The following is a 115,343-nucleotide window of genomic DNA, read 5'->3' as shown; positions in this document are numbered from 1 at the left end:
TGCAGTCGCTGCAGTCCGGCGTCAGCAACGCGAGCCGCATCATGTCGGACACCGACTCCTCGATCGCCAGCGGGTTCCGCTCGCTCGCCTGATCGACACGCCGACGGGGACTCCGCGGTCATCCCGCGGGGTTCCCGTTGTCGTCTCTGCTCATCGGGGAGCATCCGTCGACGGCATTCCGACAGGCCGACGTCAACGGGCCCGCGTGACGGGTGGGTGCGATAGCGTCGGAATCCGACGGTCGTCGGGGCACCCGTGTCTCGAGGACTCAGCGCCCGACGAGGAGGTAGCAGTGGCATCTGCGAACGCCGCCGGAGAGCCCCGGGAGTCCTTCACCCGGAATTCCGGCTTCATCTTCGCCGCAATCGGATCGGCGGTGGGGCTCGGCAACATCTGGCGGTTCCCCGGCGTGGCCTACGAGAGTGGTGGTGGGGCATTCCTCATCCCGTATCTGGTCGCCCTACTCACCGCGGGCATCCCGGTGCTGTTCCTCGACTACGCAGTAGGTCATCGTTTCCGCGGCACCGCGCCGTTGTCCTTTCGGCGGATCAAGAAGCCGGCCGAGGTCCTCGGTTGGTTCCAGACCGGCCTGCTGTTCGTCATCGGTGTCTATTACGCGGCGGTCATCGCGTGGGCCCTGAGCTACTTCTTCTTCTCGTTCGATCAGAGCTGGGGCGACGATCCCGCGGCCTTCTTCACCGGCGAGTACCTGAAGGTCGGCGACCCCGGGGTCTCCACGACCATCGTCGGCGGCGTCGCGTTACCGCTGATCGTCGTGTGGCTGGCCGTGCTCGCCGTGCTGATGCTGGGCGTCGCGAACGGCATCGAGAAGGTCAACGTCGTCTTCATCCCGCTGCTCTTCGTCGGCTTCGCGGGGCTGGTGATCCGCGCTCTCACGCTGCCCGGTGCCGTCGACGGCCTCAATGCCCTGTTCACCCCGCAGTGGGCGGCGTTGAAGGACCTCGACGTGTGGATCGCGGCGTACAGCCAGATCTTCTTCTCGCTGTCGATTGCCTTCGGGATCATGATCGCCTACGCGTCGTTCCAGCGGCGTAAGGCGAACATGACCAGCTCCGGTCTCGTGGTCGCATTCGCGAACTCCTCGTTCGAGATCCTCGCCGGCATCGGCGTCTTCTCCGCGCTCGGCTTCCTCGCCTACCAGCAGCAGGTCGCCGTGTCCGACCTCGAGGGTCTCACCGGACCGATCCTGTCCTTCGTGACGTTCCCGGCGGTCATCTCGGAGATGCCCGGCGCCGCGTTCTTCGGTGCGCTGTTCTTCGGCTCGCTGGTCATCGCCGGGTTCACGTCGTTGATCTCGTTGATGATCGGCGTGTCGAGTGCGCTGCAAGAGAAGTGGGGCCTGTCCCGGACCAAGGCCGCGGTCGGCGTGTCCGTGGTGTGCGGTCTCATCTCGGTCGGGTTGTTCTCGACCACTTCGGGCCTCATCGCCCTCGACACCGTCGACATGTTCGCCAACAACGTCGGCGTGGTCTCCTCGGCGATCCTGATGACGATCATCCTGATCTGGGTGCTGCGACGCGGCGACATGCTGCGCCACCACCTGAATGCGGTGTCGACGTTCAAGGTCGGCAAGATCTGGCTCGGGCTGGTCGGTGTGGTCGCGCCGATCTTCCTGACGATCATGCTCGTCCAGAAGGTCTGGTCGGTGATCGACGAAGGGTACGAGGGGTATCCCACCTGGTACATCAGCGTCTTCGGGTGGGGCACCATCGCCTTGATCGTCATCGCTGCCGTCGCCCTGACCCTGCCGTCGTGGAAGGGCCGCGACGAACCCGATTTCCTGCCGTGGCCACCACTGCCGGACGGTGTCCGCGGCGCCGCCCCCAATCCCACCGAGGAGGCCCTCCGATGAGTGGTGTCGCCATCGTCATGCTCCTCGTCTCCATCGGGATCGTGTGGGGAGGGCTGGTCGCGAGCATCATCTTCCTGAACCGTCGCTCCGAGGTGGATCTGTTCGAGGATCCCGACCTCGTGCGCGACGACGAGGAACGCGCAGCGCAGCCGCACCCGTTCCGCGACACCTGAACCGCAACGGCTGAGCTCAGTCGGGCCTGGTGGTCCCACCTGCGCTCGGCGTACGATCAGCCTCCGGTCAACTGGCCTGGATGAGCTGCGATGCGCGTCACCTTCGGTCCTAGGAGGCACGATGAGTAACCCGTTCAAGCGCATCAAGTCGGTCGAGCAGTCGATCACCGACACCGACGAACCGGATACCAAACTCCGCCGAGACCTCACGGCGTGGGATCTCACCGTGTTCGGCGTCGCGGTCGTGGTCGGTGCCGGCATCTTCACCCTCACCGCCCGGACCGCGGGCAATCTCGCCGGGCCGTCGGTGTCGTTGGCCTTCGTGCTGGCCGCGATCGCCTGCGCGCTGGCCGCGCTCTGCTACGCCGAGTTCGCCTCGACCGTGCCCGTCGCCGGCAGTGCGTACACCTTCTCGTTCGCCACCTTCGGCGAGTTCGTCGCATGGGTGATCGGGTGGGACCTGATCCTCGAGTTCGCCCTGGCCGCGTCCGTGGTCGCGAAGGGCTGGTCGCTCTACCTGGGCAACATCCTCGGCTCCGCGGCATCGGTACAGATCACCGACTCGATCAGCTTCGACTGGGGCGCGGTGCTGCTGATCGCCGTGCTGACGGTGTTGCTGGCTCTCGGTACCAAACTGTCGTCGCGGGTGTCACTCGTCATCACCACCATCAAGGTCTTCGTCGTCCTGCTGGTCATCGTGGTCGGCGCGTTCTACATCAAGATGAAGAACTACGACCCCTACGTGCCGCCCGCCGCGCCGCCCGCCGAGGGCGACACCGGCCTCCACCAGACGCTCTTCTCGGCGATCACCGGTGCCGAGGGCAGCACCTTCGGCTGGTACGGCCTGCTGGCGGCGGCATCGCTGGTCTTCTTCGCCTTCATCGGTTTCGACGTCGTGGCCACGACCGCCGAGGAGACGAAGAACCCGCAGAAGGCGATGCCGCGCGGCATCCTGGGATCTCTGGCCATCGTGACGGTCCTCTACGTCGCGGTCAGTCTGGTCGTGTCCGGGATGGTGCCCTACCCGGAACTGGCCGACCAGACCGATCCGGTGACCGGAGAGGTGACCGGGTCGACCCTCACCACGGCATTCGAGGCGAACGGTGTCACCTGGGCGGGCTGGGTCATCGACCTCGGCGCGCTCGCCGGCCTGACCACGGTCGTGATGGTGCTGCTGCTCGGTCAGACCCGCGTGGGATTCGCGATGGCGCGCGACGGACTGTTGCCCCGATCGCTGGCGCACACCGGCAGGCGCGGTACACCGGTGCGCTTCACCGTCGTCGTCGGCATCGTCTCGGGTGTGCTGGCGGCGTTCTTCCCCATGGGAACCCTCGAGGAGATGGTCAACATCGGCACCCTCTTCGCGTTCGTACTGGTGAGCATCGGGGTGCTCGTCCTCCGCCGGACCCGGCCCGATCTCGAACGCGGCTTCCGGGCGCCCTTCGTTCCGCTCATCCCGATCCTCGCCATCCTCGCCTGCCTGTGGTTGATGCTGAACCTGTCCGTGGAGACATGGATCCGGTTCGTGGTGTGGATGGTGGTCGGCGTCGTCGTGTACTTCTCGTACGGATACCGCCATTCGGTCTTCGCCCGGCGCGAGCGAGGTGAGCAGATCGGAACCCCGGGCGTAGCAGCCGGAGAACCCGGGCCCGACACCTGACAATGGGCTCGGCGGGCGTGGTCGGATAGCCTGGATCGAACGCATATCGCGCTGCAGACACGCGGCGTCCGACGCGAACGACAAGGGGATCAGATGACGACTGCTCAGGACGAGCTGAAGGCCGACAGCCGCAACGGGATCGACTACAAGGTGGCCGATCTGTCCCTGGCGGACTTCGGCCGCAAGGAGATCGAGCTCGCCGAGCACGAGATGCCCGGATTGATGGAACTGCGTCGTGAGAACGCAGACGTCCTGCCGCTCAAGGGTGCTCGAATCTCCGGATCGCTGCACATGACCGTTCAGACCGCTGTGCTGATCGAGACGCTTGTTGCGCTCGGCGCCGAGGTCCGCTGGGCGTCGTGCAACATCTTCTCGACCCAGGATCACGCGGCTGCGGCCGTCGTCGTGGGTCCCCACGGCACCCCGGACGAGCCCAAGGGTGTCCCGGTGTTCGCCTGGAAGGGCGAGACGCTCGAGGAGTACTGGTGGGCAGCCGAGCAGATGCTGACCTGGCCCGAGGCGGACAAGCCGGCCAACATGATCCTCGACGACGGTGGTGACGCCACCATGCTGGTGTTGCGCGGTGCCGAGTTCGAGAAGGCCGGTGTCGTGCCGCCCGCCGAGGATGATCACCCGGCCGAGTACAAGGTCTTCCTCGAACTGCTGCGCAAGCGTTTCGAGACCGACAAGAACAAGTGGACCACCATCTCCGAGTCGGTCCAGGGCGTGACCGAGGAGACCACCACCGGCGTACTGCGGCTCTACCAGTTCGCCGCCGCCGGCGAACTGACGTTCCCCGCGATCAACGTCAACGACTCGGTCACCAAGTCCAAGTTCGACAACAAGTACGGCACCCGCCATTCGCTGATCGACGGCATCAACCGCGGTACCGATGTCCTCATCGGCGGCAAGAAGGTGCTGATCTGTGGTTACGGCGACGTGGGCAAGGGTTGCGCGGAGTCGCTGGCCGGGCAGGGCGCCCGTGTCCAGGTCACCGAGATCGACCCGATCAACGCGCTGCAGGCCCTGATGGACGGCTACGACGTGGTCACCGTCGAGGACGCGATCGGTGACGCCGACATCGTGATCACCTCCACCGGCAACCTGGGCATCATCACCATCGACCACATGCGTCAGATGAAGCACCAGGCGATCCTGGGCAACATCGGTCACTTCGACAACGAGATCGACATGGCCGGCCTCGAGCGTTCGGGCGCCAAGCGCATCAACGTCAAGCCGCAGGTCGACCAGTGGATCTTCGACAGCGGCAAGTCGATCATCGTGCTGAGCGAGGGGCGTCTGCTCAACCTCGGCAACGCGACGGGCCACCCGTCGTTCGTGATGAGCAACAGCTTCTCCAACCAGGTCATCGCGCAGATCGAGCTGTGGACCAAGAACGACGAGTACGACAACGAGGTCTACCGTCTGCCCAAGCATCTCGACGAGAAGGTTGCGCGCATTCACGTGGAGGCGCTCGGCGGCAAGCTGACGAAGCTCACCAAGGAGCAGGCCGAGTACATCGGCGTCGACGTCGAGGGTCCGTACAAGCCGGAGCACTACCGCTACTGATCGGACCTGCGTCGCAAACCCACCACTGATGGAGAAATCCACCACCCGATCGGGTGGTGGAAATCTCCAAAAGTGGTGGGTTTGCGGCTTTTTCGCTGTTCAGGCACCGATGTCGGGTTCGGCGTCGGGGCAGTAGATCCACGAACCGCGTTCCTTCAGGAACCGCTCCTTGGACTTCTCGGATTCGGTGCGCTGGTTGCCCTTCTCGAGGTGGGACACGACCTCGGACTGTGCGACGTCGCCGTCGAACACGGTCCCGAGGAAGCCGTCGACCACGATGTTGCCGTCGTCGTCGGGCGGCGGGCCGGTGATCCGGTCGCGCGATTGCGTGCAGACCGCGGCCTTCATGCGCACGACGTCACGCGCGTTGCGAGCCGACACGTAGTTCTGGAGGGCCGCCCGGATCTGGGAAAGCGCTGCGTGGTCTGCGGATTCGGATTCCGATTCGTCCGCGGTGCTCGCGGAACCATCCGGCGAACTGTTCGACGAGGTGCTCGAACCCGTTGCCACGGTGGACTCGTCTGGTCCGGACGACGTCACCATGAGGGTGACCACGAGGGCGACGAGGGCCACCACCGCGACGCCGCCGGTGATCCAGGCGACGATCACGCCGGCGTTGCGCCGGGGTGGCGGGGGACCATAGGGGCCGCCCGGAGGGCCTCCGTGACCGCCGCGCTGAGCGTATGGCCCGGGACCGTAGGCGCCGTAGGGAGGCGGGGGGCCGTATGGTCCGTAGGGTGGTCGCGGCTGTGGCGCGGGGGGTGTCTGCCCGGGCGGGAACTGTCCTGGACGGGGTCCGCCGGGCTGCCGCCCGCCGGGGCCCGGCCACTGGGGGCCTTGTCCGGGCCGACCGGGTCCGAACGGTGGCGGCGCACCGCCGGGTGGTGGCGGCTGATAGGTCATGCGACCCTCTCCCCAGTCATTGATTCAGGCTATCGAAGTGCCGTGGTGGCGGCAGAGCCCCGTCATCGCCGGTGGCGTTCGTCCGAATGACACCTGTTTCGGGTGTTGCGCGCGCCTTGGGTCAGGGAATCAGGAGATCGGCCAGCGCGGCGATGTCCTGCCCGTCATACCGGTACCACGGGGATGTCCAGTTGTCCTCGGCGAGCCGGCGGTACACCGCGTCGACGCGGCGCTGCAGGTCGCTGTCGCGTTCGTAGGCGTCGCGTACCCGGCTCGCATCGCCGGCGGCCCGGGTCCGGGCGCGCTGCATCGCCACCTCGGCGGGCACCCCCAGCAACACGTGTCGATCGGGTACGGGCATCCCGAACCGGCCGTATTCGAGGTCGGCGACCCATCGCACGACCTCTCCGTCGACGTCCTGTTCCAGGCGTCCGGCGTTGTAGGCCGCGTTCGACGCGACGTAACGGTCGAGGATGACGATGTCGTTGGCCGCGGTGGCCGCTGCGATGTCTTCCGCGGCATCGGCCCGGTCGAGGGCGAAGAGCAGGGCCATGGCGTACACGCTGTCCCGCAGGTCGCCGTGCGAACCGTGCAGCGCCTCGGACGCGATGTCGGCGGTCGCGGATTTCCCGTAGCGCGGGAAGGTGAACGTCGCGATCCGCAGACCCGACGCCGTCCAGCGCTCGACCAGACCGGTGACCAACGTGTTCTTACCGGCGCCGTCGAGCCCCTCCACCGCAATCAACTGACCCACGCGGAGGAGTGTATGTGGTGGGACGAATCGAGCCAGTACGTCCGGTACGGCGCGTCATTCACCACGCTTTCATCACGATGGTGTCACCATTGAACACATGAAGCCTCGCATCCTCGTCGTCGACGACGACGCCGCTCTCGCCGAGATGCTGACGATCGTGTTGCGCGGCGAGGGTTTCGAACCCTTCGTGGTCGGTGACGGGACGCAGGCACTCACCGCGGTGCGGGAGATCCGTCCCGACCTCGTGCTCCTCGACCTCATGCTCCCGGGCATGAACGGCATCGACGTGTGTCGCGTGCTGCGTGCCGACTCCGGTGTCCCGATCGTCATGCTGACCGCGAAGTCCGACACCGTCGACGTCGTGCTGGGTCTCGAGTCCGGTGCCGACGACTACATGGTCAAGCCGTTCAAGCCGAAGGAACTCGTCGCCCGTGTGCGCGCACGCCTGCGCCGGACGGACGAGGAGCCGGCCGAACTGCTCTCGATCGGTCCGGTGGAGATCGACGTCCCTGCGCACAAGGTGACCCGCGACGGCGTGCCGATCTCGCTCACCCCGCTCGAGTTCGATCTACTGGTCGCGCTCGCGCGAAAGCCGCGTCAGGTCTTCACCCGCGACGTCCTCCTCGAACAGGTGTGGGGCTACCGTCACCCGGCGGACACTAGACTCGTCAACGTGCATGTTCAGCGTCTGCGTGCGAAGGTCGAAACCGACCCGGAGAACCCCGAGGTCGTGCTGACTGTGAGGGGGGTCGGCTACAAGGCCGGCCCGCCGTGATCGGTCGTTCCCGACGACGGGTCAACAGCACCTTCGGACGCTTCACCCGCGCTGCCGGCGCTGTCGGACGTGCCTTCGGGCACATCTGGCGGCGCTCGCTGCAGCTGCGGGTCGTGGCGTCGACGCTGTCGCTGTCGGTCGTCGTGCTGCTCATCCTGGGTTTCGTGCTGGTCTCCCAGATCACCGACCGACTCCTCGACGTGAAGCTGGCGGCGGCGACCGAGGAGATCGACCGCGCCCGCATCTCGGTGGAACGCGACCTGTCCAGCGGCGCCGGCAACATGTCGGTGCAGAACCGGCTGCAGCAGACGCGGTCGCTGCTGACCGATCGTGATGCCGACACCGGACAGGCCTCTGGAACCGTCGGCGCATTCGACACCGTCCTGCTCGTCCCCGGATCGTCCGGGGGCAGTGCGTCCAGCGGCGTCGGCCCGACCGCCGAGGTGCCGTCGAACCTCCGGGACATGGTTCGGGGCGGCCAGGTGGCCTATCAGTACACCCAGGTACCCAACGGTTCCGGCGGGCACGCGCCGGCGCTGATCGTGGGCACGCCGACCAACGCGTCGGTTCCCGGTCTCGAGCTGTATCTGGTCTTCCCCCTGACCGCGGAGCAGAACACCGTCGACCTCGTCCGCGGCACCCTGCTGACCGGCAGCATCGTGCTGCTCGGGTTGCTCGCGGCCATCGCCTGGCTCGTCTCGCGGCAGGTCGTCATCCCGGTTCGGTCGGCGTCCCGGATCGCGGTCCGCTTCGCCGACGGCCGCCTCAAGGAACGCATGCCCGTGCGCGGTGAGGACGACATGGCCCGGCTCGCGATGTCGTTCAACGACATGGCGGAGAGCCTGTCCAAGCAGATCACCCATCTCGAGGAGTTCGGCGGGCTGCAGCGTCAGTTCACCTCCGACGTCAGTCACGAACTGCGGACGCCGCTGACCACGGTCCGCATGGCCTCGGACGTGCTCTACGAGGGCCGCGATGAACTCGACCCCGTCCGGAAACGTTCGGTCGAGTTGCTGGACAAGGAGCTCGACCGCTTCGAGACGCTGCTCAACGAATTGCTGGAGATCTCCCGCCACGACGCCGGTATGGCCGAGCTGGCGGCCGAGCGGATGGACATGGCCATCCCGATCGACGGAGCTCTCGCCACGGTGCGGCATCTCGCCGAGGAGACCGGGACCGAACTCGTCCTCGATCTGCCCGCAGAACCGGTGCTCGCCGAGATCGATCCGCGCCGCGTCGAACGTATTCTGCGGAACCTGCTGGCCAACGCGATCGACCACGGTGAACGGAAGCCGGTGACGCTCACGATGCGGTCCGATGGCGACGCGGTCGCCATCACGGTCCGCGACCAGGGCATCGGGCTTCGGCCGGGGGAGGAGAAGCTGGTGTTCAACCGGTTCTGGCGCTCGGATCCGTCGCGGTTCCGCCGCTCGGGCGGCACCGGTCTCGGACTGGCCATCAGCATCGAGGACGCCCGTCTTCACCAGGGCCGGCTCGAGGCATGGGGCGAACCCGGCAAGGGTGCGTGCTTCCGATTGACCCTGCCTCTGGTGCGCGGCCACAAGGTGCTCGGCTCGCCGTTGCCGCTGAAATCCGTCGGCTCGGCTCCCCGGACCGCCGCCAAGACGAGTAGCCGTACACCAGGCGTGGAGGCTGGTATCGAATGAGCGTCGCAGGTCGTCCGGAACACCCGCGTCGGAGTGTCCTGGGGTTCGTGATCGCCGTCGCGATGGCCACCGTCGCGATGGTGGTGGTGTCGGCGTGCGGGTCGATCCCGAGTGACTCGTCTCCGCAGCCCATCAAGTCCTTCCAGCGCGAAGGCGCCACCAACGCGGCCCCGGTGCCGCAGTCCGACATGGACCCGGAGGCCCTCGTCCGCGCGTTTCTCAAGTCGACGGTCGACCCGGACTCCGGACACGACACCGCGCGCGCCTTCCTGACCCCGGTCGCCTCGCAGCAGTGGGACGACCGCGGGGACGCGCTGATCCTCGACGAGATCAGCATCTTCGTCGACCAGCGCAACGAGGACTCCGTCCGCATGCGGCTGACCGGCGACAACGTCGGCACCCTCAAATCGGACGGGCAGCTGCTGCCCGCCTCGGGCCGGGTCGAGACCAGCATCAGCCTGACCCGGCAGGGCGACCAGTGGCGGATCGACGGGCCCCTGCCGAACGGGACGATGATCGACCGCGACCAGTTCGACAACACCTACCGTCCGGTCTCGCTCTACTTCTCCGACCGCACCGGCCGGCGACTCGTCCCGGACCCGCGGTGGTTCTACGCCGGGCAGGCCACCGACCCGACCGTGCTGGTCAACCGGCTCATCAACGGTCCGGCGGCCGACCTGTCCGCCGCTGTCGACAGCGGATTCCCGAGCGGGGCGACGCTGCGCGGACCGGTGGTGGGACTGGCCGGCGGCGGGGTACGCGTCGACCTCAACGGCATCGGCAACGCGTCGAGCAGGGATCGCACGGTCCTGGCGGCCCAGATCGTCTGGACCCTCGACGGAGCCGACATCTCGGGGCCGTACGTGATCGACGCCGACGGTGCGCCACTGGTGGGCGAACGGGCCTCGGGGTGGCAGCCCGCGGACGTCCGGTCCTTCGATCCGAACGCGGTGCCGTCGACCGACGTCGGTCTGAACATCGTCACCGGCGGGGCGTTGCGCGCGGTGACCGACACCGGGACCGTGCCCGTGCGCGGACCGCTGGGGTCGTCACGCGATGTGCGGGCGGCGACGATCTCCGACAACGGCGCGCGGGTGGCCGCGGTCCGGACCGCGAGCGACCGCCGGCTCGAATGCGTGATCGGCGACTACGGCGGCGACGTCGGTCCGATCGTCAGCGGCGTGTCCATCACCCGGCCGTCCTTCGGGGCGGACGAGAACTCCGTGTGGGTGGTCGTGGACGGCAAGCCCGTCCAGTGGCAGCGTGACGACGACGGGACCCAGACCGTCCCGGTCGAGGCGTCGTCGATCCCGACCGTGGCGCGCGGGGCCATCACCGAGATGCAGGTCGCACCAGACGGCGTCCGTGCCGCACTCGTCGTCGGCGGGCAGATCGTGTTCGCGGTGCTGTCGACGAACGCCGACGGGCAGGTGTCGCTGACCAGTCCGCGCATCGCCGCCTACAACGTCGGCAATCGTGCGGTGTCCCTGGACTGGGCGTCGCCGACGACGCTGGTCATCGCGCGGGAGGCACCCGAGTCCCCGGTCGTGCAGCTGTCGATCAACGGCACCCCGGCGGTCGGCCTGCTCAGCGGCAACGTGTCGCCACCGGTGCGGGCCGTGGTGGCGAACTCGTCGACCATCTACGTCGGGGATCAGCGTGGCGTGCTCCGTCTCGGCAGCAACAACGGGCAGCCCGACCAGTACTGGACCGAGGTCGAGCCGGCCATGATCGCCGGCGCCATCCCGGTGCTGCCCTGATCCCTCCCTAGGCGGCGGCCAGCACCACGACCGCCGCGACCCCGACGCCGGCCGCACGCAGTACGCGCACCGACTCGGCCGCGGTGGCACCCGTGGTGATGACGTCGTCGATCAGTAGTGCCGCGGCACCGTGCGGTGGAGACGGACCGGCGCGCAGACGGACCGCGCCCGCGAGATTGCGGGCACGCGCCCGGGCGTCGAGTCCGGCGGAGTCGCGAGCGGTCGCCGACGTCACCAACAGCGGCGTCACGACGACCCGGGACCCCAGAAGAGGTGCGGCGTGTTCGGCGATCGCGGTCACCCGGTCGCCGCCGCGACGCCGGGCGCTCATCCGGCGGGTCGGTGCGGGGATCAATGTCAGGCGATCCGCGTCGGGCATCTCGCCCCAGCCGGCCAGGACCCGCACGGCGTGGGCGAGTGCGGCGCCCAGCGGTGGGATCAGATCACGTCGATCGTGTTCCTTGACCGCGATGATCCCCTGCCGGTGCGGACCCCGGTAGCGCCCGAGAGCCCACACCGGAACACCCGGCTCGATGCGCGGCCGGGCGGCGACGGGAACGTCGTGCCACGCCTTGTCGCAGCGTCGGCACCACGGCGTCCCCGGCCGCCCGCACCCGCCGCACACCACGGGAAGAACCAGATCTGCCGCCGCGGCCGGCACCTGTCGCCAGGTCATGTCCCGACCCTAGGTCCGGTCGTGCTCCGACCCGGTGGCGTCGCGCCGGCTGTGGACGGATCGGCCTGTTGGACGGCGTGGGCCGAGACCTTGGGATCACCGTGCCGGGGCCTTCGTACCCCACTTGTCCCGACTCCGCCGACGCGGCAGGCCAAAACGTGGCCGATACCCGAACTTGCGACTACGGTCGTGGGTACATCGGGTTGCCGGGAGGACAACAAGCTCCCCGCGCCGGTAACGACCGGTTTTCAGGAGGTGGTGCCCCTGCCGTTGAGTGTCAGCTGTCAGTTGGCATGGACTAATCCTCGACGTCGACCAAATCATCAGTGCGACAACAGATCACGATGTATCAGGCGCGCCGGGAACAATTCAGGAGGTAGTTGAATGTCCAACGTCATCCACCGCAGAGGCCAGCGCGAACCCAAACTCGCAGAGCAGAGGCCGACCGTGGAGGAGGGCCTCGAGCCCGACCACCAACCCGCCCAAACCGACTCCGACGACCAGGAGTTCGCGTTCGTCCGCCCACCGGGAACGGTGGAGTCCGACGAACCCGCCGAGCCCATCGCCAAGATCGTGTTCAGCGGCCGGAACGTCGAAATACCCGACCACTACCGCATCTACGTCGGCGACAAGCTCGCCCGCCTCGAGCGATTCGATCCGACGATCTTCCAATTCGACGTCGAGCTGTACCACGAACGCAACCGGAGACAGTCCAAGGCCTGTCAGCAGGTCGAGATCACCGCGAAGGGCAAGGGTCCGATCGTCCGTGCGCAGGCCTGCGGCGAGAACTTCTACGCCGCACTCGAGCGGTCCCTGGACAAGCTCGAATCCCGCCTGCGCCGAGTCAAGGACCGGCGCCGTGTGCACCACGGCAACCGCCGTCCGCTGTCGGTGGCCGAGGCCACCGAGATCGGGGCGCCGCCGTTGCGGGACAACCAATTGTCCGTGGACGGGCTCGTCGGTGAGCCCGGGAACGCCCCGGCCGGCGCCACGGCGTCCGATCATGACGACGTGGACGAGTACACGCCCGGTCAGATCGTCCGCGTGAAGGAACACACCGCGGTACCGATGACCGTCGACGACGCGCTCTACGAGATGGAGCTCGTCGGGCACGATTTCTTCCTGTTCCACGACAAGGAGACCGACAAGCCGTCGGTGGTGTACCGCAGGCATGCGTTCGACTACGGCCTCATCCGCCTGACCTGAACGCCGCTGAGCCGCCCTTCCGGTGAGCCGCCGACGAATCCGAAGGGATGAAGTCTTCGGCCAACGTGCCGGTCGATCAGGGTCTGCTCAGCTCACCTCGCTACCATGGGATCCGGTCTGTGCGTTCGCACGGGCCGGATTCCGTGTGTTTTCTACAGGTGAGGGACTCGATCCACGGTGCTGAACAAGCTGTTGCGTGTCGGCGAAGGCCGCATGGTCAAGCGACTCGACGCGATCGCGTCGCACGTCGAGGCGCTGTCCGACGAGTTCGAGGCGCTCTCCGACGCCGAACTGCGAGCCAAGACAGACGAGTTCAAGAAACGTATCGCCGATGGTGAAACGCTCGACGAACTGCTGCCCGAGGCCTTCGCGACGGCCCGCGAGGCGGCCTGGCGCGTACTCGACCAGAAGCACTTCCACGTGCAGATCATGGGCGGCGCGGCGCTGCACTACGGCAACATCGCCGAGATGAAGACGGGTGAGGGCAAGACCCTTACCTGTGTGCTCCCGGCATACCTCAACGCGCTCTCCGGTGAGGGCGTCCACGTCGTCACCGTCAACGACTACCTCGCCAAGCGCGACTCGGAGTGGATGGGACGCGTCCACCGCTTCCTCGGCCTCGAGACCGCGGTGATCCTCACCGGCATGTCCTCGGCCGCGCGCCGCGAGGCCTACGCCGCCGACATCACCTACGGCACCAACAACGAGTTCGGCTTCGACTACCTGCGCGACAACATGGCGCACTCGCTCGCCGACCTCGTCCAGCGCGGCCACGCCTACGCGATCGTCGACGAGGTCGACTCGATTCTCATCGACGAGGCCCGCACCCCGCTGATCATCTCGGGCCCCGCCGAGGGGTCGAGCAAGTGGTACACCGAGTTCGCGCGCATCGCGCCGCTGCTCGAGAAGGACGTCCACTACGAGGTCGACATCAAGAAGAAGACGATCGGCGTGCACGAGGCCGGCGTCGAGTTCGTCGAGGACCGTCTCGGCATCGACAACCTCTACGAGGCCGCCAACTCGCCCCTGGTCAGCTACCTGAACAACGCCATCAAGGTCAAGGAGCTGTTCCAGCGTGACAAGGACTACATCGTCCGCAACGGCGACGTCCTGATCGTCGACGAGTTCACCGGTCGTGTGCTCGACGGCCGCCGTTTCAACGAGGGTCTGCACCAGGCGATCGAGGCCAAGGAAGGAGTCGAGATCAAGGCCGAGAACCAGACCCTCGCCACGATCACCCTGCAGAACTACTTCCGCCTCTACGACAAGCTGTCGGGCATGACCGGCACCGCCGAGACCGAGGCCGCCGAGTTCGACCAGATCTACAAGCTCGGTGTGCTGCCGATCCCGACCAACCGGCCGATGGTCCGCAAGGACCAGGGCGACCTGATCTACAAGACCGAGGAGGCGAAGTTCGCCGCGGTCGTCGACGACATCGTCGAGCGCCACCAGATCGGCCAACCGGTGCTGATCGGTACCACCAGCGTCGAGCGCTCGGAGTACCTGTCCCGACAGCTGAAGAAGCGCGAGATCCCGCACAGCGTCCTGAACGCAAAGTTTCATGAGCAGGAAGCCCAGATCATCGCCGAGGCGGGTCGCCTCGGCGCGGTCACGGTGGCCACCAACATGGCCGGTCGCGGTACCGACGTGGTGCTCGGCGGCAACCCGGACATCATCGCCGACACCCGCCTGCGCAAGGCCGGACTCGACCCCGTGAACACCCCGGACGAGTACGAGGCCGCCTGGGACGAGGCCATCCAGGTCGCGCGCACCAAGGCCGCCGAGGAGGCCGAGGCCGTCCGCAAGGCCGGCGGCCTGTACGTGCTCGGCACCGAGCGGCACGAATCCCGCCGAATCGACAACCAGCTGCGCGGCCGTTCCGGTCGTCAGGGCGATCCGGGTGAGTCGCGGTTCTACCTGTCCGTCGCCGACGAACTGATGCGCCGCTTCAACGGCGGTGCGCTCGAGGCGATCATGAGCCGTCTGCCCGACGACGTGCCGATCGAGGCCAAGATGGTCACCAAGGCCATCCGCAGCGCTCAGACCCAGGTCGAGCAGCAGAACTTCGAGATGCGCAAGAACGTCCTCAAGTACGACGAGGTCATGAACGAGCAGCGCAAGATCATCTACGCCGAGCGTCGTCAGATCCTCGAGGGCGAGGATCACCACGAGCAGGTCAAGCAGATGATCGACGACGTGGTCAGCGCGTACGTCGAGGGTGCGACCGCCGAGGGTTACGCCGAGGACTGGGATCTCGACGAGCTGTGGACCGCACTGCGCACCCTGTACCCGATCGAACTCGACCCCAAGGGGGTCGTGGGCGAGACGGAATACGGTGAGCGCGACGACATCTCGGCCGAAGAGCTGCGCGAGACCCTCGTCGCCGACGCGAAGGCCGCCTACGACAAGCGCGAGAAGGCGATCGACGAGATCGCGGGTGAGGGCGCCATGCGCCAGCTCGAACGCAGCGTCCTGCTGAGCGTCCTCGATCGCAAGTGGCGCGACCACCTGTACGAGATGGACTACCTGCGCGAGGGTATCCACCTGCGTTCGATGGCGCAGCGCGATCCGGTGGTCGAGTACCAGCGCGAGGGTTTCGACATGTTCAACGGCATGCTCGAGGGCCTCAAGGAGGAAGCGCTCGGCATCCTGTTCAATGCTCAGGTCCAGACCGAGCAGCCGGCTCCGCAACCGCCGCTGCCCACCGCCGCCGATCTCCGTGCCGCGGTCGGTGCGGGTGCACCCGCACCCGCGCCGGCGGCTGACGCCGGTTCGCAGGTCCCCGCAGCCCTGCGTGGCTCCGGGGCCTCCAACGGCGAAGTGCCGATGACGTTCTCCGGCCCCGATGAGGGTGGCGGCACGGTCGTCCACTCCGAAGAGGAGGAACTGGCCGGTACCGCCGACTCGGCCAGTCGGCGTGAGCGACGCGCGGCCGCGCGGGCGAACACGAAGGGCAGCCGTCCGAAGCCGCCGAAGGCCAAGAAACAGCGTCGCTGAAAAAATTCGGGAGAAAGCGGAACCCGACAGGGAGTGGCTGCGTCCAATCCCCATGAAGACACTCACCTCCGCTCCTCCTGTCGGTACACGGACGCCGCGGGTCCGGGTACTGCCCGCCCCGACGTATGAGCCGGCCGGGCCCGGTGCGATGGGTGCCGGGGCGGTCGGTTCCGGGACGGTAAGCGCGGTGTTCCCTCGGCCGCGCCCCGGTGCGGGACCATCGCGCAAGACCCTGGCTGCCGCGGTGGAGGCCAGGCGATTCACGGTGGCCACGTCGCGACTCCTCTTCGAGGTCTTCGACCGTCGGAGGGGGATAGCTCATCTCGGTGACTCTGTGTCGCCGTCGATCGCCGATCAGGTGGCCGCGCTGGTTCGTCACGACGCCTTCCGGGTGGCCGAAACCACCGGTCCCCCCGGGGGGCCATCCGCTCGCGGTACGGTCCTCCAGCGTGTGCACGTCCAGCTGTGCGACACCAGTGCGGCCGAGGTGTTCGGCTCCTATCTCAGCGGTGGGCGCGTCCGGGCCTTTGCCGGGCGCGTGGAGCGCAAACCGTGCCGTGTGCGTGGGAGCGATCCACGCCCCGGCGGCGCCGGTGCGCGAACCGGTCTCGGTCGGGTCGAATACCGCTGGCAGCTCGTGGCGCTCGAGTTCTGTTGACCCCGTCGAGTCCGGCCCCGACGCAGCTGGACGGCTAGGATCGGCGGCGTGGTGAACCGTTTGTCGCCGCGCGACGCGATGTACTACTTCCTCGACGATTCCCGGTCGACGACGCATCTCGGGGCGTTGCTGGTCGTGGACCCCTGTGTCGGCGAGGGGAAGAAGTCCGGCGACCCGACGCCCGGGGAGAACGGGGCCCTGGCCGCGTCCCCTCGACCCGCGCTCGACTACCAGTCGCTGGTGTCGTTGGTCGAGAACCGGCTCCAGCTGGCGCCCCGGTATCGGCAGGTGGTCCGTGAGGTCACGCTCGGACTGGCCCGCCCGGTGTGGGTCGACGACCGGGATTTCGACATCAACTTCCATATCCGGCGCTCGGGGTTACCGCGGCCCGGTGGGCCCGCGGATCTCGCCGAGCTCATATCCCGGGTGATGTCCCGGCCGCTGGATCGCACCAGGCCGCTGTGGGAGATGTACCTGATCGAGGGCCTGGCCGATGGCCGGCTCGCGATCCTCACCAAGTCGCACCGGTGTCTGATCGATGGTCCGGACCACCCGGAGATCAGCGAGGTCATCTGCGACCCCACCGTCGAGCCGGAGGAGCTGCCCGAGGAGCTGTGGATGCCCGGCTCGCCGCCGGGGTCGGCGAACCTGGTCGTGGGTGCACTCGCAGAGGCGATGGCGCGTCCCGGCGACCTCGTCGAGACCGTGGTGCACGGCAACGGCCTGGTCTCCGAGGTGCGGTCGGTGGTCGGCCGGACCGTCCGCCGGGCCGGTGACGTCGTCGGCCAGCTCACCGACCACGCGCCGCGCAGCCCGCTCAACAACACGGGCACGACGACCCGCACGTTCACCACGGCGTCGGTCCCTCGCCGCGATTGCGCGAAGATCGCCGACCACCACAACTGCACCGTCAACGACGTGGAACTCGCCATCATCTCGGGTGTGGTGCGCCGGTGGATGCTGTCGGTCGATCCGGCGGCCGTGCCGGCCGACACCGTCCGCGTGGTGATCCCGCTGTCGCCGCGAGACCCCGGGGTGGAGGTCGAGGCGGAGGCGGAACCGGGCTGGATCAACGTCGGCAAACCGAGTTTCGTGACGGACCTGCCTGTCGGGGAGTCGAATCCGACGGTGCGTCTCGCCCAGGTCGCCGGCCTCGCCGAGCGCTATGCGCAGTCGTCGCGGCGGATGAGCACCGGGCCGAGCCCACTGTTCCCGGAGCTCGGCGTCGTGCCCTTCGCCGACTTCAGCTCGCGCGCGTTCCGGTCGCTCGACAGCCGCGGGTACAACGTCCCGGTGGCGATGAGCACCGCCCCGGTTGCCGACCGGTTCGTGCTCGGCGTGCCGGTCCGCGAGATCTTCTACATCCCGGTTCTCGTCTCGCAGAGGGCACTTGCGGTGAGCATCGTCGAATACGGCGACCGGTTGCAGTTCTCGTTCATGGCCGACCGCGGCGTCATCCCCGACCTGCCCGTGCTGGCGGACTACGTCACCGAGTCCTTCGAGGAGTTGCTGACCACCGACTGAGTCGGGGGCGCGGCTAAGGTGAGCGGGTACCGCAATCGGACCGCGTTGAGCGGTCGTCGTATGAGAGCGATGGTCGAATGAGGGTCTACCTGCCGGCGACGTTGGCAATGCTGATGCAGCTCAACTCCGAAGGCGAGTTCCGGCCGATCGGCGGCACCGGGTTCGCGTTGACCCCGGCATTGCGCGAGGCGTTCGTCTCGGGCGACGACGAGGAGCTCTCGGAGGTGGCGATGCGGGAGGCTGCCCGGGCGTCGCTGCGTCTTCTCGCCGGGGAGGCGCCGGAATCCGGCGACGCCGAGGCCGAGCGCGATCTCGCCGCGGACGAGGCGGTGACGAAGCCGGGCGTCACCCCGTCGCTGCCGCCGCGTCGCGTGGTCGTCGCCGCCGACGTCGAGGATGTGAAACTGCGTCCCGATCTCGACGATGCGGTGGTCAAGGTCGGCGGGACGATCCCGCTCTCGGCGGTCGCCTCGGTCCACGTCGACGTGAAGGAGGCGGAGGACAAGGTGCGTGCCGCGGTGGTCGTCATCGATGCCGCCGACATGGGTGACCTGGACGCCGAACTGGCTGTCGGCGACATCGAGGACTTCGACCTCGCCTGGTACGCCACCCAGGAGCTGCCGTTCCTGCTGGAACTGCTCTGAGACCGGTCGACTCCTCGATGGCGCTAACCTACGGTTGCGTAGGTTAGAGTGTCAGGCGCAGTGTTCGGAGACGTCGAAGGCGGTGTGTGAGTTGGGTCTGCTCGAGCGATTCGAAGAACCGGTGGTCGGGGTCGCGGCGCGTAGCCGCGGTGCGCAGTGGGTTCGTGCGGCGGTCACCCGCATCACGACGCCGTTGCTCCCCGACGACTACCTGCATCTCGCCAACCCGCTGTGGTCGGCCCGTGAGCTGCGGGGCAAGGTCATCTCGGTGAGGGGGGAGACCGAGGACACCGCAACGATCCGGATCCGTCCGGGCTGGGGGTTCTCGTTCGACTACGCGCCCGGCCAGTATGTCGGCATCGGTGTGCTCATGGACGGCCGTTGGACGTGGCGTTCGTACTCGCTCACCTCGACCCCTGATGCGTCGGCGAACGACAAGACCATCGCCATCACCGTGAAGGCGATGCCCGAGGGCTTCCTGTCGACCCACCTCGTGAACGGCCTGACGCCGGGCACCGTCGTGCGTCTTGCCGCACCGCGCGGCGAGTTCGTCCTGCCCGACCCGTTGCCCGCGAAGATCCTGTTCGCGACGGCCGGCAGCGGCCTCACGCCGATCATCTCGATGCTGCGGACCGTCCGGCAGCGCAAGCAGAGCACCGACATCCGCCTCATCCACTCGACGCCCACCGAGGCCGAGCTGCTCTTCGCCGACGAACTGCAGGCGATGGCGGCCTCCGGCCTCATCGACCTCCACGTCCAGTACACCCGCAGCGCGGGCAAGGTCACCCCGGAGGTGCTGCCGTCCCTGTGTGAGGACTGGCGCGAACGCCAGACCTGGGCCTGCGGACCGGCAGGATTCCTCGACGGCCTGCATCGTCTCTACTCCGATGACGACCTGACCGACCATCTCCACATCGAACGTTTCGCCCTCGAACGCGGTGTGGTCGGTGCACAGGGCGGCACGGTCACGTTCAAGCGGTCGGGCAAGACAGCCGAGGTCGACGGCGCGACCACCCTCCTCGAGGCCGGTGAGGCCGCGGGTGAGATCATGCCGTTCGGCTGCCGGATGGGGATCTGCCAAAGCTGTGTGGTGATGCTCGACAAGGGTTGCGTGCGCGATCTGCGCTCCGGTGTCGAGCACGTCGAGGGCGAACGCATCCAGACGTGCATCAGTGCGGCCGCGGGCGACTGCACGCTGGACGTCTGACCACCTTCTTCGCTCTTGACCCGGCGCCGCCCCGGGAACTGCCGGTACGCTCGAAAACGTGCTTGGTCACAGTGATGGATCCCGTCCTGTTCGGCGTCCGGTTCGGCGCGAGGGCTGACCGGTGAAAGCCGCGGTCCCGGTTCCCGAGAACGTCCCCGTCCTCACCGACGGCGGGGTGACGCTGCGGCCTCATGAGCCCCGAGATCTCGATCGCATGGTCGAGCTCGCGGCCGACCAGGCCATGATGCGGTGGACACCCATCCCGGCGCCCTACAGTCGCGCCGCCGCCGAGAGATTCGCCCTCGACTACGCACCCAGATCCTGGGCGGACGGCACCCGCATGCTGTGGGCCGTCGAGTTCGACGGCAGGTTCGTCGGCACCGTCGACCTCGCCGGGGAGGGCCCGCTCAGCAGGCTCAGTTACGACCTCCATCCCGACGCCCGCGGCTGGGGCGTGATGAAACGCGCCGTCCTGCTCGCGGTCGACTATGCCTTCACCGAGGCCGGCAAGGAGGTCGTCCGCTGGACGACGGTCGCCGGCAACATCGACGCGTTGCGCGTCGCGCACTCCTGCGGATTCCGGCTCGACGCCGCGGTCCCGGACGGGGTCGAGGTCCGCGGCCACATCCGTGACGCGTGGGTCGGCTCGCTGCGAGCAGACGACGCACGGGAGCCGCAGACCGAGTGGCGCACCGACGTCTTCGAGACCGAGCGGTTCCGCCTCCGGCCCCTCGCGGAGCACGACGACCCACGCATCCGCGAGACCCTCGACGACCCGACCTCCCGCAAGTACCTCTTCGCGCGGCCCGACCCGCTGGAGCTCGAACACGCGGCGGCCGAACGTCTGCGCAAGTGGTGGACCGCTGCGCAGGGCGTCACCTGCACATGGGCCGTCGCCGACCTCGAGACCGACGACTACCTGGGCGACATCACCCTCCTGCACATCGACGAGGTCACCGGCGCCGAGGCCGGCTTCTACACCCATCCCGAAGCGCGCGGGAAAGGCGTGCTGGCAGAAGCGTTTCCGGCGTCCGTGCGATATGCGTTCGAGAAGTTCGGTTTCCGGCGGCTGACGCTGTTCGCCGCCGACAGCAACGAGGGCAGCAAGAAGCTCGCCCGCGCAGCCGGTTTCCGCGAGGTCAGCAGGCAGAAGCTCGCCGCCCGCTCCGACGGTGTCTTCGAGGATCTCATCGGCTTCGAGCTGTTCATCGACGACTACCGTGAGGCCGCGGACAGCTGATCCCGCCGGTTTCCGCCGGTTGAGCCCACCCTGCCGGTCGAGCCCACCCTGCCGGTTGAGCCTGTCGACCCCCCGCGCAAAAAACCGTGCCGTCAGGGCGGCTCACCGCTGGACACACCCGCGCCCCGTAACCTACGCTTGCGTAAGTTACGGAAACGTAAGGGTCGGAAGATCCGGCGTGAGCCGGTCGGTGTAGAGGTCGTCGTCGACCCCCACCGAGACCCATCCCACCTGCGAAGGGACCACACGTATGGCGATCACGGACATCCCCGAATACGCACACCTGTCCGAGGCGGACGTCGAGGCACTCGGCGCCGAGCTCGATGCGATCCGCGCGGAGGTCGAGGCCAGCCGGGGTGAACGTGACGCCCGCTATCTCCGCAACACCATTCGCTTCCAGCGTGGCCTCGAGCTCGCCGGACGCGCACTGCTCTTCGGCTCCACCAAGAAGTCGCTCTGGTGGGCCGGCGCTGGTGCGCTCGGCGTGGCGAAGATCGTCGAGAACATGGAGCTCGGGCACAACGTGATGCACGGGCAGTGGGACTGGATGAACGATCCCGAGGTGCACAGCTCGACGTGGGAGTGGGACAACACCGACCCGTCGGCGCACTGGAAGCACACCCACAACTACATCCATCACAAGTACACGAACGTGCTGGGCATGGATGACGACGTGGGCTACGGCCTGCTGCGCGTCACCCGCGACCAGCGCTGGCGTCCGTTCAACTACGGCAACCTCGTCTACAACACGATCCTCGCGCTGGCGTTCCAGTACGGCGTCGCCGTGCAGCACCTCGAGCTGGGCAAGAAGCGACGGACGCCGGAGGAACGGGAACAGTACAAGCGCGACGTCGCCGACGTGCTGTCGAAGATCGGCAAGCAGGTCGCCAAGGACTACCTCGCCTACCCGGCGCTGGTCAGTGCGACCACCGGGCACAAGGTCGGCTACGTCAACGCCTACCGCAAGGCGGCCACCGCGACCGCGCTCGGCAACGTCATCCGCAACGTGTGGAGCAACGCCGTCATCTTCTGCGGGCACTTCCCCGACGGTGCGGAGAAGTTCACCAAGCAGGACATCGACAGCGAGTCCCAGGCCGAGTGGTACCTGCGCCAGATGCTGGGCAGCGCCAACTTCGACTCCGGTTTCGTTCTCGCGTTCATGAGCGGCAACTTGTCGTACCAAATCGAGCATCACATCTTCCCGGACCTGCCGAGCAACCGGTACGCCGAGATCGCGGTGAAGGTGCGCGCGCTGTGCGACAAGTACGACCTGCCCTACACCTCGGGTCCGTTCCCGGTGCAGTACGCCAAGACGTGGCGGACCATCGCCAAGCTGTCGCTGCCGGACAAGTACCTCAAGGCGACCGCCGACGACGCGCCGGAGACCGCGTCGGAGCGCCGCTTCAAGCAGGGGCTGCCCGAGGGTGCCCGGCTGCGGGCCACCATCGACGAGCAGACCGGTACCCGTCGCGGACTGCGCTCGGCCATCGCCGGGCTGCGTGAGCGTCGTCGCGCCGGTCGCGGACGTGCCGTGGTGACGCCGCTGCGTGCGACGCGTGACGACGAGGCCGCCGCCTGATCGGCGATGGCGGGTGGTCGGACCCCGCGCCGGGGCAGGGAATCGAAAAGGTCGGCATAATGGGGCTCAATGGCCATCACTGACATCAATGAGTACGCGCATCTGACCGACGCCGACGTGGAGGCGCTGGGTGCCGAACTCGACACCCTTCGCCGCGAGATCGAGGCGGATCGGGGGATGCGTGACGTCAAGTACCTGCGACGCACGATCCTGGCGCACCGCGCGCTCGAGGTGACCGGACGCGTCGCGCTGCTCGGCAGCCGCTCGCGGCCGCTCTGGCTGCTCGGTACCGGCGCGCTCGCTCTCTCGAAGATCATCGAGAACATGGAGCTCGGGCACAACGTGATGCACGGGCAGTGGGACTGGATGAACGACCCGGAGGTCCACTCGACCACCTGGGAATGGGACATGGTGTGCGCCTCGCCGCACTGGAAGCATTCCCACAACTACATCCATCACAAGTACACCAACGTTCTCGACATGGACCACGACGTCGGTTACAAGACGTTGCGCGTCACCCGGGACGATCCGTGGCAGCCCAAGCTGCTTCTGCAGCCGCTGACCAACGTCGTGCTCGCGGCGCTGTTCGAGTGGGGGATCGGTCTGCACGACCTGGATCTGAAGGACGTCATCTCGGGTGCCAAGCCCAAGGAGATCGCGAGACCGCAGCTCAAGTTGTTCGCCCGTAAGGTCGGCAAGCAGATCGTGAAGGATTACGTGTTGTTCCCGGCGTTGTCCGGTCCGAACTTCACACACACGCTGACGGCGAACCTCACCGCGAACCTGATCCGCAACCTGTGGGCCTATGTGGTGATCTTCTGTGGCCACTTCCCGGACGGGGCAGAGAAGTTCACTGCGGACATCCTCGAGAACGAGACACAGGGGCAGTGGTATCTGCGGCAGATGCTCGGGACGGCGAATTTCGACGCCGGGCCGGCGATGGCCTTCCTCAGCGGTAACCTCTGCTACCAGATCGAGCATCATCTCTATCCGGATCTGCCGAGCAACCGCTACGCCGAGATCGCCGTTCGGGTCCGAGCGCTGTGCGACAAGTACGACCTGCCCTACACCACGGGTCCGCTTGCGGTGCAGTACTTCCAGACGCTGCGCACGATCAACAAGCTGTCGCTGCCCGATCGGTTCCTCCGTGCGACCTCCGACGATGCGCCGGAGACGGCGTCGGAGAAGCGCTTTGCCGGGATGCCGCGGGCAACCGGCCTCAAGGCCGCGATTCGGGAGCTTCGGGCGCGGCGTCGTCGGCGCTGAGTCCGCCGCCGACCGCGACGAGTAGGTGTCGCACGGCCATCGCGCGACGGTAGGAGTGTCCACCGAGTCCGTCGAGTTTGCACTCCGGATCTGCCGGCGGGCCGAGATGTGTACAGCCCCTGGGGCATTCGGCGATGGCATCCTGGAGATCGTCGAAGGCGGCAACGATGTCGTCGGCTCCGACGTGGGCGAGTCCGAACGACCGGATTCCGGGGGTGTCGACGACCCAACCGCGCGGGACGCTGTCGCCGGGTAGCGGCAAGGCGACCGACTGGGTCGAGGTGTGCCGCCCCTTACCCACCCCGGACACCACGCCGGTTGCTCGATAGGCATCGGGCACAAGACGATTGACGAGCGTCGACTTGCCGACACCGGAGTGTCCGATGAACGCGGTGATACGGCCCTGCAGCGTCGCGAGGATCTCGTCGAGCGGATCGTCGCGCCCGGCCCGGATGACGGGAAGTTCGAGGTCGGCGAAGGCGGCGGTGAACTCGGTCGGGTCGGCGAGGTCGGATTTCGTCAGGCACAGGATGGGGGACAGGCCGCCGACGTAGGCCGCCGCCAGCGCGCGTTCGACGAATCCGGTACGGGGTGGCGGGTCGGCCATTGCGGTGACGATCAGCAACTGGTCGGCGTTGGCGACCACGATCCGTTCGTACGGGTCCGAGTCATCGGCGGTGCGGCGCAACACACTTCGACGCTCGGCGACACGCACGATCCGCGCCAGGGTGTCGGGCTTTCCGGAGAGATCACCGACCACCGACACGTCGTCACCGACGACGATGGGGGTCCGGCCCAGCTCTCGCGCGCGCATCGTCACGACGCGACGGTCAGGATCGCCGCCGAGGACGACACCCCAGCGGCCGCGATCGACTGACACGACCATGCCCTGCTCGGCGTCGTCGTGGGACGGGCGGGTCTTGGTGCGAGGACGGGTGCCCTTGCCGGGACGAACCCTCACATCGGATTCGTCGTAACTCGCCGCCCGGCGGCTCAATGGTGCCCGATCATCTGCTGCCACATACCGGGGAAGTCGGGCAGCGTCTTGCTCGTCGTCTCGATGTCGTCGACCACGACGCCGGGGGTCACGAGTCCGATGATGGCGCCGGCAGTGGCCATGCGGTGATCGGCGTAGGACTCCCAGGTCCCGCCGTGCAGGCTCGTCCCGGTGATCCGGAGACCGTCCTCGGTCTGGGCGCAGGTCCCTCCGAGCCGGGTGATCTCGGCGGTGAGGGCCGCCAGCCGGTCGGTCTCGTGACCGCGCAGGTGGGCGATACCGCTCAGCTCGGATTCGCCGTCGGCAAGAGCGCACAGGGCGGCGATGGTCGGCGTCAGCTCACCGATGTCGCGCAGGTCGAGGTTCACACCCTTCAGCACGGCGGGGCCGCGGACGGTCAGCGTGCCGTCGAGGTGCTCGACGGTGCATCCCATCGCGGCCAGGACGTCGGCGATGCGGGCGCCGGGCTGCGTGGTGACCGCCGGCCAGTACGGCACGCGGACCTCTCCGCCGGTCACCGCGGCGGCGGCCAGGAACGCGGCCGCATTCGACAGGTCGGGTTCGACGGTCCAGTCGACGGCCCGGATCGGACCGGGCGACACGCGCCAGACATCGGGTTCGGAGGTGTCGACCTCGACGCCGGCGGTCGCCAGCATCTCGACGGTCATGTCGATGTGCGGCGTCGACGGGACGGGCGGTCCGACGTGGCGGATGACCAGCCCTTCGTCAAACCGGGCCGCCGACAACAGCAGACCCGAGACGAACTGCGAAGACCCCGACGCGTCGATGGTGACCTCGCCACCGCGCACCCGCCCGGTGCCGTCGATGGTGAAGGGCAGGCGATCTCCCTCGATCGCCACCCCGAGCCCGCGTAGGGCGTCGAGGATCGTGGTCTGCGGCCGCACGCGGGCCTGCGGGTCGCCGTCGAAGCGCACCGGGCCGGCGGCCAGCGCGCCGAGCGGCGGCAGGAACCGCATCACCGTTCCGGCGAGACCGCAGTCGATGTCGGCGCCATGAAGCGGCCCGGGGGTCAGGGAGACGGTGGTCTCCGCAGCGGGGTCGATGCGCACCTGCACACCGAGTGCCTCCAGAGCGCCCAGCATGAGGTTGGTGTCGCGGCTGCGGAGGGTTCCGCGGACGGTCGACGGGCCGTCGGCGAGCGCGGCGAGGACCAGCGCGCGGTTGGTGATGGACTTGGAACCGGGCAGCTCGACGGTTGCGTTCAGGCCGCTCGCGCAGGTGGGCGCGTTCCAGGAACTCATGCGATCCAGTTTGTCATGCCCGGTCCTGCCGGTTTCATCACCGCCGACGCCCTCCGGCTAGCGGGTGTCCTTGCGCAGCGGGTGATCGTCGGGGATCTCCACGACGATGATCCGGCGTCCGTCGGGGTCGTCGGCATGCATCTCGATCAAGCCCCACGGTTCGGTGCGCGGCCCGCGTGTGACGCTCACCCCACGGTCGCGGAACTGCTTCTCGGTGGCCTCGGCGTCGCGCACCTGCAGCCAGAGCGCCGCGTTGCTCGACGGGTCCGGCGCGTCGGTCTTCATGTGCGAGGAGATCTCGATGAGCCCGTTACCGGCGAAGAACACGATGCCGCCGGGGTACTCGCGGTGAACCGGTAGGCCCAGCTGCTCACGGTAGAAGGCCTGCAGGCGTTCGGGGTCGGGCGAGAGCAGCAGCACCCGGCTGGACAAGACCTCCATCTATTGCCCCTCGGTGCTTCCGTCGGAGCCGCCCACCGCGTGGCCGCGGTTGTGGTCGGCGTGGCCGGCGGCCTCGTATGCCGCACGTTCACGGACCAGCCGGTCGGTCTCGCCGATCGGGGTCGAATCGCCGAAGGCGAAGGCCGACGCGTGCGGCCATTCGTGCGGCACGTCGGGGTCGACGATGCGGTCGTCGGGAGCCGATTCCTCGGGGTCGAGTCTGGAGGCCATGCGTACAACGATATGCCGATTCCGGCGAGGTCGGGGCGGTGTCCGGTCTCCGTCCCGGCGTGTCTCGGACGCGGCGCCCCGCATGCCCTCACCAGCGCCGGATCGTGCGCCGACCGCGACCGAACCGCAAGCTCGGGTTCGTAGCGTCAGAGGTGCCCGTCGATGTCGACCCGTAGGAGGAATCATGACCGGCACCGAACATCGCACCGAACACCGCGACTTCGCCGAACCCGACGAGGTCCGCACCTTCGGCCACGGCCGGATGAGCGTGCTCAACGTCGGGGATTCCGAGATCGGTCGACTGGAGTTGCAGCCCGGCTGGCGATGGTCGGTCGACGTCAAACCGGTCGCCGGCACCGAACTCTGCGAGGCCCCGCATTTCCAGTACCACGTGGCCGGAACGCTGCACATCGTGATGGCCGACGGCACCGAGTTCGATGCCGGGCCCGGACAGATCACGTCACTGCCGTCCGGCCACGACGCGTGGGTGGTCGGCGACGAGCCGGTGGTCACCGTCGACTTCTACGGGGCGAGCAACTATGCCAAGCCTCATTGACGGTCATGCCTGACGAGGTGTTCCACACTGCTGGTCTCCACGGAGCCTCGACGCGGTCTTCCATGTCCTGGCGGGTCCGGCCCTGGTGGGCGCGGTTCTGACGCTTCTGGTTCCCGACATCCGGGAACGTCGGCTCGCCGGGTCACGAACCGCGGCGTGACAACCCGCCGTCGGTGTTTGGCGCGAAGATGTATCGGTGACCGTTTCCAAGACTCGACGCAGCGCGGGGGTCCTGCTGTTCCGGCGCGCTGATTCGGGCGGCGTCGAACTCCTCCTCGCTCATCCCGGCGGCCCGATCTGGGCCCGCAAGCCCGACGAGGGGTCATGGTCGATTCCGAAGGGTCTGCTCGACGCCGACGAGTCGGAGTGGGATGCGGCGCGACGCGAGTACCTCGAGGAGATCGGCAGCCCGGTGCCCGACGGCCCGCACATCGACCTCGGCGAGGTGAAACTCAAGAGCGGGAAGACCGTGATCGGGTTCGCGGTCGAAGGCGATCTCGACGTGACGACCGTCGTCAGCAACGCCTTCGAGATGGCGTGGCCGCCGCGGTCGGGCCGCATGCAGTCGTTCCCGGAGATCGACCGCGCCGAGTGGTTCGACCCCGAGACCGCGAAGAGGAAGCTCAACCCCGCGCAGGCGGTGTTTGTCGACCGGTTGCTCGACGCCCTCCCGACCGGCGGCTGAGTAGCCGAAGTGCTTGCGAGTCGACCTTCCCGCGTGACTGATTCCTTCCCGCTCGCCGGCTGGCGCCCGCGGGAAGGAGACGATGCCGCGGGACGGAAACGATTGAGCGGGAACAGGTAGGCGGGGGTGGCCCCCGCCTCAGCCCTCCATCAGGTAGATCCGCGTCAGGTCCTTCCACAGCCGCAGGTGCGGATCGGTGGCGGGGTCGCGGCGATCGATCAGGTAGGTCGTCGCTGCACCGCGCATGCTCGTGAACAGGATCGGGTAGAGGTCGGCATACCGCGGCGACGACGTCAGGTCCGGTCCGAGGAAACCGGCGACCGCCTCGCGTACGGTCTTGCCGATCTCGCGTTCGGTCGGCAGCAGCGCGGTGCGCAGGTTCTCGTTGGTGCGGGCGGCGACCCACAGTTCCATCGATGCCACGAAGTACGGCTGATGGAACGTCGACCATCCGACGTCGGTGGCCAGCGAGATGCGGGCGATCGGGTCGTCGGGCCAATCCACGCGGCTGGGCAGCTCTTCGATTCGTGTCTTGGCCAGATGCCCGACCGCCGCCATCAGCAACGCATCACGCGACGGATAGTGGTGCAGCAGCCGCCCGCGGCTCACCCCGGCCTCATTCTGGATGGCGACGGTGCTGGCACCGGAGTAGCCGCGATCGACGAGCACGCGGATCGCCGCGTCGAGGATGCGGGTGCGTGTCACGCCGGATCGTTGCTGGACGGCGGGACGCGCGGCACCGGGGGAGGTGGTCACCTCCGGATCCTAGATCGACTGCTCACACGTCGAGGATGTGTGGGAGACCGGCTCGATAACGGTCACGGTCGATCTGCTTGAGAGGATCGAGCATCGGCAGCTCCCACAGCGGGAACAGCGTCGCGTCCTGCGCGGGACTGTCGGCCGCGGCGATGATCGCGTTGGTCACCCGCCGGCCGGATTCGTTGGCGCCCTCCATCGTGGCGAGGTCGATGTTGCTGCGGACGTGGTCGCCGCCGATGAACAGGTTCGGGATCTTCGTGTGGGCGTTCGGACGGTGCGCGTACGACCCGGCGGTGTTGACCATCAGTGGAGTCGCGTTGCCGATGGTCGGCGACCACGTGATCCCCGGATCCAGCGACCACGTCACGATGTCCGCGGAGCGCAGGATCTTCCGTCCGCCGGCGTTCATGGCCCGGCTCATCTGCGCCCACACCTCTCGGGCGATCTCCTGTTCGGTGCACTGCTTGGCAGGCTTGCCGTACAGGATCCCGGGCTTCTCCCACTCCGAGATGTCAATGGACAAGCAATCTTTCACACGACCGTCGCCGTACTTGCGGGAGAAGTCGACCTTCCACGGTGGTGCCTGGTACAGGCCGGTCAGCGCCCACGGGGTTCCAAGCGCCGCGATGTGGCCGGGCGGCAACTCCGACCGCCGGGACAGGAAGTATTGGATACCCACCATCCAGTCGTCCTGGAGTCGATGGATACCAGCGAGTGTCGGGTCGGCGGAGACCAACTGCGGTGACAGCAGCGACTTGAGCCGGTCGATCGGCATGGCCGCTACGTACCAGTCGGATTCGACGGTCGTGCCGGTGGTCAATCGGGCGCCGGTGATGCGGCCGCGGGCGACGTCCAGCTGCGCCAGGCCCGCCCCCATCACGAAGCGGACGCCTCGACTCCGCAGATGGGCGACCCACGGGTCGATCCACGCATGGTTGGTGGGCCGGTTGAGGATTCGGTCGACGTCGCCGATCACCAGACCGGACTGGTACTGGGGTATCAGGCCGCTGGCGGCGGTGGTCAGCGCCAGGCCGATCTGCCCGATGGTGCGCGCCGACGCAGAGTCGGGTTTCGCGGCCACCAGGGCACGGGTCAGGGCGCCCACGAGGTACCGCTGATAGGCTCGCGACTTGCCCTTCGCCTTCACGAACTGCATCCAGGACTGGTTCTCCCACTGTCCGATCCGACGCTCGGTGCAGCTCGTCGCGATCACCAGTTCACGTGAGACGAAGTAGGCGAGTTCGGTCAGCGGGACGTCGACGACGAACTTCAGCCCGGTCATCATCGCGTTGCGCAGGTTCTCCAGGGTGACGATCTCCGGCGCGTGGTCGACGAGACCCAGCAGCGATGCCGGTGCCGTCGTCGGGGCGTAACCGGATTCGTCGAAAGCGATGGTCGCCGATTCGACGCTGATCAGGTGTTGGTCGCGGACGTTGCTGCGGCCCACCGGGATTCGTTCCATCATCTCCGGCACGTGCTGATAGCAGCTGGGGAAGAAGCGGAAACCGTGCTCGCCGGGCAGGGCCAGACGACCTCCGCTCGCGGTGCCGGGTACATCGTGGCTGCGGGCCTTGCCGCCGAGGTATGCGGGTTCGTAGACGGTCACCGCGAAGCCGCGCTCGACGAGCTCGTGCGCCGCGGCGAGTCCGGACATCCCGCCGCCGAAGACGGCGACGTCGCGACCACGACCACGCCCGCTGCGCGGTACCGCTCCTGCCGACGGTACGTGGGCGTGGGGGAGTGCTGTTGCGGTACCGGCGAGGACGGCCGCGGCCGCCGATCCCCGCAGAACCGTGCGGCGGGAGAAGCCCTCTCGGGCTGCCCCGCCACCGGAAGTGCTCGCCGGGAATTGCTGGTCATCCGACATTGTCCGACCCTCCATCGACCCCAGAACAGTCAGTGCTGACTCATCTGGTTGTGATGTCTACCACAGGCCGCAACGGCGTCGGACGGATTTGGGAAAACGTCTCAGTCGATCGTCCCAGTTGCCTCCGCGGGCGCCGGATCAGGATCGGAGGAACGGCGCCACCCAGTCGGGTGTCACGTCGGCGGTGATCGCCGCGGCGGTCGCCTCGTCGACGTCGACGAGCGAATAGTGCTCGGAACCGGCGGCGGTCGCGAGGATCAGCGTGCAGACCCCGGTCCGGCGCTGGAAGACCGACGACCTGCTCGCCCAGCCGATGACCCCATCGCGGTCGACGACGATCCGCTGCCGGGCGACCGTCGGGGGTGCGATGACGACCGAACGGGTGGTGAGGCGGTGGCCGAGGTGTCGGGCCCGGACGACGGCGAGGCCGATCGAACCCGCGAGCGCAAGCACCCCCACCGCGATCCAGGGGACGGGGATCGCACCGGCGGCGACCGCGATCGAGATCCCGGCGAGGATCACCAGACCCGCGAGGAAGCCCCGGTTGAGGCGTCGGATGAAGGCGACGCGGCCGTGTCCGGTCAGCCCGGCGGTGAGTTCGGAGCGTTCGTGGGTGACCAGGTCGGCCACCCGCATCGCCTCGGAGATCGGTGCCGGCGGCAGCAGCAGCGGATGCTTGGTCGCCCCGGTCGCGATCGCCTGCAGACGAGCGCCCTTCAGTGGGCGCATCAGGATCGGCTCGGTCAGATGGCTACCCCGGATGCGCTTCTCGTCGAAGCTGATTGCGTTGGTGGTCAGCAGTCCGCGTTCGGTGCGCAGCGTGCCGTCGGGATGCCGGGTGAGCCGGAAGTCCCAGTAGCTCAGGACGTATCCGACCACCGACAGGACGGAGCCGACGAGGATCACCGCCACCACGGCCACGGCGATGACGAGTGCGAGCGGGATCGACCGCACGGTGTCCAAGGCGTCGCGCGCGAGTCCGACCCCCTCGTCGAACATGCCTGCGTCGTTGGCGATCTGGACGCCGATGCCGACGACCGCCGCGGCGATCGCGAGACCGCCCATCGAGAACGGGGAGTACCGCAGCCAGGCGTTCTGGAAGCTGGTCAGCACCTCGGGTGCCGCCGACGGTGTTTCCGGAGCGAGATGCTCATCCGATGCTGCTGCGGCAGAACGGGTACCCGCCGTCGGCATCAGGTCGTCGTGCAGGGCCCGTGCTTCGGGGAGGGTGACGGCGCGGAGTTTGACCTGCGACGCCTGTTCGTCGCCGCCGGTGCCGATGGTGACCTTCTGCAGGTTCAGCACGCGGTGGACGAGGGACGCGGTGAGGTCGACGCTGCGGATGCGGTCACGCCGGGCGGTGGCGACCTTCTTGGTGATCAGCCCGCTCCGGACCCGGACGTGTTCCGCGGTCACCTGATAGAAGGTGGTCAACCACGGCACCACCGTCACCAGCGGCACGAGCACGACGGTGGCGATCAGGGTCAACAGGGGCGCGCTTCGGCCGGCGAAGACAAGTGCGATGAGGACGGGGATCAGCGAGGGGAGTGATTCGACGACGGTCACCGCCATCATCCACGGAGACTGTCGATGCCACTCGTCCGGCGCATCGATGTGCAGACCCGACGCAGGGGTGGGCGGCGGCACGACGCCGGGCTGCGGCTCAGGTTGCGTCATCGGTGAACGCCTGGGTGCGAATGGTCAGGTCGGACGCGGTTGCGCGCGCCAGTTCGGCGTCGAGGCCCTCGATGTGGATCGTGCCCGCCGACGACGCCGTGGTCACCGTGAGCTTGCCCAGCTTCAGCAGCTGCTCGAGAGGTCCGGCCTCGGTGTCGACGACCTGGATGCGCGCGATCGGGATGATCACCCGGTGCCGGACGAACCAGCCCGACTGGGCGTACACCGCATCCTCGCTGACCTCCCAGCGGTGAAAACGGTACCGCCACAACGGGACCACGGTCGTGTAGAACACGGTCAGCAGGGCCAGGGCGATCGCGGCGAGCGTTGCACCCCACCGTGCGTCGGGGACGACGACCGCGACCACGATGGCCGCGATGGTGGCCGGCACACCCAGGATCAGCGGACCGACGCGCCACAGGGTCTTGGCACGCGGATCGACCTGGTTGACCGGCTCACGCAGGGTGGGATGCAGCGGATTGTCGGGAGCGGGTGCGGATTCCATTGCGACCAGTCTAGGGCCGCCCCGCCGCCGACCGCGGCAATCGCGTGCCGCTTCTAGGTGATCGTGACGCCACCGTCGACCGCGAGGGTCTGGCCGGTGACGTAGCCGGCGGCCGCCGACGACAGCCAGATCGCGGTGGCGGCGAGCTCTTCGCCGTGGCCGGTGCGGCCCAGGACGACCCGCGGCATCTGCGAGTCGAGGTAGCCGGGCTGGTAGGTGTCGGTCATCTCGCTCTCGAAGAAGCCGGGCGCGATGGCGTTGACCCGGATGCCCTTGCGGGCGCCCCACTGCTGGGCGAGGTCCCGGGTGAGGCCGATGACGCCGGCCTTGCTCGCGGCGTAGGCCGCCTGCGGCAACCCGGCGGTGGTGATGCCGAGGATCGACGAGATGTTGACGATCGCACTTCCCGGCTGCATCACCCGGCCGCACGACTGCGCCATCCAGTAGGAACCGTTGAGGTTGACGTCGATGACGTCCCGGAACTGCTCGGGGGTCTCACGGGTGGCGGGGTAGGCGGTGCCGGTCCCGGCGTTGTTGATGAGGACGTCGACCTTGCCGAAGGTCTCCATCGCCGCATCGACGACGCGCTGGCAATGCTCGGGGTCGGAGACGTCGGCGGGGACGACAAGAGCCTTGCGGCCCAGCGCTTCCACGGCGGCAGCGGTGTCGGCGAGCTTCTCCGCTCGACGCGCGGCGAGCACCACGTCGGCGCCGGCCTCGGCGAAGCCGCGGGCGAAGGAGACACCGAGTCCCGACGAAGCGCCGGTAACGATGACCACCTTGCCGGTGGTGTCGAACAGATCCATCACGGACATCGTTGTCTCCCTTGCGTGTTTCTCCGGTGACGCGGCGCAGAGGCGCCGCGCCGTGATCGGCGGGTGTGGTCAGAACCAGGACGGTTCGACGTCGAGGGTGGTGCGGTCGAGCGCGGTGAGGAGGTCGAGCTGCGGACCGGTCTTCGGTAGTTCATACCGGAAGAAGTACTGCGCTGCAGCGCGTTTGCCGTCATAGAAGTCGCCGGTCCGGCCGTCCGCGGCGAGGAGTTGTTCGAGCCACATCCAGGCGATGACGATGTGGCCGGTGGCCTCGAGGTAGAGCGTGGCGTTGGCGAGCGCGAGCTTCGGGTCGCCCGACGACCAGATGTGTGCGGTCACTTTGACGAGCCGGTCGACGATCGACTGCAGGGTCTCGGCGTATCCGGCGGCGGCCGGCACCTCGAGTGCACGTGCGACGGTCGCGCCGATGGTCTCGGCGAGCAGTGCCAGACCGGCACCGCCCTGCATGATCACCTTGCGGCCCAGCAGGTCTAGGCCGTGGATGCCATGTGCCCCTTCGTGGATGGGGTTGAGGCGGTTGTCGCGGTAGTACTGCTCGACGTCGAACTCACGGGTGTATCCGTACCCGCCGTGGACCTGGATCGCCAGGCTGTTGGCCTCCAGGCACCACTGCGACGGCCAGCTCTTGGCGATCGGGGTCAACACCTCGAGCAGCAGCTCGATGCGGGCGCGTTCCTCGGCGTCGGCGGTCGTCGCGGCCTGGTCGACGAGAACGCTGCAGTACAGCTCGAAGGCGAGCGCGCCCTCGACGTAGGACTTCTGGGCCAGCAGCATCCGCCGGACGTCGGCGTGCTCGATGATCGGCACCGGCTTCGAGGACGGATCCTTCTGGTCGACGGGGCGTCCCTGCGTGCGCACCTTCGCATACTCCAGCGACGCCTGGTACCCGGCGTAACCCAGTGCGGTGGCGAGGAATCCGACGCCGATGCGTGCCTCGTTCATCATGTGGAACATGTAGGAGAGGCCGCGGTGCTCCTCGCCGACCAGATATCCCACCGCGCCGGGGGTCGTGTCGGGGGAGAAGGTGCCGTCGCCGAAGTTGAGCAGCGTGTTGGTGGTCGCGCGGTTGCCCATCTTGTGGTTGAGGCCGACCAGGGCGACGTCGTTGCGGGTGCCGTCCGGCAGGAACTTCGGCACGATGAACAGCGAGATCCCCCTGACGCCGGGACCGCCACCGGGCGCTTTGGCCAGCACGAGATGCACGATGTTCTCGGTCAGTTCGTGGTCGCCGGCCGAGATCCACATCTTGGTCCCGGTGATCCGGTAGGTACCGTCGCCGGCCGGTTCGGCCTTGGTGGTGATGTCGGCCAGCGACGACCCGGCTTGCGGTTCGGACAGGCACATCGTCCCGGCGAAGCGGCCTTCGACGAGCGGGCGGACCCAGGTGTTGCGTTGTTCGGGGGTCGCGTACTCGGCCAGCAGGTTGGCGTTGCCGACCGTGAGGAAGTTGTAGGACGACATGGCCGCGTTCGCCGCCTGGAACCACACCGCGGACGCTTGCCGGATGACGGTCGGCAGCTGCATGCCGCCGAGTTCCTCGTCGAAGGAGGCGGCGATGAGGCCGGCCTTGCGGAACTCGGCGAGGCCCGACACCACCGCGTCGGGGAGGACGACCTTGCCGTCGTCGCCGATGTAGGGCTCGTTGGCGTCGCCGATCTTGTTGGCCGGGGCGAAGCATTTCATCGCGATGTCGGCGCTGAGCTCGAGGACGGCGTCGAAGGTGTCGCGCGAGTGCGCCGCGAAACGGTCTCGGGAGGTCAGGGCCTCGACGTCAAGCCATTCGTACAGCAGGAACTCGAGGTCCCGCCGGGACATGGGTGTGGCCATCGCACTTCCTCGTGATCGGACCGCCGTTGTGGTGCCGTTCAGGGGCACCCGTTCATCATGCATCTACCGATCGTCCGCTCGGTATCCGACCCTATTTGGAGGGGCCGCTTTTAACCATCGCTCGACGGTTGTTACGAGTATCACACCTTGTCACTTCTCCTTGTAAAGGTGTGTGGCCCGTGATGGACTACTGACGATTCACGATCGTGAATAACTTCGGTTATGGCGTGAAGATGCAGGTCACGGGGACGGTGCCATTCGGCGGGGGTGGCATCGTCCCGACCTGCCCGCCGCCGATCCCGACCGCCGATCCCCGGTGCCGGCGCCGACTACACGTCGATGCCGAACTCCTTGATCTTTCGATAGATCGTCGCCCGGGAGATGCCGAGTGCATGGGCCGCCGCGACCTTGTTCCGACCGTTCTCCTCCAGGCTCCGCACGATCGCATCCCGTTCGAGCGCCTCGATGCGGGTGAGGGTGTGCCGGCTCTGTGCGCGATAGGTCGGCGGCAGATGCTGCGCCGTGATCGTCCCCGACCGATGGTGGATGACCACGTCCCGTAGCGCCTGCCGGAGTTCTGCGACGTTGCCCGGCCAGGTGTACTTGCTCAGCTGCCGCATGGCGTCCGGCGCGACCTCGAGTTCCCGTCCGCGCGTGAGTTGCAGGAGGATGGCCGGCACCAGCACCTGAAGGTCCTCGATGCGATGGCGCAGTGGCGGTACCTCGATGGTGTGCGAGAAGAAGGGGAGCAGGGTGACGCCCAGGGTGGGTGTCGCGTCGCCGGCGCTGAGGGTCATCCCCAGCCAGCCCGCGTGCTCGCGTCCCTGCATCACCTCGGCGACGTCGAACAGCATGTCGTCGTCGAACTCGTCGGCATCGCGCAGGATGATCGCGAAGCCGTCCGTGTCGAGCTCCGCGGCGAAGCTGTCGAGGGTGTCGGTGTCCTGGAAGTCTGCGGCGGCGTACACGCGAATCGTCCCGTGCCGGCATTGTCCCGCCGCTGCGCGGAGAACCGCCGACCGCCCCGAACCCCGTTCGCCCGACACCGCGATCCAGTGGCCGGCACCCACGTGCTGGGCGATGCGGTCGCTCGCCTGCCGCCACGATGAGCTGCGGCCGACGATCCCGGGCAGCATTGAGGCCGTCGAGGGTCGGCGCTGGGGTGAGGTGGCGGTGGCCGAATCCATCAGGTGCACATGGAAAACCGCGATGCCGGCCGCTGCGTCAGAGAACTCGACGACCGGCGCGAGTCGTACCGAGCGGCCGCTGGGCAGCGTGTTCACCCGCCGCCCCGCGGCGACATCAAGGGTCTGGTCGACGGCGTGCTCGAGCATCGACACCTGATCCTGCGGGTCGATGCTCTGCCGAAGACGTCGGTTCATCAGCACGACGTCGGCGGCGATGGCGAGGACCATCATCTGGGGTGCGCGCCGACAGGTCGCGAGATAGGCCGAGAGGAGCCGGGATTCGCTTTCGCTGGCGTTCGCGAGCATCTGCTGTTCGATCTGCACGGTCGCCGACTTGGCCAGGGACAGCAGCAGGGAACCGCCCTTCTCCACCCACCCGGTGAGGTCGAGGGCCCCGACGACGCCGCCGGAGAACGGGTTTCGGATAGGTACCCCGGCGCAACTGAGCTGGGCGAGGCATCCCGCATAGTGTTCGGCACCGGTGACGAGGGTGGCCTGCCGGGTTTCGAGGGCGGTGCCGATCCCGTTGGTGCCGGCGTGCTCTTCGCTGTAGCTGTAACCGGGTGCGAGTGACACCGCGTCGAGCTGGCCGAGGAGTTCGCCGCTGCCGGCGGCACGGGACAGCACCACACCGTCCGGCGAGGTGAGGATGATGCTCACCGGTTCCGACGAGAGGTCGGTGGCGAGCTGGTCCAGCACCGGCCGGGCCGCGGTCATCAGCGGACTGTCGGTGTTCGGCTCGCGGACGAACGGGAGTTCCAGCCGGTCTGTCTGCACCTTGAACGAGCGCGAACGGCGCCACGAGGTCGAGATCGCATCTCGAACGGCACCGGTCAGGCGATCGTCGACGACACCGTCTTCGCTGAGGAATCGCTCGCGCGCCCGTGCTACGTGGGCGACGGGTTCACGAGACTGGTCTGTTGGCTTGGGCTTCACCGGGACCGCAACTCCCTACTGTGATGTAGGTCTCATTCCAAGGCAGTGTAGCGGACGAGCCTACGTTCACGCGCGTGAACGACCAGGTGTCTTCATCCGATTCGTACTGGTCAAGGGGCATACGGGTGACATTTCGGGCAGCCGGAAGTGGGCCGGTCGCGATCCACGCCGAGAACGAATCTGCAATCGCGACCGGCCCCCGTCGCCGCTGCAGCGACGACGTCCCCGCCGGGGTCTTGGAGGAGGGCGGACTAGTAGATGTTGGAGGGCCGCACCATCCCCTCGGCGAGATCACCGAAGCCCGGGGCCTCGATCGCGCCCGGATGCGTGAACACCTCCTCGACGACGGCGGTCTCGGTGGTGATCAGCAGTGCGGCGATCGACGCGGCGCTCTCCAGCGCGGCCTTGGTGACCTTGGCCGGGTCGATGACGCCTTCGTCGAACATGTCGCCGTAATTGCCGGTCATCGCGTTGAATCCGTGGCCGAGGGGCAGTCCGCTCACGACCTTGACCACCTCCTCGCCGTCGAAGCCGGCGTTGGTGGCGATCCAGAACAACGGTTCGGCCATCGACCGGCGGACGACGTCGATGCCGGCGCCCTCGTCACCGCCCACGTCGCCCAGCGCCTCGAGGGCCCGATGTGCCTGTGCCAGCGCGGTTCCGCCGCCGGAGACGATGCCGTCCTCGACCGCCGCCCGCGTCGCCGCCAGGGCGTCCTCGACGCGGAGCATGCGTTCCTTCAGTTCGACGCTGGTCACGCCACCGACTCGGATGACCGCGACCCGGCCGGTGAGGCGCGCGATCCGTAGCTCCAGGCTGTCCCGGTCGGCGTCGATCCGCGCACGTGCGTGCTGCGCCTCGAGTTGCGCGACACGAGCGTCGACGAGGGTCTGGTCGCCCCGCGCACCGACGATCGTGGTCGAGTCCTCGGTGACGGTGATCCGGTCGCACTGTCCGAGGTGTTCGAGGGAGACCTCGTGCAGCTCGAGGCCGGTGTCCTTGGCGATCACGTGACCACCGAGCGCGACGGCGAGATCCTCGAGTTCGGCGACGCGGCGATGACCGAAGCCGGGTGCCCGGACGACCACCGACTGCATCGTCTTGTGCATGTTGCCGCCGACGAGCAGTTGCAGGGCGGGACCGTCGACGTCCTCGGCGAGCACGACGAGCGGACGGTCGGCGCGCTTGGCCGCCTCGATACTCGGCATGATCTCCTGCACCGAGGTGATCTTCTTGTTCGTCAGCAACACCACCGGGTTGTCCAGAACCGCTTCCATCCGTTCGGGATTGGTGACCATGTACCCGGAGATGTAACCGTGGTCGAACTCGATGCCGTCGACGACGTCCACCGACAGGCCGAGGGTGTCGCTCTCCTCGGTGGTGATGACGCCGTTGCGGCCGACGTATTCGACCGCGGCGGCGATGGCCGAACCGATGACCTCGTCGTCACTCGCGGCCAGGGTCGCGATGCGTTCGAGATCGCTGCGGCCGCCGAGTGTGACGGACTGTTCCGACAGCGCGTCGATGACCGTGCTGATCGCACGCTCGATACCGCGGCGCACCCGCATCGGGTTGGCGCCCTGCTCGACGGCGCGCAGACCTTCGCGAACCATGGCCTGCGCCAACACGGTTGCGGTGGTGGTGCCGTCACCGACAACCCCGTTGGTCTTCATCGCCACTTCCTTGACCAGCTGTGCGCCCATGTTGGCGAACGGATCACGCAGCTGGATCTCGCGGGCGATGGTCACCCCGTCGTTGGTGATGGTCGGTGGGCCGGTGAGCTTCTCGAGGACCGCGTTGCGGCCCTTCGGTCCCAATGTCACCTTGACCGCGTCGGCGAGTGCGTTCACTCCTCGCTCGAGCCGCAGTCGCGCTTCGGCGTTGTAGCGCAACTCCTTGGCCATGGTCGTCCTGCCTTTCTGTGGTGTTCTCGGCTGAAAAATCGAAGGGTCAGGGCACGAGGATCGCGCGACCGCGCACGCGGCCGGCGTCGAGATCGTCCAGTGCCTGCTGGAAATCGGCGAGGGCGTAGGTGCTGGTGTGCAGCTTCACCTTTCCCCGGGCGGCGAGGTCCATCAGCTCACCGAGGTCGTTGTAGGAACCGACCAGGTTGCCGATGAAGTTGATCTCGGTGGAGATCACGTCGATGGTGGGGACGTCGATGTTCTCGCCGTAGCCGACCACGAAGAAGCTGCCGGCGCGGCGCAGCATCGCGGTTCCCTCGGCGGTCGCCCCGCCCTCGCCGACGAAGTCGAGCACGGCCTCGGCACCGTGTCCGTCCGTCAGGTCGAGGACCTGTTGCACATGTGTTCCGTCGGCGACGATGCCGATCTCGGCACCCACCTCCGTGGCGAGTTCCACCGCATCCGGGTTCCGGTCGACGACGACGATCCGCAGGGCGGAGATCGCGGCCAACACCTGGATTCCGATGTGTCCCAGACCTCCTGCGCCGATGACCACGCAGGTGTCGCCGGGCCGCGTCATCCGCGCGACCTTGGCGGCCGCGTGGTAGGCGGTGAGGCCGGCGTCGGCCAACGCCGCCACGTCGGCGGGTTCGAGGGAGTCGTCGATCTTCACGACGCTGCGTGCGGTCGTCTTGAGGAACTCCGCGTAACCGCCGTCGGTGTCGATGCCGGGGAACCGGCTGTTCTCGCAGTGGACGTCGTCGCCGAACCGGCAGGCCCGGCAGAGTCCACAGGTGATCAGCGGATGCAGGATCACCTTGTCCCCGACGGCGACGTTGGTGACCGCGTCACCGATGGCCTCGACCCAGCCGGCGTTCTCGTGGCCGATCGTGTAGGGAAGGGCGACACCGCTCTTCGCCTCCCACTGGCCCTCGAGAATGTGCAGGTCGGTGCGGCAGACGCCGGCACCGCCGATCCGGACGATGACGTCGTGCGGCCCGGTGATCTCGGGGGCCGGGACCTCGTTGAGTTGCAGCTTGTCGTGATAGCCGACGACCTGGACTGCGCGCATGGTTTACTCCTGTTCGCTTCGAGGGTGTGCGCGAAGGCTTTCGCGGAGGTTGGTGATGACGGGGCCGCTGGCCCCGTCGCATTCGTCGTCGTCGGCGTAGCGGGTGGCGAGCAGACCGCGACAGAAGTGGCTGTTGCCCTCCATCGAGATGCGAACGGACCGTGCGAATCTCAACCGCATCGGGATCTGGTCGGCCGGCAGCGCGTGCCCCGCCTCGTCGACGACGACGAGGCTGTTGGGGCAGATGCTGAGGCCCAGCTCCATCCGGCGTCGGAGGAGCGCCGCCTTGTGGCGACCGCGCGGTACATCCCGCAGCGCCAGCCGATCCACCTCGGCCACGGTGACCCGACCGGCAGCGATCTCGGCGGCCACGCATCGTTCCATCGCGGCGGTGTGCGCCTTGCGCTGGAAGGTCAGGCGCAGCTCGTCGAGGCTGTCGAGGGCCTCGACGCCGAAGGTGCCCTTGTATCCGGCACGGGCGTCGAGTCCGGCGTTGATCTTGTCGCTGTCGTGATGATCGTCCAGCAGCACCCGGACCTGTCCGATGCCGTCGACGTCCTCGAGCGCGTCGAGTGCATCGGACCCCATCAGGTAGGCGAAGTTGGGCGAGCAGAAGGACGTCGGGAGACGCAGGTGCACGGTCACGCCCGCCTCGTCGATCAGGATCGACCGCACGAACCTCAGTTCGGTGATCGGCTGGTCGAGTTCGGGATCGAGGACGGTGTCGAGCGCGGCGAGGACGTCGCGCTCGAGGTCCGTCGCGGCATCGGCGACATAACCGGGGGGAGGTGCGATCGTGGTCATGCCGTCACCACATCCTTCGCGCCGGCGGCCACCTCGACTTCCGGATCGGCGGCGCTGGTCGGGAGCTTGAGTTCCTCCGGCACCTCGATGTGCGGGTAGAGCGCTGCCGCGTTGAGGCCGAGGATCTTCTTCTTCTGTTCGACGGTGATCGGGGCGTATTCGGTCATGTCCTCCGGGATCTGGAAGTCGACGAACCGCTCCACGAGCCACTGCGGCGTCCACAGCGCGTAGTCGCTGGCGAACAGGATCTTGTCCTCACCGATCCAGTAGAGGAGTTCGCCGATGATCTGCGCGAAGTACCGGGGCCGGGTGTGGATGAACGGGATCGCCACGGCGAGACCGCCGAACACGTTGGACTCCTGGGTGGCGATCCAGCAGAAGTCCTCGAGCCGCGGCAGGCCGACGTGCTCGATGATGAAGTTCAGATCCGTGTAGTCGGTGGCCACCTTGTCGACGTCGGCCACGTCGAAGGCATCCCGGTCGAGGGGCCGGATGGTGGGTCCCTTGTGGATGTGGATGTTCTTGATGCCGAGTTTGATGCACTCCTCGAGGTAGCGGCGTGACCAGGCGTCGTCGAGCTTGTAACCCCGTGAGTCGCCGATCCATTCGGCGGTGTACAGCTTCACGCCCTTGAGGTTCATGTTGTCGGCGTCCTTGCGGAGCTGCTCGAGGCCGGCCTCGCCGTGGCGGGGATCGTAGGCGTGGTTGTAGGTGAGCAGCTTCGGGTTGTCCTCGCACAGCTTCAGCGAGTCGTCGACCTGGGCGAAACCGTTGACGTAGAAGTCCTTCAGGATCGTCGCCTGGAAGATGGCGTGATCGGCCGGGCCCTCCTCGAACAGGTCGCGCATCAGCCGGTCGGGACCGTAGTAGGTGTAGGTGTCGTAGTCCCAGACCTCTTCCTCGGGGCTGAGATTGCGGTGGTAATCGTAGAAGCAATCGATGAACTGCTTGCCGTGGATGTTGCGCTGATTGGATTCACGGGCGTCCCAGAGGTGGACGTGTGCGTCGACGATGAAGTACTTGTCGCCATTCTTCTCGTACATCGATGACTCCTTGATCGTTCTCGGTGGAAGCGGGCTGCATCCGATGGGGTTGGCGGGGATCGAGAGTTGTTGCCGGCGGGGATTTCTGGGGTGCGCCGTGGCCGCCGGGTGTCCTCGCCGGCGGCCACGACGCAGATCGGGGGGGGGGTGGGGCCTGCGCTCAGCTGGACGCGGTGAGATCGAACCCGATGAACTCGGCGGCGTCCTCGGGGCTCGCGAACAGGAAGGTCCGGTCGTCGAGGTGCACCATTCGCCCGTAGTGGGTGGAGCTGATCTCCTCGAAGATCGATCCGTCGAACTCCTGACCCAGGGCGTCGGTGAGCTCGTCGTAGTCGAACTCGAGCCGGTTGACGCCGTCGACGCGGATCATCGACGGGTACTCGGTGAGTTCGACACCCTCCTTGGCGCCCATGACGTCGGCGACGACGCGGCCGATGGGCGTGTTCATCAGGGTGACGCCGCACATGTTGGAGAACTCGGTCTGTGCGCCGAATTGCATACTGCTCATTGGTTCAGCTCCTCGGGGATGTCGACTTCGATGGCTTTGAGGACGTCACGGAACTTCTCGGTCGCGGCCTCGAGGCTCGTGGCGAAGGTGACCGACTTGTCCGCCGGCTGCGACCAGATCGGTTGCAGCCCACGCGCAGCGTCGAGGCAGCGCGGCACCCATTCCGACAACCACTCGCCGAACAGTGCCCGGTTCTGCGCGCCGTACTGTTCGTCGCGGGAGAGCATCAGGAACAGGGCCCGGGTGTAGTTCAGGTCGCGGTCGTAGTCGTACTCACCGGTGCCGACGATCGTCGGGGTGATGTAATCGCCGTTGCGCGCCGCGACCTGCATGATCAGCTCGGTCCGGAACAGCGAGCCGACGAGCTGCTCGAAGACGATGTTGGTGCAGAACAACAGCTTCGCCCAGTCGCCGATCGCGGTCAGCCGCTCCACGGCCTCCCGGGTCGGCTGCCATTCCGGCGCCGACTGCCAGACCTCCTTGTGCGCCGACCCGTCGAAGGCCTCCTCGGCCTCGGCGAGATCGAGGTTGAACAACGCGAGGTCCTGGGCGAAACGCAGCTTGTGCGCCGCACTGACCGCGACGGCGTTGTTGATCATGTTGGTCGGAGCCGACCGCTGGATCGAGGTGAACACGTGCAGGCCCATGCCGCTCTCGGCGTGCATCCAGGCACCGAGGTTACGCTCGATGAACTTGAGCCAAGAAGGATTCCAGCCGTCGTACACGCGGGCCCGCTTGGCATTCTGCAGACACAGATCGACCTGGTGGACCACCGCCGAGTTGTTGCGGAAGATGGTCTGTTCCCACTCCTCGTTGGGATCGAGGAAGGCGTGCCAGTTGCTCGACTTCGCGGCCGTCCACTCCTGCGGATAGCCGCCGGGACCGCTGCCGAAGCCGTAGATCCAGCCCTGGGTCAGGTGGCGCTCCGGGTCGGGCTGCACGTCGACGGTGACGTCCTCGTAGATCGTCGCCCGCTTCTTGGCCGGCTGATAGTAGTTGTACTTGCGGCTCTTGCTGCTCGGGAATTCCTTGGCGCCGGCCTCGGCGTCGGTGAATTCGATGCTCGGGAAACTGCGTTCGCGCTGTGGTGATTTCGGCGCGGTGGGTGCGGACATACCTGTCGTTCCTCCTCGTTCGGCGACTGCTAGTCGAAAGCCGGGCTGGTGAACTTGTCGTAGAAGGTCTGGTCCCGGGGGACCGAATGTTGGTCGGCGAGAGCGAGAGCCGCATCGACCATGGGTGGGGGGCCGCAGAAATACACCTCCGTTCGGGCGAGGTCGGATTCGCGAGAGTTGACGATGTCGGTGACGTTTCCCTCGGCGACCTCGACGCCGTCCGGGGCGCCGTCGGCCGACTCCGACAGGCAGGCGACGAATCTGAAGTCGGCGATCTTCTCGCCGAGTGAGGCGATCTCGTCGAGGTAGAACAGATCCGCCGCGGTCCGGGCGCCGTAGTAGAAGCGCACCGGCCTGTTCAGACCGGTCTCGCTGACATGGCGCAGCAGCGAGAGCAGCGGGGCCATACCGGCCCCGCCGCCGATGCAGATGATCGGCAGCACATGGCCGTTGCGCAGGGTGCACGACCCGTACGGCCCGTTGATCATGATCTCGTCGCCGGGGGAGAGCCCGTCGGAGAGGAGACCGGCGAAGAGGCCACCCGGGTACTTCTTGATCAAGAACTCCAGCTTGTCCGGAGTGGCCTGGGTGGTCGCGATCGAGAACGAACGCTTCTCCTCGGTACCGGGTACCGAGAGATCCACGTACTGACCGGGTTTGAACTCGAAGGTTTCCGGTTCGACGACGTCGAGACGGAGCGACACGATGTCGGCCGTCACCGGTTCGATGGCGGCGACCCGGGTGCGCACGTCCTGGATCGGTGCGCCGCCGAGGAGTTCGTCCTCGTCGAAGTTGAGAAGCTCGATCTCGCAGTCGCTGTAGGCGTAGGACCGGCACAGCAGCACATAGCCCTCGGCCTCCTCCGCCTCGTTGCAGGCGAAGGTGGAGTAGTTGTCCATCTGGACGTCTCCGTCGAGCATGTACGACTTGCAGGCCGAACAGCGGCCCTCGCGGCACCCGTGCATCAGGTGGATGCCCTGCCGGAACGCGGCATCGAGGATCGATTCGTCCTCGGTCACCTCCATCTCGATGTCGACCGGGGCGAAGTTGATGTGATGTGTGTCGGCCACTGGAACTCCTGTGTCTGGATGAGGGGATGCTGCGCTCCTCAGGGAGCTGGGGGAGGCGACGGCTTGCGGTCGTCACCGCTCCCTGAGGAGCGAGCTCGCGAGCGTCCCCTGCTCCCTGAGCAGCGAGCTTGAGAGCAAACTCGAAGGGGCGCCCGCCTGCGTGCCGTCAGGCCGGCACGGCCCCGTTGGGATTGGCGCGATAAGCCGCGATGTGCGCGTCCCGCTCGGCGTCGGACATCTCGTTGAGCAGCACGTTGGGACTGTTGAAGACGTTGCCGCGGACGTCGTCGAGCGTCCACATCTTCTTCGGGTCCAGATTCAGATGCGGCTGCGGGATGAGGGTCTTGCCGTCGTCGCGGACGTAACCCAGATCCTCGATGATGTCGGCGAGGTCCTTGCCGTGATGCAGGGTCTCCCATTCGCGGAACCCGGTGAGCCTTCCCATGTTCGGGGTGTCCCGGCCGTCGTAGTGGTCGCGGAAGGCGACCGCGTCGGTCCAGTGACAGGTCTCCGAGCAGTAGGTGCGCCACTGATCGTCGACCTTGTCCACGACCATGTCCTCACGGACGAGGCACGGCACCATACAGGTCCAGCAGCGGTGCGGGTACTCGTAATCGACGTCCTCGAAGGCGATCGGCTTGTTGCGGCCCGGGTAGGCGAGGCGGTTGTAGTTCTCCCACCACTTGCCGAACTTGTTGTACCAACCGGGGTACTTCTCCTCGAACCACTCGAAGTCCTTGTCGGTCATGGCGTCGATGCGCCAGTAGTTGACCGGCCAGCCGGTGGCGAAGAAGCGTGCCACCTCGTGGACGTAGTGCTTGTTGGTGATCCGGTTCCAGGCTTCCTCGACCAGATCGTGCGGGATGGTGAGCCCGTACTTCTCCAGCGGCAGAAGGTAACTGCGGTAATAGTCGTCGTAGATCCACCGGCGCCACATCTCCGCGTAGCTTTCCCGGTCCTTGCGCCGGTCCTTGGTGCCGTACTCGATGAAGGTGCCGATCGCGGCGTCGACGACGCAGTGGTTGTTCCACCACGCGTACCGCAGATCACGTTCCAGCAGAGGACGATTGCGCTCGTCGGCGAGCGCCATCAGCAGAATCGAGTAGCCGTTCGAGATGTGCCGCGACTCGTCGGACTGCACCGAGTGGAAGACGGTGGGGAGCAGGTAGTCGCCGTTGGCGGCGGCTTCGTCGGGCATCGCGACGAACAGCGTGTTGGTGAAGGCCGTTTCGGCGACGACGGTCAGGTAGATGTTGGCCGCCGTGATGGCGTCGCCGGTGATGAACCCCTCGCCGAACTGTCGGCCGATGGTGCCGGCGTAGTTGTTGGCGAACGCCTTCTCGGTGATGTCGAAGCCGGCCGGGTCGATGTAGTTGTTCATGTACAGCTTCTTGAGGTTCATCTGAATCGTCGAATGACGGACCTCGTCGATCATCTGCACGGCCAGCCCGTTGTGGATCTCCGGGTTGGGCACCGCGTCGATGGCCATCGGCATCGCGCGGGCCGCCGAGATCTCGGGGAACGGGATGATCGACAGGAACAGCTTCTGCCACTCCAGCCACCGTTCCTGGACCTGGCGGAACATGTTGCCGCGGATGGCGCCGTCCATGGCGCCGTACACGCGGTTGTCCTTCTCCTCCTCCATCGGGAAGTACGACCGCATGATCTGCTTCAGCGGGTCCTTCTTGGGGGCCTTCTCGAAGGTGTAGTCGGTTCCGAATCGAGTGGCCGGGGTCGCGAAGGTGGGCTCCCAGGACAACTCGGTGATCTTCGCATGGGCTTTCGTCAAGCTCTGCCTGCTCAAAGTGCGCCTCCTCTTAGAGGGAGCCGGCGGGTGTGCCGGCCCGCATGGACTGGAGCGACTTCGATACAACCGTGTGATGCAGGTAACAAACGTCTCACTGTGAGACGACTGACCGAATCGCCGGTCTGCGGACGACGAACGGAGGGCCCGCGATGCGGACCCTCCGGGGAATGTGCAGGTGAGGCCGGTTACTCGCCCGACGCGTAGGAGCCGGACGGTGTGAGGGGATCGTTGAGACGCTGCGCGTACTGGTCGAAGTACACCCGGGCGATCAGTTCGCGGCGGCTCCGGACCCCGGCCTTGTCGAAGTTCGACTTCAGGTGATCCTGCACCGTGTATGCCGACACATGCAGGGCAGCGGCGATGTCTTTGGTGGCGACGTTCTGCAACACCATCTGGGTCACGTCACGCTCGCGTGCGGTGAGCCCGAAGGCCTCGACGACCAGGGGGATGATCTCCGGCGGGCGCGCCTCCTCGATCGTGACGACGACCTCGCCGGGCCGTCCGTCCACCGAGGACAACGGAGATGCGTTGATGACGAGCCACATACCCGACCGGCCGCGGACCCGCAGGCGCGGCGGTACCTGAGTCTCGCCGGCGCCGTAGCGTCGTGCTGCACCGATCAGGCCGTAGATGGGGTTCGCCGCGGCGGCACTGTTCGGGCCCGCCGCGAGGTCGTCGATGCGCTCCTGGCTGCCGGCGCTCATCTGCACGATCTCGTTGTTGCGATCGATGATCAGGACGGCGGGCCCGCAGTTGATCGAGGGCCGCTGTTCGGCGACGACCCTGCTGAGCAGGCCGATCCGTACCCCGTGGGCGAGGGTCTGGGACAGCGAACCGAGGAAGTCGATCTCGTCCTCGGTGAACGGGCGGCAGCCCGCCCCGCTGCGGAACATCGCGATCCCGGCCCACACCCGGTCCCCGTCGCGCAGCACGACGCGCGCCTCGTCGTGGAAGCAGTACTCCGGGATCATGAGCTGCGTCATGTGTTCGGACTGCTGGGTCCGACCCCGGGTCAGGAGATTGAGACCGACGGCATCGCGCTTCTGCGCCACCAGTTCTCGGTAACTGGACGGTTCGACCTGGCCGTACTCGAGGAGACCCCAATCCGGGTCTTTGTGATCCTGCCCGAGCAGGTCCCCGTATTTGCGCGCCGATGTCAGCATGATGGTGTTGGGATCGAAGGTGCCGATGCAGGCGGCATCGATGGGTACCGCACGACGTAACGAATCCACGGTTTCCGCGAAGAAGTCGTCGAGGCCGAGACCGGCGTGCGCCACGACTTCGATGTCGCGGCGCACGCGCTCGGCGGTCAGGCTCGATGTCATCTGGCAATGATGTTCCTGAGCTGCATCGATGTCTATCCCACAAAGCTGGGATCATCCACCCGGAGGACCCCGGTCGGGTCGTGACGGCGGCGGATCGTCTCGAGGCGCACCCGCTGGTCGGGTGTCCAGAGCTGCTCACGTTCGGCGGCGTCGAGTCCGCAGAAGTTCAGCAGTGCACCGGCCGACCACGGCGCGACGGCCCGGGTGACCGCGGTCAGATGTGCGCCGACCTGGTCGCCGAGGGGACCGGCGGGCACTCCGATCGCGATCACGTTGAAGGCGCCGTGGCGACCGGCGATCGCGTTGGGTACGCGCTGCGGCTGCGTCAGCGCACCGCCCATCAGGCGGACCTCGACGATGGCCAGGGGGCTTGCGACGTGCGGCCCGGCGACCTCGAGAAGGGCGTCGACGGCCGACGCCGGGAACTCGCGCAGGACGCTGCCGCCCTCGGCGGAGGGCATCGGGCCGGGCGGGTCCATGTGCACGGCGTCGAGAGCAGCGGTCGGCAGCACGTCGATGTTCTCGAGCAGGATGGGGCCCGCCGAGCGCATGGGGGCGAGAAGCGCTGCCGCGGTGGCCGGGTCGCCGGTGTGGGTGTAGCGGACATGCACCGCGAGCTGCCCCTGCAACGGGGCCGGCAGGTTGGGGTCCGGCGGGAGGCGCAGGATCGCGACCGAGGTGCCGGCCTCCTCCGGCAGCGTCGGCGCCCATTCACGCCAGGCGTGGAGAACGTCGGCCGCCGCCGAGCCGGCGAAGAAGATGCCGCCGCCGTAGACGGTGGGGAGCTCGAAGAGGTCGAACTCGATGGCGGTGACGATGCCGAAGCCATCGCGTCCGCCGAGGATCGCCCAGTACAGATCAGAACCGGCCGAGGGGTCGACCGTTCGGACGATCCCGTCCGCGGTCACCAGTTCGATCGACCGGACATGATCTGCGGCCCAACCGAATCGGCGTCCGAGCGGACTGAGGCCGCCGCCTAGGTGGTAGCCGACCACGCCGACCGACGACGACGAGCCGGCCAGCCCGGTCAGTCCGTGAGGAGCGGTGGCCGCGGCGAGGTCACGCCAGCGGACGCCGGCACCGACGCGGGCGGTCCTGGTGGCCGGGTCGACGACGATGTCGGTCATCCGCGAGGTGGTGACGACGACCGTGCCGCGCCCCTCGATCGGGGCCCCGTGTCCGGTGGCCCGGGCGCCGACCCGCAGTCCGTTGGCCCGCGCGTATCGCACTGCGGCGGCGACGTCTTCGGCGCCGGTCGCGCCGACGACGACCTGGGCGGCCGGGATGGCGACCAGGTTGAACCCGGTCAGTTCGGCGGTGTAACCGTCGTCGGTCGGAGTCAGGACGGGACCTGCGACGGCGGTGACGAGGGCGTCGAGGTCGGTGAAGTCGATCGGTTCGGAGGTGATGGACACGGTGGGGTTCCTTCGCGGTTCGGTGATCGGAGCGGATGGTGGAGCGGGGTCGGGTGCGGTGTTCCGCACCGCGGGTCCCGATGTGTTCATGGCACTCAGAGTCGCTGAGCACCTTTTGTTCCCGCCATCCCTCGAACGCCGGGAATGTCGCGGCGGAACCTCTGGAACCGATGTGCCCCCAGATTTCTGGGAGTCGGCCGGGCCGGTGGGAAGGGCGACGTCGTCGAACGCGAAGGCGTAGATCGGCTCCGGGCCGGCGGTAGGTGTCGTCGACGAGGAAGTGCCCGAAACCCGCTGTGCGGGTGAGGAGTTGGCGGGTCGAGGCCCGGGAGTCAGGCGGGCGTAGCGGTGGTCATCGCAGGTCGGCTTCAGCGGTCCGGGGCCCGGCCGCCTCGCGGTACGCGGTTCGACGTCGGTCGCGGGTCACGCGGGGTTTCCGGCCCCCACGAACGCGCCGAGCCGATCGATCGCGAGAGTCAGGTCCTCCGTCGACGCCGCGTAGGACAGCCGGACGAAGCGATCGGCGCCGGCGAACCCGAAGTCCTTGCCCGGGGTGAGGGCGACGCGCGCGTCGCGGAGGGCCCGATCGCAGAACTCCGCCGAGCTCAGTCCGGTCGAACTCACGTCGATGTAGACGTAGAACGCCCCGTCGGGGACGACCGGTACGTCGAGCCCGATGCGCGCGAGCCCGTCGATGACGAGGTGCCGGCGACGTGCGAACTCGCGCCGGTTGTCCTCGGCGACCGCCAGGGACTCCGGGGTGAAGCAGGCCAGCGCGGCGTACTGGGACGGGGTGGGCGGACAGACGTAGAAGTTCTGCGCGAGGCGTTCGATGACCCCGACCAGCTCGTCGGGCACGATGCACCAGCCCAGGCGCCAGCCGGTCATGCCGAAGTACTTGGAGAAGCTGTTGATCACGACTGTCTCGGCCGTGCCCGGGGTGTCGGTCGCGAGGATGCTTCGCGGCGCGCGCCCGTCCGGACCGGGGTCGGAGAGACCGAGGTAGATCTCGTCGACGATGGACCAGCCGCCGCGCGCGGCGACGAGATCGGTCATCGCGACCAGCTCGTCGTAGGGCATCGAGGTACCGGTGGGATTCGACGGGGTGGCGACGATGACACCGCGGGTGGTGTCGGTCCAGGACCGCTCGACGTCGTCGGTCGTCAACTGGAAGCGCGATTCCGCGGTGGTCTCGATCAGGTCGACCCGAGCACCGAAGGCGTGAGCGAACTGGCGGTTGCACGGGTACGAGGGATCCCCGATGAGCACCCCGTCGCCGGGATCGATGAGGGCGGCGCACGCCATGAGCAGGGCGGCCGAGGCGCCGGAGGTGACCGCGACCTGTCGAGGGTCGACATGCGCGCCGAAATGGTGCCCGTAGAAGTCCGCGATCGCGGCCCGCAGCTCCGGGAGGCCGAGTGCACCGGTGTACGCGAGCGGCCGGCCGTCACTGACCTCACGGGCTGCCGCGAGAACCGCGGGCGGCGGTCCGAAGTCGGGTTCGCCGATGTTGAGCTTCACCACGTGGTGGCCCTGCGCCTCCAGCTCGGCCGCGTTCCGCGCGAATTCCATCGCGTAGAACGGGGCGATCCCTTCGGCTCGTCGGGAGATCCTCATGAATCACATTGTGCGCGCCGCCGCGACGCGCCCCGGTGCCCGGGCAGGCAGGATGTGGGGATGCCCATCCCTGACTTCATCCGTGACCTGCGTGCCCAGGTCGGTCATCGCGAGCTCTGGCTGTCGGGTGTCAGCGTGGTCGTCCGCGACGCCGACGGCCGTCTGCTACTCACCCGGCGAGTCGACAACGGACAGTGGGCGGTCGTGTCCGGGGTACTCGAACCCGGTGAGGAGCCTGCACGTGCGGCGCTGCGCGAGGTCGCCGAGGAGACCGCCGTCACCGCCGAGATCGTCCGTCTGACCAGCATCGACGTCACCCCGCTGATCACCTACCCGAACGGGGATCAGACGCGGTACCTCGACGTCTGCTTTCTCGCGCGGTACGTCGATGGCGAACCGCATGCGGCCGACGACGAGAACTCCGACGTCGCCTGGTTCGCGCCCGACGGTTTGCCCGACGACCTCACCGACACCTCGCGCCTGCGGATCGCCAAAGCCCTGAGCGGCAATCCCGAGGCCTGGTTCCAGCGCTAGGGACGGGTCTCAGGGATGTCCCTGAACTTCGCCCCGAAAACCTTCTGACCTGTGGCTTTTCCTGTGGCGTCGGCGCAGACTCGGGGCATGAGCACATCAACGGATTCAGGTACCACGTTCTGGAAGGTCCTCGGGATCATCGCGGTCGTCCTCATCGCGCTCGCGGTGATCGGGCCGCTCCTCGAGGGGCTCTTCTGGATCGCACTCATCGGACTGGCCCTCTACGGCGGGTACATGCTGTTCCGCTCTAAGTCCAAGGACGATCATCCGACGCCGCTGTGACGCCGCGTCGGTGAGCGATCAGAATTTCGGCAGCGGGTAGCAGGCCCACGGGGCGCAGATCTGCTCCGGGATCTCGACGCCGGGGAGCCCGGGGACCGTCGGGCGAGCCGGTGTCGTGGGCGTCTCGGACCGGGGTTCCGGCGCAGCCGGCCCGGCACCGGTCACCGTGACGCGGACCGGTGCCCCCGATGTCGGGGTCATGTCGGTCAGCGGCGGGTTGGTGCCCCAGAACTGTTCGCGGGCCGAGCCCGGCGGCAGGGTGATGGTGGCACAGCCCCAGTAGATGTCGTAGGTCCCGTTCGGGATCGTCGTGGACCCGGTCGGCTTCGGCGGGCTGCCCGCGGTGACCCGCATCGGCACATCCTTCGACGTACCGGGCGAGATCAGGGCGCCGAGTTCTTCGGGGGTCTGGTAACCGAAAGCCACGGCCGACGCGGCCGGCGGGGTATTCGCCTTCACGCCGAAGATCTCGCAGCCGATGCGTTTGTTCGCTTTGTTGCTGACCTTGAGCGTGATCGTGTTCCCGGACACCGTTGGTGAGACGGTGACATCGGCCGGAGCGGCCGACGCAGGGGGTGTGAGGGCGGTGCCGATCGCTGCCGCCGCGGCGAATGCCATTCCGGCGGAGAACCTTCGGAGACGGTGGGTCTTGGGGCTGATGGTCATGACTGTCCTCAACTCGCGGAAGTCGGGCCGCCGCGTTCGGTGGATTGCCGGTGGGCGTGAAACATCGAGAGCGCGAACCAGCGCGTTTTCGGTCGTCTCACGAAATGGGCCGGTGGTTTCCGCGCGGTCTCGGCGTGAATGTTCGGCAAATGTCATTCTTACAGATTTCGGAAATGTCGGCAGAACCAGGGTCGATCCGTCTTCCCGCCCACGGGGGCGCCACTTCCCGGCAGGATCGCGAGCTGCAACTCCCGATCCTGCCCGGAAACGGGGATTCTGCGTGCGTCTGCGGAATCCGGATATCCGACGCCGAGTCGCCGATTCGTATATGACAACGCTCCGGAAGGCGTGAGTTAGATAACTAAGATAACTATGTCGCCCCGACTGGACACTTCTGGAGCCACCATGAACGTCGTCGACGATCACCTCGATGCCCTCGCTCCGCCCCCCGCACCGGACGCCCCGATCGACCCTGTTCTGGGACGCCCGCTCAGGCCGGCCCCGCCCGGGCGACCCGCGTTCAATCCGGACTGGACGCCGGCTCGTCATCGACTCCTCGACGGCTGGGTCGACGTGCAGGATCGGCTCCCCGACACCGAGGGCAAGCGCATCACCGGTACCCCCGAGCCGACCCGGGTCGGACGGTTGGCACCGAAACTCATCACCGCGCAGGCGCGCCTCGCGAATCTGGACCGACGCATCCCTGGCTACTGGAAGCGGGCGGACAAGCGTCGCGCGAACGGCGACACCTATTGGGCCGTCATGCATGACGCCTTCACCAAGCTGGCCGCCGAGCAGGACGGCGGGCGCGGGCCGACCTTCACCCACCACGACAAGCCGGTCGAGAGCTTGGGCAAGGTCGGCTGAGAGTTCCCCGGCGAAGCCGGTCGAGAGTCACTGCGGCGCGCGTCCTACCCGGTTAGTCTGACTCGCGACGCAGGCCCACCGAACAGACCGGGGACACCATGCCGACGGTGATCGCGACGATCAGTCTCAAGGGCGGGGTCGGGAAGACCACGCTCACGGCCGGTCTCGCCGATTTCCTCGCGGGCGCCTTCGGCAAGAAGGTGCTCCTCGTCGATCTCGACGCCCAGACCAACCTCACGACGATGATGATCGGGGAGAAGGGCTGGGAGGCGTGCAACGCCGAGGGGCGCACCGTCGCGACCCTGTTCGCCGACGTACTGGACGGCACCGGCCGGTTCGACCTCGAGAGCACCGTCCAACGTGATGTCTCGTCGATCGACGGGCTCACCGGGATCGATCTGCTCCCGTCGTCGCTCGACCTGATCGACCTGCAGGAGGAGATGAGTGCGCGCCGGGTCGCCGCCGACGACCATCTCGCCGCGGTCGAGGTGCTCAGGCGTGCGCTGGCCCCGATCATGTCCCGCTACGACTACGTCCTCGTCGACTGTCCGCCGAACGTCGGTCCGTTCAGTCTCAACGGATTGTTCATGGCCGGTGGCTATCTCATCCCGACCATCCCGGACGTGTTGTCCACCTATGCGATTCCGCACATCCAGCAGCAGGTCGCCGACTTCGGTGCCGAGATCGGCCGCGCCATCGTCGAATTGGGTGTCGTCATCACCAAGTACCGGGCGTCGTCGTCGCTGCACCGAGACACCGTCCACCGGCTCCGGCGTGACCCGACGATCCAGAACATCCTGCCGGCATACCTCCACGAGGCCAACGCGATCGGCGCGGCCGCCGATCACACGTGGTGGCCGAGCCTGCACGCCAAATACGGTTATCACGGGCACTACGAACAGTTTCGCGATCTCACCCGTGCGGTGATGATCGAGGCCGACGCGAAACTGCAACCGAGCGCCTGAGACCCGCTGTGGTGCCGAAGGTCCCGAGATTCAGGCATTTCTGTGCCAATGCGCAGCTCGCGGGCTAGATTCGACGGGAGTCCGCCGGCCGGCGGCGTTCCAGACTGCCCAGGAGTTCTCATGATGAACAAGGTGCACATCGCTTCAGTCCTCGGCGCGGCGGCGCTGGCCGTCGCCGTAACCGCCTGCGGCTCGGACGACTCCAAGAGTACCGACGCGGAGGCCAAGGTGACCGTCGACGGCCAGGAGGTTGACCTGGCGGACAAGTCCGTCGGCTGCACCGATGCCGCCGGGAAGGTGACGATCGGGATCGGTTCCGGGTCGGGCACCTCGGGCATCGGCGTCGTGTTGTCGTCCGGGGATTCACCGGAGGTCGAGTCGGTCGGGCTCGGTTCGGTGGACGGCGTGACGCTCGGCTACCAGAAGGGTGTGGGTGAGGGCAGTGCCGAGGTCGACAAGGACGGCTCCACCTACAAGATCACCGGCGAGGCGTCGGGCGTCGATCTCGCCAACCCCACCGAGAAGGTGACCAAGTCCTATGAGATCGAGGTGACCTGCCCGTGATCTCGCCGACGCCGCAGGTCAGAAGGTGTCACCGCCGGTGAAGGTCTCGGCGTGACCGTCGCGCCGGTCTCGATGTGCACACAGATCCATGCCCGTAGGTTTGGAGCCGGAATTCCTGGGTACTTTCGGTCTCGTAGCAAATCGCACGATCTGGACGTTTCGGACGATTTACGTACGCACGCAGGATCGACAACCACCTAGGAGGCAGACATGCTGGGAATAGGCATCATTGCGTGGATCATCATCGGTGGTCTGGCCGGCTGGATCGCCAGCAAGATCATGAAGACTGATGCGCAGCAGGGGATCATCCTCAACATCGTCGTCGGTGTCATCGGCGGCCTGCTCGGAGGTTTCCTCCTCAAGATCTTCGGCGTCGACGTCGAAGGTGCCGGATGGATCTTCAGCTTCGTCACCTGTCTGATCGGCGCATGCATCCTGCTGTTCCTGGTCAAGCTCGTGACCGGGCGCGGGCGGACCCGCGTCTGATCGCAGCACCACAGCGAATCCGCCCCGGTTCCCGACGCACCTCGCGTCCGGACCGGGGTGGTGTCGTTCGCGGGTGGGTACGTTGGAAAGAGCACGTCTGTCTTCTGCACCAGTGAGCACGGAAAGTGAGTAACCAGTGACCCGAGTGGCCATCATCGGTGGACACGGCAAGATCGCGCTGCGCCTGGCGAAGATCTTGACCGACCGAGGCGATCAGGTGACCTCGATCATCCGAAACCCGGAACACGCCCAGGACGTCGCCGAGACCGGCGCGGTGCCCGTCGTCGCCGACGTGGAGACCCTCGACACGACGGGGATCGCCACCGCGATCTCCGAACACGACGCCGTGGTCTGGTCGGCGGGCGCCGGTGGGGGCGACCCGGAACGGACCTACGCCGTCGACCGGGACGCCGCGATCCGGTCGATGGACGCCGCGGCGAAGGTCGGGATCCAGCGGTACATCATGGTCTCCTACTTCGGCGCCGGTCCCGATCACGGCGTGCCCGAGGACAATTCGTTCCACGCGTATGCCGAGGCCAAGGCGGCCGCGGACACCTACCTCAAGTCGAGTGACCTCGACTGGACGATCCTCGGACCCAGCAAGCTCACCGACGAGCCGGGGACCGGCAAGATCGCCATCGGTGGGACGCGTGGCGGGGGCGACGCGGTCAGTCGCGACAACGTGGCCGCGGTCGCCGCAGCGGTTCTCGCGCGACCGGAGACGGTGCACAAGGTCATCGAGTTCAACGACGGACCCACGCCGGTTGCCGACGCGGTCGCACAGGTCTGAAGCCGTGTCCGCGCGTGCGGACGCTCTGCTGACGCAGCTGCGGGCGGCGGTCGGCGAGGGCAATGTGCTCACCGATCCCGACGCGATCGACGGTTTTCTCGTCGATTGGACCGGTCGGTACCGGGGCGAGGCGGATGCGGTCGTGCGGCCGCGCACCACCGAGGAGGTCTCCCGGGTCGTCGGCGAATGCGCGTCCGTCGGCGCCCGGATCTGCGTGCAGGGCGGCAACACCGGGCTCGTGGGTGGTTCGGTGCCGCCGGCAGGCGACGAGACCGGACAGCCGGTGATCGTGTTGTCGACGGCCCGCATGACCGACATCGACGAGGTCGACCCGGTCGGGCGCTGCGTGGGTGCCCAGGCCGGTGCCACCGTCGAGGCCATCGACGGTCGGGCCGCGGAGGCGGGCCTGGCCTTCCCCGTCGACCTGGCCTCCCGCGACTCGGCCACTGCGGGCGGGGTGGTCTCGACGAATGCCGGCGGGATCCGCATGATCCGACGTGGCAACACGCGTTCCCAGGTCCTCGGGATCGAGGCCGTCCTCGCCCACGGCCGGATCCTGCGCCGGTGGACCTCGCTGGTGAAAGACAATGTGGGATACGACCTCCCGGCACTCCTTGCCGGGAGTGAGGGCACCCTGGCGATCGTCACCCGCGTGCTGTTCAAACTCGTCGTGCCGCCGTCGACGGCGACCGTCGCGGTGGCCGCGGTCGAACACGTCGAGGACGCGATCGAACTGATCGGCGCCGCATCGTCGCGCGGGCTCACCGTCGAGGCCGCCGAACTCATGACCGAGGCCGGCATCGAACTCGTCCACGAACACGGACAGCGCCGGCCGACCGCGACCCCCGGGCCGTTCTACGTCCTGCTCGAGGTGTCCGGCGTCGGCGACATCGAGACGACGATGGCCGAATTGCTCGACAGCACAGGCGGACTCGTCGACGCCGTCCTCGAACCGGCGCCCGCGCGAGCACTCTGGGGGGCGCGCGAGAGTCACACCGAGACGATCGCGCGGTCGAGTACGACGCCGGTCGTGAAACTCGACATCTCCGTACCCATCCGCGCGTTGCCGGAAGCGTTCGCCGAGCTGTCCGCGGTCGGTGCGGCAAGCGGTTTCCCCTGTCGCCCGATCCTTTTCGGCCACGTGGGGGACGGGAACATCCACGTGAACCTGCTCGACGTCCCGGAGGAACGCGCCGGGACCGTCACCGACCGGGTCTTCGGCATCGTCGCCGCCAACGGCGGGTCCATCAGCGCCGAACACGGCATCGGCCGCGCCAAGACCGCCTGGACACACCTGGGCCGGTCCGACGTCGACCTCGACACCATGCGTGCCGTCAAGGCGGCCTTCGACCCGCAGGGGTTGCTGAACCCGGGCGTCATCTTTCCTGACACCGACCACGCCCGCCCTTCGTGACGTCGTCGGCGAGGTCCGGGCGCCTCGGGGAGCACGGGGCGTCGAATCCTGAGACGATGGCGGGGTGGCTGACGTGATCCCCGAGAGGTTGACCGAACTGGCGCATCGTCACGGTGTGGCCACCAGCTATGTGGGTTGGGACGAGGAGACCCACGACGTGAGCGCGGAGACGCTGGTCGCCGTCCTCACCGCGCTCGACGTGCCCGCGGACTCACCCGAGGAGATCGAGGAATCGATCCGCGCGGTCGACGAGCGGCCGTGGCGCGAGTTCGTCCCGGCGGTCACGGTCGTGACCGAGGGCGGCGGCAACACCTTCTGGGTCCATGTCCCGCACGGCAACCTGGTGAAGGTGTGGATCGCCACCGAGGACGGCCGCGACGTCGCGCCGGAACAGCTCGACGTGTGGGTCGACCCGCGGGAGATCGACGGCGCGCTCGTCGGACGGGCGACCTTCGCGATCCCCGACGACCTCGAACCCGGATACCACCAGATGAAGGCACTCGACCTCGACGACTCGACGGCGTCGAGCGCACCGTTGATCGTCACCCCGCGCCGGTTGCACACCGCGGACCGGTTGCTGGGGCGGCAGCGGTGGGGCCTGGCAGTACAGCTGTACTCGATCCGTTCGGCGGACTCCTGGGGCGTCGGCGACTTCGCCGACCTGACCGGCATCTGCGAGGTCGCGGGCAGTGCATACGGCGCAGATTTCGTGCAGGTCAACCCGTTGCACGCGGCGCAACCGTACCCTCCGATCGAGGCCTCGCCGTACCTGCCGGTCACCCGACGCTTCCTCAACCCGATCTACATCCGGGTCACCGACATCCCCGAGCTCGACGGGTTGTCGAAATCCCAGCGCAAGTGGCTGGACAAACTCACCCGCGGGTTCATGGGCGAGAACACCGCCACCGACAAGATCCGGCGCAACAAGTCCTACCGGGCCAAGCTGGAAGCGCTCGAACTGATCTACGGCGTGCCGCTGAGCCCCGCCCGCAAGACCGCCCTGCGCGAGTTCCGGAAGCGTGAGGGCAAGGGCCTCAAACGATTTGCGACCTGGTGCGCACTGGCCGAGCGCTACGACGCCGACGACCCGCGCTGGCAGGACAAGTTCCTCGATCCGACCTACCTCAAGAAGAAGCGCCGGAAACTGGCGCGGCGCATCGACTTCCACATCTGGCTGCAATGGATCTGCGACGAGCAGCTCGCCACCGCGGCACATGCCGCGGAGTCCGCGGGCATGTCGATCGGCGTGATGGCCGACCTCGCCGTGGGCGTCGGCCGGCACAGCGCCGACGCCTGGGCGCTCGGCCATGTGCTCGCCTCCGGTGCGACGGTCGGCGCACCGCCGGACGGGTTCAACCAGCAGGGGCAGGGCTGGGATCAGCCGCCCTGGCATCCGCGTCGTCTGGCGGAGGCCGGCTACGGGCCCTACCGCGACATGATCCGCACCGTGCTGCGTCATGCCGGTGGTGTCCGCGTCGACCACATCCTCGGACTGTTCCGGCTGTGGTGGATTCCCGACGGCATGGGACCGGCCGGCGGCACCTACGTGCACTACGACAGCGAGGCACTGATCGGCATCCTTGCCCTCGAGGCCCAGCGGGCCGATGCAGTGGTCGTAGGCGAGGACCTCGGGGTCTTCGAGCCGACGGTGCAGGACACGTTGCGCGAGCGCGGAATCCTGGGCACGTCGATCCTGTGGTTCGAGCAGGACCGCAAGGCGGCGATCGCGCCGGAACGCTACCGCGAACTGTGCTTGACGTCCGTGACGACCCACGACCTCCCGCCGACGTCGGGTTACCTGGCCGGTGACCACATCGCGCTGCGGGCACGGCTGGGACTGCTCGAGACCGGGGAAGACGCCGAACGGGAACGCAACGAGCGCGAACGCGACGCCGTCCTCGAACTCGCCTACGAACGCGGTCTGCTGTCGCGGGACACCCCGCTGGCGGACCCGGAGGTCGTCGACGCCCTCTACGCCGTCATCGCGCACACGCCGTCGGTGCTGTTGAGCGTCGCACTCGTGGACGCGGTGGGGGAGAGGCGGATTCAGAACCAACCCGGAACGAGTGCCGAGCAGTACCCGAACTGGTGCATCCCGCTCGCCAACGCCGACGGTGAGGTGGTGCTAGTGGAGGATCTCGTGAGCAGCGCGCGCTTCCGGCAGCTGGTGGACGTGCTCAACGAGTACGGGGTCCCGGGCGCCTGACCACAGCGATAGTCAAGACCAGTGCCACCAGCGCGAGCACCGCGACGCCGATGTTGAAGGCGATGCCGGCCGGCCGCAGTCCCCACTGCTGTGCGGCCACACCCTGCCCGACGATGGGCAGGGAGATCGCGACGTAGGCGACCACGAAATAGGTCGAGGTGACCTCGGCGCGTCGGTCGGCCGGGCTGGCCGCGACCACCGACGCGAGTCCTTTGCTGAAAGACATGCCCTGTCCCACACCGCACACCACCGCGCCGGCGAGCAGGGCCGCGGTCGACGCAGCGACCAGGCCGACGATCGACAGGCAGGTGCCGCCGATCAGGACCGCGCAACCGGCGATCAGCGCGGGCTCGGTGGGCATGCGCCGCACCACGATCTGCGTGACCGCCGAGGAGGCGAACAGCACGAAGACGAGGAAACCGGTGAACGCGCGGTCGTCGACGCCGAGGATCTGGGTGACGAACGACGGCATGATTCCGGTGAACGTACCCATCACCGCGAAGCCCGCGAAGGCGGCGATCGACGCACGGACGAACACACCGCGCATGTCGGCCGGTACGGAGAGGCGCTGAACACCGAGACGGGCACCGGGTTTGACGTCGACCGTCTCCTGCAGTCGCCAGATGCCGGCGAAGGCGAGAGCCAAGAGGGCGAGGTCGAGGAAGAACGGGGTGTGCAGGGGATTGGGCGCATACTCGGCGATCAGGCCGGCGATGAGCGGTCCCATCCCGAGTCCGCCGATGTTGGCCGCGGTCGCGACGGCGGGCCCCCGGCCCCGCCACGACGGCGGTGCCAGTTCGATGACCGCGGTCGTCGCGGCGCCGGCGTAGATCCCCGCCGACAACCCGGACAGCACCCTGCCCACCAGCAGCTGCCAGACCGGTCCGGCGGTGAGGAAGACCACGGCGCTGGCCACTGACAGCAGGGCGCCGGCGATGAGCAGCTTGCGCCGCCCGATCACATCGGACCAGCGGCCGAAACCGATCAATGCGGCGATGACACCGACCGCGTACACCCCGAAGACGACCGTCGTCGTGGCGACACCGAAGCCGAGCTTCTCCCCGTAGAGCGAATAGAGCGGTGTCGGCAGCGTCGTCCCGAGCATGACGACGGCGAAGGCGTAGACCGCCGCCACGAAGGAGGGGGTGGTCGAACGAGGCGCGGCCGATGCCGATGCACCTCGGCCGGAACGGGATGACGGGGTGCCGGATCGATCAGTCATGAGACTGCCAAACTACCGCCGGACCGGATCGGGGCGCTCACCGGTAACAGATCCTCGTCATCTGTCCGTCATCACGGGCCGGGTGCCGTCGCGTCGCCTATCGTCCCTGCCATGCAGGCCTCTGAACCGCACATCCTCGTGACCACATCCCGGATGCCGTTCGCCGTCGACGAGATCCACAAGCTCGGGGAGACCGGGCGGGACGTCACCGCCGCGGACACCTTCCGAGCGGCGCCGGGAAGTCACTCCCGCGGCGCGCGACGCCATCTCGTGTTCCCCGCACCCACCCAGCAGACCACCGCCTTCGTCGACGCGGTGATCGATGCGATCGGCGAGCACGGCATCACCTGGCTGCTCCCGATGTTCGAGGAGGTCTTCTACCTCGCCAGACACCGCGACCGCATCTCCGCCGCACACCCCGACGTCGAGTTGTTCTTCCCCGATTTCGAGACCCTCGCCCGCGTCCACGACAAGGTCGGGTTCACCGCCCTCTGCCGCGAACTCGGACTCCCGGCCGCGGAATCGGTGACCACGACGAGCCGCGACGAGCTGCGCGAGGCCACCGAGAAGTGGCCGCACTGGTTCGCCCGGGCGGCCTTCGGTCGCGGCGGGCTCGACGTCCTCACCAACACCGGGCCGCTGGCGGGGGAATCGTCGATCGACGACGTCAGCCCGACCCCCGCCGATCCCTGGCTCGTCCAGGAGTACCTCACGGGCGCCGACCGGTGCAGCTGGAGCGTCGCCCATCACGGCGAGATCGTGCTGCACTCCTGCTACGAGCACCCCCTCGCGATCGACGACCGCGGCGGCATCGTCTTCCAATCCGTCGACTCGCCGGAATCGCTCGCCGCGGCCCGGACCATCGCGCGAGAACTGAACTGGCACGGGCAGATCAGCTTCGACTACCTCGTCACCGACGACGGCGTCCACCACATGGTCGAGTGCAATCCCCGACCGACAGCGGGGTGCACGGTCGCGAGCGCCGAGGAGTTCGACGCCGCCTTGTTCGATCCGGGTGACCTCGTCGTCGTCCCCGCGGGCCGCAAGAAGATGATCAAGGCCGCGGTACTGCGTGATGCGCTCAAGCACCCTTCTCATCTGCGCCGGAATCTCGCCGTGGCCAAGGGAGCGGGCGGCGTGTACGACCAGCCGGGCGACCACCTGCCGCTGATCTACTCGGCCCTCTCGCTGCAGCACATCCTGGCCTATCGCAAGGAACTCGGACTCGACCGGAACAAGCGCGAGGAACTGATGGCGACACAGTTCTTCGATGTGCTCTGGGACGGCACCACGATCGCCTGACCAGGTCCGATACACACGACGGCGGTGTGTGCTAAGTTACAGTAACTGTCGGTTACAGTTATTGGGGTCTCTCATGCAACCTGCACACGACGCGCCTGCCCACGACGTGCTGATCGTCGGCGCCGGCTTCGGCGGAATGGGTGCCGCGATCGCCTTCAAACGCCTGGGCATCGACGACATCGCGATCCTCGAGCGCGAGGACGACCTCGGCGGGACCTGGCATGTCAATCACTACCCGGGTCTCGCCGTCGACATCGCCTCGGTCACCTACTCGTATTCCTTCGAGCCCAACCCGAACTGGTCGCGTCTGTTCGCGCCCGGTCCCGAGCTCAAGCGCTACGCGCACCATGTCGCGGACAAGTACGACCTCAAACGGCACATGGAGTTCGGGACGACCGTCGACTCCGCCGAGTGGGACGACGACGCGCGGCGGTGGCGGGTGCGGACCGGTGACGGAACGGAGCGCACCGCCCGCTATCTCGTCACCGCGACCGGCTTCCTCTCCCAGCCCCACGTCCCGGACTTCCCGGGGATCAAGAACTTCCAGGGGACGATCCTGCACACCGCGGCGTGGGAGGACGGCTTCGATTTCACCGGCAAGAAGGTCGCGGTCATCGGAACCGGTGCGACGGCAGTCCAGCTGATCCCGGAGGTGGCCGAGCGTGCCGATGCGCTCACCGTCTTCCAGCGGACGCCGATCTGGGTGGTGCCCAAGATCGACTTCGCGATCCCGTCCGCGGTGCAGCAGGTGTTCCGGCGAATCCCGTTGACGCAGAAAGTGGCTCGCCTGGTCAACACCTCGCTGCTGGAGCTGCTGATGGTCTCCGGCGTCCTGCATTTCAAGCAGCTCAAGCCCGGCAACAAGCTGGCGGCCCGGCTGGCCAAGGCGCACCTGCGGTCCCAGGTCTCCGACCCGGAATTGCGTCGGAAGCTGACACCCGACTACGACTTCGGCTGCAAGCGGCCGACCTTCTCCAACACGTACTTCGCCAGCTTCACCAAGCCGAACGTGATCCTGCAGACCAACGGCATCGCCCGCCTCGAGGCCGACGGGATCCTGGCCGGCGACGGCACGAAGACCGAGATCGACACCCTAGTACTGGCAACGGGATTCAACCTGTGGGACGTGAACTTCCCGGCCTTCGACATCGTCGGTCGTGAGGGGCGCAACCTCGGAAAGTTCTGGCGAGAGGGCAGATTCCAGGCCTACGAGGGTGTCACCGTGCCGAAGTTCCCCAACTTCATCTCGCTCAACAGTCCGTACTCGTACAGCGGCTTGTCGTACTTCACCACGATCGAGGGGCAGATGAAGCACATCACCCGGCTCTTCGGTGAACTCCGACGCCGCGGGCAGGACACCTTCGAGGTCACCGAGCCCGCCAACGACGCCTTCCTCGACGAGGTGATCGACCGTCTGCAGTCCTCGGTCTTCTACAACGGCAACTGCGTGGGCTCGCGCAGCTACTACTTCAACCAGCACGGCGAGGCGACGCTCCTGCGTCCGGCCTCCACGCTGCGAACCCTGCGGGAGATGGACTCGTTCCCGTTGAGCGACTACGCCTTCCGCTGAGCGGCTCGAGTCAGCGGTCGGTCAGTCCCAGGTAGTCGCCGATCAGCCGGCGGATCATCGCGGTGATCTCCGCGCCTTCGGCTCGTGTGGGATCCTCGGTAGCGGTCGTGGAATGCTCGGCCCCCCACGACCTGCACGCCTGGACGATCATCGAGTCGATCAGCTGCGCGACCTCGAGCGGGCGCGGTTCGCCGTGCGCGATCAGGGCGTCGACGAGCGGTTCCTGCAATTCCCGGTGGAACCGTTGCATCGGCTCCTGCAGGACGCTCGGATCGACGATCCGGACGAGCGCATTCGCCACTGCCTGTTCCGACCCGACGATCAGCTCGACGTTCGCACAGATGTATCCCCAGATCTGCTGTCCCGGTTCGGTCTGGGCACCGACACGATCGCGGACGAACCGATCCCAACTGGGGAGGAGATCGGCCAGGACCGCGGCCACGAGTTGCTCGCTGGACGAGTAGTACTGATACACGCTCGAGCGGGCGAGGCCCACGCGCTTGCCGACCGCGGCAAGGGTCGGTGCCTCGCCGGTTTCCGCGAGGATGGCCTTCGCGCCGTCCAGGATCGCCTGCTCCTGCTTACGGCGGTGCTCGGCGACGGTGGGCGCCTCGATGCGTGGCAAACGCCCACCTCCTCAGCTCATGCGGACGCCGCAGACCCTTCGTTCAGATGTCCGTCGACCATCTCGTACACCTTGTCACAGTGTAGGAGAACGTCCTGGTCATGGGTCACCATGACCGTCGCGACGCCGTGTTCGTGGGCCTCGCGAGCGAGCAGTTCGACGATCTCGTGACTGCGCCGCCGGTCGAGGGCCGCGGTGGGCTCGTCGACGAGGAGGACATCCGGCCGGGTCATCAGCGCTCGCGCGATGCCGACGCGCTGCCGCTCACCGCCCGACAACTGATGGGGGCGGCGCTTCGCCTTGTGCGACATACCGACACCGGCGAGCAGTTCGGCCGGTGAGCGGGCCTCGGCGACGCGACCGAACGTGAGTGGCAGACGCAGCTGGTCCTCGACGGTCAGCGCGTCGAGCAGGTTGCCGCTCTGGAACACGAATCCGATGTGTTCGCGACGGATCCGGGTCAGCTCGCGCTTCGGCGCGGTTCCCAGGTCGGCGTCGCCGACGGTGACCGTCCCCGACGTCGGGGTGATGAGACCGCCCGCGACCGCGAGCAGGCTGGACTTGCCGGAACCGGACGGGCCGACGACGGCGACGAACTCGCCTGCGGCGACCTCGAGGGTCACCGCGTCGAGTGCGGTGACCACGTCTTCCCCGTCACCGTGGACGAGACTGACGTCGTTGAGTGCGAGCGCGGTCATCGGTTGCCTCCCAAGGCGGTCAGGGGGTCGACCCGGGTGATGCGGAGCACCGCGACGGCGGCGCCGATCATGCCGAACAGGATCAGCAGCCCGCCGGCCGCGGCGACCGAACCGGTCTCCAGGGCGAAGGGCATCGGGGTGGAACCGATGGCGGCACCGAGGCCGACGCCGATCCCGATGCCGATGCCGGCAGAGACGAGCAGCAGGATGAACGACTGCATCAGCGAGTCGCGCAGAAGGTAACCGGTCGAGGCGCCCATCGCGCGCATCACGGCGATCTCCTGCCTGCGCTGGATCGTCCAGACCGTGAAGAACGCGCCGACGACCAAGGCCGAGATCGCGTAGAGGAAGGCCTGGATCAGCGTGAGGGTCGAGGTCTCGGCGGTGTAACCCGGTGAAGCGCCGAAGGATTCGTCGAGAGTCAGCGAGGTGGTGTCGGCGGCGGCGTCGCCGGCGGCCAGATCGGCCGAGCTGTCGGTCTTCACCGCGACGGCGGTGATGTCGTCGTAGACGCGCGGCGGCACCGGCTCGCCGGGACGAGCGCCGGCGCGGATCTCCTGCCACGTCTTCAGCGGCACGAACGCGACGTCGACGTGTCCGAAGGTGCTCTGGCCGTCGAGGATTCCGACGACCCGCAGCTGTGTGCCGAGCGGCTCGACGGTGACCGTGTCACCGATCGAGAGTCCGTCCTCGGCGGCGGTCTCGCTGATGACGAGCTCACCGGGGGTGTTCGACAGCGACTTGCCCTCGGAGGCGGCGGGGCTGACGAAGCTGCCCGGTTCCACGCCGAAGAGGGCGAGGTCGATGTCGACGCCGGTGTTGGTACGTCCGTTGATCAGAGTGTTGCCGAAGGGTGCGGCGTCCTCGACGCCCGGCTGCTCGGCCCATGTGCCGACCGCCGACGTCGGCACCAGGGACCGGGAGAAGGCGGAGTCGGTGGCGATGTCCTTCTGGAAGGCGAAGGAGGTCACCGGCAGTTTCTTCAAACCGGAGACACCGTCGTTGACCAGACCCACCGACAGGCCGCTCAGCAGGACCATCAGGATGGCGATCAGCGCGACCACCGACCCCATCAGGGCGAAGCGTCCGCGTGCGAATGAGAGTTCTCGAAGGGCAAGGAACACGTCACTGCCCTCGCATGTTTACCGACACCATGTCGGCAACGATACCGACACTGTGTCGGGAAGGTGTACCCCGTTCGGTGTGAGACCGGTCATTCGCAACTCCGTGCCGCACCGTGCGGGCGGGTTTAGCCTGAAGTACATGCGCGCTTGGGCGGTGACCGAGCCGGGGCCGATCGACATCCGACCACTCCGGCTCGTCGACAAACCGGACCCGCGGCCCGGGGCCGGCGAACTGCTGGTCCGGGTTCGTGCCTGCGGTGTCTGCCGTACGGACCTCCACGTCGCCGAGGGCGATCTGCCGGTCCGCCACGCAGACGTGACGCCCGGGCACGAGGTCGTCGGGGAGGTCGTCGAACTCGGTCCGGACGCCGCCGGCTTCTCCCTCGGTGACCGCGTCGGCGTCGCCTGGCTGCACAGCACCGACGGGACCTGTGATCGCTGTGTCCGCGGTGCCGAGAACCTTTGTGCGGCATCGGTGTACACCGGGTGGGACGTCGACGGCGGCTATGCCGAGCTGGTGACCGTGCCCGCGGGCTTCGCCTATCCGCTGCCGTCCGGCATCGACGACGTCTCGATCGCGCCGCTGTTGTGCGCCGGGATCATCGGCTATCGCGCGCTACGGCGGACCGGCCTGCTCGACGACCTCGGAGCCGACTCCGATCGTCCGAAGCGACTGGGGCTCTACGGTTTCGGCGGGAGTGCGCACCTGTGCGCACAACTGGCGATCGCCCTCGGGATCGAGGTGCACGTCCTCACACGTGGCGAGCAGTCCCGACGCCTGGCCGCCGACCTCGGTGCGGCGTCGGTCGGCGATGCCACCGATGTGCCGCCGGTGTCGCTCGACGCCGCGATCACCTTCGCCCCGGTCGGCGAGCTGGTGCCGGTGGCGATGCGCGCGCTCGATCGCGGCGGCGTCCTGTCGATCGCCGGCATCCACCTCACCGACGTACCGCCGCTCAACTACGAGCGGGAACTGTTCTACGAGAAGGAGATCCGCTCGGTCACCGCCAACACCCGCGCCGACGGCGCCGAGTTCCTGACGCTGGCCGCCCGGCACGGCGTCCGGGCGACGACGCACGAGTACCCGATGTCACAGGCCGACCGCGCGCTCGCCGACCTGGCCGCCGGACGGTTCGACGGGGCAGCGGTTCTCGTCGCCGACCTCTGAGTCAGAGCGGGTTGAGCAGCTCCGGCCCGTTGTTGGCGACGCGGTTGACCAGCGGCGCGACCCCGCGGATGTCGATCGCCTCGGCGAGCGATTCGGCCGGCGGCGCGAACAGGTCGTCCGGTGCCCGGTGATCCGGATCGAGCCAGGCATCCCAGTTGTCGTACGGCATGATCAGCGGCATCCGGTCGTGGACGTCGCGCAGTTTGCCGACCGCATCGGTGGTCAGGATCGAGCAGCTCAGCAGCGGCGGGGCGTGATCGGAGTGCTTGTCATGCCACACCGACCACAACCCGGCCATGAACAACCGGGTGCCGTCCCGCGGGGACATGTAAAACGGGATCTTGGTGGGCTTGCCCCTGCTGTCGAGCGGGCCTTTCTTCCACTCGTACCAGCCGTCCATCGGCACCAGGCACCGCTTGGACTTCACCGACGCGCGGAACGAACTCTTCTCCGCGGCGGTCTCGGCACGGGCGTTGAACAACAGTGGCCCCTTGCCGACCTCTTTGCTCCACGGCGGCACGAGCCCCCAGCGCATGGCGCGGATGCGCAGCAGCGGATCGTCGTCGGGATCCTCCGGCGAATGCCGTTTGACCACGGTCATCACCGTGGTCGTGGGCGCGACGTTGTAGTTGGGGCCCAGTGCGCGAGGTGCGGGGGTGTCGAGGTCGAGGGCATCGGGATCGGCCGGTTCCTTCGCCGGCTCGGGTACCTCGTTGACCGCGTCGATCTCCGCCGCGAGCTTCGCCGGATCGGTGGTCACCGCATAGCGTCCGCACATGGCCACCATGCTGCCCTACGCCTGACCTCCGGTAGTAGATGTTCCCGCGGGAAGAGGAACCCTCACACCGCGATGTCGGCGACCACTGCTTTCGTCACCGCGACGAGGTCTGCGGGTGCCAGTGCGATCTCCAGTCCACGCCTGCCCGCGCTGCAGAGAATCCGGTCGAACTCGAGCGCCGAGGAATCGACGACCGTCGGCAGAGCGGTGCGCTGGCCGACGGGGGAGACGCCGCCGAGGACGTAGCCGGTGCTGCGGGTGACGGCCTTGGCCTCGGCCATCTGGGCCTTCGACGCCCCGAGCGCGGCGGCGGCCGCCTTCACCGACAGCTTGCGGGGAACCGGGACCACGGCGACGGCGAGACCGGGGCGGCTACCACCGGACAGTTCGACGACGAGCGTCTTGAAGACCTGTTCACCGACGATGCCGAGGGTGTCGGCGAGCTCGTCCACTGCTTCGGTGCCGAAGGACTCCGACCGCGGGTCGTGGTCATAGCGGTGGACGGTGTGCGCGATCTTCGCGCGTTCGAGGGCCGCGATCGCGGGTGTTGCCGCCATGGTCGGGGTGCCTCCTGGTGGGACGTGTCGGTGTCTGACCTGGAGAGCGTATTCGACCAGCGCTCTGTTCACCGTGACGAAAAGGGGTGCCGGTCACGTCGGGAACAAACCGCCCGGCCCGACCTGTTGTGACTGGTTGCGACACGAAGATCGCCGAGCGCATGCGAGGAGGTAGAACCGAGATGAGCACAACGGCGGTACTCGAGCCACCGGTACTCGTGGAGGCGACGCACCTCCTGGCCGGGCCGGGGTCGGTAAGCTTGACCGGCAACGTCCCAGTGACGCCTCTCATCGAAGGGATCGTAGTGGCCGAAGCCGAATCAGCCGACACCGAAGCAGCCGTTACGGAGTCCACCGCGACCGGAACCGCTGCGCACGTGTCCGCCGAGAAGGGTGCGCCCCGACGCGCCGACCCGAGCGAGTCCCCCGAGGAGCTCACCGAACGGTTCGAGCGCGACGCATTGCCGTTGCTCGACCAGATGTACGGTGCCGCCCTGCGGATGACCCGCAATCCCGCCGATGCCGAGGACCTGGTCCAGGAGACCTACATCAAGGCGTTCACCGCTTTCGCGTCGTTCCGGGAGGGCACCAACCTCAAGGCGTGGCTCTACCGGATCCTGACCAACACCTACATCAACGGCTACCGCAAGAAACAGCGCCAACCCGCGCAGTACCCGACCGACGAGATCACCGACTGGCAGCTCGCGGCGACCGCAGAACACACCTCCCAGGGGCTGCGCTCGGCGGAGATCGAGGCCCTCGACGCCCTTCCGGACGACGAGATCAAGGCCGCGCTGCAGGAGCTTCCGGAGGATTTCCGGATGGCCGTGTACTACGCCGACGTGGAAGGCCTGCCGTACAAGGAGATCGCCGAGATCATGGACACCCCCATCGGCACCGTCATGTCCCGACTTCACCGAGGACGTCGTCAGCTGCGTGAGCTGCTGGCCGACGTCGCCCGGGAGCGTGGTTTCCACAGATCTGCCACGGCCAAGGGTGCGGAGGTGGCGCGATGAGCGACATCGATCCGGAAGTCACCCAGCTCGACTGCTCGGCCGTCATCGCCGACGTCTGGTTGCTGCTGGACAACGAATGCGACGAGAACGCCCGCATGCGGCTCCAGGGGCACCTCGACACCTGCCCGTCGTGCCTCGCCCACTACGGCATCGAGCGGCAGCTGAAGGCGCTCGTCAACCGCAAGTGCGGCGGCGACCAGGCACCTCAGGGGCTGCGTGATCGTCTGCGCGTGGAGATCCGCCGGACGGTCATCATCCAAGAGATCGCCGAGACCGACCGCTGAATCGCCCGTCACCCCCGGCGAATCCCGGGGGTGACGGCATGAAAAAGCCCGGGTGGCCATGAAGGCCGTACCCGGGCGTTTTTCTTGGTGCTCGTTCGCCGAACCCCGCCGTGAGGCGAAGATCAGGCGTTCGGACGCTTGCCGTGGTTGGCAGCGTTCTTCTTACGAGCGCGCTTCTTGCGTCCGCGCTTTCCCATGACGCATCTCCTTTTGCCGGCGGATGGGGACATCACAGTGTCTCAGGCATTCTCCCACGTGCCAAAACCCGGTCGGCCATCGCCCGGTCGAGACCGGGCCCGACCCGTCGTCGCCGGTGACCCCGTGGGCTAACTTGAGTGCATGGCTGAAGACGTGGTGGCAGAGATCGTCGCGAGTGTCCTCGAGGTCCTGGTCGCACCCGGACAGCAGATCGAGGTCGGTGACACGCTGGTGCTGCTCGAGTCGATGAAGATGGAGATCCCCGTTCTCGCAGAGGAAGCGGGCACCATCGCCGACCTCAAGGTGAAGGTGGGCGACGTCATCCAGGCCGGCGACGTCATCGCCACCTTCGAATAGCCCGCGCCGCACCCTCTCCGCGAACCCGGAGCCTTCCCATGTCGACACTTGCCGACCTGCTCGCCGAGCACACCACCCTCTCCGACGCCGCTGCGGCGCACCTGCAGCGACTCGTCGCCGAGTGGCAGTTGCTCGCCGACCTCTCCTTCGCAGATTTCCTCCTGTCGGTGCGCACCGACGAGGGGGCCGTGGTCACCGTCGCGCAGTGCCGGCCCAACACCGCGTCGACCGTCTTTCCCACGGACGAGGTGGGCCGGGTCATCGACACCGCGGTGCACCCGCAGGTGCTCCGCGCCTTCGATTCCGACAAGGTCCTCCGCGACGAGGACCCGACGTGGTTCGGGGCCACCGCGATGCGGCAGGAGGCGGTCCCGGTCGGCTTCGACGGTGCGGTGATCGGTGTGCTGACCCGCGCCGTCGACCTCACCCATCCGCGGCTGCCGTCGCCCCTGGAGCTCGCCTACCAGGACTCGGCGGACGATCTGTGCCAGATGGTCGCCGACGGCACGTTCCCGCACGAGGAGGGCAATCCGCGGGGATTGTCGACGCCTCGCGCGGGTGACGGTTTCATCCGGCTCGACCGGACCGGGACGGTCACCTACACGAGCCCCAACGCGCTCTCGGCGTTCCACCGCATGGGCTGGACGGCCGAGCTCAACCACACGCGGCTCTCCGACGTGGTGAAGCAACTCGTCACCGAGCCGTTCGAGGCCGACGATGTCGCGATGATGCTCGACATCGCGGCCGGGGTGGCCGAGGTGCCGACCGGCCCGTACCGCGACATCGGCATGCGGGTGGAGGCCGACGCCCGACGCGCGACGGTCCTCATCCGGGCGGTGCCGCTCCGCCCGAAGGGTGAGGAGTCGGGGAGCGTGGTGCTCATCCGCGACGTCACCGAGGTCAAGCGGCGCGACCGCGCGTTGATCAGCAAGGACGCGACCATCCGGGAGATCCACCACCGGGTGAAGAACAATCTGCAGTCGGTGTCGGCGCTGCTGCGCCTGCAAGCCCGGCGAACCTCCAACACCGATGCCCGGGAGGCGCTGAACGAGGCCGTGCGCCGCGTCGCGTCGATCGCTCTGGTTCACGAACTGCTGTCGGGCAGCGTCGACGAGGAAGTCGATCTCGACGAGGTCGTCGACCGTCTCGTCCCGATCCTGGTCGACGTGGCGTCCAACGAGTCACGGGTGACGGTGCGTCACCGCGACCGGCTAGGGGTTCTCCCCGCCGAGCTGGCGATGCCGTTGGTGATGGTGCTCACCGAACTGATCCAGAATGCGATCGAGCACGGTTTCGACGGTTCGCCCCGATCCGACGCAGAGATCGCGGTCATCGCCGAACGCGACGTGCGCAACCTCCGTATCGCGGTGCGCGACAACGGCTCCGGACTGCCCGAGAACTTCGACCTGGCCACCTCGGATCACCTCGGACTCCAGATCGTGAAGACGCTCGTGTCGATCGAACTCGGTGGCGAGCTCGACGTCCGGCCCAACCCGGAAGGGTTGGGAACCGAAGTCGGAGTGCATATTCCGCTGCGTTCCTGAGAACGCAGTTCTTCCGTGGGGTGAGAACCGTTGCCGGACACGAAAAAACCCGGCCGTGGCCGGGTTTCTTCGAATCCGGGCGAACGCCGGCTCGGATGAGCCTAGACGCTGCTACGGGTGCGGGTACGCGCGGTACGCCGCTTCAGCGCGCGACGCTCATCCTCGCTCATGCCGCCCCAGACGCCTGCATCCTGGCCCGACTCGAGGGCCCACGAGAGGCAGTCAGCGGTGACAGGGCACCGTGCACAGACGAGCTTCGCGTCGGCGACCTGTGCGATGGCCGGACCGCTGGTTCCCACGGGGAAGAACAGCTCCGGATCCTCGTCGCGACAGATGGCCTTGTGACGCCAGTCCATTCCACTACTCCTTCAGGCGCGTTTCCGCGCACCACTCGATTAGTTGATTGCTTGCTGATTGTTTGGCTGGTAACTCTCAGTTCACGCGGCCGCACCAAATGTTTCCGCGTTGTTGCTTGTGAATACTTTCACGAATCCGGCCGAAGTCAATGGTTCTCGGTTAACACGTGGGCAACATCACGTCCCGCGCCTACCACTTCGGCCGAAGGCGCCCCCACGGGGGGTACGGACAGCGGGTTCGCCGTCCGTGTAGTAGCCTACGCGCACTCGCCGACGACTGTCGATGAGTTTCCGCAGGTCGCGCCCCTCCCAAGGTCCGAAATAGTCCGTGACGTGGAGTGACGTGTCGCGTATTCTTGCTCACATGCGTCGACGATGTTGATCCACACCACGCCGATCCGGCCATGACGGGCCGGGTCCACAACGGCGATTAACGGCCGCGGCTGTGAGCGCCGCCCTCTTCGAGGACCTGATACCGCTCTACCCGGTCTACGTGATTCTGTTCGCCGATGCCACCGTTCCCGGGGCCGGGTTGACGGCCGCCGAGATCAGCGCACTGTTCGCGATCTGGTCGCTGTCGACGGTGATCGTCGAAGTGCCGACCGGGATCCTGGCCGACCGATTCTCGCGACGCCGCCTACTGGTCGCGGGACCTCTGGTCACCGGCGCCGGCTTCGCGCTCTGGACCTACGCGCCCTCCTTCCTCTCCTTCGCCGCCGGCTTTGTGCTGTGGGCGATCGGCGGATCGCTGCGATCCGGCACGAACCAGGCGCTCGTCTACGACGAGCTCGCGCATCTCGGCAGGTCGCAGGACTACGCACGGCTCTCGGGCGCGATGCGGGCGGCGGCCGCGGTCGGGGTCATCGGCGGCACGGCCCTGGCGGTGCCACTCCTCGCGTGGGGCGGATACGCCGCCGTCGGTACCGCAAGTGTCGCGGCCTGCGTGCTCTGCGCGTTGATCTCCGCAGGACTACCGGAGACGGGCCGGATCGGAGTAGGGCGCTCCGGACCGGACGTGACGCCGGATGCCGGCACCGCCGACCTCGACGAACCGCCGGTCGGGTGGTTCGCGATCCTTCGCGGCGGGCTGCACCACCTGCGCAACCAGCCGACCGCACGCCGGCTGCTGATCCTGGTCGTCGTCCTGACCTGGGTCGCGGCGCTCGACGAGTACCTGCCGTTGCTGGTCGAGTCCTTCCTGAGCGGCACGGTGTCGGGCGTCGCGACGCCGGAGTCTGTCGCACTGCTCATGATCGTGGTCGCAGCCGGGGACATCTGCGGTTCCCTCGCGGCCCGGCGCGTCCGGGATCCCGCTGCGATCGGCCCCGCGGTGGGACTCGGCGCATCGGTGCTGATCGTGGCCGCGCTGTGGGGTCACCCGGCCGGTGTCGTCGGCGTGGCCGTCGCGTTCGGGATCTTCGGGTGGGCGCTGGTCGTCGCCGACGCCGCTCTGCAGGACCGACTGGACTCCGCGTCGCGGGCGACGGTCACGTCGATCGCGGGCGTGGGGGAGGAGGTGGTCGCGATCCTCGCCTTCGCCGGATGGGCTGCGGGATCGGTACATCTGGGGCCGGCGGCGTTGTTCGCGATCGCCGCGTCGCCCTATGCGGTGGCGGCGGGTGCGATGACGGTCAGGGCGTCGCGCCGATGGCGAAAACGTATGTCGCGGAACGCACCGATGTAGTCGCCGTCCATCTGCACGTCGATCGGGGCCTCCGCGATGAACCGGACCTCGTCGACGTCGTCGTCGCGAAAGAGGTGGTGTGCCTTGGGATCTGCCTGGGTCAGCAGCCGCGTGGCGAGCGGCAGGTTGCGCAGGACCCCGGTCGACGTCGCCACGAACACGCCGAGTCCGGTGTCGAAACCGGTGGTCGGATTGGTGCGGATCTCGCGCGGCCCGAGATAGGTCCACGGACTGGTGTTGGAGACGAAACCGAAACGGGCGCCGACGATCCGGTCGCGGCCGGGGATCTCGACGTCGAACGTCGCCGAGCTGCCGGCCTGCTTGAGGAAGCTGCTGACGGTGGTCCACAGATACCGGGCGGGCGTGGCGGCCTTGCCCGCATGCCGCTTGTCCTCCATCGCGTGCACCACGACGGCGTCCATGCCCATGCCGGTGTTGAACAGGAACCAGCGGTCGTCGGTGTGACCGAGGCCGATTCGACGGCTCTCCCCGGCGTCGAGGAGCGAGATGATCTGCTGGGTCGCGAGCAGCGGGTCGGGGTCGATGCCGAGGGTGCGCGCGAAGACGTTCGCGCTGCCGCCCGGGATGACGGCCAGACTCGGCCGGCGCCGCGCGGGATCGCTCGTCCCCGGGGGATCGAGGAGGCCGTTGGTGGCCTCGTTCACCGAGCCGTCGCCGCCGTGGACGATGACCGTGTCGAATTCCTCGGCGGCCGCACGGGCGGCGAGGTCGAAGGCATGCCCACGGTGGGTGGTCAGCTCGACGTCGAGGTCGAAGTGAGCGCTCAGTGTGTGCACGAGAGCATCGCGCCCGGCCGGACTGGTCGCGGTGGCGAAGGGGTTGACGATGAGCATGACGCGCACGACACCCGAGGATATGGGGTAGGTGGCCCAAGCGCGCAATCCGCCCTGCGTCCCGGTGCCGGGAGGGGGCCCGTGGGGTGCGCGGCCACCGCCCGACCGGCGCCGAATACCCTGGACGCGTGAGCACGGAGAAGGACCGCCCGGAGCAGGACCGGCTTGAGATCGACGTCGATCCGTCGGTGACGCCCACCCAGATCAAGGTGGCCGGCGCGGTGACCACCGTGGAAGGCCTGGTCGGCGTCGCGGTGGCGGTGATCCTGGTGATCCGCGGACTCGCCGGACACGAGGAGACGGCCATCAGCGGCTACGGCACCGCCATCTGGTTCGGGATCATCGGTGGCGGCGTCCTCGTCGGCGGCGTGGCCCTGTTGGCGGGTCGGCGCTGGGGTCGATCGATCGCGATGGTCGCCCAGATCCTGCTGCTTCCGGTCGCGTACTACCTGTACACCAGCGGATGGCCGGTGTTCAGCGTGCCGTTGGCACTCGCGGCGATCGCGGGGCTGGTGATGCTGTTCAGCCCGGCCGCCGTGCGGTGGCTCGCCGGGGATCTCGAGCCCGACCACTGAGCCCTTCACCGGTCGCGGGATCGGGCATCCCGATCAGTTGACCCAGTTGTTACCGCAACCCTGACTCTTATATGTCGACGCCCGGGCGGGCGCCCGTACAGTAGGGCACATGACGCGCATCCTTGCGATTGCCAATCAGAAGGGTGGGGTCGCCAAGACCACCACGGTCGAGTCCCTCGGAGCCGCACTTGCCGACCTCGACGTGTCGGTCCTCGTCGTCGACCTCGACCCGCAGGGCTGTCTCACCTTCTCCCTCGGCCATGATCCCGATCAACTGGAGTCCTCGGTGCACGATGTGCTGCTGGGCGACGAGGAGATCGCCGACGTACTCCTCGACACCGAGGACAAGGTGACGCTGCTGCCCGCCACCATCGACCTGGCCGGTGCCGAGGCGCTGCTGCTGATGCGGCCGGGACGTGAGTACGCACTCAAGCGGGCACTCGCCGAGGTCGGGCAGGACTTCGACGTCATCATCGTCGACTGCCCGCCGTCGCTGGGCGTGCTCACGCTCAACGGTCTGACCGCGGCCGACGAGGTGATCGTCCCGCTGCAGTGCGAGACGCTCGCCCACCGTGGTGTCGGGCAGTTGCTGCGCACCGTCCGCGAGGTCCAGCAGATCACCAACCCCGACCTCACGATGCTGGGTGCGGTGGCGACGCTGTTCGACGCGCGGACCACGCACAGCCGCGACGTCCTCGCCGACGTCGCCGATCGCTACGACCTTCCGGTGCTGAACCCGCCGATCCCGCGCACGGTCCGTTTCGCCGAGGCGTCGGCCTCCGGTGCCTCGGTCATGCGGGGACGAAAGAACAAGGGCGCCACCGCATATCGCGAACTCGCGGAGAACCTGTGGAAGCACTGGGACGCGGGGGAGGACGTGCGGACCCTCGACTTCTGAGGGGACGACGTCAGGCCGGTCCGAAGGCCTCGACCGTCGTGCCGCGCTGTTCGACGACCATCTCGCCGATGACCCGCAGGCTCACCACGCCGTCCGGTGCGGTGCTGCGGGTGAGTGGGATCGACCGGATCTCACGTCCACCGGCCACGTCGCGCACGCTGATCCCGGACGCACTCGGCAGCAGGAGTTGCCCCGCCATCACCTCACCGGGGCCGAGTGTCGCCGGTACCTGGTAGATCGGTTTGAGGCTCTGCGCATCCAGCACCACGGTGGCCTTGCCGGTCCAGTAGGTGACGACGCCGTCGCCCCCGAGCGGGACGCTGTCCTTCGGAGGAATGGCGTCCCCGGCGACGGTGTTCGAGCCGGTGGCCACGCCCTCGGAGTCGAAGCGGCGGATCGACGGTCCGCTGTCACCGCCGAGCGCCGGTGGTTCGGCCGGACTCGCACCGCCGTCGTAGACGGCGATACCCGTCGACGACATCGCGATCACCACCGGCGGAGGTCCGCTGACGTCGCCGGTGATCAGCGTCGAACCGTACTGCTCGACGCGTTCGTCGTCGTCGAGGAGGGCGCCCAGCACGGTCAGCCGGTAGCCCGGGTCGTCGGCACAGCGTTCGACGACGGACAGGCGGTCGCCGGTGATGGCCGAGGAGTAGATGACGCAGTCCTTGCGCTTGGCCTCGTCCTCGGGGCGCACGGGTGCCTCCACGCGGCCGTACTCGATGCCGCGGACCAGGTTCGAACCCCACGTCTCCAGTCGCCCGGAGCCCTGGGCGACCACGTATCCGTAGTCGCTGACCAGCCGGAGCTCGTCGTCGGCGTCACTGGTCCGGGAGCCCTTGCGGGCACCGGTCTTCGCGTCGAGAGCGGTGACCTCCGAGCAGCCCCGCGAGTTGCGGTAGACCGCGAGCGCGAGGTCGGTGCTGGCGGTCCAGGCGGTGTCGACGACGCAGAGGTCGAGGTCCCGGCGATAGGACCACAGTTCGGCCCCGGACGCCGGGTCGTGACCGATGACGGTGCCACCGTCGCCGGTCACGACCACCGAATCGGCGATCGCCGGGGCGACGGTGGCATCGGAGGAGGCCTGCCAGCGCGGCACGAAGGCGGCCGGAACCGCCGCGGGCTGTTCGACCTCGGGCGGGGTGGACTGCGCCTGGACGCTGGTCGTCCCGCGGACCGGGCTCACCAGCCAGGCGATCAGCCCGGCGACGGCGACGAGCACGATGATGGTCGCGGTGACCGCGAGATCGATCGGCCGGCGCCGCTCCGGTTTGACGCGTGCCACGCGTGGACTCGTGGTGGGTTACTCGGCTGCGGACTGAGCGGAGACCGGGGTCGCGTCGCCGGCGCCCGAACCCTCGCCCGCGGGCTTGCGGTTGGCGCCACCGCGACGGCGGCGACGGCGACGCGGCTTCGAGGCGCCGTCGCCGTTGTCCTCACCGGAGGTCTGGATGTCGCTGCTTGCCGACTCGCCGCTCTCGGCCGTGTCGGCGGACTCCGCGGTGTTCTCGGTCTTCGCGGAGTCGCCGTTCTCGGAGCCCTGGCCGCCGCGGGTACGACGACGGGTGCGGGTCGACCGCTTGCGCGGCTCCCGGTCCTCACGCGTCTCGCGGGTCTCGTTCGGGTCGCGTGCGGGCTTGGCGGCCACGACGCGGCCGGTGGCCGACTCGGGGATCGACAGATCCTCACGCAGGTTCTCCGACGTCGAGTAGGTCTCCACCGGCTCGGGGATGCCGAGTCCGAGGGCCTTGTCGATGAGCTCCCAGCGGTGCAGCTCGTCCCAGTCCACGAGGGTCAACGCGATCCCGGTGCGGCCCGCGCGGCCGGTACGGCCGATCCGGTGGACGTATGTCTTGTCGTCCTCGGGGCACTGGTAGTTGATCACATGGGTCACGTCGTCGATGTCGATGCCGCGGGCGGCGACGTCGGTGGCGACGAGGACGTCGATGGTGCCGTTCCGGAACCGGCCGAGGGCCTTCTCACGGGCGATCTGACCGAGGTCGCCGTGCACGGCGCCCACCTTGAATCCGCGCTCGGCGAGGTCGTCGGCGACCTTCTGGGCGGTGCGCTTGGTACGCGTGAAGATCATCGTCGCGCCGCGACCGTCGGCCTGCAGGATGCGGGCCACGAGTTCGGCCTTGTCCAGCGCGTGAGCACGGTAGGCGTACTGCTTCGTGCGGTCGTGCACGGCGGAGTCGTTGGCGTTCTCGGCCCGGATGTGCGTCGGCCGATGCAGGAAGGTGCGGGCCAGGGTGACGATCGGGCCGGGCATGGTCGCCGAGAAGAGCATCGTCTGACGCGGCGTCGGCAGCGCGGACATGATCCGCTCGATGTCCGGCAGGAAGCCGAGGTCGAGCATCTCGTCGGCCTCGTCGAGGACGAGGATCGAGACCTTGCCGAGCACGAGGTGTCCCTGCTGGGCGAGGTCGAGGAGGCGGCCCGGGGTGCCCACAACGACGTCGACGCCGGACTGCAGTTCGGCGATCTGCGCCTCGTAGGGGCGGCCGCCGTAGATCGAGGTGATCTTCAGCATGCGGTTGGTGCCGTCGGCAAGGGTGACGTCGGTCTTGCGGGCGGCGATCTCGAGGTCGCTGGTGACCTGCACGCAGAGTTCGCGGGTGGGCACGATGATCAGCGCGCGAGGGGTGTTGTCGAGGGGGCGGACACCCGTTGCCTCGGCGTTGGCGAGGCGATGGAGCAGCGGGATGCCGAAGCCGTAGGTCTTGCCCATGCCGGTACGGGCCTGACCGATGAGGTCGTCCCCGCCCATGGCGAGGGGGAGGGTCAGTTCCTGGATGGCGAACGTCTGGGTCTTGCCGTCGTCGGCGAGTGCCGAGACGATGCGCTCGTCCACGCCGAGTTCGGCGAAGGTGGGGGCGGTGTGGGTTTCGTCGACGATGGTCGTCTGCACGGCCGAATCGCTCATATGCGTGTGTTGCCTTTCTGGCCAGTCTCTTGCGCGCGTGTGATTCCTGCGCGCACGAGGAAAAAGCTCGAAAGTGCGCGCGCAAATGTCGTGGTGGCACCGGGGATTCGACCGAGGTGTCGTGAGACGGACTCTTCGATCCGGCGAGGAACTCGCTGTCTCGATCCCGCGAGGAGATCGCGAGGGGGCGTCGTCACATCCAATCGGCCGCATCCACACGCTCGCGCCGGCGAGCACGCGATGATCACGCAGCTCAGCGGGCAGGCGCCGGGGGGTCCCGTCGGAGTGCACCGAAGTCGAGTGTACTTGGTGCTTCCGGAGAGGCCGCTACCATCACCTCATGGCGCCTGTACCCGACCCCTCCGACATCACCCCGGTAGCTGCGATCGAGACCCAGGACCGCGTGGTCGGGAAGCTGTTCGCGGTGCTGCTGGCCGGCGAGTTCGCCGCCTTCCATCGGCTCATCGAGGAGTCGGCGATGGCTCCCGACGTGCCCAGCAAGATCGCGATCGCGCGGATGGCCGCCTCCGAGGTCGGCCACTTCGACCGCCTCGCCGAGCGGGTCGAGTCGATGACGGGCCTCACCGCCGCCGAGGCGGTGGAACGGTACCGGTCGGTCTTCGACCAGTACCACCGGGCCACCACCCCGAAGACCTGGTACGAGGCGCTGGTCAAGGCCTACGTCGGTGACGGTCTGGCCTCCGATTTCTACGTCGAGCTGTCCGACATGCTCCCGCCCGACTCGCGCACCGTGATGGCCGAGGTGATGGCGGAGACCGCCAACTCGGCGTTCGCCCGCGAGCAGGTCCGGGCGGCCGTCGAGGCCGATCCGTCGATCAAGTCCGCGCTGGTCCTGTGGGGGCGCCGTCTGCTGGGCGAGGCCATCACCCATGCGCAGTGGGTGCTCGCGGCCGAGGAGGAGGTCACCGATCTGCTGTTCTCCGGGGGCTCCTCGCTGTCGGGGGTCGCCCACTTCTTCGACGCGGTCGCGGCCAAACACGGCGAGCGCATGGCCGATCTCGGTCTCGGCTGACCAATCCGCTCGTTCCCTTGCTTTTTCGCTGTCAGCGGAGCGGCTGTCCGGTCCCGTGACCGCTGGACTAGCCTTGTGCGGCAAGCGTTGTTGACACCGGAGGAGGGCGGCACATGGCCGTGGAAGTGAAGATCGGCATCACCGACAGCCCGCGTGAGCTGACCGTCGCGACGTCGCTGACCAGCGACAAGGCCTATGCCGAGGTCGAGGCGGCACTCGGCGGCAAGCAGCAGTTGCTGGCCCTGGTGGACGAGAAGGGCGCCCGTTACCTGATCCCGGTCACCAAGATCGCCTACGTCGAAGTCGGGGCATCGGAGAACCGTCGCGTCGGGTTCGGTTCCTGAGGCGGGACGCAGACCAACGAACAAGGGTCCGGTGCGCACCTCGCGATCACTCGCGACGGTCGCACCGGACCCTTGTCGTAGGTCTGGGTCTGTCGTCTGAGTTCAGGACTGACCGGAGTCGGTGTCCTCCGCCGGGGTCTCCGCGTCGGTCTGCGGTGCGGCCTGGCGCGGGAAGTGGGACAGACCGCCCCAGAGCAACGCGACGGTGGTGTCGACGGCCGTCTGCTTGTCCACGGGACGCTTGGCCTCGAGCCAGTAGCGCGCGTTGACCTGGCTGGCCCCGACGAGCCCGGAGGCGAGCATGCGGGAGCGGTACGGATCGAGACCGGAATCGTGCATGACCAGGCCGTACACTGCGTCCACGCAGGCCTCGGTGGCGCCTTCGACGCGGCGGATGACCGCGGGGTCGGAGGCATCGGAGGAGAAGATCAGCCGGTAGCCGGAGTTGTCCTGGTCGATGAAGTCGAAGAAGGCCTCGACGGCGGCACGGACGCGCTTCCGGTTGTCGGTGGTGGTGCGCAGGGCGGTGTTCACGTCGCTGACCAGCTTCTCGGCATGCGAGTCGACGACCGCGATGTAGAGGTCCAGCTTCGACGGGAAATGCTGATACAGGACGGGTTTGCTCACTCCCGCGTGCACGGCGATCTCGTCCATCCCCGCGGCGTGGTAGCCGCGTTCGACGAAGATCTCACTGGCCGCATCGAGCAACTGCATGCGCCGTGCGCTGCGAGGCAGGCGCGTACTGCGTCCGGGAACCGAGGACGCGTTGGTTGCGGTCGACATGGCGAAGATCGTACTCGGGAGACCTTCCTGCGCAGTATCTGCGGTCCGCTGTGAGAAAGTTGTCCCGTGAGCCGCGCAGAGGATGGTGGCACCGGCCTTGATCAGGGACCGGTGCGCACCAAGGATGTCGGCCCGAGATCGTCGGGACGCCCCAAGCCGGACCAGCCGCTTCGGGCGCGCTGGGACCCGACCGATGACAGCGGCCGTCCCCGCGTCGACCGCGAGGCACAGCCCGAGTACAAGAAGCAGTCGTCGCTCGGCCGCTTCGTCTCGACGTACGGCTGGCGCGCCTACGCCATCCCGGTCCTCACGGTTCTCACGATCGCGCTGATCGTGGTGACCATCCAGGACGGGCGCGGTTCCGATCTGGCCCCGACCGCCGCGGTCAACCCGGACTCGGCTGCCCGCAACACCGACATCAACACCGAGACCCGCCCGATCGGTGCGCCGACCGGCGACATCCAGGCCGCCGCGCTGCCGGCCGGCACCCTTCCGCAGGGCGGACCGTTCACCACGCAGGGCCGCCAGACCTTCCGGGTGCTGCGCGGCGCGGGACCGAAGGTCGGCACCGGAGGCCAGGAGTACACCTACACCGTCGAGGTGGAGAACGGCCTGAACCCGCAGGACTACGGCGGCGACCCGACCTTCGCGAAGATGGTCGACATGACGCTGGCCAATCCGCGCAGCTGGATCGGCGACGGGCGCGTGAGCTTCCGGCGCATCGACCGCGGGGAACCGGACCTGCGCATCACCCTGGTCTCCACCGGCACGACCCGCGAACTGTGCGGGTACCAGATCAGGCTGGAGACCTCGTGCTACTACCCGCCGCAGGAGCGCGTGACCCTCAACGAGGCCCGCTGGGTCCGCGGGGCGCTGTCCTATCAGGGTGACGACATCGCCTACCGGCAGTACCTCGTCAACCACGAGGTCGGCCACGGACTCGGCTACGCATCGCATGAGCCGTGCCGCGAGGACGGGGCGCTCGCGCCGGTGATGATGCAGCAGTCCTTCGGCACCGACAACTCCGAGATCATGGCTCTCGACCCGGACATGAAGGCCAACCGCTCGCTCGTCTGCCGCCCGAATCCCTGGCCGTTCCCCAAGCGCTGACCCCGGGAATGAGCGGACCCTTCCGGTGGTTGTGCCAAGAGTCCGTGTACTCGCCGAATACTGGAGGCGTTCGTGTCGTCGCAAGGGTCGCTCACCGGGTCGCTGCCACCGCTCGTGGAGCCGGCAGCCGAACTGAGCAACGAAGAGGTGGCCCGCTACAGCCGCCACCTGATCATCCCGGATGTCGGGATGGACGGGCAGAAGCGCCTGAAGAACGCGAAGGTGCTCGTGATCGGCGCGGGCGGACTCGGTTCGCCGACGCTGCTGTACCTCGCCGCGGCGGGTATCGGCACCATCGGCATCGTGGAATTCGACATCGTCGACGAGTCCAACCTGCAGCGCCAGGTCATCCACGGACAGTCCGACATCGGGCGCCCGAAGGCCGAGAGCGCGCGGGACTCGATCCTCGAGATCAATCCCTACGTCACCGTGAACATCCACGATCAGCGACTCGAACCCGAGGGCGCGATCGAGCTGTTCTCGCAGTACGACCTCATCCTCGACGGCACCGACAACTTCGCGACCCGCTACCTGGTCAACGACGCCGCGGTGCTCGCGCACAAGCCCTACGTCTGGGGATCGATCTACCGTTTCGAGGGTCAGGCGTCGGTGTTCTGGGAAGACGCCCCCGGCGGTCGCGGCATCAACTACCGCGACCTCTACCCGCAGGCCCCGCCGCCCGGGATGGTGCCGTCGTGCGCCGAGGGCGGTGTCCTCGGCATCCTGTGCGCCTCGATCGGATCGATCATGGGTACCGAGGCCATCAAGCTCATCTGCGGCATCGGCGAGCCGCTGCTCGGCCGCCTCATGGTCTACGACGCCCTCGACATGACCTACCGGACCATCAAGATCCGCAAGGACCCGGAAGGCGAGCGCATCGCCGGCCTCATCGACTACGACGACTTCTGCGGTGTGGTCTCCAGCGAGGCCTCCGACGCCGCGGCCGGGTCGACGCTCACCGCCGCCGAACTCAAGCAGAGGATCGACGCGGGGGAGAAGCTCGCGATCATCGACGTACGTGAACCGGTCGAGTGGGACATCGTCCGGATCGAGGGCGCGACCCTGATCCCGAAGGGCGAGATCCTCTCCGGCGAGGGCCTGGCGAAGGTTCCGCAGGATCGCCCTACGGTCCTCTACTGCAAGACCGGCATCCGGTCGGCCGAGGCACTCGCCGCACTCAAGCGGGCCGGTTTCGCCGACGCCACGCACCTGCAGGGCGGGGTGACCGCCTGGGCCAACCAGGTCGACAAGACGTTGCCGGTCTACTGACCGCCGTTCCCACCGCGTGCCTTCTCGAATCGGTCACCTGCGCTCGGTAATCTGGCCTGGTGAATACCGTCGAGCCGCCCGAACACGTGTTGAACACGTTCGGGCTCACCTCCCATCCGCCCGTCGCCATGGGCGAATCATGGATCGGTGGCTGGCGCGTCGGTGAGGTCGTGCTGTCGCTCGTGCCCGACCACGCGCGCGCCGCCTGGTCGGCCGCCGTCCGCGAGACGCTCTACGTCGAGGGCATGCGGATCGCACGCCCGTTCCGCGCCACCGACGGCCGCTACGTCGTCTCGGGTTGGCGTGCCGACACCTACATCGCCGGAACACCCGAGCCGCGCCACGACGAAGTGGTCCTCGTCGCCGACCGCCTGCACGAGGCGACCGCAACCCTCGAACGTCCGCGCTTCCTGCTGCAGCCGCCCGCGCCGCCGCACACCGACGTCGACGTCTTCACCGCCGCCGACCGCGCCGCGTGGGAGGAGGTCCCGTTGCGCTCGGCCCGTGCCGCGGGCATGGCCGAGCCGACCGCACCCGACGGGGTGCAGAGCGTCGAGATGCTGAGGACCCTTGCGAAGCTTCGCAAGCCGGTCGACCTGCCGTCCCAGGTCGTGCACGGCGACCTGTTCGGCACCGTGCTCTTCGCCGGTGCCGCGGCGCCCGGCATCACCGACATCGTCCCGTACTGGCGACCTGCTCCGTGGGCGGCCGCTGTCGCGGTGGTCGACGCCCTCGCCTGGGGCGGCGCCGACACCGAACTCATCCAGCGGTGGTCCGATCAGCCGGAGTGGCCGCAGATGATGCTGCGGGCGACGATGTTCCGTCTGGCCGTCCACGCGCTGCACCCGCGCTCGACCGCCGGCGCACTGCCCGGGTTGCAGCGGGTCGTCGAGCTGGTACGTTTGCTCGTATAACCGCAGCTCACAGCCCCGATCTGAGTTTGTCGGAGTTCTCACAGGGTCCTTGGGGTGAAGTGAGAACAACGTGACGGTCCGGTCACCTCGCGGAAAATCCGCGCAACACGCCCCCGGGATGCTTGGTCTCAGTCGCACGACACAGGTGTCGGCGTCCGATATGACAGTTCGCTGTCGTGTCGAGAAGACAGCCCGCACTGCTCGTGCAGTGACCACCAAGCATCGGAAGACGGGGACGAATGGCCTTCGCAGACCTCAGAACACAGCTCAAGCGTGACCACACGATCACCGACTGGGACCCGGAGGATCGCGTCGCCTGGGAGAACGGCAACGCCGCGATCGCCAAGCGCAACCTCGTCTGGTCGGTGATCTGCGAACACGTCGGCTTCTCCATCTGGTCGCTGTTCTCGGTGATGGCCCTGTTCATGGGTCCCGAGTACGGCATCAGCATGGATCAGAAGTTCGTCATCGCCGCGACCGCGACCCTCGTCGGCTCGTGCCTGCGCATTCCCTACACCCAGGCCACCGCGAAGTTCGGTGGACGCAACTGGGCCATCTTCTCCGCCATCGTGCTCCTCATCCCGACGGGCCTGACGATGATGCTGATGATGAACCCGGGCGAGTTCGGGTTCGGCTGGTTCCTCGCGGTCGCGGCCATCACCGGCTTCGGCGGCGGCAACTTCGCCTCCTCGATGACCAACATCAACGCCTTCTACCCGCAGCGACTCAAGGGCTGGGCGCTGGGCCTCAACGCCGGCGGCGGCAACATCGGCGTCCCGGTCGTCCAGGTCATCGGACTGCTGGTCATCTGGCTCTTCGCCGACCAGCCCGAGATCGTCTGCGCGATCTACCTGGTGGCACTTGCGGTCGCGGGCATCGGCGCGGCGATCTACATGGACAACCTCGACCATCAGACCGCCAGCGGCAAGGCGATGATCGACTGCCTCCGCTACCGCGACACCTGGCTCATCTGCCTGCTCTACATCGGCACCTTCGGCTCGTTCATCGGTTTCGGTTTCGCGTTCAGCCAGGTCCTCAACATCAGCTTCACCTCTGCCGGCGCCTCCAAGCCCGCCCTCGCGGCGGCGCAGATCGCCTGGATCGGACCGCTTCTCGGCTCGCTGGCCCGTCCCTACGGCGGCAAGCTCGCCGACCGTATCGGCGGCGGCAAGGTGACGCTGTACTGCTTCATCGCGATGGCCGCGTCGGCGTCGATCCTCGTGATCGCCGGTATGTCGGCCGACGCCAACGGGAAGGTGATCAGCGGCGGTGTCCTCGCGGCCTTCATCACCGGCTTCATCCTGCTGTTCCTGATCTCCGGGATCGCCAACGGTTCGGTCTACAAGATCATCCCGACGATCTGGGAGCACAAGGCGCAGACGCTGTCGGGTCTGAACGCCTTCGGCAAGTCCACCTGGTCGCGCAGCATGTCCGGCGCGCTCATCGGCATCGCCGGTGCGGCCGGCGGCCTCGGCGGTGTCGGCATCAACCTGGTGCTGCGGTCCAGCTACAAGTCCAATCAGTCGGCGACGCAGGCATTCTGGGTGTTCCTCACCTTCTATGTGGTGGCCGCGGTGGTCACCTGGTGGTTTTACGCACGACGCCCGATCGTCGTCGGCGAGACCACCGACCTGCCGGTCGCGGAGACCGCAGGCACCACCGCCGGCACCGGCGAGCCGGTCACCAAGGAAGCGCTGGCCTGAGTTCACCCGCGGCGCAACCCGACCAACAGGCAAGGCACAGGGAGTAGACAATGAGCAGCGAGACCAGCACCGGCCGCAACACCGTCGTCGTGGTGGGTCACGGCATGGTCGGCCACCGCTTCGTGCAGGAGATGCGCAAGCGTGACACCGACAACCGGTGGCGCGTCGAGATCGTCAGCGAGGAAGCCGATCCGGCCTACGACCGCGTGGGTCTGTCCTCCTACGTCGGTGCGTGGCAGCGCGATTCGCTCGCGCTGGACGGCAATACCTACGACGGTGACGATCTCGTCGTCACGCATCTGGGGGAGACCGTCACCGGCATCGATCGGGCGCAGCGTCGGGTGGTGACCTCCGCGGGCCGCGAGATCGACTACGACGCACTCGTTCTCGCGACGGGTTCCTACGCCTTTGTGCCGCCGGTGCCGGGGCACGACAACTCCAAGTGTTTCGTCTACCGCACGCTCGACGACCTCGACGACATCCGGGCGGCCGCCGACACGGCCGGCCCGGGTGCGACGGGCGTCGTGGTCGGCGGTGGCCTGCTCGGGCTCGAGGCGGCCAACGCCCTGAAACTGATGGGCCTCAAGCCGCATGTGGTCGAGTTCGCACCGCGGCTCATGCCGATGCAGGTCGACGCCGGCGGCGGGGCGATCCTGAAGAACCTCGTCACCGACCTCGGCCTCGAGGTCCATACCGGCGTCGGCACCTCGGAGATCGCCGACGGCGAGAACGGTGGCCTGCGTGTCACGCTCTCGGACGAATCGCTGATCGACGCCTCGCTGGTCGTCTTCTCGGCCGGTGTCCGACCCCGCGATCAGCTCGCCCGCGACGCGGGCCTGGCGGTAGCGGAGCGCGGCGGTGTCCTCGTCGACACGAACTGCGTCACCGACGACGAGCACATCTTCGCCATCGGTGAGGTCGCCGCGGTCGAGGGTCGCTGCTACGGACTCGTCGCGCCCGGCTATTCGACGGCCGAGGTCGTCGCCGACCGCCTGCTCGGCGGATCGTCGACCTTCCCCGGCGCCGACCTGTCGACCAAGCTGAAGCTGCTAGGTGTCGACGTCGCCAGCTTCGGAGACGCGTTCGCGACCACGGAGAACGCGCTCGAGATCACGTACCACGACGCGGTCGCGGGCCGCTACGCCAAGATCGTCGTCAGCGACGACGCGAAGACCCTGCTCGGCGGCATCCTCGTCGGGGATGCCTCGGCCTACGCGCTGCTCAAGCCGATGGTCGGTCGCGAGATCCCCGGCGACCCCGCTGCCCTGATCGCTCACGAGGGCGGCACCGGCGTCGGCATGGACGCGCTGCCCGACGATGCCGAGATCTGCTCCTGCAACGGGGTGTCGAAGGGCTCGATCTGCTCGGCCATCGCCGACGGCGCCTGCGACATCGCCGCGATCAAGGGCTGCACCTCGGCGGGCACCACCTGTGGCGGCTGCCTGCCGAGCATCAAGCAGCTCCTCTCCGCGTCGGGCGTCGAGCTCAGCACGTCGCTGTGCGATCACTTCGCCCAGTCGCGCGCCGAACTGTTCGAGATCGTCGCCGTCACCGGCATCCGGACCTTCTCCGAACTCATCGACCGCTTCGGCACCGGCCTGGGTTGCGAGATCTGTAAGCCGACCGTCGCCTCGATCCTCGCCTCCACGTCGAGCGATCACATTCTCGACGGCGAGCAGGCCGCCCTGCAGGACACCAACGATCACTTCCTCGCGAACATGCAGAAGAACGGCTCGTACTCGGTGGTGCCGCGCATGCCGGGCGGCGAGGTCACGCCCGAGCAGCTCATCGTCATCGGCGAGATCGCCCGCGACTACGGGCTGTACACCAAGATCACCGGCGGCCAGCGCATCGACCTGTTCGGCGCCCGCGTCGACCAGCTGCCCGAGATCTGGCGGCGCCTCGTCGACGCCGGGATGGAGTCCGGTCACGCCTACGGCAAGAGCCTTCGCACGGTGAAGAGCTGCGTCGGCTCCACCTGGTGCCGCTACGGCGTCCAGGATTCGGTCGGCATGGCGGTCTTCCTCGAGAAGCGATACCGGGGTCTGCGGTCGCCGCACAAGATCAAGTTCGGCGTCTCGGGATGCGCCCGCGAATGCGCGGAGGCCCGCGGCAAGGACGTCGGCGTCATCGCCACCGAGAACGGCTGGAACCTCTACGTCGGCGGCAACGGCGGTCAGAGTCCCAAGCACGCGCAGCTGCTGGCCAGCGGAGTGGATGACGACACGCTGGTCGCCTACATTGATCGGTACCTCATGTTCTACATCCGGACTGCCGACCGACTGCAGCGCACAGCCCCGTGGCTGGAGTCGCTCGACGGCGGTCTGGACCATCTCAAGGCCGTCGTCTGCGACGACAGCCTGGGGCTCGCCGCCGAACTCGAGGACGCGATGGCCCGGCACGTGGCCGGGTACACCGACGAATGGGCGGCGGTGCTCGACGACGAGGACAAGTTGAAGAGGTTCGTGTCGTTCGTGAACGCACCCGACGTGGTCGACCCGACCATCCGGTTCGCCGAATACGAACGTAAGGTGCCGGTGCTGCTCGACATGCCGCAGGTGCGTCCGGGAGCGGACGCGGACACCGGGCCGGTTGTGGACGCGGCGCCGGTGAAGGAAGGAGTGCCGACATGACCATCGCACCAGACGAGACCGGGCAGATGCCCGGGACGGTCGAGGGGAGTTGGATGCGGGCCTGCCCGATCGACGACCTGATCGTCGGCCGCGGCGTCGCGGTGCTCGGTCCGCGCGGTGAGCAGGCGGCGCTGTTCCGCCTGCCGGCCGCCGAGACCGACCGCGAGGCCGCACCCGGCCGTTCCCGCCTGTACGCCATCGGCAACATCGACCCGTTCGGCCGCGCCGCGGTCCTCTCGCGCGGACTCACCGGGGACCGCGCCGGCGAGCCGACGGTCGCCTCGCCGCTGGGCAAGCAGGTGTTCGCACTGCGGACCGGCGTCTGCCTGGACGACGAATCGGTCTCCGTGCCGAGCTACGGCGTGCGCGTCGTCGAGCGGATCGTCGAGGTGTTCTTTCCCGCGTGAACGCCATCAATCTTCCCGGTGACCCGACCGACCCGGACCCGTTGCCCGCCGACCCGCTACCACTGACCGGATTCACCATCGGCATCACCGCGGCGCGTCGTGCCGAGGAGTTCGCCGCACTGCTCGAACGACGCGGTGCCCGGGTGGTCCAGGCTCCGACGATTCGCATCCTGCCGCTCGTCGACGACACCGAACTCGAGCGGGTGACCGAGGAGATCATCGCCTCGCCGCCGCAGATCATGGTGGCGACCACCGGCATCGGTTTCCGCGGTTGGATCGAGGCGGCCGACGGCTGGGGCAACGCCGAGGACGTGCTGCGTTCGCTGTCGCAGAGCAGGCTGATCGCGCGCGGTCCCAAGGCGAAGGGCGCCATCCGCGCCGCGGGACTGCGCGAGGAGTGGTCGCCGGAGAGCGAGTCCTCCTCGGAGGTGCTCGACCACCTGCTCGCCGAGGGCGTCGAGGGTGTGCGGATCGCCGTCCAGCTGCACGGCGCGACGAGCGAATGGGAACCGCTGCCGGACTTCTGCACCGTCCTGCGGGCCGCGGGCGCCGTGGTCGTGCCGATCCCGGTCTACCGCTGGAACATGCATCCCGACGTGGCGCGCATCGACAAGATGATCGCGCAGGTGCTGCGCGGTGACCTCGACGCGATCACCTTCACCAGTGCGCCGGCGGCGGCGTCGATCCTCACCCGCGCCAAGGAACTCGGCAAGCTGCAGCAGTTCGTGCACGCACTGCGCACCGCGGTCCCGGTGATGTGTGTGGGATCGGTGACCGCGAGTCCGCTGGAGGCGCTGCAGATCCCGACGACGTATCCGCGCCGGTTCCGGCTCGGCGCGCTCGCGCGCCTGATCACCGACGAACTCCCGCGCCGCGCCCACGTGCTGCGAGTCGCCGGACACGACACCGCGATCCGCGGGCAGGCCGTCGTCGTCGACGGCGAGCTGAAGGACCTGTCGGCGACGGGCCTGCTGCTGTTGAAACTGCTCGCCCGCAATCCCGGTCGGGTGGTGTCGCGGCAGGAGATGCTCGCGGTCCTGCCCGGCGACAGTTCCGACACCCACGCCGTCGAGGTTGCGGTCGCGCGACTCCGTGCGGCGCTGGGGGATTCGAAGATGGTCCAGACCGTCGTCAAACGCGGTTACCGCCTGGCCGTCGACCTCGAGTACGACGCCGAAGACGAATGACTGCCGAAGACGATGACCAGGTCCAGGGGAGGACACATGCGAGACAACCACGTCCGGCTCCCGCACGGCGACCGCCTGCGCGACGTCAGTCCGGTGCTGGTCGCCCACGGCACCCGTAACCCGCACGGGGTCAACGTGATCGCCGAGATCGCCGAGGCTGTTGGCGCGCGGATCGGGCTCACCCGTACCGCCTTCGTCGACGTGCTCGGACCGACGCCCAGTGAGGTGATCGCCGATCTCGACAAGCCCGCGGTCCTGGTGCCGGCCTTCCTCGCATCGGGGTACCACGTTCGCAAGGACATCCCCGAACACGTCGCTCTGGGGGGTCGAACCGACACCGTCGTGACCCGTGCGCTAGGCCCCGACCCGTCGATCGCCGCGGTGGCGCGGCTCCGACTCGCCGAGGCCGGCTGGGAACCGGGCGACGCGGTGGTCCTGGCCGCCGCCGGATCGTCGGATCAGAGTGCTTGCGGCCAGGTGCATCTGGCTGCACGGCAACTCGAGTCGCTGATCGGCGGCCGCGTGGAGGTCGGGTTCATCACGACCGCGCAACCGTCGGTGCCCGAGGCGATCGAGAGGGCGCGCCGCACCGGACGCCGCGTCGTGGTCGCCAGTTACCTGCTCGCGCCGGGACTGTTCCACCAGCGGCTCGAGACCTACGGCGCCGACGCGGTGGCCGCGCCCCTCGGACCCGACCCGCGCATCGTCGACCTCATCGTCACGCGCATGCGTGCCGCGATCAGCCCGTACCGACGAACCCCGGTGCCGCGCCTCGTCTGACCCGTCGGCGCTAGGGGATGGCCCACCGGCACTCACGCAACCGGATTCGTCCGCCGACGATCGGAACGCCCTCCGCGGCAAGCCGTTCGAGCTGACGGTTCGCGAGATGAGGTGCGGGACGGCCGCTCGCGGGGACGACCCGATGCCACGGGAGGTCGGCGGTGTCGGTGCGCATGATCCAGCCGACGATACGGGGGCTGGACAACCCGGCCGCGCCGGCCAGGTCGCCGTAGGTGCTGACCTGACCGACCGGGATCTCCGCGACCAGGGCGCGGACGGCTTCCACCTGCTCCTCGGTGATCGCAGCCATCGGGGCCCTAGAGCAGGGAGCGGATCAGCGACGCGGACAATTCCGGTTCCAGGAACGGCACCATGTGCGCGCAGTCGACGTGGTGCACGGTCACGTCGTTCCCACGTTCGCTCGCGCAGGCCTCCAGGAACGCCGGCCGCACGAACGGCGGCTGCACCTGACCGGCGACGACGATGTGCGTCGGCACGCCCGGCGGCGGAAGGACTGCGGGCCTGGCCATCTCGCTCCACGACGCGGCGGCCGCGGGTGCGCTGACCCGCCAGCCCACCCGGCCGTGCGGGCGGGGGATGAGGTGCTCGGTGAGCTCGGCCTCGAGGATGTCGTCGGGCACGTCCGCCCAGCCTTCGGCGCGTTTGGCCGAGCGTGCGGCGTCGGCGCTCGCGTAGTCCCAGTTGTCGAGACTGTCGGTGGCGACCTGGAGCGCGAACTCGGGGTCGAGGCCCTGGGCGGGGTCGAGGAGGACGAGTCCCTTGACGGCGTCCGGCCGGCGATTGGCCAGGTGTAGCGCCAGTGCACCGCCGAACGAGTGGCCCACGATGACGATCGGCCGCCCGGCCGGGACGTGATCGTCGAGCACGGCGGACAGTGCACGAACATGATGCTCGATGCTCCACGGCGGACGCCACGGCGAACGACCGTGGCCGATGAGATCGGGAGCGACGATGCGGACACCGCTCAGGTTCTGCGCCAGCGGCTCCCAGCGACGACCGTGGCCGGTGAGACCGTGGATCGCGAGGACCGTGTCGCCCTCCGCCGAGCCGCCGCCGAAGACATACGTGTTGAGAGCTGTCACCCGTCCATCCTGCCGTATGCGCGGGTCGCGAGCCCGACCCACCCGCACCGACACCTCGGGCCGCCGGAGTCGTCGGTGCCGCATGATTCGATGGAGCCCATGAGTCGGAAACCGGGCACCCAGGCGTCGCGCAGCGCCCTGCGCGCACGGCTCGTCGCGGCGCCCGAGGCCGCGGACCGTCCCCGTGAGTGGCCGCCGGCGATCGCGCAGGTCATCGACCCTGCAGCCAGCATCCCGGCCGGCGAGGAGGAGCAGGCGTGGCGTCCGGTCCGGGTCCACGGCGGACCGGGCAGCGGCAAGACCGCCCTGATCGTCGACGCGGCCGTCGCGCGTCTGCTCGATCCCGCGACCGATCCCGAATCGGTCCTGGTTCTGGCCTCGAGCCGCCGCGCGGCGGTCGCGTTGCGCGAGGAGATCACCCGGCGCGTGCTCTCGGCCAACGCGACCGGGCGGCGCGTGCTGGGCGGAGCGCTCCGCGAACCCCTCGTGCGCACCGTGCACTCCTACGCCTTCGCGATCCTGCGCCTCCAGGCGAGTGCGCACGGCAACCCGCCCCCGCGGCTCATCACCGGCTCCGAACAGGACGTCGTGCTGCGCGAGCTGCTGGCCGGCGACATCGAGGACGGTGCGGAGTACTGGCCCGCACATCTACGGCCGGCACTCGGCACCGACGGCTTCGCGCAGGCCCTGCGCGACCTGATGATGCGGGCCGCCGAACGCGGCGTCGGCCCGGAAGAACTCGCGGCGCTGGGTCGCGAACACAAACGCCCCGAGTGGACCGCCGCGGCCCGTGCCTACGCCCAGTACGAGCAGAACATGCTGCTGCGCGGCGCAGTCGGACTCGAGACGCCCGGTGCATCGGCACCGGCGGTCGACGCCGCCGAACTGATCGGTTCGGCGCTGTCGGCCTTCGCGACCGACCCCGAACTGCTCAGCGGCGAACGCCGCCGCATCCGCCACCTGCTCGTCGACGACGCGCAGCATCTGGATCCGCAGGCGGCACAGCTGATCCGGCTGGTCGGCACCGGCACCACCTCGACGATCATCGCGGCCGACACCGATCAGTCGGTCTTCGGATTCCGCGGGGCCAGCCCACGTTTCGCCGACGGGCTCGCCGAGGCGGGATCCGAGCGCGACATCGTGCTCGAACACGACTTCCGCTCCCACCCCGATCTCGCGCGCCTGGGACGTGCGATCGCCGCACGGCTCCCCGGGGCGCGCCCGCACGCGTATCCGCAACCGGTGCAGACCGAATCCGCCGCCGGCGTGCCACGCGACGTCGCGGCGGTGCGCGTGTACGGCTCGGCGGCCAAGGAGGCCACCGCGATCGCCGATCTGCTGCGCCGCGCGCACCTGTTCGACGGCGTGCCGTGGTCGCAGATGGCCGTGATCGTCCGGTCGGTGTCCCTCGCCCTGCCTCCGCTGCGGCGCGCGTTCCGGTCGGCGGGTGTCCCGGTGACCACCCCGGCCAGCGACCTGCCGCTGCACCGCCAGCGTGCGGTGATCGCGCTGATGCTGGTGCTGCGCGTGGTCGCCGCCCGCCGCGAGGACCCGTCGACGCGGAGCGAGGCGACCCCGCAGCGCGAGCTGTTCACCACCGAGGACACGCTCACGTTGCTGTCCGGCCCGGTGGGAGCGGCCGATCCCGGCGCGATGCGGCGCCTGCGGCGTGGCATCCGACGCCTCGACGAGAAGAACGACCCGACGGCTCAACCGGATTCGCTGACCTCGCTCACCCGCGCACTCCTCGACCCCGAGCTCGGTGCGCGGTACCGCCGTGCCCTGACCGAGACCGAGGCGGCGCCGCTGGCCCGCGTACTCGACGTCGTGGCCGCCGGGCAGCGGGCACATGATGCCGGCCGCGGCGTCGAGGAGACGCTGTGGGCGGCCTGGCAGGCCACCGGTCTGGAACGACGCTGGGCGGCGTCGGCGGTCCGGGGCGGCCCGGCCGGGGAGCAGGCCGACCGCGACCTCGATGCCGTGATGGCGATGTTCGAGGCGGCGGCCAACTTCGCCGACACCCTGCCCGCCGCCGGTCCGGCCGGATTCGTCCACTACCTCTCCCAGCTGCAGATTCCGCGTGACAGCCGAACCGCCACGGCGGCAAGCGAATCGGTGACCGTTCTGTCGGCGCACGCCGCGGTGGGCCGGGAGTGGGAGGTCGTCGCGGTCGCCGGGGTCCAGGACGGGCTGTGGCCGTCGCTACGCAGCCGGGGTGGCGTGCTCTCCACCGGCGCGCTGGTCGACATCCTCGACGGCATGGACGCCGGCGCGGTCGACACCGTCGCGCGCGGCGCCACCGCACTGGCCGACGAGCGGCGGCTGTTCCTGGTCGCCTGCACGCGTGCACGCAGCAGGCTCCTCGTCACGGCGGTGGAGGACGGCAGCGGCGACGCCTCGCCGTCCCGCTTCCTCACCGAACTGGCCGATCTCGTCGACGATCCCGACGACGAAGCGCCCCAGGCCGAGCTCCGGCTCGACCCCGGCGTGGACCGCGTGCTGTCGCTCCCGTCACTGGTCGCGACCCTGCGTTCGGTGGTCATGGGCGGTGCCCACGAGCCCGATGACCGGACCCGGGCCGCCGCCCGCCTGCTCGCCGAACTCGCCGACTCCGACATCCCCGGCGCCCACCCGCGCGACTGGTTCGGGCTCGCCGAACCCAGCACCGACGCGCCGCTGTGGACGCCGGACACCGGACCCGTCGTGCTGTCGCCGTCGAATGTCGAGGCGTTGAACCGGTGTTCGCTGCGTTGGGTGCTGGAACGGAACGGCGGCCGAGACGGTGACGGTACGCCCGCGCTCACCGGAAGCCTGGTCCACACGCTCGTGCAGGCCGTTGCGGGACAGCTGGATCCGGCCGAGGTGACCGCGGCGCTGCGCGGGATCTGGGACCGGGTCGACACCGGTGCGGGCTGGTACTCGGCCCGGGAACTCGAACGCGCCGAGAGCATGCTCGGCCACTTCCGCGACTGGCTGCGGATCTCTCGTGCCGACCTCGAGGAGGTGGGTGTCGAATTGCCGGTCGACGCAACCGTTCCCGGCGGTCCCACCGGTGATCCCGACTCCGCGGATGCACCCGACGTGCGTCTGCGCGGCCGTGTCGACCGCCTCGAGACCGACTCGGCCGGACGCCCGGTGGTGGTCGACGTCAAGACGTCGAAGAACGCGATCACCAAGGCCGAGGCCGACGAGCACGCCCAGATGGCGGCCTATCAGGTCGCGCTGGCCCACGGGGGAGTGCCGCAGTTCGGAGATGTCCCGCCGGGTGGCGCACGTCTGGTCTACGTGTCCACCGCGAACCGCAATTCCGGAGCGGCCGAACGTGTCCAGTCGCCGCTGACACCGGAGATGCTCGACGAGTGGATCGGCGTCGTGCGCCGGGCCGCGCGGGCGAGCATCGGCCCGACCTTCCACGCGACACCCAACCCGGGCTGCGTGCACTGCAACCTCACCACCAGCTGCCCCGCGAAGATCCCCGGAAAGGCGGTGACCGATGACTAGCGCACCGACGACCGGCCGGACGCTGATCGGCGCGAAATCGCTGGCCGCGGCGCTCGGCCTTCCCGACCCGACCCCGGAACAGGTCGCGGTCATCGAGGCGCCGGTCGAACCGATGCTCGTCGTCGCCGGTGCCGGTGCGGGCAAGACCGAGACGATGGCCTCGCGGGTGGTGTGGCTCGTCGCCAACCAGGTCGTGGCCCCCGACGAGATCCTCGGACTCACTTTCACGCGCAAGGCCGCCAGCGAGCTCGGCGCACGCATCCGGCGTCGCCTGTCCATGTTGTCGGGCGCGCCCGCACTGCGGACCTGGGACCCGGACGGGACGCTGGCCGCGCGCTTGCGCGGCGCGGACCCCGAGGTCAGCACCTATCACGCCTACGCCGGCCGGCTGATCGCCGACTACGGTCTGCTGCTGCCCGTCGAACCGTCGTCGACGCTGCTCACCGAGACCGAACTGTGGCAGCTCGCCTTCTCGCTCGTCTCGTCGTGGCCGGGGGAGCTGAACACCAAGAAGGTTCCCGCCGGCGTCACCGAGTCGGTCCTCAAGCTGTACGGCGAGATGTCCGAACATCTCGTCGACATCGACGATCTCACCGAGGCGGGGTCGCGACTGTACGAGCTCATCGACACCCTGCCGAAAGGACCCAAGCAGCGCGACAAGCCGACGCAGGCGCTGCTGAAGGTCAAGGAGGTCATCGACGAACGGCGCGAACTGATCCCGATGGTCATCGCCCTCGGCGAGACGATGCGGGCGCAGTCCTCACTCGACTTCGGCAGCCAGATGTCACTCGCCGCAAAGCTCGTCGTGTCCAACCCGGAGGTCGTGTCCGCCGAGCGCACGGCGTTCCGCGCGGTCCTCCTCGACGAGTACCAGGACACCGGACACTCGCAGCGCGTCTTGCTGTCGACCCTGTTCGGCGGCCACGACCCGTCGCGCGAGTCGGTCGCCGTCACCGCGGTCGGTGACCCGATCCAGTCGATCTACGGCTGGCGCGGCGCGTCGGCGGCGAATCTGCCGCGATTCGCCCGGGACTTCCCCCGCCCCGACGGCACGCCCGCCGAACGTCGCGAGCTCCTCACGAGCTGGCGCAACGCGGCGCAGGGCCTCCGCCTGGCCAACCAGATCTCGGAGGAACTGCGGCGCCGCGGCATCCCGGTCTCCATCCTGCGACCCCGCCCCGACGCTCCTCACGGCACCGCGACCATCGCCCTCACCGAGACCGTTCTCGACGAACGGAACTGGATCGCCGACGCGGTCGAGCGGCGCTATCGTGCGGCCGAGACCGCCGGTGAGGCACCGCCGACCACGGCGATCCTGGTGCGGCGCAACGAGGATTCGGCTCCGCTGGCCGCGGAGCTGGAGAGCCGCGGCATCCCCACCGAGGTCGTCGGTATCGGCGGGTTGCTGCACGTCCCGGAGATCGAGGACATCGTCGCGACCCTGCGCGTGATGGCCGACCCGATGGCCGGCACCGCGGTCATGCGGCTCCTCACCGGCGCCCGCTGGCGCCTGGGGGCCAAAGACCTTGCCGCCCTGTGGCGCCGGGCCACCACGCTCGCCGCCGAGAGTTACGCGGAGGCGGGTGGCGTCGTCACCAGCCGCGAGCAACTCGACGCCGCGCTCGACGCGGTGCTGCCCACCGAGATCGTCGATCGCGCCGGAATCGCCGACGCCGTCGTCGATCCGGGTGATCCGACCGACTACAGCCCGGAGGGATACGCCCGCATCCGGGCGTTCGGCGCGCAGCTCGAATCCCTTCGCCGCCGCATCGGACAACCACTGCCCGAACTCGTCGCCGATGTGGAGAACACCATCGGCGTGGGGGTCGAGGCGCAGATCCGGGCCCGGCGCATGCGCGGTGCGATCACCGGTCGTGAACACCTCGACGCCTTCGCCGACTACGTCAGCCACTACGCCGATCGTCCCGGCGCGAATCTGCCTGGGCTGCTGGCGTTCCTCGACGCCGCCGAGTCCATCGAGAAAGGTCTCGAACCCGGCAAGATCGAGGTCGCCGAACAGCGCGTGCAGATCCTCACCGTGCACGCGGCCAAGGGGCTGGAATGGGACGTCGTGGCGATCCCGCACCTGGCCAAGGGCATCTTCCCGAGCGCCAAGGCCGACACCACGTGGCTGGGCAGCGCGCGCGAGCTGCCCGCCGACCTGCGCGGCGACCTCGCGATCCCGGCCGAGTCGGCCGACGGCACGCCCGAGGGCTTCCCGCTGCTGAAGATCGACACCGTCGGCGACCGCAAGCAACTCGAGGACGCCCTGTCCGACCACAAGGCGGCGATCGGCGAACGACGCCTCGAGGAGGATCGGCGCCTGCTCTACGTCGCCCTCACCCGCGCACGGCACGACCTGATGATCTCCGCCCACCACTGGTCGGAAACCGGCGACAAGCCGCGCGGCGGCTCGGATTTCTTCGACGAGCTGATGGTCGCCATCGACGAGGCGATCACCGATCCGGCCGTCGACTCGACCGGCCTGTCGATCGCGGTGCGCACCCCGCCGCCCGCCGAGGATGCGACCAATCCGCTTGCCGAACGCGTTGTGGCGCAGCCATGGCCGCGTGATCCGCTCGCCGGCCGGCGCGACGCGGTGCAGGCGGCCGCAGACCTCGTCCTCGACGCCATCACCGCCCGCGAGGCGCCCGTGCTGTTCGAGGCGCCGGACGCCTCGGACGGTCCGGAGATGCTGCCGATGCCGCCGGACCCGGAGGACGAGGTGGCGGCGTGGGAGGCGGAGGTGTCGGCCCTGCTGGCCGAACACCATCAGGCCAACCAGGCACTCGTCGAGGTGACGCTGCCGACGCACCTCTCGGTCAGCCAGCTCGTCGAACTCGACGCCGACGAGGCCGAGTTCGCGCGCCGGCTCCGCCGACCCACACCTTTCCGGCCCAACCCGATGGCGCGGCGCGGCACCGCATTCCACGCCTGGGTGGAACGCTGGTTCGGCGCGACCCGGCTGCTCGACATCGACGAACTGCCGGGCGCCGCCGACGCCACGGCCAGCCCCGACGCCGATCTCGACGCGCTCCGCGACGCTTTCCTCGCCTCGCGCTGGGCCAACCGCAGCCCCACGGAGGTGGAGGTGCCGTTCGAGACCGTGATCGGCGGCATCGTCGTGCGCGGCCGCATCGACGCGGTCTTCGCCGAGAAGGACGGGTCGTGGACGGTCGTCGACTGGAAGACCGGCGTCGTACCAGAACCGGCGAAACGGGAATCGCTGTTCATCCAGCTGGCCGCCTACCGGATCGCCTGGGCGCAGCTGGCCGGTGTGCCGGTGGAGAAGGTGCACGCAGCCTTCCACTACGTGCGTGACGGACACACCCTGGAGGCCGACGACCTGCCCGACGAGGCCACGCTCGCCGCCAAGCTCGCCAAATGAGCCCTCGCGCCGCCGGGTGGGTTACATTTCAGCGTGTGAGCGAACTCCAGGAGCGCAAGCGTGGCAGTGCGTAACCGCTTCCGCGGCCGCTTCGGATCAGACGCCGAACTGGCCAACCGGCCCGACCATGCACTGGTCGGCGTCGTCCGTATCCCCGAGCTGCAGCAGAGCCCCGCCCGCGCGATCGGACGCCGCGTGCTCTGGGCATGTCTCGCGCTGTTCTTCACCTCGGTGGTCGTCTGGCTCGATCGTGAGGGATATCGGGACGCGCAGAACAGCGAGCTGTCCTATCTGGACGCGCTGTACTACTCGGCGGTCACCCTGTCGACGACCGGCTACGGCGACATCACGCCGATCAGTCCCTTCGCCCGCTTCATCAACATCATCATCATCACGCCGCTGCGTGTGCTGTTCCTGATCGTGCTGATCGGCACCACCCTCGAGGTGCTCACCGAACGGTCCCGGCAGGCGCTCAAGATCCAGCGTTGGAGGAATTCCGTGCGCAATCACACCGTCGTCATCGGCTACGGCACCAAGGGCCGCACCGCGGTCGACGCCATGCGCGGCGACGGCATCAAGCCATCCGAGATCGTGGTCGTCGACTCCGATCCGACCGTGCTGGAGTCGGCCGCCTCCAACGGGCTGGTCACGGTCCGGGGCGACGCCACCAAGTCCGACGTGCTGCGCCTCGCCGGTGTCGCCCACGCCGCGAGCATCGTGGTCGCCACCAGTCGCGACGACACCGCCGTCCTGGCGACTCTCACCGCACGCGAGATCAACCCGCGGGCCAAGATCGTGGCGTCGATCCGGGAGTCGGAGAACACCCACCTCATGCGGCAGTCGGGCGCGAACTCGGTGGTGGTGTCCTCGGAGACGGCCGGGCGTCTGCTCGGCATCGCGACGATGACCCCGTCGGTGGTCGAGGTGATCGAGGATCTCCTCACTCCCGATGCGGGTTACGCCATCGCCGAACGCGAGGTCGACCCGACGGAGACCGGCGGCTCGCCCGCCCACACCCGCGACATCGTGCTCGGCGTCGTCCGCAACGGGGTGCTGCACCGCGTCGACGACAGCGAGGTCGAACAGATCGAGGTCGGCGATCGGCTGCTGTACGTCCGCAAGAGTCCCGGCGACGACTGAGCCCCGGAAACGACCGGCCGCGTCGCACCGAGTACCCCGCACCGACCACCGAAAAGGGACACACCGACGTGCACTTCGAACTGGTCCAACAGCCGCTGCTGTCGCGCGCGAGCTTCCACCGCGCCGACGAGATCCGCGACGACGCCGAGCGGATGCTGGCGGGATGGCCACAGGCGAAGGTACTGCTCATCGACTCCAACGGTCGGTACCCGGTCGGGGAGTCCGGTGTGCTGCACTGGGTTCCGGCGACCACCGTCGCCGATGCGCCGCCTGCCGACGCGGTGATCCTCGGCATCGTGGACGGCGTCGACCGGTGGGCGCGCCGCGTCGACCACATCGACGGACCCACCGACGACGCGCGTCGTGGCGCGGTATATCTGACGCCGGACGAGGCGGGCCTGCTCGTCACTGCGCTGGGAATCCTGAATTGGCATGAGACGGCAAGTCATTCGCCGGTCGACGGGTCGGCGACCCAGCCGGCGCGTGGCGGTTGGGTGCGTCGGAGCGTCCAGTCCGGCCGGGACGAGTTCCCGCGCACCGATCCTGCCATCATCACCGTGGTCCACGACGGCGCCGACCGGATCCTGTTGGGACGCCAGGCCGTCTGGCCCGATGGCTGGTATTCGACGCTCGCCGGGTTCGTCGAACCGGGGGAGTCGCTCGAACAATGTGTACTGCGCGAGGTACACGAAGAGGTCGGCATCGTGGTTCGCGAACCGCGCTACCTGGGCAGTCAGCCGTGGCCGTTCCCTCGCTCGCTGATGCTCGGCTTCGCCGCGATCGGCGATCCCGCCGACGAACTCGCCTTTCTCGACGGTGAGATCGGCGATGCGCAGTGGTTCCATCGCGACGAGGTGCGCGAGGCGCTGTCGCGGGACGGGTGGACGCGTGCCGATCCCGGGCCCGACGGCGAGGCGCCCCGGTTGCAGCTGCCCGGATCGATCTCCATCGCACGCACGCTGATCGAGTCCTGGGCCGCGGCCCGGTAACCACGCCGCGCACCCCGGAGACGAGAAACCCGGGTCCGGCGAGGGCCGGCCCGGGTCTCAGGTCACGAGATCAGACGCCGAGCTTCTTCTTGACCTCGGCGATCGAGGGATTGGTCGCGGTCGTGCCGTCGGCGTAGAGCACGGTCGGGACGACGTGGTTGCCGCCGTTGACGCTGCCCACGAAATCGGCGGCATCCGGGTTCAGCTCGATGTCGATCTCCTGCCAGGGGATACCACTCGCCTTCAGTCCGGTCTTCAGGCGGGCGCAGTAACCACACCACGAGGTGGTGTACATGGTCAGTTCGCCGGTGTCGGAGTTACGGGCGCCGGCCTCGTCGTCGATCACGTTGCTCATGACTGCCATAACACCACGCATGCGCGGGCTGTTCCCGCCGGCGCATGCGATCGACGACGTGGGACGCGTCACCCACAAGCCCGATCGCCGGTCCGAAAGAGCGTCGGTGGGTGGTGACATAGTGGAGTCCGTGCGCCACCCGACCTTCCCCGCGAACCCCGATGCCCGCTCCCGCGATGCCGGCGCGGTCGAGGGACTCGACCCGGAGCAGTCCGCGGCCGTCCTCGCACCGCGCGGCCCGGTATGTGTGCTGGCCGGCGCGGGTACGGGCAAGACGCGCACCATCACGCGCCGCATTGCCCACCTCGTCGACACCGGGCAGGTGAATCCCGGCCAGGTCCTCGCGGTCACGTTCACCGCCCGCGCGGCGGGTGAGATGCGGACCCGGTTGCGGAGCCTCGGCGTCGGCGGCGCCACCGGCAACGTCGCCGCCCAGACCTTCCATGCCGCGGCGATGCGGCAGCTGCGCTACTTCTGGCCGCGCGCCTTCGGTGATGCCCGGTGGGAGCTGCTCGACAACAAGTTCCCGCTCATCTCGCGCGCCGCGCGCCGCGCCGGACTCGACACCGCGACCGACACCCTGCGCGACCTGTCGTCGGAGATCGAATGGGCCAAGGCCACGCTGATCTCGCCGGAGAACTACGTCGAGGCGGTCGGGCGCCTCGGACGCGAGTCACCCGCGCCCCCGCAGAAGGTCGCCGCGGTGTACGGCCATTACGAGGACTCCAAGGTCTCGCCGGACGGCGATCGCCTTCTCGACTTCGACGACATGCTCATCTACATGACGCAGATCCTGACCATCGAACCCGGCGCGGCCGACGAGTTCCGCTCGCGTTACCGGTGTTTCGTCGTCGACGAGTACCAGGACGTGACGCCCGTCCAGCAGGGTCTTCTGGACGCCTGGCTCGGCGAGCGCGACGACCTGACGGTCGTCGGCGACGCCAATCAGACGATCTACACGTTCACCGGCGCGTCCCCGAACTACCTGCTCGACTTCAGCCGCCGCTTCCCGGAGGCGACGGTCGTCCGGCTGGAACGCGACTACCGGTCCACGCCCGAAGTCGTCGACCTCGCCAATCGCGTGATCGGCGCCGCGCGCGGGCGCATCGCCGGCACCCGGCTCCGTCTCATCGGCCAGCGCCCGTCCGGTCCGCAGCCGCAGTTCGCCGAGTACGACGACGAGCCGGCCGCCGCCACGTCGATCGCGATCGAGATCAAGCACCTCATCAAGGCGGGTGTCGCGCCGTCGGAGATCGCGATCCTCTACCGCGTCAACGCCCAGTCGGAGAACTACGAGCAGGCGCTGACCGAGGCCGGCATCCCGTATCAGGTGCGCGGTGGCGAGGCGTTCTTCGCGCGGACCGAGGTGCGTCAGGCGATGCGGCAGATCGCGACGGTGGCCAACCGCGAGGTGAAGCCCGGTGTGACGACGATCGACGTCGTGCGCGCGGTCCTCGGCGAACTCGGGCTCACCGAGGAGGAACCGTCGGGTGCGCAGGCGCGCGCCCGGTGGGAGTCGCTGAAGGCGCTGGTGCAGCTCACCGAGGACATGGTCGCCGAGAACCCCGATCTCACGTTGCCGCAGCTGTCCGCAGAACTCACGACCCGGTCCGAGGCTCGCCACCCGCCGACGGTCCAGGGCGTCACCCTGTCGTCGCTGCACGCGGCCAAGGGACTCGAATGGGATGCGGTCTTCCTGGTGGGGCTGACCGACGGATCGTTGCCGATCAGTCAGGCCATCAAGGGTTCGTGGGAGGACGTCGAGGAGGAGCGCCGACTGTTCTACGTGGGCGTGACGCGTGCCCGCGAGCACCTACATCTGTCGTGGGCCCTCGCCCGCAACGAGGGTGGCCGCGCCCGTCGTCGGTCCCGATTCCTGACCGATCTCATCCCCGACGATTCGCCGGCCTCGAAGATCGCGAAAGAACGTACGCCCCGCAAGGGACCCACATGCCGCGTCTGCGGCTCGCGGTTGATGGATTCGACGGCGACGCTGCTCGGTCGGTGCGCGGGGTGTCCGTCGGACCTGGACGAGAACCTCCTGGTCGCACTCAAGGAGTGGCGCCGGGCCCGCGCCCAGGCGAAAAAGGTCCCGCCCTTCGTGGTCTTCTCCGACAAGACGCTCACCGCGATCGCCGAACAACGGCCCACGGACACCGCTGCGCTGGTGTCGATCTCGGGGATCGGGGCGCAGAAACTCGACGAGTACGGCGAGGATCTCCTCGATCTCGTCAAAACCGCAGGTCAAAAATAGGTTGTGCGCTTTCTGGCGTACCGTTTAGGCTGATCTCCGTCAGCACACGGGTGGGAAACACTCTTGTGCCCACCAGGAGCCCATCGCTCATGTGGGAGCCGTCGAGAAGAGAGAGGAGCGGATCAGTGAACGGAAGCACCGTGAACCAGGCCGGCATCGCCGTGCCTGCGGCCAAGCCGAATCAGGCACACGCCGTCGTTCTGCGCGCCCGTCGCAACCGCTCCTGGCTGCCTGCAGTCTGCGCACGTCCGGTCGCCACTCGCGCGACCATTCCGGCACCGCCGGCCGACGCAGCGGCCCTCCCGGCGATCGCACAGCCCGCAGCGGCAGTGCATCCGGCAGCAGTCGCCGCGGCGGCAGCAGCGCACGTAGCGCCGCCGGCAACAGCTGCAGCAGCCCCCTCGCCGCATGGGTTCCCCGTACCGACACCGATTCTCCGGAGTTAGACCTCCGAGAACTTCGGGCCACGGGCGAATCGCAGAGGCGAAATCCGTGGCCCTCTTTTTGTCACCGAGCATCATCCCGGCAGGGATTCTCGGACCGGCAGCCACATCGAGGACATGGGTCACCAATCCCAAACGAGCAGATGTGGAGAAACCAATGACTGTCGATTGCGTACTCGAGTCCTGTCTCTCGGCGGACCGCGCAGCGACCGCCCAGCTCGACCTTCCCTGCCAGGTGGCCGACGCCGACCTGTGGTTCGCCGACAATCCCCGCGACCTCGAGCGTGCCAAGGCAATGTGTGCCGACTGCCCGCTGAAGACCCAGTGCTTGCAGGCGGCCCTGGATCGCGCCGAGCCCTGGGGCGTGTGGGGCGGCGAGATCTTCGAACGCGGCGCGGTGATCGCACGCAAGCGGCCTCGCGGCCGGCCGCGGAAGAACGCAGCCTGAGACAGAGAACAGCGACGCCGCGAGCAGTTGCTCGCGGCGTCGCTGTTCTGGTCGGGGGGATCAGTCGCCCAGACCGGGCACCCATTCCTCCATGATGGCGCGGTACGGTGCGTGCGCCTCGAGCTGCGAGGCGATCCCGACACAGCCGCCGAGCACACGGAACACCATCACGAACCGCTTGGGCACGTTGAGGTTCCGCGAAGTCTTGTAGACCTCGCCGCGCACGTCGGTCGCCTTGCCCGCGGCACGCTGCATCCACTTGCGTGTGAAGTGGAACGACTCGGAGTACAGCGGGTCGACGTACGGCCGCAGGTACGCCTCGAGGTCGGCGCTGGTGACCTTCGACGCATGCGGCGGGCGGATGAACTCCGCCTCGACCATCAGTTCCTTGAGTTCGTCGTACTTCTTGTCGCGGGCGAGTCGCAGGATCGGCCCGGTCTCCGGAGGCAGTCCGCCGGGGTAGTGGCCGACCGCACCGAAGTCGAGGACGCCGAACCGGCCGTCATCGGCGATGAAGAAGTTGCCCGGATGCGGATCACCGTGGAGCAAGCCGACCCGGTAGGGCGAGCTGACCTCGAACTCGGCCATCTTCGCGGCCGCGTTGTCGCGGGTCTTCTGGTCGCCGGTCGTGATGACCTTCGACAGCGCGACCCCGTCGACCCACTCCGAGACCACGACCTTGGGTGCGCTCGCGATCACCTTGGGGATCAGGAAGTCCGGATGCCCGTCGTACACCTTGGCGAAGGCCCGCTGGTTCTCGGCTTCGCCGAGGTAGTCGAGTTCGGCCTCGGTGCGGTCGATGAGTTCGTCCATCATCGCCTTGACGTCGGTGCCCGGCGACAGCCGCTGCAGCAGTCCCGACATGCGCGACAACGTCTTCAGGTCCGCCTTGAGCGCGTGGTCGGCGCCCGGGTACTGGACCTTGACTGCGACCTCGCGCCCGTCGGACCACACACCCTTGTGCACCTGGCCGATTGACGCCGACGCCGCCGGCTCGTCGGAGAACTCCTTGAAGCGCTCACGCCAGCGGGTACCGAGCTGCTGGTCGAGCACCTTGTGGACCTTGTCGGCCGACATCGGCGGTGCTTCCGCCTGGAGCTTGGTGAGTGCCTCCCGGAACGGTTCACCGAATTCGTCGGGGATCGCGGCTTCCATGATCGACAGCGCCTGGCCCACCTTCATGGCGCCGCCCTTGAGCTCACCGAGGACCGCGAACAGCTGTTCCGCGGACTTCTCGAGGAGTTCCTGGTTGACCTCGTCCTTGTCTTTGCCGACCATGCGCTTGCCGAGCCCCGCCGCCGCACGTCCGGCCATACCGATGGGGAGAGAAGCCAACTTCGCGTTGCGACGACCCTGCCCCCGAGTGATGTCGGTCATAGCATCCTTTCCGCGTCACACAATAGACGACTTGAGCTGTTCGTCTCGCATCGCACGACAATCGCAGCTTGGGTGGGGTAACCATTCTCGGCGGTCCACTCGCACAGGATCATCGCGGAACTCCAATACCTGATTCAACAACTGCGGCGTGCCCCGCGCTGCGGCGGGGGAGGGCCGACGCAGCGCAGTGACCAGACGTTCGATCTGCCCGTGCGCGATCGCGGCGGTAGGCCGCACGATCGCGGGGTCGGGATCGCCGGGCGCGCGGATGAGCTGCACCGCCATCATCGGCCATTCCGGGTCGGCGTCCGAGCGATGGTGATCGGCGCACATCAGACAGCTCGACAGTCCCGGCAGGACGAGAGGGCCGACGATCCCGACGCCGTCGCGCGCCCGGACCAGCAGATGCGGAATCCGGGCCCTCGTCAGGGCGAAGACGACCCGTGGGTCGTGGACGAGGAAGTCGCTGAGGATCACGAGTCTGGTGTCGACGGTGTCGAGCGAGCCGTCGGCGCGTCGGCGCATCGTCCGCTGGACGTGCAGGCCCTGCGCCCGCAAGGACGCACCCAAGAGATCCGACAAAGGTCCCTGACCGTGGATCTGTATCCGGAACTCGGTCGGATCCGGACTCGCCGACGATGTGTCGGCCTCGCCACCCGTGATCGTCCGCCCGGCCGCGGTCAGACCGTCGAGGAGCGTCCGGATCTCGTCGTCGGCGAGCCCGGCCGCCGACGCCCGACGGATGAGTAGTTCCGGCGTGCACGGGCGTTCCAGCGTCCGCAGCATCGCCGCGACCGAATGCGCCGAGATCGCGTCGTCGAGCTCGATGATCACGCTGCCGGCCGGATCGATCCCCACATGCACCCGGTTGCCAGGCCGCACCAGGATCGATGTTCCCGGCCGGATGCGCGGGACCGTGATGGACATGACGCAACTCTGCCAGCGAAAACACCTCGCCGAGGTCGGTCGGGCCGGTTATCCACAACATGGGCGCGTACGGCGTCGACTGTGGAGTTATGAGCCGGCCTGACCGCTCTGTCCGTTCGGCCCGTCGTCCCCGGACTCGGTGTCGTCCTGTTCGGCGAGAGACTTCTCGAGCTGCGCGATGGCGTCGTCGAGTTCGGTGTCCTTGTGCAGGAGACGGTCGATGAATGCGGCCGGGTTGTCCAGATCGTCGGAGTCGGGCAGCAGGTCGGGGTGCGCCCAGACGCCGTCGCGGGTCGACAGATCGGTGGCCTCGAAGACCCGGCGCCACAGCTCTGATGCCTCACGCACCTTGCGCGGACGCAGTTCCAGGCCGACGAGGGTCGCGAAGGTCTGCTCGGCGGGGCCGCCCGAAGCGCGGCGTCGGCGGATGGTCTCGGTCAGTGCGCCGGTGCTCGGGATGCGGTCGCCGAGTGCCCGGGTCACGACCTGCTCCACCCAGCCCTCGACGAGAGCCAGGAGCGTCTCGAGGCGGCCGAGCGCGGCCTTCTGCTCGGGCGTGGTGGTCGGCTCGAACGACGTCGACGAGCTGATGAGCTCCTCGAGCTTCGACGGATCCGACAGCAGTTCGGTGGGATCGATGTTCGCCGTGGCGTCGGTGATCCCGCTGAAGTCGATGCTGATCCCGCGTGCGTACTCCTCGACCGTCGACAACAGGCGCTGACGCAACCAGCCGACGTGCGTGAAGAGCCGGACGTGCGCGGCCTCGCGCGCGGCGAGGAAGACGATGATCTCCTGGCCGGGCTGCTCCAGACCTTCGGCGAACTTCGCGATCGCCTCGGGGAGCAGGACCGCGATGCCCTCGGGTGCCAGCGGCAGACCGATGTCGGTGGAGGTGAGCACCTCCTTGGCGAGCTGACCGAGACCCTGGCCGAGCTGCGTCCCGAAGGCCATTCCGCTCATCTGCGTCAGCATGCCCAGCATCGGGCCGGCGAACTGCGCGGCCTCGGCGGGGAGGTTGTCCTGCCAGGTGCGCGCGAGCTGCTCGGCGACCGGGTTGCACAGACCCTTCCAGGTGTCCATCGACTCCTCGAGCCACTGCACCGGGGTCCACGCGACGGTCTGGGTGACGCCGCTGGGGAAGGTCGTCGCGTCGTCGAGCCAGACGTCGGCCAGTCGCACGGCATCGGCCGACGCCGAGATCTCCTTCTCCAGGATCGGTGTGAACGAACCGATCTGCTGGCGGGCGAGATTGGTGGCGACCTGATAGTTCACCGGACCGCCGCCGCCACCGGCCATCCCGGCGCCCATACCGCTGAACATGCTGCCGAGTTGGGAGAACATCTGGCCGAGCATGTTCGGGTCGAGGTTCGACGGGTCGAAGTCGCCGAAGCCCTGGCCGCCGCCGGAACCCTGTCCGCCCATTGCGAATCCGAACGGGTTGGCGCCACCGAAGGGGTTGCCGGGGTTGTCGCCCGGCTTGTCCTTGTCGCCGCTGTTCTTGTCGCGGTCGTCGTCGCCGTTGCCGGACGCCGAGAAGCCGAAGGGCAGATCACTCATACGTCCACCGTACCGCCCGGACAGGCGCGTTCACGGCGTCGGATGTTCGCCGTGCGCGTAGCGACGCCGGGACCGTCCCCGGAGGTCGGGGCACTATCGTGTGCGGAATGAGTTCGAGCCCTCGCTTCCGCCGGATCGCCACCGCTGCGGTCAGTGCCCTGGTGTTGCTGGCGTTGCTCGTCGTCGGCACGCAGGTGCAGGTGCCCTACGCCGCGCTCGGTCCCGGTCCGACGCTGAACACGCTGGGCATGACGAAGGTCGAGCAGGACGGCAAGGTCGTCGAACGCAGGGTCGTACAGATCGATGGTGCCCCCGTCGACAAGACCACCGGCAACCTCAACCTGACGACGGTGTCGGTCAGCGACGGGCTCACACTCTTCGACGCACTGGGCATGTGGCTGTCCGGGAAGTACGCGCTGACCCCACGTGACGAGGTGTATCCGCCGGACCGCACCACCGAGCAGGTGCAGGAGGAGAACGCCCTGCAGATGACCGGATCGGAGGAGAACGCCACCGTCGCGGCGCTGCGTTTCCTCGACCGTCCCACGGTCCTGCGGATCGCCGGTGTGGGCGCCGAGGGCCCGTCGGCCGGTGTCCTGCAGGCCGGTGACGTGGTCACCCGGGCCGGGGGCGTCGAGGTCGAGACGAGCGAGGAACTGCGCGACGTCGTCTCGAAGAACCCGCCGGGCACGGTGCTGCCGCTGGAGATCGTGCGACAGGGCACGCCGCAGACGGTGAGCGTCACGCTCACCGCGCATCCCGACGACGCGAAGGCCGGATTCCTCGGGGTCGCGGCCGAGGTCGCCAATGCCGACCCGTCGCTGAAGGTCACCTACACCGTCGGCGACATCGGCGGGCCGTCGGCGGGCATGATGCTGGCGCTGTCGGTCATCGATCAGCTGAGCCCGGGCGAACTGACCCACGGCAAGTTCATCGCGGGAACCGGCACGATCACCGCAGACGGGGACGTCGGGCCGATCGGCGGCATCACCCACAAGACCCGAGCCGCGCACGACGCCGGTGCCACGGTGTTCCTCGTCCCGGCCCGCAACTGTGCGGAGGCCGTCTCCGACCGTCCCGACGGCCTCGAACTGGTGAAGGTCGAGACGCTCGACGGCGCGGTCGAGGCGCTGGATGCGGTCGGCGAAGGTCGTCCCGCCCCGACCTGCTGAGTCGGCCGAACTCGGTCCGGCGGTTCAGGCCCCGGGGTCGTCGGGAGTGAAGGTACCGGCGAGCGCCGCGCGCAGCTCGGTCCCGAGCTGCGGATGCGTGAGGGTCTCGATCTCCTCGCCGGGCTGATGGCGTAGCCGCATGATCGCGAGGTCCGGGCCGCCGCGCAGCACGCCCGCCACCAGACGCGCCTGCTCCGACGCGCCATCCGAATCGCCTGCGGCGGGGTCGGTTCCGTCCACGACGTAGCGCGGCGTGCCGTCGTCGCCGGGAGCCGGGGGAGCGACGACGATCTCGATGGCGACCGCCGCGCCGGCGACGGCGTCCGGCCAGACCGCCGACGCCAGGAAGGTGTCGAGGTCGGGGCACTCCTGCTCGATCGGGGTGAACGCCGAGTCGGCGTCGTCGCCCAGGACGTCCGGGGCCTGCTCGGCCAGGACCGAGGTCGGGACGAGCGCGTACACCGACGGGGACCGACCCCACCCCGCGGCGTCGACGTGGTCGAGAATCTCGCTGAGAGCGCTCCCGAGGTCGTCGGTGGAGAAGCCTCGGGGCCCGGTGGGGTCGGGTCTGGCGGGGTCGGGTTCGGTGGGGTCGGGCACCTGCCCATCTTGCCCTGACGGACGCCTCGTCCACGACCCGGGGAACCGCTGCCGGACCCGGATCGTTGTCCCGGCGCCCGAGTGTGATCGGCATCCGGGCGGTGCCAGTACAGTGGGCACCACGCCCAGGCTTGCACGTCACCCGGGGCGATGTCCGGATTGAGAGCTTTGGAGAGTGGGTCTGGTGGGCGTCCGAGGGCCGGCAGGAATGCCGACACTGTCACGCAGGAGCAAGATCGTCATCGGACTCGGCGTAGCCGTGCTGGTCCTCCTGCTCGTCGGACCGCGACTCGTCGGTCTTGCCACCGATTGGCTGTGGTTCCGCGATGTCGGATACACGAGTGTGTTCAGCACGGTGATCTGGACGCGCGTCATTCTCTTCCTGATCACGACGCTCGTGGTCGGGCTGATCGTGTTCGGGGCGGTCGCCCTGGCCTACCGGTCCCGACCGGTGTTCGTGCCGACCGCGGGACCCAACGACCCGCTCGCGCGCTACCGGACCGCCATCATGACCAAGGTCCGGTGGTTCGCGGTGCTGCCGGCGCTGATCATCGGCGCCCTCGCCGGTCTCGTCGCGCAGGGTTCCTGGGCCACGGTCCAGATGTTCCTGCACGGCACCTCGTTCGGTAAGAACGACCCGCAGTTCAACCTCGACATCGGCTTCTACGCCTTCGACCTGCCGTTCTACCGGTTCGTGCTGAACCTGCTCTTCGTCGTGGTCGTCGTCGCCTTCCTCGCCAACCTGGTGACGCATTACCTCTTCGGCGGTATCCGTCTGGGGCAGGGCGGCGGATCGGTCACCATGGCGGCCCGTATCCAGCTCGCGGTCCTGGCCGGTACGTTCCTGTTGCTCAAGGCGGCCGCGTACTGGCTCGACCGGTACAACCTGCTCTCGAGTCAGCGGAAGGCCGAGATCTTCCCGGGTGCCAGTTACACCGACATCAATGCGGTCCTGCCGTCCAAACTCATCCTGATGGCGATCGCCATCATCTGTGCCGTCGCGTTCTTCGCGGCGATCGTTCTGCGTGACCTGCGGATCCCGGCTCTCGCGACTGCGCTGATGCTGTTCTCGGCACTGCTGATCGGCGTGGGCTGGCCGCTCACCATGGAGCAGTTCTCGGTCAAGCCGAACGCCGCACAGAAGGAAGCCGAGTACATCCAGCGCGCGATCGACTCGACGCGGGAGGCCTACGGCATCGGGCCGGATGATGTGACCACGCAGAAGGACTGGACCGCCACCCCCGCGAACCCGGCCCTCGTCAACAGCGACACCCCGACGCTGTCGAACGTGCGCATCCTCGACCCGAACGTCGTCTCGCCCACGTTCATCCAGCAGCAGCAGCGCCAGAACTTCTACGGCTTCCCGACGCAGCTCGCGGTCGACCGCTACCGGATCGACGGCGAACTCCGCGATTTCGTGGTCGCGGTGCGCGAGCTCGACCCGAGCCGCTACCTGGAGAACCAGCAGAACTGGCTGAACAAGCATCTGGTGTACACGCACGGCAACGGCTTCGTTGCCGCGCCGGCGAACCGGGTGAACGAGTCGGTCGACGAGAACGACATCGACGGTGGTGGCGACCCGTTCTATTACGTCAGTGACACCACCAACTACCAGACCGACGCGTACAAGCGCGACGCCCCGATCAAGGTGACGCAGCCGCGCATCTACTTCGGCGAGCTGCTCGCCAAGATCGATCCCGATTACGCGATCGTCGGCTCCGAGGGCGGCGAGCCCCGCGAGCACGACATGGGCGATGCCAAGTACACCTACCAGGGTCCGGCCGGCGTCCCGTTGAGCAACCTGTTCACCCGCCTGCTGTACGCGGGTAAGTACGCCGAGCGGAACTTCCTGCTGTCGGGCGAGATCACCTCGGCGTCGAAGATCATCTACAACCGCGACCCGCGCGACCGCGTCGAGCAGGTCGCGCCGTGGCTGACCGTCGACTCCAAGACCTATCCCGCGGTCATGGAGGACGGATCGATCAAGTGGATCGTCGACGGATACACGACCCTCGACAACTTCCCGTACTCCCAGCCGACGTCACTGCAGAGCGCGACGGCCGACGCCCAGGACCTCAATCCCGGCCAGACCGGTCGCACCCAGGTGAACAAGACCGTCTCGTATGTGCGCAACTCGGTGAAGGCGACGGTCGACGCCTATACCGGTGAGGTCGAGCTGTACGAGTTCGACACCGAGGACCCCGTGCTCAAGACCTGGATGAAGGTCTTCCCCGGGACGGTCGCCTCGCGCGCCGAGTTCGACACGCAGACCTCACTGCGTGAACACGTCCGGTACCCGGAGGATTTGTTCAAGATCCAGCGGGCGCTGTTGACGCGCTACCACGTCGACACCCCGGGAACGTTCTTCCAGGCCAACGACTTCTGGTCGGTGCCCTCCGACCCCACGAGTCCCGACGCCGAGCAGCGCGGACTCGATCAGCCGCCGTATTACTTCGTGGCGGCGGACCCGGAGAGCAAGCAGGCGTCGTTCCAGCTCACCTCGGTGCTGACCCGCCTCAACCGACCGATCCTCGGTGCCTACATCACCGTGTCGTCGGACCCGGCGAACTACGGGCAGATCACCGTGAAGGAGCTGCCGGGCAACAACCAGCGATCGGGCCCGAAACAGGCGTTCAACCCGATGAAGACCGACGGACGAGTCGCCGAATCGCTGAAGTCCCTCGAGAACACCGCGAAGGTGACGTTCGGCAACCTGTTGACCCTGCCGGTCGGCGACAACGGGATCCTCTACGTCGTTCCGATGTATGCGCAGGCCCAGGGCGAGGAAGCCTTCCCGCGCCTGTTCCGCGTCATCACGCGGTACGAGCCGAAGGAACGGGAGGCCCGGATCGGCTACGCGCCGACGACGGCTGAGGCGCTGCGCCAGGTCGGGATCACGCCGGCCACCGGCGTGGTGCCCGGTGAACAGCAGCCCGACGATGCCCCGGAGACCCCCGAGCAGCAGGGCGGCACGACGAGTCCGCAGGTTCCGGCGCCGCCGCAGGGTGGTACGCCCGAACGCGACGCCGCTGTGAAGGCGATCGGGGACGCGCTCAGCGCACTGCGCGATGCGCAGACCAAGGGCGATTTCGCCGGCTATGGCGCGGCCCTCGATCAGCTGAACAAGGCTGTGGCACAGTACGAGTCGCTGCCCGAGCAGAACTAGACCAGACCCACCGATCGATGCGCGCCATTCGCGGCGCGGGTCGATCGGGGAGTCGGGCGATCGGAACGCTGCGTGCGTCGGGTACCGCTAGCCGCGGTACTTGCGCACGTAGCGTTCTTTTTCGTCCGCGGTGTTGTCCGGCAGGACCGGGCTGTGGTGATAGCGGTGCCCGATGGTGAAGAAGATCGACACGGCGACCGCGAAGGCCGCGACCATCACCAGCGCAAACAGGATCGCGTAGCCGGTGTTCCCGGACGCCATGTGGACCAGCCACAGGGCAGCCGAGAGAAAGCCGCCGAGCGCGAGCACGAATCCGATGAAGCTCATCGGATGATTGCCGTGACTCTCATGGTGGAAGTGGGCGGACATGGTCCCCTCCTCGGTGGTGGGTCGGCCCGGACCGGGTAGCGCCGAGTGTACGCCCGACAGTGACCCAGATCACAGTCTCGACCTCCAGTGGATGCGCCCCGGATACGACGCCGTGACCTGTGCTTTACCGGTTGAAGTGACCGCGATCACTCGCATTTGCCCAGGTCAGCTGCGGTTGCGGGGACGATTTGCGCCGCTGACAAACGCGTGTGTAACGTTGTGTTCACCAACGCGGGGTGGAGCAGCTCGGTAGCTCGCTGGGCTCATAACCCAGAGGTCGCAGGTTCAAATCCTGTCCCCGCTA

The 115,343-nt window shown here is 68.1% G+C and carries 102 protein-coding genes and 1 tRNA gene (1 of these 103 running past the window's edge); 57 read left to right on the top strand and 46 right to left on the bottom strand.

Annotated features, from left to right (window positions below; genetic code table 11):
* The 5 genes from BPODLACK_RS05900 to ahcY form a co-directional block, all read left to right on the top strand.
* Positions 1-92: the 3' portion of a WXG100 family type VII secretion target gene (locus BPODLACK_RS05900; RefSeq protein ID WP_006434586.1), read on the top strand. It extends 205 nt beyond the left edge of the window; only the last 92 of its 297 coding nucleotides appear in the window; the start codon falls outside the window, past its left edge; it ends in the stop codon at positions 90-92.
* A 200-nt stretch (positions 93-292) separates the two neighbouring features.
* Entirely contained in the window at positions 293-1,873 is a 1,581-nt protein-coding gene (locus BPODLACK_RS05895; protein WP_159404890.1) for a sodium-dependent transporter, read from the top strand.
* On the top strand, positions 1,870-2,046 hold the full coding sequence (locus tag BPODLACK_RS05890) for a methionine/alanine import family NSS transporter small subunit (protein WP_159404889.1): 177 nt from the start codon (positions 1,870-1,872) through the stop codon (positions 2,044-2,046). Before BPODLACK_RS05895 ends, BPODLACK_RS05890 begins: the two co-directional genes overlap by 4 nt.
* 121 nt (positions 2,047-2,167) lie before the next feature.
* The gene (locus BPODLACK_RS05885; protein ID WP_024497760.1) at positions 2,168-3,706 is read left to right on the top strand and encodes an amino acid permease; all 1,539 of its coding nucleotides are present in this window, start codon (positions 2,168-2,170) and stop codon (positions 3,704-3,706) included.
* Between the two features lie 93 nt (positions 3,707-3,799).
* Entirely contained in the window at positions 3,800-5,275 is a 1,476-nt protein-coding gene (gene ahcY, locus BPODLACK_RS05880) for an adenosylhomocysteinase (protein ID WP_006434582.1), read from the top strand.
* Between the two features lie 99 nt (positions 5,276-5,374).
* On the opposite strand, the gene BPODLACK_RS23450 is transcribed toward ahcY, so the two are convergent.
* A complete protein-coding gene (locus BPODLACK_RS23450) occupies positions 5,375-5,884 on the bottom strand; it encodes a hypothetical protein (RefSeq protein ID WP_081712384.1) in 510 nt (169 codons plus the stop codon).
* A gap of 415 nt (positions 5,885-6,299) precedes the next feature.
* Positions 6,300-6,932 carry a dTMP kinase gene (locus tag BPODLACK_RS05870; RefSeq protein ID WP_024497762.1) on the bottom strand — a complete coding sequence of 211 codons (633 nt, stop codon included), beginning with the start codon at positions 6,930-6,932 and terminating at the stop codon, positions 6,300-6,302.
* A 97-nt stretch (positions 6,933-7,029) separates the two neighbouring features.
* On the opposite strand from BPODLACK_RS05870, the gene mtrA reads away from it, so the two are divergent.
* The 3 genes from mtrA to lpqB are packed head-to-tail and all read left to right on the top strand — an operon-like array spanning position 7,030 to position 11,134.
* Positions 7,030-7,707, top strand: coding sequence for an MtrAB system response regulator MtrA (gene mtrA / locus BPODLACK_RS05865; RefSeq protein WP_004023513.1), 678 nt, complete (start codon positions 7,030-7,032; stop codon positions 7,705-7,707).
* A complete protein-coding gene (mtrB, locus tag BPODLACK_RS05860) occupies positions 7,704-9,374 on the top strand; it encodes an MtrAB system histidine kinase MtrB (protein WP_024497763.1) in 1,671 nt (556 codons plus the stop codon). The genes mtrA and mtrB overlap by 4 nt, the downstream gene beginning before the upstream one ends.
* On the top strand, positions 9,371-11,134 hold the full coding sequence (gene lpqB / locus BPODLACK_RS05855) for an MtrAB system accessory lipoprotein LpqB (RefSeq protein ID WP_024497764.1): 1,764 nt from the start codon (positions 9,371-9,373) through the stop codon (positions 11,132-11,134). Before mtrB ends, lpqB begins: the two co-directional genes overlap by 4 nt.
* 7 nt (positions 11,135-11,141) lie before the next feature.
* On the opposite strand, the gene BPODLACK_RS05850 is transcribed toward lpqB, so the two are convergent.
* A complete protein-coding gene (locus BPODLACK_RS05850) occupies positions 11,142-11,810 on the bottom strand; it encodes a ComF family protein (protein WP_024497765.1) in 669 nt (222 codons plus the stop codon).
* A gap of 384 nt (positions 11,811-12,194) precedes the next feature.
* Between BPODLACK_RS05850 and hpf the strand changes: the two genes are divergently transcribed.
* The 9 genes from hpf (at position 12,195) to BPODLACK_RS05805 (ending at position 24,131) form a co-directional block, all read left to right on the top strand.
* Entirely contained in the window at positions 12,195-13,016 is an 822-nt protein-coding gene (gene hpf / locus BPODLACK_RS05845; RefSeq protein WP_024497766.1) for a ribosome hibernation-promoting factor, HPF/YfiA family, read from the top strand.
* A 177-nt stretch (positions 13,017-13,193) separates the two neighbouring features.
* On the top strand, positions 13,194-16,013 hold the full coding sequence (secA, locus tag BPODLACK_RS05840; RefSeq protein ID WP_159404888.1) for a preprotein translocase subunit SecA: 2,820 nt from the start codon (positions 13,194-13,196) through the stop codon (positions 16,011-16,013).
* 187 nt (positions 16,014-16,200) lie between these two features.
* Positions 16,201-16,671 carry an Rv3235 family protein gene (locus BPODLACK_RS05835; RefSeq protein ID WP_236577612.1) on the top strand — a complete coding sequence of 157 codons (471 nt, stop codon included), beginning with the start codon at positions 16,201-16,203 and terminating at the stop codon, positions 16,669-16,671.
* Positions 16,672-16,719: 48 nt separating this feature from the next.
* Entirely contained in the window at positions 16,720-18,195 is a 1,476-nt protein-coding gene (locus BPODLACK_RS05830; protein ID WP_159404887.1) for a wax ester/triacylglycerol synthase domain-containing protein, read from the top strand.
* Positions 18,196-18,272: 77 nt separating this feature from the next.
* Complete coding sequence (locus BPODLACK_RS05825; protein ID WP_143932558.1) at positions 18,273-18,839, top strand: DUF6912 family protein; 567 nt, start codon at positions 18,273-18,275, stop codon at positions 18,837-18,839.
* Positions 18,840-18,930: 91 nt separating this feature from the next.
* The gene (locus BPODLACK_RS05820) at positions 18,931-20,046 is read left to right on the top strand and encodes a ferredoxin reductase (RefSeq protein WP_159404886.1); all 1,116 of its coding nucleotides are present in this window, start codon (positions 18,931-18,933) and stop codon (positions 20,044-20,046) included.
* Positions 20,047-20,167: 121 nt separating this feature from the next.
* Positions 20,168-21,286, top strand: a complete 1,119-nt coding sequence (locus BPODLACK_RS05815) for a GNAT family N-acetyltransferase (RefSeq protein WP_159404885.1) — start codon at positions 20,168-20,170, stop codon at positions 21,284-21,286.
* A 250-nt stretch (positions 21,287-21,536) separates the two neighbouring features.
* On the top strand, positions 21,537-22,865 hold the full coding sequence (locus BPODLACK_RS05810) for a fatty acid desaturase family protein (protein WP_006360146.1): 1,329 nt from the start codon (positions 21,537-21,539) through the stop codon (positions 22,863-22,865).
* A gap of 69 nt (positions 22,866-22,934) precedes the next feature.
* A complete protein-coding gene (locus BPODLACK_RS05805; protein WP_035755064.1) occupies positions 22,935-24,131 on the top strand; it encodes a fatty acid desaturase family protein in 1,197 nt (398 codons plus the stop codon).
* On the opposite strand, the gene rsgA is transcribed toward BPODLACK_RS05805, so the two are convergent.
* The 4 genes from rsgA to BPODLACK_RS05785 are packed head-to-tail and all read right to left on the bottom strand — an operon-like array spanning position 24,085 to position 27,062.
* The gene (rsgA, locus tag BPODLACK_RS05800) at positions 24,085-25,128 is read right to left on the bottom strand and encodes a ribosome small subunit-dependent GTPase A (RefSeq protein WP_159404983.1); all 1,044 of its coding nucleotides are present in this window, start codon (positions 25,126-25,128) and stop codon (positions 24,085-24,087) included. The two genes, BPODLACK_RS05805 and rsgA, sit on opposite strands and share 47 nt — an antisense overlap.
* Positions 25,125-26,390 (bottom strand): 3-phosphoshikimate 1-carboxyvinyltransferase, encoded by a 1,266-nt coding sequence (gene aroA, locus BPODLACK_RS05795; protein WP_006360143.1) that lies wholly within the window; start codon positions 26,388-26,390, stop codon positions 25,125-25,127. The genes rsgA and aroA overlap by 4 nt, the downstream gene beginning before the upstream one ends.
* 57 nt (positions 26,391-26,447) lie before the next feature.
* Positions 26,448-26,831, bottom strand: coding sequence for a VOC family protein (locus BPODLACK_RS05790; protein ID WP_006360142.1), 384 nt, complete (start codon positions 26,829-26,831; stop codon positions 26,448-26,450).
* On the bottom strand, positions 26,832-27,062 hold the full coding sequence (locus BPODLACK_RS05785; RefSeq protein ID WP_006360141.1) for a hypothetical protein: 231 nt from the start codon (positions 27,060-27,062) through the stop codon (positions 26,832-26,834).
* A 184-nt stretch (positions 27,063-27,246) separates the two neighbouring features.
* Between BPODLACK_RS05785 and BPODLACK_RS05780 the strand changes: the two genes are divergently transcribed.
* Together BPODLACK_RS05780 and BPODLACK_RS05775 are read left to right on the top strand one after the other, a co-directional pair.
* A complete protein-coding gene (locus BPODLACK_RS05780) occupies positions 27,247-27,618 on the top strand; it encodes a cupin domain-containing protein (RefSeq protein ID WP_035755066.1) in 372 nt (123 codons plus the stop codon).
* 196 nt (positions 27,619-27,814) lie between these two features.
* Positions 27,815-28,303: an NUDIX domain-containing protein gene (locus tag BPODLACK_RS05775; RefSeq protein WP_035755067.1), complete on the top strand. Its 489-nt coding sequence runs from the start codon at positions 27,815-27,817 to the stop codon at positions 28,301-28,303.
* 138 nt (positions 28,304-28,441) lie between these two features.
* On the opposite strand, the gene BPODLACK_RS05770 is transcribed toward BPODLACK_RS05775, so the two are convergent.
* The 18 genes from BPODLACK_RS05770 to BPODLACK_RS05685 all read right to left on the bottom strand — a co-directional run bounded on the left by BPODLACK_RS05770 (position 28,442) and on the right by BPODLACK_RS05685 (position 51,577).
* Positions 28,442-29,059 (bottom strand): TetR/AcrR family transcriptional regulator, encoded by a 618-nt coding sequence (locus BPODLACK_RS05770; protein ID WP_035755070.1) that lies wholly within the window; start codon positions 29,057-29,059, stop codon positions 28,442-28,444.
* 22 nt (positions 29,060-29,081) lie between these two features.
* Complete coding sequence (locus BPODLACK_RS05765; protein ID WP_159404884.1) at positions 29,082-30,929, bottom strand: hydroxysqualene dehydroxylase; 1,848 nt, start codon at positions 30,927-30,929, stop codon at positions 29,082-29,084.
* 138 nt (positions 30,930-31,067) lie between these two features.
* Entirely contained in the window at positions 31,068-32,606 is a 1,539-nt protein-coding gene (locus BPODLACK_RS05760) for a PH domain-containing protein (RefSeq protein ID WP_006360136.1), read from the bottom strand.
* Positions 32,593-33,111, bottom strand: a complete 519-nt coding sequence (locus BPODLACK_RS05755) for a PH domain-containing protein (protein ID WP_006360135.1) — start codon at positions 33,109-33,111, stop codon at positions 32,593-32,595. The genes BPODLACK_RS05760 and BPODLACK_RS05755 overlap by 14 nt, the downstream gene beginning before the upstream one ends.
* 53 nt (positions 33,112-33,164) lie before the next feature.
* Entirely contained in the window at positions 33,165-33,926 is a 762-nt protein-coding gene (locus BPODLACK_RS05750; protein ID WP_159404883.1) for an SDR family NAD(P)-dependent oxidoreductase, read from the bottom strand.
* 69 nt (positions 33,927-33,995) lie between these two features.
* A complete protein-coding gene (locus BPODLACK_RS05745; protein ID WP_042377362.1) occupies positions 33,996-35,774 on the bottom strand; it encodes an acyl-CoA dehydrogenase in 1,779 nt (592 codons plus the stop codon).
* A gap of 329 nt (positions 35,775-36,103) precedes the next feature.
* Positions 36,104-37,897: a sigma-54-dependent Fis family transcriptional regulator gene (locus tag BPODLACK_RS05740; RefSeq protein WP_042377361.1), complete on the bottom strand. Its 1,794-nt coding sequence runs from the start codon at positions 37,895-37,897 to the stop codon at positions 36,104-36,106.
* Positions 37,898-38,148: 251 nt separating this feature from the next.
* The gene (groL, locus tag BPODLACK_RS05735) at positions 38,149-39,801 is read right to left on the bottom strand and encodes a chaperonin GroEL (protein ID WP_042377358.1); all 1,653 of its coding nucleotides are present in this window, start codon (positions 39,799-39,801) and stop codon (positions 38,149-38,151) included.
* Positions 39,802-39,847: 46 nt separating this feature from the next.
* Positions 39,848-40,873: an NAD(P)-dependent alcohol dehydrogenase gene (locus BPODLACK_RS05730; RefSeq protein WP_042377356.1), complete on the bottom strand. Its 1,026-nt coding sequence runs from the start codon at positions 40,871-40,873 to the stop codon at positions 39,848-39,850.
* 3 nt (positions 40,874-40,876) lie between these two features.
* On the bottom strand, positions 40,877-41,677 hold the full coding sequence (locus tag BPODLACK_RS05725) for an iron-sulfur cluster assembly protein (protein ID WP_042377354.1): 801 nt from the start codon (positions 41,675-41,677) through the stop codon (positions 40,877-40,879).
* The gene (locus tag BPODLACK_RS05720; RefSeq protein WP_042377352.1) at positions 41,674-42,720 is read right to left on the bottom strand and encodes an amidohydrolase family protein; all 1,047 of its coding nucleotides are present in this window, start codon (positions 42,718-42,720) and stop codon (positions 41,674-41,676) included. The genes BPODLACK_RS05725 and BPODLACK_RS05720 overlap by 4 nt, the downstream gene beginning before the upstream one ends.
* Positions 42,721-42,880: 160 nt before the next feature.
* Complete coding sequence (gene mimD / locus BPODLACK_RS05715) at positions 42,881-43,228, bottom strand: propane 2-monooxygenase effector subunit MimD (RefSeq protein WP_006360127.1); 348 nt, start codon at positions 43,226-43,228, stop codon at positions 42,881-42,883.
* Positions 43,225-44,343 carry an aromatic/alkene monooxygenase hydroxylase subunit beta gene (locus BPODLACK_RS05710; protein WP_042377350.1) on the bottom strand — a complete coding sequence of 373 codons (1,119 nt, stop codon included), beginning with the start codon at positions 44,341-44,343 and terminating at the stop codon, positions 43,225-43,227. Before BPODLACK_RS05710 ends, mimD begins: the two co-directional genes overlap by 4 nt.
* Before the next feature lie 29 nt (positions 44,344-44,372).
* Positions 44,373-45,413: a 2Fe-2S iron-sulfur cluster-binding protein gene (locus BPODLACK_RS05705; protein ID WP_042377348.1), complete on the bottom strand. Its 1,041-nt coding sequence runs from the start codon at positions 45,411-45,413 to the stop codon at positions 44,373-44,375.
* A 166-nt stretch (positions 45,414-45,579) separates the two neighbouring features.
* Positions 45,580-47,217 (bottom strand): aromatic/alkene/methane monooxygenase hydroxylase/oxygenase subunit alpha, encoded by a 1,638-nt coding sequence (locus BPODLACK_RS05700; protein ID WP_039880278.1) that lies wholly within the window; start codon positions 47,215-47,217, stop codon positions 45,580-45,582.
* A gap of 188 nt (positions 47,218-47,405) precedes the next feature.
* Positions 47,406-48,545, bottom strand: a complete 1,140-nt coding sequence (locus tag BPODLACK_RS05695) for a LuxR C-terminal-related transcriptional regulator (RefSeq protein WP_159404882.1) — start codon at positions 48,543-48,545, stop codon at positions 47,406-47,408.
* 32 nt (positions 48,546-48,577) lie between these two features.
* A complete protein-coding gene (locus BPODLACK_RS05690) occupies positions 48,578-49,960 on the bottom strand; it encodes an FAD-binding oxidoreductase (RefSeq protein WP_042377389.1) in 1,383 nt (460 codons plus the stop codon).
* 423 nt (positions 49,961-50,383) lie between these two features.
* Positions 50,384-51,577: an aminotransferase class I/II-fold pyridoxal phosphate-dependent enzyme gene (locus tag BPODLACK_RS05685; protein WP_159404881.1), complete on the bottom strand. Its 1,194-nt coding sequence runs from the start codon at positions 51,575-51,577 to the stop codon at positions 50,384-50,386.
* Between the two features lie 60 nt (positions 51,578-51,637).
* Here BPODLACK_RS05685 and BPODLACK_RS05680 point away from each other — a divergent pair, with 60 nt between their 5' ends.
* Positions 51,638-52,111, top strand: a complete 474-nt coding sequence (locus BPODLACK_RS05680) for an NUDIX hydrolase (RefSeq protein WP_005197457.1) — start codon at positions 51,638-51,640, stop codon at positions 52,109-52,111.
* Positions 52,112-52,198: 87 nt separating this feature from the next.
* Positions 52,199-52,393, top strand: coding sequence for a hypothetical protein (locus tag BPODLACK_RS05675; RefSeq protein ID WP_005197455.1), 195 nt, complete (start codon positions 52,199-52,201; stop codon positions 52,391-52,393).
* Positions 52,394-52,411: 18 nt separating this feature from the next.
* On the opposite strand, the gene BPODLACK_RS05670 is transcribed toward BPODLACK_RS05675, so the two are convergent.
* Positions 52,412-53,059, bottom strand: coding sequence for a hypothetical protein (locus BPODLACK_RS05670; RefSeq protein ID WP_119032974.1), 648 nt, complete (start codon positions 53,057-53,059; stop codon positions 52,412-52,414).
* Positions 53,060-53,464: 405 nt separating this feature from the next.
* Between BPODLACK_RS05670 and BPODLACK_RS05665 the strand changes: the two genes are divergently transcribed.
* From BPODLACK_RS05665 to malQ, 7 genes are all read left to right on the top strand, one after another.
* Complete coding sequence (locus BPODLACK_RS05665; RefSeq protein ID WP_159404880.1) at positions 53,465-53,926, top strand: hypothetical protein; 462 nt, start codon at positions 53,465-53,467, stop codon at positions 53,924-53,926.
* A 98-nt stretch (positions 53,927-54,024) separates the two neighbouring features.
* A complete protein-coding gene (locus BPODLACK_RS05660; protein WP_005195245.1) occupies positions 54,025-54,891 on the top strand; it encodes a ParA family protein in 867 nt (288 codons plus the stop codon).
* A 120-nt stretch (positions 54,892-55,011) separates the two neighbouring features.
* Positions 55,012-55,455, top strand: coding sequence for a lipoprotein LpqH (locus tag BPODLACK_RS05655; protein WP_119032973.1), 444 nt, complete (start codon positions 55,012-55,014; stop codon positions 55,453-55,455).
* Between the two features lie 210 nt (positions 55,456-55,665).
* Entirely contained in the window at positions 55,666-55,941 is a 276-nt protein-coding gene (locus BPODLACK_RS05650; protein WP_005195242.1) for a GlsB/YeaQ/YmgE family stress response membrane protein, read from the top strand.
* A gap of 136 nt (positions 55,942-56,077) precedes the next feature.
* Positions 56,078-56,731: an SDR family oxidoreductase gene (locus BPODLACK_RS05645; RefSeq protein ID WP_005195241.1), complete on the top strand. Its 654-nt coding sequence runs from the start codon at positions 56,078-56,080 to the stop codon at positions 56,729-56,731.
* A 4-nt stretch (positions 56,732-56,735) separates the two neighbouring features.
* Positions 56,736-58,145 carry an FAD-binding oxidoreductase gene (locus tag BPODLACK_RS05640; protein WP_159404879.1) on the top strand — a complete coding sequence of 470 codons (1,410 nt, stop codon included), beginning with the start codon at positions 56,736-56,738 and terminating at the stop codon, positions 58,143-58,145.
* Between the two features lie 64 nt (positions 58,146-58,209).
* Positions 58,210-60,351 carry a 4-alpha-glucanotransferase gene (malQ, locus tag BPODLACK_RS05635; RefSeq protein ID WP_442903258.1) on the top strand — a complete coding sequence of 714 codons (2,142 nt, stop codon included), beginning with the start codon at positions 58,210-58,212 and terminating at the stop codon, positions 60,349-60,351.
* On the opposite strand, the gene BPODLACK_RS05630 is transcribed toward malQ, so the two are convergent.
* Positions 60,323-61,573 (bottom strand): MFS transporter, encoded by a 1,251-nt coding sequence (locus tag BPODLACK_RS05630; protein ID WP_236577611.1) that lies wholly within the window; start codon positions 61,571-61,573, stop codon positions 60,323-60,325. The two genes, malQ and BPODLACK_RS05630, sit on opposite strands and share 29 nt — an antisense overlap.
* Positions 61,574-61,684: 111 nt before the next feature.
* On the opposite strand from BPODLACK_RS05630, the gene BPODLACK_RS05625 reads away from it, so the two are divergent.
* Positions 61,685-62,875: a hypothetical protein gene (locus BPODLACK_RS05625; protein WP_035755104.1), complete on the top strand. Its 1,191-nt coding sequence runs from the start codon at positions 61,685-61,687 to the stop codon at positions 62,873-62,875.
* Between the two features lie 73 nt (positions 62,876-62,948).
* Positions 62,949-64,445 carry a flavin-containing monooxygenase gene (locus BPODLACK_RS05620; protein ID WP_119032970.1) on the top strand — a complete coding sequence of 499 codons (1,497 nt, stop codon included), beginning with the start codon at positions 62,949-62,951 and terminating at the stop codon, positions 64,443-64,445.
* A gap of 10 nt (positions 64,446-64,455) precedes the next feature.
* Here the strand turns inward: BPODLACK_RS05620 and BPODLACK_RS05615 are convergent, their stop codons facing one another.
* Genes BPODLACK_RS05615 through BPODLACK_RS05605 form a run of 3 tightly spaced genes read right to left on the bottom strand, consistent with a single transcriptional unit; the run spans position 64,456 to position 66,892 of the window.
* Positions 64,456-65,070 carry a TetR family transcriptional regulator gene (locus BPODLACK_RS05615; protein ID WP_006360107.1) on the bottom strand — a complete coding sequence of 205 codons (615 nt, stop codon included), beginning with the start codon at positions 65,068-65,070 and terminating at the stop codon, positions 64,456-64,458.
* A 17-nt stretch (positions 65,071-65,087) separates the two neighbouring features.
* Positions 65,088-65,768, bottom strand: coding sequence for an ABC transporter ATP-binding protein (locus BPODLACK_RS05610; RefSeq protein WP_035755109.1), 681 nt, complete (start codon positions 65,766-65,768; stop codon positions 65,088-65,090).
* The gene (locus BPODLACK_RS05605; protein WP_035755111.1) at positions 65,765-66,892 is read right to left on the bottom strand and encodes an ABC transporter permease; all 1,128 of its coding nucleotides are present in this window, start codon (positions 66,890-66,892) and stop codon (positions 65,765-65,767) included. Before BPODLACK_RS05605 ends, BPODLACK_RS05610 begins: the two co-directional genes overlap by 4 nt.
* A 139-nt stretch (positions 66,893-67,031) precedes the next feature.
* Here BPODLACK_RS05605 and BPODLACK_RS05600 point away from each other — a divergent pair, with 139 nt between their 5' ends.
* Positions 67,032-68,060 (top strand): zinc-binding alcohol dehydrogenase family protein, encoded by a 1,029-nt coding sequence (locus tag BPODLACK_RS05600; RefSeq protein WP_035755113.1) that lies wholly within the window; start codon positions 67,032-67,034, stop codon positions 68,058-68,060.
* Position 68,061: 1 nt separating this feature from the next.
* Here the strand turns inward: BPODLACK_RS05600 and BPODLACK_RS05595 are convergent, their stop codons facing one another.
* Entirely contained in the window at positions 68,062-68,838 is a 777-nt protein-coding gene (locus tag BPODLACK_RS05595; RefSeq protein WP_035755199.1) for an SOS response-associated peptidase, read from the bottom strand.
* 62 nt (positions 68,839-68,900) lie between these two features.
* On the bottom strand, positions 68,901-69,395 hold the full coding sequence (gene ybaK / locus BPODLACK_RS05590) for a Cys-tRNA(Pro) deacylase (RefSeq protein ID WP_006360101.1): 495 nt from the start codon (positions 69,393-69,395) through the stop codon (positions 68,901-68,903).
* Between the two features lie 182 nt (positions 69,396-69,577).
* Here ybaK and BPODLACK_RS05585 point away from each other — a divergent pair, with 182 nt between their 5' ends.
* Positions 69,578-70,411: a sigma-70 family RNA polymerase sigma factor gene (locus tag BPODLACK_RS05585; RefSeq protein WP_006360100.1), complete on the top strand. Its 834-nt coding sequence runs from the start codon at positions 69,578-69,580 to the stop codon at positions 70,409-70,411.
* Positions 70,408-70,695 (top strand): mycothiol system anti-sigma-R factor, encoded by a 288-nt coding sequence (rsrA, locus tag BPODLACK_RS05580; protein WP_035755116.1) that lies wholly within the window; start codon positions 70,408-70,410, stop codon positions 70,693-70,695. The genes BPODLACK_RS05585 and rsrA overlap by 4 nt, the downstream gene beginning before the upstream one ends.
* A gap of 122 nt (positions 70,696-70,817) precedes the next feature.
* Here the strand turns inward: rsrA and BPODLACK_RS23885 are convergent, their stop codons facing one another.
* Complete coding sequence (locus BPODLACK_RS23885; protein ID WP_369758845.1) at positions 70,818-70,892, bottom strand: 50S ribosomal protein bL37; 75 nt, start codon at positions 70,890-70,892, stop codon at positions 70,818-70,820.
* A gap of 142 nt (positions 70,893-71,034) precedes the next feature.
* On the opposite strand from BPODLACK_RS23885, the gene BPODLACK_RS05575 reads away from it, so the two are divergent.
* Together BPODLACK_RS05575 and BPODLACK_RS05570 are read left to right on the top strand one after the other, a co-directional pair.
* Entirely contained in the window at positions 71,035-71,250 is a 216-nt protein-coding gene (locus BPODLACK_RS05575; RefSeq protein WP_035755118.1) for a biotin/lipoyl-binding carrier protein, read from the top strand.
* 38 nt (positions 71,251-71,288) lie between these two features.
* A complete protein-coding gene (locus BPODLACK_RS05570; protein WP_035755120.1) occupies positions 71,289-72,794 on the top strand; it encodes a sensor histidine kinase in 1,506 nt (501 codons plus the stop codon).
* A gap of 101 nt (positions 72,795-72,895) precedes the next feature.
* Here the strand turns inward: BPODLACK_RS05570 and BPODLACK_RS05565 are convergent, their stop codons facing one another.
* On the bottom strand, positions 72,896-73,150 hold the full coding sequence (locus BPODLACK_RS05565) for a WhiB family transcriptional regulator (RefSeq protein ID WP_004023450.1): 255 nt from the start codon (positions 73,148-73,150) through the stop codon (positions 72,896-72,898).
* A gap of 445 nt (positions 73,151-73,595) precedes the next feature.
* Between BPODLACK_RS05565 and BPODLACK_RS05560 the strand changes: the two genes are divergently transcribed.
* A complete protein-coding gene (locus tag BPODLACK_RS05560; protein WP_006360096.1) occupies positions 73,596-74,834 on the top strand; it encodes an MFS transporter in 1,239 nt (412 codons plus the stop codon).
* Here the strand turns inward: BPODLACK_RS05560 and BPODLACK_RS05555 are convergent.
* The gene (locus tag BPODLACK_RS05555; protein WP_187346535.1) at positions 74,753-75,688 is read right to left on the bottom strand and encodes a diacylglycerol/lipid kinase family protein; all 936 of its coding nucleotides are present in this window, start codon (positions 75,686-75,688) and stop codon (positions 74,753-74,755) included. The genes BPODLACK_RS05560 and BPODLACK_RS05555 overlap by 82 nt on opposite strands.
* Positions 75,689-75,816: 128 nt before the next feature.
* Between BPODLACK_RS05555 and BPODLACK_RS05550 the strand changes: the two genes are divergently transcribed.
* Positions 75,817-76,263, top strand: coding sequence for a hypothetical protein (locus BPODLACK_RS05550; RefSeq protein WP_035755124.1), 447 nt, complete (start codon positions 75,817-75,819; stop codon positions 76,261-76,263).
* Between the two features lie 109 nt (positions 76,264-76,372).
* Complete coding sequence (locus BPODLACK_RS05545) at positions 76,373-77,161, top strand: ParA family protein (protein WP_006360093.1); 789 nt, start codon at positions 76,373-76,375, stop codon at positions 77,159-77,161.
* A 10-nt stretch (positions 77,162-77,171) separates the two neighbouring features.
* On the opposite strand, the gene BPODLACK_RS05540 is transcribed toward BPODLACK_RS05545, so the two are convergent.
* Together BPODLACK_RS05540 and BPODLACK_RS05535 are read right to left on the bottom strand one after the other, a co-directional pair.
* Complete coding sequence (locus BPODLACK_RS05540) at positions 77,172-78,446, bottom strand: Rv3212 family protein (RefSeq protein ID WP_159404878.1); 1,275 nt, start codon at positions 78,444-78,446, stop codon at positions 77,172-77,174.
* Positions 78,447-78,464: 18 nt separating this feature from the next.
* Positions 78,465-80,087 (bottom strand): DEAD/DEAH box helicase, encoded by a 1,623-nt coding sequence (locus BPODLACK_RS05535; protein ID WP_159404877.1) that lies wholly within the window; start codon positions 80,085-80,087, stop codon positions 78,465-78,467.
* A gap of 340 nt (positions 80,088-80,427) precedes the next feature.
* On the opposite strand from BPODLACK_RS05535, the gene BPODLACK_RS05530 reads away from it, so the two are divergent.
* Together BPODLACK_RS05530 and BPODLACK_RS05525 are read left to right on the top strand one after the other, a co-directional pair.
* Complete coding sequence (locus BPODLACK_RS05530; protein ID WP_042377340.1) at positions 80,428-81,120, top strand: ferritin-like fold-containing protein; 693 nt, start codon at positions 80,428-80,430, stop codon at positions 81,118-81,120.
* 113 nt (positions 81,121-81,233) lie between these two features.
* Positions 81,234-81,464 carry a DUF3107 domain-containing protein gene (locus BPODLACK_RS05525; protein ID WP_006360089.1) on the top strand — a complete coding sequence of 77 codons (231 nt, stop codon included), beginning with the start codon at positions 81,234-81,236 and terminating at the stop codon, positions 81,462-81,464.
* Positions 81,465-81,566: 102 nt separating this feature from the next.
* Here the strand turns inward: BPODLACK_RS05525 and BPODLACK_RS05520 are convergent, their stop codons facing one another.
* A complete protein-coding gene (locus BPODLACK_RS05520) occupies positions 81,567-82,247 on the bottom strand; it encodes a TetR/AcrR family transcriptional regulator (RefSeq protein ID WP_040004314.1) in 681 nt (226 codons plus the stop codon).
* 66 nt (positions 82,248-82,313) lie between these two features.
* Between BPODLACK_RS05520 and BPODLACK_RS05515 the strand changes: the two genes are divergently transcribed.
* From BPODLACK_RS05515 to BPODLACK_RS05480, 8 genes are all read left to right on the top strand, one after another.
* A complete protein-coding gene (locus BPODLACK_RS05515) occupies positions 82,314-83,357 on the top strand; it encodes a DUF3152 domain-containing protein (protein WP_035755133.1) in 1,044 nt (347 codons plus the stop codon).
* A 72-nt stretch (positions 83,358-83,429) separates the two neighbouring features.
* Complete coding sequence (moeZ, locus tag BPODLACK_RS05510) at positions 83,430-84,626, top strand: adenylyltransferase/sulfurtransferase MoeZ (RefSeq protein WP_006360086.1); 1,197 nt, start codon at positions 83,430-83,432, stop codon at positions 84,624-84,626.
* Positions 84,627-84,685: 59 nt separating this feature from the next.
* Positions 84,686-85,540, top strand: a complete 855-nt coding sequence (locus tag BPODLACK_RS05505; protein WP_006360085.1) for a TIGR02569 family protein — start codon at positions 84,686-84,688, stop codon at positions 85,538-85,540.
* A 239-nt stretch (positions 85,541-85,779) separates the two neighbouring features.
* Positions 85,780-87,243 (top strand): nitrate/nitrite transporter, encoded by a 1,464-nt coding sequence (locus tag BPODLACK_RS05500; RefSeq protein WP_006360084.1) that lies wholly within the window; start codon positions 85,780-85,782, stop codon positions 87,241-87,243.
* 50 nt (positions 87,244-87,293) lie between these two features.
* On the top strand, positions 87,294-89,876 hold the full coding sequence (gene nirB / locus BPODLACK_RS05495) for a nitrite reductase large subunit NirB (RefSeq protein ID WP_159404876.1): 2,583 nt from the start codon (positions 87,294-87,296) through the stop codon (positions 89,874-89,876).
* A complete protein-coding gene (locus tag BPODLACK_RS05490) occupies positions 89,873-90,283 on the top strand; it encodes a nitrite reductase (NAD(P)H) small subunit (protein WP_006360082.1) in 411 nt (136 codons plus the stop codon). Before nirB ends, BPODLACK_RS05490 begins: the two co-directional genes overlap by 4 nt.
* A complete protein-coding gene (locus tag BPODLACK_RS05485) occupies positions 90,280-91,470 on the top strand; it encodes a uroporphyrinogen-III synthase (RefSeq protein WP_006360081.1) in 1,191 nt (396 codons plus the stop codon). The genes BPODLACK_RS05490 and BPODLACK_RS05485 overlap by 4 nt, the downstream gene beginning before the upstream one ends.
* 36 nt (positions 91,471-91,506) lie before the next feature.
* Complete coding sequence (locus BPODLACK_RS05480) at positions 91,507-92,250, top strand: sirohydrochlorin chelatase (protein WP_006360080.1); 744 nt, start codon at positions 91,507-91,509, stop codon at positions 92,248-92,250.
* A 10-nt stretch (positions 92,251-92,260) separates the two neighbouring features.
* Here BPODLACK_RS05480 and BPODLACK_RS05475 read toward each other — a convergent pair whose 3' ends face one another.
* Positions 92,261-92,560, bottom strand: coding sequence for an MGMT family protein (locus BPODLACK_RS05475; protein WP_006360079.1), 300 nt, complete (start codon positions 92,558-92,560; stop codon positions 92,261-92,263).
* A gap of 7 nt (positions 92,561-92,567) precedes the next feature.
* Complete coding sequence (locus BPODLACK_RS05470; RefSeq protein ID WP_159404875.1) at positions 92,568-93,353, bottom strand: alpha/beta fold hydrolase; 786 nt, start codon at positions 93,351-93,353, stop codon at positions 92,568-92,570.
* A gap of 99 nt (positions 93,354-93,452) precedes the next feature.
* Here BPODLACK_RS05470 and BPODLACK_RS05465 point away from each other — a divergent pair, with 99 nt between their 5' ends.
* The 4 genes from BPODLACK_RS05465 to nudC all read left to right on the top strand — a co-directional run bounded on the left by BPODLACK_RS05465 (position 93,453) and on the right by nudC (position 102,371).
* Positions 93,453-96,854 (top strand): ATP-dependent helicase, encoded by a 3,402-nt coding sequence (locus BPODLACK_RS05465; protein WP_159404874.1) that lies wholly within the window; start codon positions 93,453-93,455, stop codon positions 96,852-96,854.
* Positions 96,847-100,242 (top strand): ATP-dependent helicase, encoded by a 3,396-nt coding sequence (locus BPODLACK_RS05460; RefSeq protein WP_035755146.1) that lies wholly within the window; start codon positions 96,847-96,849, stop codon positions 100,240-100,242. Before BPODLACK_RS05465 ends, BPODLACK_RS05460 begins: the two co-directional genes overlap by 8 nt.
* Before the next feature lie 60 nt (positions 100,243-100,302).
* A complete protein-coding gene (locus BPODLACK_RS05455; protein WP_006360075.1) occupies positions 100,303-101,382 on the top strand; it encodes a potassium channel family protein in 1,080 nt (359 codons plus the stop codon).
* 68 nt (positions 101,383-101,450) lie between these two features.
* Positions 101,451-102,371 carry an NAD(+) diphosphatase gene (gene nudC / locus BPODLACK_RS05450; RefSeq protein WP_006360074.1) on the top strand — a complete coding sequence of 307 codons (921 nt, stop codon included), beginning with the start codon at positions 101,451-101,453 and terminating at the stop codon, positions 102,369-102,371.
* 70 nt (positions 102,372-102,441) lie between these two features.
* On the opposite strand, the gene BPODLACK_RS05445 is transcribed toward nudC, so the two are convergent.
* Positions 102,442-102,726, bottom strand: a complete 285-nt coding sequence (locus BPODLACK_RS05445) for a mycoredoxin (protein ID WP_006360073.1) — start codon at positions 102,724-102,726, stop codon at positions 102,442-102,444.
* Positions 102,727-102,847: 121 nt separating this feature from the next.
* Here BPODLACK_RS05445 and BPODLACK_RS05440 point away from each other — a divergent pair, with 121 nt between their 5' ends.
* Positions 102,848-104,980 (top strand): ATP-dependent DNA helicase UvrD2, encoded by a 2,133-nt coding sequence (locus tag BPODLACK_RS05440; protein WP_035755206.1) that lies wholly within the window; start codon positions 102,848-102,850, stop codon positions 104,978-104,980.
* Positions 104,981-105,580: 600 nt separating this feature from the next.
* On the top strand, positions 105,581-105,871 hold the full coding sequence (locus BPODLACK_RS05435; protein WP_006360070.1) for a WhiB family transcriptional regulator: 291 nt from the start codon (positions 105,581-105,583) through the stop codon (positions 105,869-105,871).
* A gap of 60 nt (positions 105,872-105,931) precedes the next feature.
* Here BPODLACK_RS05435 and BPODLACK_RS05430 read toward each other — a convergent pair whose 3' ends face one another.
* From BPODLACK_RS05430 to BPODLACK_RS05420, 3 genes are all read right to left on the bottom strand, one after another.
* On the bottom strand, positions 105,932-107,248 hold the full coding sequence (locus BPODLACK_RS05430) for an ABC1 kinase family protein (RefSeq protein ID WP_159404873.1): 1,317 nt from the start codon (positions 107,246-107,248) through the stop codon (positions 105,932-105,934).
* 15 nt (positions 107,249-107,263) lie between these two features.
* Entirely contained in the window at positions 107,264-108,175 is a 912-nt protein-coding gene (locus BPODLACK_RS05425) for a hypothetical protein (RefSeq protein ID WP_006360806.1), read from the bottom strand.
* An 87-nt stretch (positions 108,176-108,262) separates the two neighbouring features.
* Positions 108,263-109,732: a zinc-dependent metalloprotease gene (locus BPODLACK_RS05420; RefSeq protein ID WP_006360805.1), complete on the bottom strand. Its 1,470-nt coding sequence runs from the start codon at positions 109,730-109,732 to the stop codon at positions 108,263-108,265.
* 107 nt (positions 109,733-109,839) lie between these two features.
* On the opposite strand from BPODLACK_RS05420, the gene BPODLACK_RS05415 reads away from it, so the two are divergent.
* Positions 109,840-110,904 (top strand): YlbL family protein, encoded by a 1,065-nt coding sequence (locus BPODLACK_RS05415; protein WP_075863897.1) that lies wholly within the window; start codon positions 109,840-109,842, stop codon positions 110,902-110,904.
* Between the two features lie 24 nt (positions 110,905-110,928).
* Here the strand turns inward: BPODLACK_RS05415 and BPODLACK_RS05410 are convergent, their stop codons facing one another.
* Positions 110,929-111,504, bottom strand: a complete 576-nt coding sequence (locus BPODLACK_RS05410; RefSeq protein ID WP_159404872.1) for a PPA1309 family protein — start codon at positions 111,502-111,504, stop codon at positions 110,929-110,931.
* Between the two features lie 175 nt (positions 111,505-111,679).
* On the opposite strand from BPODLACK_RS05410, the gene BPODLACK_RS05405 reads away from it, so the two are divergent.
* Positions 111,680-114,670, top strand: coding sequence for a UPF0182 family protein (locus tag BPODLACK_RS05405; RefSeq protein ID WP_159404871.1), 2,991 nt, complete (start codon positions 111,680-111,682; stop codon positions 114,668-114,670).
* An 87-nt stretch (positions 114,671-114,757) separates the two neighbouring features.
* Here the strand turns inward: BPODLACK_RS05405 and BPODLACK_RS05400 are convergent, their stop codons facing one another.
* Positions 114,758-115,039 (bottom strand): hypothetical protein, encoded by a 282-nt coding sequence (locus tag BPODLACK_RS05400; protein WP_159404870.1) that lies wholly within the window; start codon positions 115,037-115,039, stop codon positions 114,758-114,760.
* 230 nt (positions 115,040-115,269) lie between these two features.
* Here BPODLACK_RS05400 and BPODLACK_RS05395 point away from each other — a divergent pair.
* A tRNA-Met gene (locus BPODLACK_RS05395) sits at positions 115,270-115,343 on the top strand.

Origin of the sequence: Gordonia sp. YY1, assembly GCF_009872315.1 — a bacterium.
Classification (GTDB): Bacteria; Actinomycetota; Actinomycetes; order Mycobacteriales; family Mycobacteriaceae; genus Gordonia; species Gordonia amicalis.
The sequence above is the reverse complement of the archived record's forward strand: the minus strand, read 5'-3'. Positions and strand labels throughout refer to the sequence as shown.

Coding starts and splice junctions, on each gene's coding strand:
- BPODLACK_RS05890 (WP_159404889.1), top strand. CDS start 1,870: ATGAGTGGTGTCGCCATCGTCATGCTCCTCGTCTCCATCGGGATCGTG.
- BPODLACK_RS05885 (WP_024497760.1), top strand. CDS start 2,168: ATGAGTAACCCGTTCAAGCGCATCAAGTCGGTCGAGCAGTCGATCACC.
- ahcY (WP_006434582.1), top strand. CDS start 3,800: ATGACGACTGCTCAGGACGAGCTGAAGGCCGACAGCCGCAACGGGATC.
- mtrA (WP_004023513.1), top strand. CDS start 7,030: ATGAAGCCTCGCATCCTCGTCGTCGACGACGACGCCGCTCTCGCCGAG.
- lpqB (WP_024497764.1), top strand. CDS start 9,371: ATGAGCGTCGCAGGTCGTCCGGAACACCCGCGTCGGAGTGTCCTGGGG.
- BPODLACK_RS05850 (WP_024497765.1), bottom strand. CDS start 11,810: ATGACCTGGCGACAGGTGCCGGCCGCGGCGGCAGATCTGGTTCTTCCC.
- hpf (WP_024497766.1), top strand. CDS start 12,195: ATGTCCAACGTCATCCACCGCAGAGGCCAGCGCGAACCCAAACTCGCA.
- BPODLACK_RS05825 (WP_143932558.1), top strand. CDS start 18,273: ATGAGGGTCTACCTGCCGGCGACGTTGGCAATGCTGATGCAGCTCAAC.
- BPODLACK_RS05810 (WP_006360146.1), top strand. CDS start 21,537: ATGGCGATCACGGACATCCCCGAATACGCACACCTGTCCGAGGCGGAC.
- BPODLACK_RS05805 (WP_035755064.1), top strand. CDS start 22,935: ATGGCCATCACTGACATCAATGAGTACGCGCATCTGACCGACGCCGAC.
- aroA (WP_006360143.1), bottom strand. CDS start 26,390: ATGAGTTCCTGGAACGCGCCCACCTGCGCGAGCGGCCTGAACGCAACC.
- BPODLACK_RS05790 (WP_006360142.1), bottom strand. CDS start 26,831: ATGGAGGTCTTGTCCAGCCGGGTGCTGCTGCTCTCGCCCGACCCCGAA.
- BPODLACK_RS05785 (WP_006360141.1), bottom strand. CDS start 27,062: ATGGCCTCCAGACTCGACCCCGAGGAATCGGCTCCCGACGACCGCATC.
- BPODLACK_RS05780 (WP_035755066.1), top strand. CDS start 27,247: ATGACCGGCACCGAACATCGCACCGAACACCGCGACTTCGCCGAACCC.
- BPODLACK_RS05765 (WP_159404884.1), bottom strand. CDS start 30,929: ATGTCGGATGACCAGCAATTCCCGGCGAGCACTTCCGGTGGCGGGGCA.
- BPODLACK_RS05760 (WP_006360136.1), bottom strand. CDS start 32,606: ATGACGCAACCTGAGCCGCAGCCCGGCGTCGTGCCGCCGCCCACCCCT.
- BPODLACK_RS05755 (WP_006360135.1), bottom strand. CDS start 33,111: ATGGAATCCGCACCCGCTCCCGACAATCCGCTGCATCCCACCCTGCGT.
- BPODLACK_RS05750 (WP_159404883.1), bottom strand. CDS start 33,926: ATGTCCGTGATGGATCTGTTCGACACCACCGGCAAGGTGGTCATCGTT.
- BPODLACK_RS05745 (WP_042377362.1), bottom strand. CDS start 35,774: ATGGCCACACCCATGTCCCGGCGGGACCTCGAGTTCCTGCTGTACGAA.
- groL (WP_042377358.1), bottom strand. CDS start 39,801: ATGGCCAAGGAGTTGCGCTACAACGCCGAAGCGCGACTGCGGCTCGAG.
- BPODLACK_RS05730 (WP_042377356.1), bottom strand. CDS start 40,873: ATGCGCGCAGTCCAGGTCGTCGGCTATCACGACAAGCTGCAACTCAAC.
- BPODLACK_RS05725 (WP_042377354.1), bottom strand. CDS start 41,677: ATGACCACGATCGCACCTCCCCCCGGTTATGTCGCCGATGCCGCGACG.
- BPODLACK_RS05720 (WP_042377352.1), bottom strand. CDS start 42,720: ATGTACGAGAAGAATGGCGACAAGTACTTCATCGTCGACGCACACGTC.
- mimD (WP_006360127.1), bottom strand. CDS start 43,228: ATGAGCAGTATGCAATTCGGCGCACAGACCGAGTTCTCCAACATGTGC.
- BPODLACK_RS05710 (WP_042377350.1), bottom strand. CDS start 44,343: ATGTCCGCACCCACCGCGCCGAAATCACCACAGCGCGAACGCAGTTTC.
- BPODLACK_RS05695 (WP_159404882.1), bottom strand. CDS start 48,545: ATGACATCGAGCCTGACCGCCGAGCGCGTGCGCCGCGACATCGAAGTC.
- BPODLACK_RS05685 (WP_159404881.1), bottom strand. CDS start 51,577: ATGAGGATCTCCCGACGAGCCGAAGGGATCGCCCCGTTCTACGCGATG.
- BPODLACK_RS05680 (WP_005197457.1), top strand. CDS start 51,638: ATGCCCATCCCTGACTTCATCCGTGACCTGCGTGCCCAGGTCGGTCAT.
- BPODLACK_RS05675 (WP_005197455.1), top strand. CDS start 52,199: ATGAGCACATCAACGGATTCAGGTACCACGTTCTGGAAGGTCCTCGGG.
- BPODLACK_RS05670 (WP_119032974.1), bottom strand. CDS start 53,059: ATGACCATCAGCCCCAAGACCCACCGTCTCCGAAGGTTCTCCGCCGGA.
- BPODLACK_RS05665 (WP_159404880.1), top strand. CDS start 53,465: ATGAACGTCGTCGACGATCACCTCGATGCCCTCGCTCCGCCCCCCGCA.
- BPODLACK_RS05660 (WP_005195245.1), top strand. CDS start 54,025: ATGCCGACGGTGATCGCGACGATCAGTCTCAAGGGCGGGGTCGGGAAG.
- BPODLACK_RS05655 (WP_119032973.1), top strand. CDS start 55,012: ATGATGAACAAGGTGCACATCGCTTCAGTCCTCGGCGCGGCGGCGCTG.
- BPODLACK_RS05650 (WP_005195242.1), top strand. CDS start 55,666: ATGCTGGGAATAGGCATCATTGCGTGGATCATCATCGGTGGTCTGGCC.
- BPODLACK_RS05630 (WP_236577611.1), bottom strand. CDS start 61,573: ATGACTGATCGATCCGGCACCCCGTCATCCCGTTCCGGCCGAGGTGCA.
- BPODLACK_RS05625 (WP_035755104.1), top strand. CDS start 61,685: ATGCAGGCCTCTGAACCGCACATCCTCGTGACCACATCCCGGATGCCG.
- BPODLACK_RS05620 (WP_119032970.1), top strand. CDS start 62,949: ATGCAACCTGCACACGACGCGCCTGCCCACGACGTGCTGATCGTCGGC.
- BPODLACK_RS05610 (WP_035755109.1), bottom strand. CDS start 65,768: ATGACCGCGCTCGCACTCAACGACGTCAGTCTCGTCCACGGTGACGGG.
- BPODLACK_RS05600 (WP_035755113.1), top strand. CDS start 67,032: ATGCGCGCTTGGGCGGTGACCGAGCCGGGGCCGATCGACATCCGACCA.
- BPODLACK_RS05595 (WP_035755199.1), bottom strand. CDS start 68,838: ATGTGCGGACGCTATGCGGTGACCACCGATCCGGCGAAGCTCGCGGCG.
- ybaK (WP_006360101.1), bottom strand. CDS start 69,395: ATGGCGGCAACACCCGCGATCGCGGCCCTCGAACGCGCGAAGATCGCG.
- BPODLACK_RS05585 (WP_006360100.1), top strand. CDS start 69,578: ATGAGCACAACGGCGGTACTCGAGCCACCGGTACTCGTGGAGGCGACG.
- rsrA (WP_035755116.1), top strand. CDS start 70,408: ATGAGCGACATCGATCCGGAAGTCACCCAGCTCGACTGCTCGGCCGTC.
- BPODLACK_RS05575 (WP_035755118.1), top strand. CDS start 71,035: ATGGCTGAAGACGTGGTGGCAGAGATCGTCGCGAGTGTCCTCGAGGTC.
- BPODLACK_RS05570 (WP_035755120.1), top strand. CDS start 71,289: ATGTCGACACTTGCCGACCTGCTCGCCGAGCACACCACCCTCTCCGAC.
- BPODLACK_RS05565 (WP_004023450.1), bottom strand. CDS start 73,150: ATGGACTGGCGTCACAAGGCCATCTGTCGCGACGAGGATCCGGAGCTG.
- BPODLACK_RS05555 (WP_187346535.1), bottom strand. CDS start 75,688: ATGCTCATCGTCAACCCCTTCGCCACCGCGACCAGTCCGGCCGGGCGC.
- BPODLACK_RS05545 (WP_006360093.1), top strand. CDS start 76,373: ATGACGCGCATCCTTGCGATTGCCAATCAGAAGGGTGGGGTCGCCAAG.
- BPODLACK_RS05535 (WP_159404877.1), bottom strand. CDS start 80,087: ATGAGCGATTCGGCCGTGCAGACGACCATCGTCGACGAAACCCACACC.
- BPODLACK_RS05530 (WP_042377340.1), top strand. CDS start 80,428: ATGGCGCCTGTACCCGACCCCTCCGACATCACCCCGGTAGCTGCGATC.
- BPODLACK_RS05525 (WP_006360089.1), top strand. CDS start 81,234: ATGGCCGTGGAAGTGAAGATCGGCATCACCGACAGCCCGCGTGAGCTG.
- BPODLACK_RS05520 (WP_040004314.1), bottom strand. CDS start 82,247: ATGTCGACCGCAACCAACGCGTCCTCGGTTCCCGGACGCAGTACGCGC.
- BPODLACK_RS05500 (WP_006360084.1), top strand. CDS start 85,780: ATGGCCTTCGCAGACCTCAGAACACAGCTCAAGCGTGACCACACGATC.
- nirB (WP_159404876.1), top strand. CDS start 87,294: ATGAGCAGCGAGACCAGCACCGGCCGCAACACCGTCGTCGTGGTGGGT.
- BPODLACK_RS05490 (WP_006360082.1), top strand. CDS start 89,873: ATGACCATCGCACCAGACGAGACCGGGCAGATGCCCGGGACGGTCGAG.
- BPODLACK_RS05480 (WP_006360080.1), top strand. CDS start 91,507: ATGCGAGACAACCACGTCCGGCTCCCGCACGGCGACCGCCTGCGCGAC.
- BPODLACK_RS05475 (WP_006360079.1), bottom strand. CDS start 92,560: ATGGCTGCGATCACCGAGGAGCAGGTGGAAGCCGTCCGCGCCCTGGTC.
- BPODLACK_RS05465 (WP_159404874.1), top strand. CDS start 93,453: ATGAGTCGGAAACCGGGCACCCAGGCGTCGCGCAGCGCCCTGCGCGCA.
- BPODLACK_RS05460 (WP_035755146.1), top strand. CDS start 96,847: ATGACTAGCGCACCGACGACCGGCCGGACGCTGATCGGCGCGAAATCG.
- BPODLACK_RS05445 (WP_006360073.1), bottom strand. CDS start 102,726: ATGAGCAACGTGATCGACGACGAGGCCGGCGCCCGTAACTCCGACACC.
- BPODLACK_RS05435 (WP_006360070.1), top strand. CDS start 105,581: ATGACTGTCGATTGCGTACTCGAGTCCTGTCTCTCGGCGGACCGCGCA.
- BPODLACK_RS05430 (WP_159404873.1), bottom strand. CDS start 107,248: ATGACCGACATCACTCGGGGGCAGGGTCGTCGCAACGCGAAGTTGGCT.
- BPODLACK_RS05425 (WP_006360806.1), bottom strand. CDS start 108,175: ATGTCCATCACGGTCCCGCGCATCCGGCCGGGAACATCGATCCTGGTG.
- BPODLACK_RS05420 (WP_006360805.1), bottom strand. CDS start 109,732: ATGAGTGATCTGCCCTTCGGCTTCTCGGCGTCCGGCAACGGCGACGAC.
- BPODLACK_RS05415 (WP_075863897.1), top strand. CDS start 109,840: ATGAGTTCGAGCCCTCGCTTCCGCCGGATCGCCACCGCTGCGGTCAGT.
- BPODLACK_RS05400 (WP_159404870.1), bottom strand. CDS start 115,039: ATGTCCGCCCACTTCCACCATGAGAGTCACGGCAATCATCCGATGAGC.